Raw genomic sequence first — 105,841 nt, 5'->3', positions numbered from 1 at the left:
GCGGCGCTGCACGCGGGCCGGTCGGTGGCGGCGACCGCCGACGCCGCGGGGCTCGGCGCCAGGCTGCTGCACCGCCGGTCGCTGGCCGCCTTCGGTTACGGACCCAAGATGCTGGCCCGCATCCTGCGTCTACAGCGGGCGTTGGCTGTCGCCTCTGCGGGCACGCCGCCCGCCGACACCGCGATCGCCGCAGGTTACGCGGATCAGGCCCACCTCGCGCGCGATATGCGAGAGCTGGCCGGAATGCCGCTCGGGGAATGGCTGGCCCGCCGCGGACGAGACCGGCCGAGCGGCGCGTAGGGAGGAATCTCAGTTCAGCGGCGCGTACAGGTCGACGCCGTTGCCGTCGGGATCGTTGATCACGGCGTAGCGCTGGCCCCACGGCGCGTCCCACGGCTTCAGCTCCCCCTTGTAGCCCGCCGAGGTGAGATCGGCGTAGACCGAATCGACCTCGGCCGCGTCGGCGCAGCGGAAGGCGAGACCGATGCGGCCGGCGCCGCTCGGCGGCTGCCATTCGGGGTGGAAGGAGCGCACGACATCCTCGGTGTCGAGTGCGAGCCGCATGCCGCCCGCGAGCTGGGCTTCCACGTGTGGCTCGGTCTCCGCGTCGGCCGGGAACTCCAGGCCGAGGCGGCGATAGAAGTCCAGCGAGGCGGCCATGTTCGAGGTGACGATGCCGACGAAGTCGAGTTGCGGAGTCATATCGGCAGCGTAAGGGCGGTGCGCCGGTGCGGTCTTGAACGAATCGGACGCGGTCAGTGGGTTCGCGCGGGCACCAGTTCGGCGATGAGGTTCTCGACCAGGATGCGGATCCGATCGCGGATGGTTCGGACCACCTCGATGGTCTGATCGGTCGGGTCTGGCAGCACCCAGTCGCGGTAGCTGATGCCGGGGAAGAACGGGCAGGCGTCGCCGCAGCCCATGGTGATCACCACGTCGGAGACGCCGACGGCCTCGTCGGTCAGCTTGCGCGGCGTCTTGCCGGAGATATCGATGCCGACCTCGGCCATGGCCGCGACGGCGACCGGATTCAGGGTCGCCGCGGGTGCGCTGCCCGCGGACCGTGCCTCGATGCGGTCGTCGGCGAGGGCGGTGAGAAACCCGGCGGCCATCTGGGATCTGCCTGCGTTGTGCACGCAGACGAACAGCACACTGGGTTTGTGGGCCATCGGGCAGCCTTTCGGGTGGTGCGATGCTGGGTGGTGGCCGGACCGGTCCGGCGGTGCGGTGTGGTCCCGGTGCGTGCCGTCCGGAAGGTTTGGGCCGAAACGCTGTCGTAGCGTAAGGGATACGGACGATCGGTCGGCGAGGATGGTGGACCTCTCGCGGCCGTATCCGACCCATCGTCGCACGGTGCCGAGGTGTTCGTGCTGCTAGAGGCATCGAGACGGAAAAGTCGTCGTTGTGACGAAGGTCTACATCCGGACAGAACGGACCCGTCGCTCGCGAAAGTGGTACGCGGCGGCGCATGTCCGACGAGAACGCTTGCCGCGCTTGTCGACTCCGTTGCGCTTTCGGCGCCGAACGCGGGACCGCCGCGACACCCGAGGATGTCGCGGCGGCAGGTCGTGGTGCGGAGTCAGATCGGACGCAGGTCGATCACCTTGCGCAGCCGCGCCCGGTCGCGTTCGAGTCGCCGCGCCTCGTAGGCGATGGGGAAGTAGCGCACCCGTTCGGGAAGGAGGGGAACGATCCGCGCGATCAACCAGCCCAGCGCTCGCAGCTTGCGCTCGTCCGCGGCGGTCCAGGTGAGGCCGAGCTTGCGCCGGGCGGCTTCCGGTGTGGTGCCGACGGTGACGAAGTACTGCATCCGTCCGATCGGCGCGACCGCGGCGCGCCACAGCGGCGTGAGGAACCGCGGCAGCTGCTTCGGCGGCGCGACCGAGCGGATGACGCGCAGGTAGTCGTGGGCGGTGCGCGTCTCGCACAGGTGGTTCTCGACCATGTCGGCGAAGAACTTCTCGAAGGCGGCGTAGTTCTCCGGAATCTCCTTGGGCGCCACCGAGAAGTTGCGCATCAGCTGCAACGTCTCCTGGTAGTACGCCTCCTTCTCGGCGTAGGTGAGCGGGCTGCGGCCGAAGTACTCGGCGCTCTCGGTGAAGGCGAAGGTTCCGGTGTGCAGCACCCAGGCCCACGGCCCTGACGCGAGCGCCTTGTGCCGCACGCCCGCGGCGTCGGTGGTGTTCAGCGAGGCGTGCATGGAGCGAAGCCGGTCGGCCTCGGCGAGCGCCTCCTCGCCGCCGTAGACCCACATCATCACCGAGGAGAGGCTGCGCACGGCACGGCCCATGGGGTCGGTGCGGAAGCTGGAGTGCTCGTCGACGACGGCGGAGATGGTGGGCTCCATGGTCTGCAGGAGGAAGGCGGAACCCGCGGTCAGCGAGAACGTGATGAGGCCGGTCTCGTCCCACATCCGGGTGCCCGGCGCGAAGGGACGGCGCGGTGGCAGTTCCCGCGCGGTGTTCTCGAGTGCGGCGGACGCGGTCATTGTGCGATCTCCTTTGATCGACCTTTTCAGAACGATGAGATGATTAGCATACCAATCTCTCATTCTCTTGTCGTGCGGAAAGATCGGCCGGTGGCCCGTCCCGTGTCGCGCGACCTACGCTGGCTGCCATGACGACGGAGCGGGCGGAGCGGGCATGACGGGGCAGTGGCGCGAGCGCACCGGCCGGATAGGCGTGCTCACGGGTGCGGGGATCTCCACCGACTCGGGTATCCCGGATTTCCGCGGGCCGCGCGGAGTCTGGACGAAAGACCCGATCGCCGAACTGCTCTCGACCTACGACAACTATCTGGCCGACCCGGATCTGCGGGAGCGCGCATGGCTGGCACGGCGCGACAACCCCGCGTGGCAGGCGACGCCGAACGCCGCGCACGAGGCGCTCGTCGAGCTCGCGCGGGCGGGCCGCGCGGTCACGATCATCACCCAGAACATCGACCGGTTGCACCAGCGCGCGGGCACGCCGCCGGAGCGCGTCGTCGAGATTCACGGCAACATGTTCGAGGTCGTCTGCGTGGAATGCGCTTTCGAGACGAGCATGGCCGCCACCCTCGAGCGAGTCGCGGCGGGCGAACCCGATCCGCCTTGCCCCGAGTGCGGCGGCGTCCTCAAGGCCGCGACGATCATGTTCGGCCAGCAGATGGATCAGCGCACCCTGGTCAAGGCCGCGATCACCGCCGAGACCAGCGACATCTTCCTGGCCATCGGCACCTCGCTACAGGTCGAACCGGCCGCGTCGATGTGCGCCGTCGCCGTCCGCGCCGGCGCCGACCTGATCATCGTCAACGCCGAACCGACCCCCTACGACGACATCGCCACCGAAGTGATCCGGGAACCGATCGGCACCGCCGTCCCCCGCCTCGTCTCCGAAATCATCGGCGCCTGAACGCCTTCGGCGCGGACGCTGGGATCAGCCGATCGACCCGAGGATGCGATCCAGGTAAGGGTTGGCGAAGCGGCCCTTGGGGTCGAAGCGGCGGCGGACCTCGGTGAAGCGGTCCCAGTCCGGGTAACGCTCGCGCAGGGTGTCGGCGGTCTGGAAGTGGCGCTTGCCCCAGTGTGGGCGGCCCTGGTAGCGGTCGAAGACCTCTTCGCAGGCGCGGAAATACGGCTCCCACTCCATGCCGCGGTACTGGTGCACGGCGATGTAGCAGGTGTCGCGGCCGCCCGCGGGGGAGAGGAAGGCGTCGTCGGGCGCGACCCAGCGCACCTCGATCGGCATGGGCGTCTGGAAGCGCGCCGACACCTCTTTGATCTCCCTGATGGCCGCGGCCGAATGTTCGCGCGGGATGGCGTATTCCATCTCCGTGAAGCGAAACAGCCTGGGAGAGGCGAAGACCCGATAGGACCGGTCGACTTGGCGGCGGTAGCTGCCCGCGTAGGCGGCGCCGCGGTGAATCCACGGGATGACCGCGGGCTGCCGCTTGGCGAGGCGGCACAGCGCGTCGAAGGCGTGGTTGGACATGAGAATGTCGGCGAACCAGTCCAGCACCTTGCCGCGCGGCTGTTCCGCCAGGTCGACGCGGTTGTTGCGCTTGGTCATCGCCAGCGGGCTGTGCGCGAACATGTAGAACTCGAAGTGCTCGTTGCCGTCGACGTAGGCATCCAGGTCGGCGAGCACCTCCTCCACCGGGACCGGCCGTTCGACTCCTTCGAGCACGAACGAGGGCACCAGTTGCAGAGTGACCGCCGTGACCACGCCGAGCGCGCCCACGCTGACCCGCGCCGCCCGCCAGCCGTCGGGATCGCTCTCGGCGTCGAGCTCGACCCGGCTGCCGTCGGCGAGCATCAGCTCGACCGAATGCAGTGCGGCGGAGATGTTCTGCAGCGTCGCGCCCGTGCCGTGCGTGCCGGTGGCGGTGGCGCCCGCGATGGTCTGCACGTCGATGTCGCCGAGGTTGGGGAAGGCCAGTCCCGCGGCGTGCAGCGCCGCGCTGGCCGCGTTGAGGGTGATGCCCGCCTCGACCCGTGCCCGGCCGGTCGCGGCGTCGAGTTCGAGGACGCGGTTCATCCGCGAGAGGTCGAGCAGCGTGCCGTCGGTGAGCACGGTGTCGGTGAAGGAGTGCCCGGCGCCCGCGACCCGTACGGTCTGCCCGCGGTCCGCCGCGGCCGCGAGCAGCTCGGCGAGTTCCTCGTGGTTGCGCGGGGACGCGACCGTCGCCGGCGTGCAGTGTTGATCTCCGGCCCAGTTCACCCACGAATTGGTCATGTGTCCAACTTTAGGGTATCCACTGTGACGCGCGCTACCCGCGCTCGGTTTTTCGATTACCGGCGGCGCCCCACGCAGACGTGCGCCTTGGCCGTTTCGACTTCTTCGTCGTTCAGTGGCGCGACCAGCAGTGGCATGCGCGGGATGGAATCGGCGCGCACCCCGTTCAGCATGATGGCCGCATACCGTTGCCACACATCGGGATTGACGGGCTTGGCGAACTCGGCCAGTGCGTCGACCATGTGGATCAGCGCGAAGAAGTCACTCGCCTCGATATCGGGCTGTAGCGTCCCCGCGTCGCGGGCGCGGTCGATCACGGCCGCGACGGTCGGCCTGATGCGATCGCGTAGCGCGGCGAACCGCCCCGGGTCCTCCTCGAGCTCGAGCATGACCTCGCTGAAGCCGCGGTTGTTCGCCAGATGCCTGCAGGCGTACTCGAAGAACTGGACCAGCCCGAGCCAGGGATCGGGGTGCTGCGCCGCCTCCTCGGCCGCGACGGCGAACTCGCCGATATGCTGCTCGAAGACCTCGGCGATCAGCTCCCTCTTGTTGGCGAACCGCCGGTACACGGTCCCTACGCCGACGCCCGCCTTCTCCGCGACGTCGTCGAGGGTGATCTCGAGTCCGTGCTCGGCGAACAACTCGCGCGCCGCGGCGACGATGCGCTGCTGATTGCGCGCGGCGTCGGCGCGCAGGCGCCGAGGTGGAGCGGGGGCCGTGGCGTGATTCACACCCCCATGTTAGCAACGACCGGGATTAAGCGGAGGCATTCCCTCCGTTAACGTGGTAGCTTCTACCGGTAAGCGGAGGTCATATCTCCGCATCGATACTTCGGACTTCGAGGGGACCTATGACTACCGCGATCGATCGTGGGGCGCCAGCCCCCGAGAAAGCCGAGCGCCGCGGCTCACACGCGCTGCGCTGGTGGGTGCTCGCCGTGCTCGGCGTGGCACAGCTGATGGTGGTGCTCGACGCCACCGTGGTGAACATCGCACTTCCGGCCGCCCAGCAGGACCTCGGCTTCAGCGACGCCGATCGCCAGTGGGTGATCACCGGCTACGCGCTGGCATTCGGCAGCCTGCTGCTGCTCGGCGGACGACTGAGCGACCTGTTCGGCCGCCGCAACACCTTCATCGTCGGCCTGGTCGGCTTCGCAGCCGCCTCGGCCATCGGTGGCGCCGCACCAAACTTCGAGGTGCTCGTCGCGGCTCGCGTCGGCCAGGGCGTGTTCGGCGCGCTGCTCGCGCCCGCCGCGCTGTCGCTGCTGACCGTCACCTTCACCGAACCGGCCGAGCGGGCCAAGGCCTTCGGCATCTTCGGCGCGGTCGCCGGTACCGGCGGCGCGATCGGCCTGCTGCTCGGCGGCGCGCTCACCGAGTGGGCCAACTGGCGCTGGGTGATGTTCGTCAACCTGGCCTTCGCGGCCGCCGCGCTGGTCGGCGCGGTGCTGCTGCTCGCCAAGCACGTCAGCGCCGAGCGCCCCAAGCTCGACATTCCAGGCACCGTCGTGGTGACCGCCGCGCTGTTCGGCATCGTCTACGGCTTCTCGCACGCGGAGACCGACGGCTGGACCAACGGCGTCACCCTGGCCTTCCTCCTCGGCGGCGCCGCGCTGCTCGCGGTGTTCGTCTGGCTGGAGTCCCGGGTCGCGCACCCGCTGCTGCCGCTGCGAATCCTGCTCGACCGCACCCGCGCCGGCTCCTACATGACCGTGTTCGTGATGGGCATCGGCATGTTCGCGATCTTCCTCTTCCTGACCTACTACATGCAGCTGAGCCTGGGCTACTCCCCGATCAAGACCGGTGTGGCGTTCCTGCCGATGGTGGCCGCGATGATCGTCTCCTCGACCACCACGCCTTCGCTGCTGCTGCCCAAGTTCGGTCCGAAGATCGTGGTGGCCGCCGGCTTCCTGATCGCCGCCGCCGGCATGGCCTGGCTGACCAGGATCGGCCTGGACACCGGCTACGGCACGCACATCCTGCCCGCCCTGATCCTGATGGGTCTCGGCCTCGGTGGCGCCATGGCGACCTCCTTCCAGGGCGCGACCTCGGGCGTGCACCACGAGGACGCGGGCGTGGCCTCGGCCATGATCAACACCAGCCAGCAGGTCGGCGGCTCCATCGGCACCGCGCTGCTGAGCACCATCGCCGCCTCGGCCGCGACGGACTACCTGTCCACCGCGCGGCCCGGCCCGCTGGCCGTCGCGCAGGCCCAGATCGAGAGCTACACCACCAGCTTCTGGTGGGCCACCGCGATCTTCGTCCTCGGCGCCGCGCTCTCCGCGGTGCTGATGCCGAACACCCAGCCCGCGCCGGCGGAGGGTGAGCCGGTGCTCGCGCACTGACCGGAAGGCAACTCGAAACCCTCCCGAGGTAACTCGAAAAGCACAGCGCCCGCTCCGGTTTCGACCGGACGCGGGCGCTGTGCCGTGCGGCGACCGTCAGCAGTTGCTCGGAGCGGGGATGCCCGCGAATCGGTCGGACAGATAACCGAACGCCCGCGGCGCGCCCTTGATGCTCGCCGCGTCGTGGTCGGCGCCGGGAACGATGTCGAGCTGCACCGGCGTGCCCGCCCGGCAGTAGCGCGCGGTGACCGCGCGGACCGAGCCGGGATCGACGTCGTCCGCCTCGCCGTGCCACTGGTACACCGGAGCGCGCGGGATGCCGGGGAAGGTCTCCAGGCTGTTCTCGTCCAGGACACGGACGGTGGACGAGTCGTCCGCCAGCGGTCCGTCCAGCACATCGGAGAAGCTGCGGTTCTCGCCCGCGCTGATGATTTCGTCGGTGCAGGCGTTGGCGATCTGATCGCGCAGCGTCCGCCCGGCCGGATTGAGCCTGCCCGACAGGTCCATCTGTCCGGGGTATTCGCGTTCCAGGCCCATCATGGCCGCGAAGCCGAGCCCGAACAGCCGGTTCGGGCTGGCGCCGAGATCGCGGGCGAGCGTGCCGAGGTTCACCGGCACCCCGCCCATGGCCACGCCGACGAGCGGCAGCTCCGGTGCGTACTCCGGCGCGAGCGCGGCCGCGAATCCGGTGGCCATGCCCCCGCCGGAATAGCCGGCCAGGCCGATCTGGCTGCCCGCGAGGCCCGCTGGGCCGAAACGCTCGGCAGCGCGGAGTCCGTCCAAGGTGATTCGGCCGCCGAGCTGGGCCGCGCCGTACGCGCTGGTCGGGCCGAGGTGGTCGGGGACCGCGACGGCCCACCCCCTGGCGAGCAGCAGGTTCAACGCGGACGCCTCCCGCATGCCGCCGTCGAAGAGGCTGTGCGATGGCGCGCACTGCATGCCGAGCGAATTGACGAACGGCTGATACGAGACCAACGGACGGCCGAGCCCGCCGCCCGGCGGCACCAGCACCGTGGTCACCGCCGCGATCGGTTGGTTCGCGGAGTCGGTGGTGCGGAACAGCAGCTGCCACACCGTCGAGCCGGGAAAGCTCGCGGTGGTAACGACCCTGCTGCGCAGCACATCTCCGGGCTGGAACGCGGCCAGATCGGACGGCGCGGCGTAGAACCCGTCCGCGTCGGGGATCGGATAGATCGGCTGCGCCGTCGCGGGCGCCGCATGCCCGAGGCAGGTCGCCGCGGCAGCGAGCGCCGCCATGGCGAGCCGCCGCATCGGACGTGTTCGCCCGCCTCCGCTCGAAGTTTGCTGCGGCACGAAACGTGGCCCCGCCGCCGTCGTCGGACGCGCGTCGGGTAGTGCCCGTCGTGCTGCCATCGTCGCTCCAGTGCCGAAGGGATAGGGGAGGGTGGAACCGTCGCGAAACCTTGGGGGCATTGGTAGTCCGCGGCGTGACCCATGTCAACGAACGCAGCTGTTCGTCATACGTGTCCCCTGGGCGAACCGACCGGGTGGTCCTACCGTTAGCATGACGCCGATGACGTTCGGCGCGGCAGGAGGTCAGCAGATGGGCTCGCAAGCCCGCGTTCCGGCTGTCGAGCCCGCGGTGCTCCTGGTGATCTCGTTGGGCGGCGGCCTCGGTGCCGTGATGCGGTACGCGGTCGGACTCCGGTGGCCGCCGCAGCCGGGACAGGTGCCGTGGGCTACCTTCACCGTGAATGTCGTCGGTTGCTTCGCGATCGGAACCCTCATGGTTCTGATCACCGAGGTCTGGGTAGCCCACAGACTGCTGCGCCCCTTCGTCGGTGTCGGGTTGCTGGGCGGTTTCACGACCTTTTCGACCTATAGCCTCGAGATTCGTAGACTGCTCGAATCAGGCGCCACGACCGAGGCGCTGGGCTATCTCGGGGGGACGCTGGCAGCGACGCTCGTCGCGGTTTGGATCGGCATGGGGGTGGCGCGGCTCGCGGCGGGCACGGCAGGACCGCGACAGCGCGGTGCACGACGGTGAACGGCGCATCGCCCGACGGCGACGCGGTGGACGACTGGGACGTACTACGGAAGGGGGTCATGCGATGAGTGGTTCACCCGTGGACGCGGGGCAGTGGCGGCAGGCCGCGCGGTTGACGGTGCTGCTCGACGAGGACGACAAGTGGCGGCACGGCCCCCTGTACCACGAGATCGTGCGCCGCGCGCGCGACGCGGGCCTTGCGGGCGCGAGCGTGTGGCGCGGCGTCGAGGGCTACGGCGCGTCCTCGCGCATCCACACCAGCCGCCTCCTCGATTTGGCCGAACATCTTCCGGTGCAGGTGATGATCGTCGACGAGCCGCAGCGGCTGCGGTCGTTCGTCGAGTTGAACGCCGAGGTGCTCGGCGGCGTGACCGTCACGCTGTCGCCGGTGGAGACCTGGCAGTCCGCACTCGGGGTGGCCCGATGACCACGGTCCTCGTCGTGCTCGGTGGCATGATCGGCGCGCCGCTGCGCTATCTGATCGACCGCGCTATGGCCGCTCGTTTCGAATCCCTGCTGCCTTTGGGCACTTTGACCGTTAACATTGTCGGTTCGGCGGTGCTGGGCGGTTTGTACGGCGCGAGCGCGGGCAGCTGGGTCCTGTCGTTGGCGGGAACCGGCTTCTGCGGCGCGTTGACGACTTTCAGCACATTTGGTTACGAGACCATCCGGCTGGTCGCGGAGGGTGCCTACACCTACGCGGTGGGCAATGTCGTGATCAGCGTGGCGGCCAGCCTGGCCGCGGTGTACGCCGCCGCGTCCGCGACCCAGTGGTTGTGGGCATGATCTTGATGACGAGCCGGGCGCAGCCGACCTGGAAGGGAGACCCGAGCATGGCCCATGATCGAGCCGGGCGACCCGCGCGGGCGACCGACCTGGAGGACATCGCCCACCTGGTGACCGCCTACTACAGCCACATCCCCGACCCGGCGATACCGGCCCAGCAGGTGGAGTTCGGCACCTCGGGACATCGCGGGTCCAGCCTGGACTGCGCGTTCAACGAGGCGCACATCCTCGCGATCACCCAGGCGATCGTCGAATACCGCGCCACCAGGGGCATCACCGGTCCGGTGTATCTGGCCAGGGACACCCACGCGCTGTCCGAGCCCGCCTGGACGACCGCGCTCGAGGTGCTCGCCGCCAACGACGTCACCGCGGTGATCGACGCCCGCGACCGCTACACCCCGACTCCAGCGCTGAGCCACGCGGTGTTGCGGCACAACACCAACGGCACCAAGCACCAGGCCGACGGCATCGTGGTCACGCCGTCGCACAATCCGCCGCGCGACGGCGGCTTCAAATACAACCCGCCGCACGGCGGTCCGGCCGACACGGTCGCCACCGACGCCATCGCCGCGCGGGCGAACGAGCTGCTGCGCACCGGGCTGTCCGAGGTCAAGCGCACCACGTTGCAGCACGCACTGGCCACCAGCGTCCGGCGCTACGACTATCTCGACAACTACATCGCCGACCTGCCGAACGTGTTGAACCTGGACGCGATTCGCGGCGCGGGCATCCGCCTCGGCGCTGACCCGATGGGCGGTGCCAGCGTCGACTACTGGGAGGAGATCGGCCAGCGCTACGACCTCGAACTCGAGGTCGTCAACCCGTTCGTCGACCCGACCTGGCGCTTCATGACGCTGGACAGCGACGGCAAGATCCGGATGGACCCGTCCTCGCGCTACGCCATGGCGGCGCTGGTGGCGATCAAGGACGACTACGACATCTCCACCGGCAACGACGCCGACGCCGACCGCCACGGCATCGTCACGCCCGACGGCGGGCTGATGAACCCCAACCACTTCCTCGCCGTCGCTATCGAATACCTGGTGGCGAACCGGATCGGCTGGGACGCGCTCACCAAGATCGGCAAGACCGCGGTCACCTCGTCCATGATCGACCGGGTGGTCGGTGTGCTCGGCCGCGACGTGCACGAGGTGCCGGTCGGTTTCAAGTGGTTCGTGCCCGGATTGTTCAGCGGTAGCCTCGCTTTCGGCGGGGAAGAGAGCGCGGGCGCCTCGTTTCTGCGGATGGACGGCACGGTGTGGACCACCGACAAGGACGGCATCCTGCTCGCGCTGCTCGCCGCCGAGATCGCCGCGTGCACCGGACAGACGCCGTCCGCGCGCTACGTCGAGCTGGAGCGCCGCTACGGCAGCCCCGCCTACGCCCGCATCGACGCCACGGCCACCCCGGAACAGAAAGCCCGGCTGACGCGGTTGACTCCTGACGTGATCACCACCAAGGAGATCGCGGGCGAGCCGATCACCGCCGTGCTCACCCGCGCGAGGGGCAACGGCGCGCCGTTGGGCGGACTCAAAGTCACCACGGAGAACGCCTGGTTCGCCGCGCGTCCGTCCGGCACCGAGGACAAGTACAAGATCTACGCGGAGTCGTTCCACGGCAGCGAGCACCTGGCCCAGGTGCAGGCGGCCGCGGAGGAGATGGTGGGCAAGGCGCTGACAGGTGAGCTGTAGAGCCAGGGCGCAGGCGAGCACGAGAGCCGGAGGACTGCCCAGCGAGATCTGGGTGCTGGTCGGAGCCGCGTTCGTCATCGCCATCGGATTCGGATTGGTGGCGCCGGTGCTGCCGCAGTTCGCGCGCAGCTTCGGCGTCGGGGTGGCCGCCGCGTCCGCGATCGTGAGCGCGTTCGCGTTGATGCGGCTGCTGTTCGCGCCGGTCAGCGGTCGGCTGGTGCAGCGGCTGGGGGAGCGTTGGGTATACCTGTCCGGCCTGCTGATCGTCGCGGTGTCCACCGGAGCGAGCGCGCTGGCCCAGAGTTATTGGCAGCTGCTGGCTTTGCGCTCGGTCGGCGGCATCGGCTCGACCATGTTCACCGTGTCGTCGCTGGCGCTGGTGATCCGCCTGTCGCCGCCGGAGCAGCGCGGGCGGGTGTCGGGCCTGTGGTCGACGAGCTTCCTGATCGGATCGGTGAGCGGTCCGCTGGTCGGCGGCGCGCTGGCCGGTCTCGGGCTGCGCGCCCCATTCCTCATCTACGCCGCGGCGCTGCTCGCGGTGAGCGCCGCGGTCTACCTCAGTCTGCGCCGTTCGCATCTGGCCGCACCCGAGGTCACCGGTGAATTGCGCGTCATGACCTTCCGCCAGGCGCTGGCCCGCCCCGCCTACCGCGCGGTGCTGTGGTCCAACTTCGCCAACGGCGCCGCGATATTCGGCGTCCGCATGGCGCTCGTGCCGCTGCTCGTGGTCGAGGTGCTGCGGCAGCCGACCGGCATGGCGGGCGTCGCGCTCACGGCGTTCGCCGCGGGCAATGTCGCGGTGCTGTTCCTCTCCGGCCGTTTGTCGGACCGGTGGGGGCGCAAGCCGTTCCTCGTCACCGGTTCGCTGGTGTGCGCGCTCGGCACCGCCGGGCTCGGCTACGCTCCCGACCTCGGCTGGCTCCTGGCGACCTCCGTCGTCGCCGGACTCGGCTCTGGCATGCTGACGCCGACCCAGCAGGCCGCGCTCGCCGACATCATCGGCCCCAAGGCGCGCGGCGGGCCGGTGCTCGCGGGCTTCCAGATGGCCGCCGATCTCGGCACGGTAGTCGGCCCGGTCGCCGTCGGCGCCCTCGCCCAGCAGACCTCCTACGGGCTGGCCCTCGCCGTGACCGGCGCGCTGCTGGCCGTAGCGGCCGTGGCATGGGCGGTCGTCCCCGAACCGCTGCAACGGCACACCGCCGAGTCCGTCACCGCCGTTCCGTGCGACGACGCGGAGTATCAACTGGCCCATCGCGTCGCCGAGGAGTGCGAGGAGCCGCGCGACCTGACGCACGACGAACGGCATGCCTCGCCCACCGGCTCGCGTTCCTAGCCGGGCCGGAATCTCCGCGCCAGACACCAGAATTCGGGCCGGCGCCCGGTCCGCGCGGTGCGTAACGGTCTCACGCGCCGAGCGAATTCGACCGTCGTGCCATCCGAGCTGTCCGATTGCGGCACCCGTCCGGAGCGCGCCGTCGCGGCTCAGGTGGTCGGCGGCCGAGGCCAGTTCCTCTGCCTCAACCAAGGCGTGTTCGTCGGCGCGCCGCTGGACGGCTCCGGCAAGGGCGGCGGCAAGGTCCTGCCGTACGGCGCCACCATCATCGTTCGTGGGACGGCGTGCACCTCGTTGCCGTCGGGCATCCGCTGTGACGCGGCCGGGCACGGGTTCGTGATCGCCGCCGACGCTCAGTCGCTGTTCTGAGCCGCGTCGCGAGCGGCGCCGGTGTGCGCGACTCGCGCCGCCCGGCGCACATCGGCCGCGGGGATTGCGGCAGAGTGTTGACGTGAGTCAATCGCGTTCGAACTACACCCCGCGCCCGATGTCCAGCGCGACCAGCTACGCGCTCGGCGGCGTCGCGCTCGCGCTGATCGTGTTGATCGTGTTCCTGGCGTTTCGCTGGAGCCGGGACGAACCGGACGTGCGCAACGACGGCTACGGGCCGGTCCGCGACGCCGGTGTACACGCGGTGTTGCAACCCGACGGCGTCGTCGTCCTCGGCAAGCAGGACGTGCCCAAGATGATCGACGTCTACGAGGATCCGCTGTGCCCGGCCTGCGGCGCGCTGGAGCGCGTCTACGGACAGGAATTGGCCCAGAAGCTGGACGAGGGCAAGCTCGCGGTGCGGTACCACTACGTCAACTTCCTCGACCCGAAGTCGAGCAGCAAGGACTACTCGACGCGCGCGGTCGCCGCCTCGGAATGCGTCGCCGAGGCGGGCAGCGGCCCGGTGTACTCGAAGTTCCATGAGCTGCTGTTCGTGTCGAAGCAGCCGGAGGAAGGCGGCGACGACCTGAGCAACGAGCAGCTGTCCGCCCTGGCGAGGGACGCGGGAGCGCCCGAATCGGTCGTGCGGTGCGTGGCGAGCGGGGTGAAGGTTGCGGATGCCAAGGCGCACGCGAAGGCGGCGATGGACGACCTGAACGCCCGGTTGGACGGCCGCGCCGCGACACCGTCGGTGTTCGACGGACAGAACAAGATCGACGTGAACAACGAGGAGTGGGTCGTCGAACTGACCCGGTGAGCGCCCGGCTCCCCCGGTGAGCCGGGCGGTTCAGCGCGCGGCTCAGGCCAGGTCCGTCGGGAGGTCGTCCGGGATGTCGTCCTCCGGCGCGATGCGGCTGAGCTGCCGGTGCAGCGGTATGTGGCCGTCCAGTGGGTAGAGCAAGTCCTCGCCGGTCGGGCGGTCTGCGGTGAACGGGCTCGGCTCGGCGCTGCACGCAGCTACCTGCGGCGGTTCCGAAATACTCGAAAAAGCTTGTCCACCAACGGTTCTTACTGCGGGCAGTGCGATATCGGTGTGCGGGAAGAGGTATCGCGCGCCCTCCCGACCCGTCGTGTGCACGTCACCGTTCGGCGCGGTCCATTGCATCCGATCGCGATCCGCGCGCCACACGCGCCATCGCTGTTTCCTCTTGTCCGCCAACGACTTCAGTCGGTGATGCCGCGAACAGAGCACCGCGAGCCCGCTGCCGCCGCGCGCCAGTTCGGCTTCCGCGGCCGGGATCGTGCACCCGGGAAACCGGCACATCCCGTCCACCGCCCGTATCTCGCGCCCCACGCGTCGCTGCGCCGCCTCCTCCGTCACGCCCGCGTCGGTGTTCGAATGCTCGGGCACCACTTGGAATTGCGCGTGCTCGGCGAGCAACCGGGCCAGCGCCGCGTCGATCGGCCCGTAGCCGGCCAGGAACGCGGGCGCTTCCCGCATATCCAACAGCGACTCCGCGGCGATCCCGATCTGGATCAGCGGGCCGCGCGGCGGCTGCGCGGGCGCACCGGCTTTCGGGCACCGTTCGCCGCGGCCGCAGTGACAGCGCAGCCGCCCCGACCCGTCCGCGAGCGCCACCAGCGCGTCGGCCCGCCGCTGCGGCATCGTCCTCGGATCCGCGGCGCACACCTGCAAGCTCATCTCCCGCAATCGCATCGCTACCGTCTGCGCCCCGGGGGCGGGTAGTAGCCCGTCGAACACCGCCATGCTGTCCTGCACGGCGCGAATCCGCACGTCGCGGTCGTCCTGCCGCCGTTCGCGCCGCCGCTGCGCACCGGCGGGATCCAGCCGGTGCGCCCACCGCCGCGCCGCCTGCCGCAAACGCGCGGGATTGGTCCGCGCCGCCGCCTCGAGCAGCCGCGGTTCCAGCGCGCCGACGACCTCCTTCGTCAGCGCCCGCGTGCTGTCCACGATCACGCGCACTTTGGCCAGGTCGATCCGCCCTGCCGCGAACGCCGCCCTGGTCCGCGGCAGTGCCTCCTCGAGAACCAGCCCGATATCGATCAGCGCCCCCGCCGTTCCCTCGTCCACATACAGTGCCACCGCCGCCTCGGCCGCCGCGAACTCCCCGGCCCGCACCCCGCCCGGCCCAGGCTCGGCGCTCGCGGCCCGGTGTCTCCGATACAGCTCGCGCACCGCGAACACCTCCGCCGCCTGCGCCGCGGCCGCCGCCCCGTGCGCCGCCCTGAGCGAGTCGATCAACCCTTCGTCACTCATGGCCCCGAAGTCCATTGCAGAGAGCTGATTTTGTTCGAACATGTGTTCGATTCTACGGGTCTGGTCAACCCGCCCGCCACCCCTTCTTCCAGGCGATTTGGCTGCGGACACGCCGGTGGTGTAACTTTCATCAGGCGCGAGGGAAACCGAGCGCGACCCACCAAGGGGCTATGGCGCAGCTGGTAGCGCACCACACTGGCAGTGTGGGGGTCAGGGGTTCGAGTCCCCTTAGCTCCACTCAGAAATGGCCTGGTCAACGACCAGGCCATTAGTCTTGTTGCAGGTCCGCGTCACCACCGCGGTCACCACTTGGCGCTTCTCAGGCGACACGTCGACACGTCGACGACCCTGGAGGCTACGCAATGCCCACACCACGTCCACGCAAGGACGGCGCGGTCAGCTGGCAGGTCCCGTTCCACTACTACGACACCGACGGCCAACGTCGGCAGTCTTCGGAAACCTTCGACGACTACAGCGACGCTCAGTGGTGGGCCGACCTCATCGACAAGATCGGTATCAACGAGGCGCTCGAGGTCCTCGGGACCGAACGCGATACCGGCTCGGAAGTCGTGTTGCTCATCGACTGGCTGCGCCGCTACGTCGATCGGCTCACCGGCGTTCAGGACGACGGCCGCCGCAAATACCACGCCTACATCGACAACGACATCGTCCCATTCTTCGGCGAACGCGCGCCCCTGGAAGCTGTCACCCAGGACACCGACGCCGCCTGGATCGTCTACCTCGAACAGGACAAGGGCAACAAACCCAAGACGATCAAGAACAAGCACGGCTTCCTCCGGCGCACTGCGGGCGGCCACCCAGCAAGTCCCGGTGCCATTGCTGCCGTTCAACCCGTGCGCGAGCACCCGACTGCCGCGTCACACGCAATCCGAGATCGACATCTTCGACAACGACGAGTGGGAATTGTTCGAGCAACTGCTGGCCGAACGCTGGCGGGCGCAGGCGGAGTTCGGCCTTGTCTCGATGGCCCGGCTCGGTGAGATCGGCGCGCTGCTCGTACGTGCCTGCATGCTCGCTCTCGCCGCCTGAACAGCACAATCACCTCATAACCGAGCGGCATCCATTCCATTTCATTTCCTTTCACTGCGAATGGAATCAAATGGAGTGGAACCGATTCTTGAAGCGGTGACCGGGCGCGCCACCAGCACCACGCCGAATCGCTGCCAATAGCCCGGCCGCACCGACAGCACGCCCGCCCGGAAGCGCGGCGCACACCATCCGGGAGCCGGTCGCCCGGCAACTCGCATGGCCGGAGTCGCCGATTCAGGATTTCCCTGACGCACGCCGCATCTGGTCGTCTGCTTGATCCGGTGGGGTGTCGGCGGGGATGACGAGCAGAGTCAGCTGGGCGTCGTTCGTGCCGAGCAGGTGCATGGTGCCGGGTGGTTGACCGGCATCGGGTCCGTGTACTTCGACGCCGTCCGGGTTGTCGATGCGGCGTTGGCTGAGACTGACCGTGTTCCAGTCGAAGCTGACGCGAGCGGTGGGGCCGAGGCGCGGGGTGAGGGCGCTGATCAGGTCGTGCAGTTCGGCGGTGAGGTTGTTCGTCCAAGGCCACCAAGCGCCGTCGACGCGCTCGGAGCCGGTGCCGGGTTCACGCAGCAGGACACGTGGGGTGCGGGTCGGTGTACGGAAGGGTTGACGGTCGGGTTCGGGCGGGCCGGTATTCCGGCTCATGTCGTGGTGGTTGGTGATCGGGCGTTGTCGCACGATTCGGGGCATGTCTGTTCCTCTGCTCATCGGGATATGCGGGCTGCTGATGCGGGGGTGACGGCGGCCATCAGGGCCTTGTGCGCGGTGTCGTCGGCGGTGGACGACGGAATTACGCGGAGCACGATCAGGTCGCGGTCGCGGCCGAAGATGTACATCGTGTTCCACAGTTCGAAGGGATAGGGATCGAGCCGGACGGTGTGACCGTTGACGGTCGTCTGCCGGGGCGTGTCCGACCAGCACGCGGGGTCGTAGACGACTCGCCAGATGGGGCCGAGTCGGACGGTCAGGACGGCGAGGAGATCTGGCAGTTCGGTGGTGAGTTCGCGGGAGCGCGGCCACCACGCGCCGTCGAAGTATCCGCCACGTTCGGCTTTCGGCTTCAACCTCAAGCGGGGTGTGTAGTCGGGCGGAACGCGATGGCGGGCGTACTGCGGGCGGATCTGTTCGTGCGCCATGGTGGTGCTGTTGTTTCTGTGGAGTCGCATTTCGAGTCCTCTCGAGGCGTTGTTCGCGCATGGTCGCGCCATGGCGTGGGTGGTCGCCGGGGCCGCGCGTATGACCATGCGGTGGCCGGGGGTGGCGTCGCCAGCGGATCAAGTGGCCGTTGGTGCCCGCGAGCATGAGCGTGAGCGAATACCTGATTCGGTCCGGATCGGCGACGTGCAGACCGGATAGTCGCCGTGTATGTCCAGTACACGCCGTTTCCCTCGTTGTGTCAACGTTGTAGGTCTACACTCGTAACCTCATCGGAGATTGCGAGGACGATGGAGGCATCCGAGATGGCCGAAGTTCCGAACCGGCGGCCGGTTCGCGCGAGAACCGGCGGGGGCAGCGGTCCGGTCACCAGGGCGGCTGTGCTGGCCGCGGCGCTCGAGATCATCGATCGCGATGGGGTCGAGGGGTTGTCGATGCGGCGGCTGGCCGAGGCGGTGGGGCGGGACCCGATGGTGATCTACCGGCATGTGCCGAACAAGGCGGCGGTGCTCGATGGTGTGGCCGAGATCGTGTTCGCACAGCTGGCGGTGGATGCCGCGGACCCGGACTGGGCGGCGCAGTTGCGGGCGGTCGCCCGCGATTTCCGCCGGCTGGCTCTGGCCCATCCGCGGGTGGTGCCGCTGCTGGTGACCCGGCCGCTGGCCACACCATTGGGGTTGCGTCCCTATGCGGTGGTCCGTCCCCTGGAAGACATTCTCCAGTTGCTCACTCGTGCCGGGTTTTCCGGTACCGACGCGCTGCATATCTACCGTGCGGTGTTCGGATTCCTCTACGGGCACGTTCTGAACGAGTTGCAGGAGATCGTGGAGCGTCCCGAGGAGACCGACGATGTGCTGCGGCTCGGGCTGCACCGCCTGCCGATCGGGCAATTCCCGTTGTTGCGCGAACTGGCACCGGTCTTGGCTGCCTACGACGGCGCGGCCGAACTCGAACGCGGTCTGGACATCCTGCTCACCGGTCTCAGCGCCACGCTGCCGGGTCCCGGGCGATGACGTGTGGCTCAGCCTGCGTCGAGGGAACTGCCTTCGAGGGAACCGCCTTCGGAATCCCAGCATTGCTGTGCGGCAATCGTTTCGGCATCATCGGTGGACGCAAGCTCGACTCGTACGGTGTGCCTGCCGCCGCTGACCCCGAGGACATCGATGGTGTGCGCAGGCTTGTGCTGGTAGCCGTCGAGCCGGACCTGTCGCCCAGCGTTGGCGAGTTTGCCTGGTCCATTCGTCGAGGTGATAGATCACTCGATGGATCGGGCCGAGCTGGCCCCCGAGTACCGCGAGCAGATCTGGCAGCTCGGCCACGAGGTCGTTGCCGTACGGCCGCCACACCCCGACGGTGCCCGCTGTGTCGAACTGGAACCGCGGTCGATGGACGGACGGTATCTGCCGCTCGGGGCGATTTTGCTCAGTTGTAGCGTCATGTCCGACGCTCCCATCTCGGCCGCGCCGCGGCCGGGTTCAAGGTCTCGGTGAGACCGGTGATCAGGATGTCCAGGCCGCGTTCGAGTTCGGCTGCGCCGTCGTAGGCGGCCAGATCCGAGGCGAGACCGCGAAGCAAGGGAAATTCGCCGATCGGTAGGCGGTGCAGGCCCAGACGCAGCAGGTCGGTGGTCTCTTCAGGGCGTTCGACGATTTCCTGGAGTTCGTTGAGGACGTGGCCATAGAGGAATCCGAACAGCGCGCGGTAGATGTGCAGGGCGTCGGTCCTGCTGAAGTCGGCTCGGACGAGCAGCTCCAGAGTTCGTTCCAGCGGCCGCAGGGTGCCGAGTGGCCGCAGTCCGAGCGGAGTGGACAGCGCGTGCGTGACCAACAGGGGAACCACGTTCGGGTGGGCCACGGCCAGCCGGCGGAAGTTGCGGGCGATGATGCGCAGTTGACGGCGCCAGTCGGGGTCGGCGGGCTCGACAGTCAGCTGTTCGAGCACGATCTCGGCGACACCGTCGAGGAGTGCGGCCTTGTTGGCCGCGTGCCGGTACAGCACCATCGGGTCGCGGCCGAGCGCCTGGCCGAGGCGCCGCATCGACAGGTGCTCGACACTCTCGCGATCGATGATCTCGAGCGCGGCCACCAGCATCGCAGACCGGGTCAGCGGGCTGTTCGTGGCGTTGTCGCGGTCGGCGTAATCTGCTGAGACGCCTGTGGAAACGATCGGTTCGGCCTTGATTCGGCTCATCGGATCAGCGTCTCCTCTCGGTCGGACGCTGTCGTTGTTACCGTTGTAAGTCTACGCTGTAGACAGACGGTGTAGGCAGCCTTTAAGCTAGATGCAACCGGTTCGCGCATCCGCTGGTAGGCAAGGCAGATGCGAGGAGTTCGTGGCCGAACTGCGCGACCGGGAGATTGGAACATTCCGATGACGATCAAGCACAAGATCGCGAGCCGGGCCCGGGCAGGATGGGTGAGGTTGCAGACGCTGCTCGCCAGACCCGACGAAGACAGCCGCCGCCGGACGGATATCGGCGGCAGGCGTCCCGGCGGCCCCATCGAACGAGCCGGGCGCAAGCTGAGACAAGCCTTCGAACGCTGACCCGGTCTCGACCGCCTGCGGGTAGGACTTGTGTCCGCGGCAAGCACTCAGGAGATTCGAGGACATAACGAATGGCAATCACGCAGGTGGCCGTCTACGCACACTTGAGCGATACGGATGTCGAAGCATTGGGGCGGGAACTCGACGCGATTCGCCGTGACATCCTGGATCGGCGCGGCGCCCGGGATGCCGCGTATATCCGTCGGACGATCGCGTTCCAACGAATACTGGATGTCACGGCCCGGCTGGTGATCGCCTGCACCCGAACGAAACGCGGCTGGTTGCTGGGGACGACGGCGCTGGCGGCGGCAAAGAGCATCGAGAACATGGAAATCGGCCATAATGTGTGCCACGGCCAATGGGATTGGATGAACGACCCGGAAATTCATTCCAGCACTTGGGAATGGGACATGGCGGGTCTGTCGTTCCAGTGGCGCTATTCGCACAACTATCGCCATCATGTGTACACCAATGTTCTCGGTATGGACGACGACATCGGGTTCGGCGTGATGCGGATGACCCGCGACCAGCGGTGGGGACCGTCGTTGCTGTTGCAGCCGGTGCAGAACCTCTTTCTGGCGGTGACTTTCGAGTGGGGGATCGCTCTGCACGATCTGTACTCCGAGCGCGACCGCGCGGCCACCCCGGCGGAGAAGACCGCCCAGACCAGAGCCCTGATCGGGAAGATCGCGCGGCAGATCGGCAAGGACTATGTGCTCTTTCCGGCGCTGAGCGGGCGGCACTGGCGCCGCACACTCGCCGCGAATGTCGCCGCCAATACGCTGCGCAATCTCTGGGCGTATGTGGTGATATTCTGCGGTCATTTCCCTGACGGCGCAGAGAAATTCACCCCCGACGCCGTGCAGCACGAGACCAAGGCCGAGTGGTATCTGCGGCAGATGCTCGGGACCGCGAATTTCCAGGCCGGGCCGGTGCTGGCGTTCCTGAGCGGAAACCTGTGCCATCAGATCGAACACCATCTGTTTCCCGACCTGCCCAGCAACCGGTACGCCGAGATCGCCCGGCGCGTACGCGCGTTGTGTGACAAGTACGACCTGCCCTACACCACCGGACCGCTGATCCGGCAGTACCTATTGACCCTGCGCACCATTCACAAGTTGGCCCTACCGGACAGCTTCCTGACCGCGACTTCCGACGACGCACCAGAAACCGCCTCCGAACGCAAGTTCGGCGCACACCCTGAGATCGGTGTCGGCGCATTCCCTCGGCGCGGACTGCGCACCGCGCTGAGCCTCGCACGCCGGTTTCCTTCCTCCCGAGGATCGAACCTCTAGTGCACTGGTGCTGATCGGCCGAGTCCGCGCGGCTGATGCGCCGAGTCCCATTGCGCATCCGGCAAGCGGCGACGCGGTCCAGCCGTTCGACGAGTACCTACCGCGCGTCGACGCCGTCGCAGGGAGCGAGTGCGGCAAGGTAGGGGTCCTTCAATGCGCTGAGGAAGGGACAGAATGCCCTACATCACGCATTAACACAAAGCCCGTGTTACCCGAGCAATCCCGGATGTCGCCACGTCATCTACACTCGCACAGCGAGTTCCGACACCAATGTCGGGCAGTGAATGGACCGGTATCCCGGTCGACACCATACTCGCCACCGCGGCAACCCACGGACTGGAAGGCATCGTCAGCAAGCGCCTCGACTCCGTATATCGGCCTGGCACCCGGTCCCGGCTGTGGCTGAAGACGCCACTGCGGCGAAGTGCCGAAGTGATCATCGTTGGATGGGTCGCTTCCAGCGGCGGCGGAGAGTTCGGGGCGCTGGCCTCCCTAGTCCTCGGCGCTTACGACCAGGCCGGTCGGCTGGTCTATGTCGGGAATGTCGGCACCGGCTTCAGCGCGGCGGCCCGCCGGGCTCTGCGTCGCCGTCTGACCGAACTGGCGATCATCGAACCACCCTTCGACCGATCCCCACCGCCAGAACGCGCCACCGGGGTGCACTGGGTGTCGCCGCGACTCGTCGGAACCGTCGAATACCGCGAATCCGCCGGAGCCCTCCGCCACCCCAGCTGGCGCGGACTGCGGGTCGAGATCGATCCGGCCACCGCCGGCCTCCCCGACTAGGCACACGGGGGGCGAGACGTTCAACATTTGGAACGCCAGACGGTGTTGTATCCACCGGCGTTCCACACGAACCAGCGCGATCTTCGCCCGCTCCGCTGCGGACCAGGGTTCTCCGGCGACGACGCTGACCTCGACGTCGGTCGGTTTGACGAGTCCGAGCGACGGTGACGGGGTGCCCATGCCGCCGATAGGGTTTTGTGCGAGGAGCCCGCACATGGTAGCGGCGCCGATGAGACCGTCGAGGTTCATCCTGCGCCGCTGCCAATTGCTGCTCGTGTCCAGCAGCTCTATGTGTTCCAGCTCGTCCTGGCGCGGGCGGAACGACTCAGGGCGGTTGTCGTTGGGTTGTCTGAATGTGCCGTTCAGGCGCAGGATCTCGTACTTTTTGAACTGTTTGTCGAAGTCCTCGTTGCGGAACTTCACCGGGTAGAGACGGATCCACTCGGGACGCTTTCGATCGAGCCTGACGCCCGCCACGCAGACGGTCTCGCCGTATGTGTCGCTCGGGTTCGGGTAGGTCTTGACGGTGATCATGACCTTTACGGTCTCGTCCCCTGCACGAGGTTGCCTGAGGCCCGCCGCACCTGTGGCGCTTGGTAATTCGCTGGCCCCCATTAAGTCAGCGTAACTGGGAACTCGACTCGAAACGGCCGAAACCGCGCCCCAACCGCGCTTTCATCAGCCGGGATTTCTGTCGGCGGCCCCGCCACCACCTCACAGATGTCGGTCACTCCGGCCGTGCGCTCGCCCCGTGCGAGAATCGCCCGATGGATGACTACACCACTCACAAGCAGCGCGCCGAGGCACTGCTTAGTGGCCTCACCGCCGGGGAGGCGGTCAGCGGAGCGGAGCGGCGGAACGTGATCGCTCAGGCGCAGGCACATGCTGCCCTCGCGCAGGCGGAAGCCCAGCGGGAGACCGCGGAGGCCATACGTGCACTTGGGGCGTTGTCAGCACGAAGCGCAGTCTGAACGAAGCAGACCAGCTCGCAACGGGATCGCGACCCCACCGGATCTGGCGGGACCGCATGCTGACCTCGCGGGACAAGTGTGCTCACTCCGGTCCTCATGTGCCCGTCGGATAGGCCGTCGATTTTCGTTCGGCTGCGGGGATCAGGTTGTCGGCCAGGCGACTTCGTCGATCGCGAGCCACGGTGCCCTCGCGACGACGGTTGGGGTCATATCGGTAATCGCCTTGGTTCGACGGTGAAGATGGGATTGGTCGGCGTAGCCGGCCTCGACGGCGGCATCCGCAGGCGAGCGCCCTGTCGCTAGGAGGTGGGCGGCATGGTCGAAGCGGACGAGTTCGGAGGCATGCTTGGGCGAGACCCCGATATGGGTCCGGAAGCGAGACCAGAGTCGCTGGCGGGTCCAGCCGGTCTCTGCGGCAAGGGTCTCGATGCGGAGCAGGCCTCTGGTGCGGACGGTCTGGTCCCAGGCGTACGCGATCTCGGGTGCTACACCGAATCCGCGAGGTACCCGGCTTCGGAGGAACGCGGCTGCGATTGCGAACCGGTCGTCCCACGACGGCGTCGAACGGAGTCGCTCGGTCAAGATGGCAGCGCAGCTGCCCCACAGTTCCGGCAGCGGTGTCACGGCGCCGCCGATGATGTCGGTGTCTCGGAGAATCGCTGCGGCGATGACGGGAGACACGCGGATCTGCAGGACGTCGCCGGCCCCTGCGCTGGTGATGCGTAAGGCGCCGGCATGGAGGCCGACGATCGCGTTCCCCGTGACCCGGCGCCCGAGAACGTCGTAGACGACTCCGTGCTCGCTGAGATCGAGCAGGAGCGTGACCGAGGGATGCGGGATCATCGTGATGTCAACGGGACCAACGTCGTGGTACCGGAAACCCGCCATCCGGACTCCCGGAGTCGGTAGTCGGACCGGGACGGCGACGTCGACCCGACTCCAGTCCAATCCTCCCGTTGCGGTCATGCATCCCAGGCTAGCCGGAGCGGGATAACGTGACATTCGTTCAATACGGCGTGACGAGCCAGCGACGAAGCTGTCGCTATGAGCGAATCGAGTCCCACTCAGACACGCGATGACACGACAGTCCGCGGATTGCACGTCGTCATCGACGGGAACCCGGCGGCACCGCCCTTGTTACTCATCCACGGCTCGGGCGCAACCGGTTCGATGTGGGCGCCAGTGGTGCCGTCGCTCGCCACGAAGTATCGGGTGATCACGATCGACCTTCCGGGATGCGGCCAGTCCACGCCGGCGTCAACGTACGCCGTTCCGCAGCAGGCGGATCGGACTGCGACGGTGTTGGACGCGCTCGGCGTCCGAAATCTGAAGGTGGTCGGCCACTCCAGCGGAGGGTACGTCGCTACCGCCCTCGTGGAGCGTCGTCCAGACCTGGTCGGCGAGCTGGTCCTGGTCAGCACGGGGCCGAGTCACGCAGCGCTTCTCCCCGAGCCGGCGATCATCCGGGTGCTCGCCTCGCCGCCCTTCGGTCCGCTCGTGTGGGCGATCCGTACCGACTCGATGATCCGCCGCGGACTGGCAGCGACAGCGGCGGCTCCGATCACGGTGCCCGACCGGGCTGTGGCCGACTTGCGAAGGACGTCCTATCGAGCTTTCCGCGCGATTCTCGCCGCCAACGGCGACTACATCGCCGCGCGGAGCGTGCCCCAGCGCCTCATCGACGCCGGAAAGCCCCTCCTCGTGATCTTCGGGGATTCCGACCCTCGTTGGGACCCGGCATCGGCGCATCAGTATGAGGCGGTGCCGGGTGCCAAGCTGGAATACCTTCGCGGAGTCGGGCATATCGCGATGCTCGAGGACCGCGACGCCCTCGCCCGCTTGATTCTCGACCGCGCACTCTAGGACGTCCCGAACCTCCTGGCCAGCAGATACGCATCGTCGACACGCTGAGTACCGAGGAACGCGAAGTGCTCTTGGACGCCGCTCGTGCGTGAACCTCAGCCGGATCGACATCCAATCGCGCGGGTGGTCGTGCCAGCGAATTCCGACGTCGTTCGTCGGCGAATTCCGACACCGCGTCGGGCCCCCGGCGAGATGAGTCGTGACGGTGAAAATTGGCTTCACAGGCGCGCTGAGTTACGGATTGCCGCAGATCGATGAGAGCCACGACCTAGGCTCGTATCATGATCGCTGGTCTCGGATTCCTCTGTTCGCGCTGCTCGGCCTTCGCTATCTGCTCATGAGTGCCGCACGAGTGCCGCTGCCCCCTCGAACGCCGGAAGGCCTGAGCCGCCGGGCCCGGGGCTTCGTTGAAACCCACGGGATGCGTCTGCCATGCCAGGATCTCCGCCCCTATCGGGACGTATGGCTCGAGCACGGGATACCCGCTGTGGAGATCGACCGGGCCGTGGCCTTCCAAGAAGTCTGGGGCGGCATCGCCCTGCCCCCTGCGCCCGCTTATGAGGGTGGCCCGCGTGTTCTCGAAGCCGACTTCCCCGAGGACCGGGGCACGGACGGGTGGTGCTTTCCGGCCGGCGACTGCCGCGTATCCATGGGCTACGGATTCATGATCGGGCCCGGAGGCGAATTCGGAATCGACGCCAACCATTGGACACCTCTGCACGCCAGCACGCAGGGATGGGTAGAAGCCCTGGCACTGGCCCACCACGCCGGCCGCTGGGCCCAGACCGTCACGAGAATCAAGGGCGACGCCGTCGAAGAGGTGGATCTCGACGGATTCGAGCCCGTACCCGAGGTACAGGGACTCACCGACACCTGGTGGCGGGGCAAAGACTCACTCATCGCCATCTACCGCGGTGAAGCCGTCGGCTACACCGCTCCCCGCTGCCAGCAGGCCCACATCTATGGCGGACTCAACGCATGGGGCCTCAGCGGCGACTGACCCCGGGGAACCGGGATCAGGGGTGGCACGTCGTATCCTTCCTGCGTTTTCAGTCGACGCGATCTGTCGGTGAGACCGAGATACGTCGGGGGACAAGATGTTTCATCGCGTTCGGAGGCGGCCATAGGTCGGCCGAACACTGCTGTCGCCAAGTAGACCGGGCTCCGGCAACGGTTTCCGCTGCGGCGGAGTCGAACTCGATCACCGAGTTCGATCCGATTCAACGCCAAGCGCACCAGCGGTCATCTGTTGCGGAAACGCAAGTCAGCGGCCGGTCGCGCCGGTCGATCAATTCACGAAGGATGTCCGCGTGGCCCGTGTGGCGGCCGGTCTCTCGCCGTTTCAGAATCTGACCGCATCGGTGGTCGCCGGCCGGTCAGGAGGTGTACATGACGACGCCGAGCTGGGAGTCACGGGCCTTGGCGTAGAAGGCGGTGAGTCTCTCGCTCACCAATTGCAGCCAGGTCGACTGTGCCATCGGCTTCTCTCCCATTGCGTCGTTTCTGTGCCACGGTACGCAGAAGGGTGAAGGTCCCCGAGCCGGGCGCCGAACACCGAGCGCCGCAGTCTTTTCCGGCGCTCGCGTAGCTCCGCGTCCGACCGGCGTCCGATGGAACCGAACGGGTCGACGGCGCGTCCAACACAGAGAACGAAACCGAAAGATCGCATTGCGATTTGCGTGGTGCGTGTTTCGTTGACAGAGTTCATCGGACAGTCGCCGGGGAGAGGGTGGGGCATAGATGTGGAACAGCGGTGACGTCGTCGTCAACCCGGAGAAGGTACGCGCGCATGCAGGCGCGGTCGAATCGACGCTCGAGAACGTCAGCAAGGCCAAGCAGGCTGCTGACCATCTTGCCAAGTTGGACGACGGCTATGGATGGTTTGTCGGGGGGTATGCGGATCTGATGGTGGGCTCGCTGCACGATCGGATCACCGACAGCTTGCAGAAGATCGTCGAAACGACCGAGACGCTGCCGAAGACGCTGCGGTACTGCGCGGACACCTTCGAAAATCTCGACGCCGGCCGTAAAGCCGAGATCGAGCGTCAACAAGACCAGATCAAGTAGGGAGGGGACTGATGCCGTTCAACGATGCCGCGCCTCCCGAGGGCAACCAACTGATCGACGGGAAGGTCGACGACGACGAGGCTTATGGTTTCGACCAGAAGGCTCTGCTCCCCAGGATCAACAGTGACGGTGCTGAATCAGGCCTGTTCAAGGGGACGCCGCTGGGCGATGCCTGGGAAGCCGGCGGACTCGTCAAGGAAGCGTTGAACGGGGAAGACCCGGCTAAGAACATGTACGGCGCGGCCCTCAAAGCTTCTTCGGTAGCGGTCGCCGTGATGGACGTGCTCGAGTATCGGAAGCGCATGGCCATAGGGGTTCCCCTGGCGAAGTTCGATCCGTTCAATATCGTGGGCGCCCTGCTGATGGGCTGGATGCTGGAGAATGTCGAACCCCTGCGCAAGGCGCTCGACAGCCTCACCGGCAACCCGGACATGGTCAAGGCGTATTCCAAGTCCTGGGAAAACATCGCCGGTGTGCTCACCCAGGCCGCCGCGACATGGAACACCGAGCTCCAAAAAGATGTCAGTGATTGGGCCGGTGCCGCTGGCGCGGCCTACAAGACCAAAGCCGACGCCTTCATGGCCGACATCGAGGCCCAGTCTTCCCTCGCCACCTCGTTGAGCAAGGTGAATGCCGCGCTAAGTGATCTGGTCGAGGGTGTTCGCGGTTTCGCGATCGAACTCATGAACTGGCTGGCCGGCGTACTGGTCGAGGCTGCCGCGATCATCATCTGCACCGGGGGAACGGCGTCTTTCGCGGCCGTCGCCCGTGCCAGCACCAGCATTGCGGGAGCGGGCACGAAGATGTCGCAGATGCTGCTCGAGCTTGCGAAAGAAGTGTCGAACATGCTCGGACTGATTCCGAAAGTCATTCAGGCCGTGCAGGGCGCAACCGAGGCGGGGATCAGGTCCGCAACCGCGTAGCCGTGCAAGATCGCAGTAGGAGGGTCGTGGGTAGATACCGTAGTACGTCCGACTTGCCGCTACCGCCGGATTGGGAACGAAAGGCATTCGGCGCCTATCGCTATACGGTGCTTCCGTTCGCCATGGCACTGGTCGTGTGGCCGTTGGTTCTGGGTGGGGTCTGGGCAGTTGTAAGAGATTCCGAATCGGTGTGGGGCGTACTCCTCGGGCTCGTGCTCCTGGGCCCCTTCGCCGCCACTCTCACCGGCTGGGGATGGTCGGAACTCCCCCGAACCGCTCCGGTGGCCGCTGACATTCGTGCCACCGATGCCGGCCCCGCACTCGTGCTGCCGGTGCCACGCCCTTCCTCGATCAGAAGTCTGGTAGCTATAGCGTTCGGAGTTGCCCTGCTCGGGGCCGGACTGTGGCAACTCATCGCATCGTTGAACGACGACTGGTCGAGCGGAGCCGCGTTCTTCTTCCTCATTTCCCTGCCCGCTTTGTTCGCCATCCTCCTCGGCCTCGGTACGTACAAACCTCGCAAGGTCATCGACAACGTCGGCATCCTGCTCACGCCACATCACATCACGATCGATTACGGCGATGGCCCGACCACAGCTGCCTGGCAGGACATCTCGGCGGTCGGCGGCCGCAGCCGCCGAGAAGAGTTCCGATTCGGCAGCGCAACCAACCTGATCAGCCTTGTCACCGGTGATGCCGATACCGGCTACGGAACCATCGACATCAGCCACAAGAACCTCGAGACCGATCCGACCCGGGTCTACCACCTATTCGTGTTCTACGTGCGCAATCCGGGGCTGCGATCGGAACTCGGGACCGAACTCGGGTTGGATCGCTTTCGTCGCGCCGGATACGCACCTGAACAGCCTGCGGCCTTCGTCGACACAGATCCGCGTCTCTGAGAGCATCACGATGGCGCGTGTCGGCTTCGGGAGCCGGTTCCCTATTGCGTTCGGGGACAGTCGGAGCCGGATTTGCTACGCGCAAAACGGGATTCCGCCGGCCGGGTGACATCCGCGTCGTTGGCCTGTGTGTGTCCAACACCATATCGGGCCGAATAGGCTGGCACGCACCATGTTTCGAGATCCTAGGACTATCGCGACCGATCGGTCAAATTAGCAACACTGCGAGCGTGACTCGCAATCGCGGAACAGGACGCCCCGGGGAAGAAGCTCGTGGTTGTCCGCCGCTGAGATGTCCAGTTGCCTAGCTGGATTCGCTTCGTTGCGGACGCGGCCGTACTCGGGTTCCGTCGCGAGCGTGACCGCGCCGTCGGCGTCGGTCACCATCACCAGCATCGCGATAGCATCGCTCAGTGTTGGTCGCCGGGAGGCCAGTTGTCCGATTTGCCCGATGCGCTCGCTGTCGAGCGCAGCGGCCTCGGCAACGGTGCATCCTCACTGGTAGCGCGCCGGAGCTGACAGGCGAGGACCGGCTCGATCGAGCTTGCGGCTCGTCTGCTGTCAGCGGAACGATCGGGATGGTTCCGGATGGTTGACAAGCTCGAGATCGTACAAATACTGTTCAGTAACCATGAATCCTGTGCTGTCGTACGAAATTCCGAGAGGGATCGTTGTGCCAATCCACACCGCCGTAGCGTAGGCGCTACGTACGCATCTTGTTCGGGCACTACCCCTCTAATGCGCGCCTCCAACCTCTGGCATGCCCCGTAGCGCTTCGTGCTTCAGCGTCGCTCGCTGATCAATTGCTCTACTGAGCCCGACGGCGCAGCTAGGTCCATTTCGGGCCCGGCCCTGCGCCTTCCTCGGGACGTGGCCTGCCTGCGGAAAGGCGCTCCGCATTATTCGGGGTGCTTCGCCGACCCTCGACCATGTCGAAATGCGTTATGGCGAAGCATGAACCGTCTGAGCGGGACCTATCTTATCAAATCTTAACGCAATCTTTGGTTTCGACCGCGAATTGATGGTGACGGGGGGTCACAGCGTGCACTGAGGAAGGATGTTCAAAGGTGACCGGATCGGCCTTTGCCGTCGCTATCGTTGGTATGTCCTGCAGAATGCCGGGCGCGGCAGATCTCGAGAGTTTCTGGCATCTGCTCAGTGAAGGGCGCGCCGCGATCGGCACGGCTCCTCGCGGACGGGGCGGCATCACCGAGCGGGCCGGATTCGTGGACACCGCAGGACATTTCGACGCGGACTTCTTCGGGGTCTCGCCCAACGAGGCGCGGGCAGTCGATCCGCAGCAGCTGCTGGCGCTGGAGTTGAGCTGGGAGGCGCTGGAGGACGCCGGCCTTGCCGCCACGGCGCGCGATGCCCGGCGGTGTGGCGTGTTTCTCGGTTGCACCGGCAGCGATTTCGCCGAAATCGTTGCCTCCCAGGGCGGCCCGGGCGTCAGCCGCCACTCGCTCTGGGGTGTCGGACGCGGCATCATCGCCAACCGCGTCTCGAACTACTTCGGTTTCAGCGGACCCAGCATCGTGATCGACAGCGCCCAGGCATCTTCGCTGGTCGCCGTACATCTGGCCTGTGAGAGCCTGCGCAGCGGCGAGAGCGACGTCGCCCTTGCGGGCGGCCTGAACCTGATTCTGTCACCGACGAGCGGTGATCGTATCGAGCAGTTCGGCGCGCAGTCGACGCTCGGCGCCTGCTTCACCTTCGACTCGCGGGCCGACGGGTTCGTGCGTGGCGAGGGCGGCGGCATGGTGGTGCTGAAACCACTGGCGCAGGCGGTCGCCGACGGCGACCGGATTCACGCCGTGATCCGCGGCAGCGCGGTCAACACCGGCAACGAACGCCGAGTGCTGAGCGCCCCGAGCCGGGACGCGCAGGCGGCGGCGATCCGCTCCGCTCTGACCGCGGCAGGCGTCGAGGCGCCGTCGGTGCAGTACGTCGAATTGCACGGAACCGGAACCCCCGCCGGCGATCCGGTGGAGGCCGCCGCGCTCGGCGAGACCTACGGCGCGGGCCGGGCGCGGCACGCGCCGCTGGCCGTCGGATCGGTGAAGACGAATATCGGGCATCTGGAAGGCGCTTCCGGCATCGCGGGCCTCATCAAGACCGCGCTCTGTCTGAGCAACCGAGAACTGGTGCCCAGCCTGAACTTCGAGACGCCGAATCCACGAATTCCGCTCGAGGATCTGGGTTTACGTGTTGTGACGGGTGTCGAGAGCTGGCCTGCGGACAACGGACGCCTGGCAGGTGTGTCGTCGTTCGGCATGGGCGGATCGAATGCCCACGTGATCTTGGAGGAGGCGCCCGCCGTCGCGTCCACCGCGTCCGCGGTGGACGGCGTGGCCGGTGCGATGCCGTGGGTGGTCTCGGCCCGCAGCGAGGACGGCGTGCGTGCGCAAGCGGCGCGGCTACGAGAGTGGCTGCTCCGCCGTCCGGAGCTGGCTGCGGTCGACGTGGCGCATTCTCTGCTGACCACCAGAGCCCACATGGAGTGGCGCGGCAGTGTCGTCGGGCGGGATCGCGAGGAGTTGCTGGCCGGCTTGGCGGCCCTTGCCGATCCGACCGCGCCCGCCGTGGCCGTCGAGCCGACCACCGCGCGGGCTGAGCGGCGACGAATCGCGTTCGTCTTCCCGGGGCAGGGCAGCCAGTGGGAAGGTATGGCGCTGGGGCTCTTGGATTCCGGTGGGGCGTTCGCGGAGTCGATTGCGGACTGCGAAGCGGCGCTCGCGCCGTTTGTGGGCTGGTCGCTGACGGCGGTACTGCGTCGCGAAGGCGACGCGCCCCCGCTGGATCGCGTGGATGTCGTGCAGCCGGTGCTCTTCGCGGTGATGGTCTCACTGGCTCGGATGTGGCGGGCGGCCGGCGTCGAGCCGGACGTGGTGATCGGCCATTCCCAGGGCGAGATCGCCGCCGCCTATGTTGCCGGTGGACTCTCGCTGTCCGATGCGGCGCGTGTGGTGGCTCTGCGGTCGCGGGCGGTCGCCGATGAGCTGGCCGGACAGGGCGGTATGGCTTCGATCGGACTCGGCGCCGATGCGGTCCGGGAACGATTGTCGGCGTACGGGGATCGGCTTTCGTTGGCGGCGGTGAATGGACCGGCGCAGAGCGTGATAGCCGGTGATGTTCCGGCGATGGAGGAGTTTGTCGCCGCCTGCGCCGACGACGGTGTGTGGGCTCGCCGGATTCCGGTGGATTACGCGTCGCATTCGAAGGCGGTCGAGCGGCTCCGTGACCGGCTGCTCGAGGAACTGGAGCCGATCCGCCCACAATCCGGTTCGGTGCCGTTCTTCTCCACGGTATTCGCCGACCGGTTGGATACGGCGGCACTGGACGCCGAGTACTGGTATCGGTCGTTGCGGGAACCGGTTCGATTCGCCGATGCTGTCACGGCGCTGATCGGGGACGGCATCACCGGATTCATCGAGGCAAGTCCGCATCCGGTACTCACGATGGGCATCGGCCTGACCGCCGACGCGGTCGGTGCGGTTGAGGACGTATCCGTTGTCGGGTCGTTGCGACGCGGTGAGGGCGGCCAGGAACGGTTCATGGCGTCGCTGGCACACGCCCATTGCGCCGGTGTCCAGGTGGATTTGCGCGCGCTGGTCTCCGGTGGCACGCGGGTCGAGCTGCCGCCATACGCGTTTCAGCGCCGTAACTTCTGGGCCGGTGGGCCGGTCACTACCGGAGGCGGTGTCAGCGATGTCGTCGCGGCGGCCGAGGAGCAAATTTCCGAGGACGCAGTTTCCGAGGGCGAGGAGCGGACCGGAGCCTGGGACAACGGACCGCTGGCGCGAAAACTACTTGCGGCCCCCGAATATCAGCGCGACACAATAGTTCTCGATATTGTGCGCGAGCATGCCGCCGCCGTACTGGGCCACGAGTCGGCCCGATCAATCCACCCCGACCTGCCGTTCACCGAGTTCGGCTTCGACTCCGTCAGTGGGGTGGAGTTGCAGAACCGGCTGATGCGGGCCACCGGTGTGCCGCTGCCGAAGACGCTCATCTTCGACCATCCGACCGCGACCGCGGTCGCCGCGCTGCTCCGGGCACGGGTCACGGGGACCGACCGTGGACAGCGGCTGATGTCGCGGCGCACTGAGCTCACCCGCCTCGCCGGCCGACCATCCCGGACGTCTGACGAGCCGATCGCCATCGTCGGCATGAGTGCCCGATTCCCCGGCGGTGTGCGGTCGGCCGAGGATCTGTGGAACCTAGTGGCCGCGGGCCGGGACGCGATCGGCGAATTCCCGACCGACCGCGGCTGGGACCTGGACCGGCTGTTCGACCCGGATCCAGACAAGCCGGGCAAGGTCTACTCGCGCCATGGCGGATTCCTCGATAGTGCGGGCGATTTCGATCCGAGCTTCTTCGGGATCAGCCCTCGCGAAGCACTGGCGATGGATCCGCAGCAGCGGCTGTTGCTCGAAACGGCATGGGAAGCCCTGGAGGACGCGGGCATCGATCCGACCTCGTTGCGGGGCAGTGACACCGGCGTCTTCGCCGGTGCCTGCTCATCGGGATACTCCGGCCGGGTGACCGGTGACCTGGAGGGATTCCGGCTTACGGGCACATCGCACAGCGTCATCTCGGGTCGTGTCGCGTACGTGTTCGGCCTGGAAGGTCCGGCGGTCACGGTGGATACGGCGTGCTCGTCGTCGCTGGTGGCGTTGCACCTGGCGTGTCAGGCGCTGCGCCAAGGCGACAGCTCGCTTGTTCTCGCCGGTGGCGTGACCGTCGCCGCCAGTCCGTATCTATACGTGGACTTCGCCCGGCAGCGCGGCCTGTCACCGGACGGTCGTTGCAAGGCGTTCTCGGCTGCCGCGGACGGTGTTGCGTGGTCGGAGGGCTCGGGCGTCCTTGTGCTCGAACGACTTTCGGACGCCCAACGGCTCGGTCACAACATTCTGGCCGTCGTTCGCGGTAGTGCGGTGAATCAGGACGGCGCGAGCAACGGTCTGACCGCTCCGAACGGTCCATCGCAGGAGCGGGTGATCGCGCAGGCCCTCGCCAATGCGGGGATCTCGGCGGTCGATGTGGACGCTGTCGAGGCGCACGGGACCGGCACGGCACTGGGCGATCCGATCGAAGCTCAGGCGTTGATCGCTGCCTACGGACAGAATCGCGGCGATCGGGAGCCGTTGCGGATCGGTTCGCTGAAATCGAATATCGGCCATGCCGTGGCCGCCGCCGGTGTGGCCGGTGTGATCAAGATGGTGCAGGCGATGCGGCACGAGCGGTTGCCGCAGACGCTGCACGTCGATTCGCCGTCGCCGCACGTGGATTGGGCTTCGGGTGCGGTGCGTCTGCTGACCGAAGCCGAACCGTGGACCACCACTGAGCGGGTGCGTCGGGCGGGTGTGTCGTCGTTCGGAATCAGCGGCACCAACGCGCATGTGATCCTCGAAGAAGCACCTGCCGCCCCGGTAGCGGCTGCCGGAGCCGACATCGAAGACGACGCGGAGCGGCAGTCGAAAACCACCGTGCCGCTGATCCCATTGCTGGTGTCGGCCAAGGGCGAGGCAGGACTGCGCGCACAGGCCGCCCGGTTGCGTGCGTGGTTGTCGGAGCGACCGGAGATCGACATCGCGGATGCGGCCTACGCGCTGGCGACGTCACGGGCGCGGCTGGATTCGCGGAGTGTGATCCTCGGTCGCGATCGGGACGAGTTGCTCGAGCGGTTGACGAATCTCGCCGAATCGGGGACCGGCACCGGTGTCGTCGCAGGCGGCGTCGGTTCGGGGCAGACGGCATTCCTGTGCACCGGTCAAGGTGCACAGCGGGTCGGTATGGGCGCCGGGTTGTACGAGGCGTTCCCGGTGTTCGCGGACGCATTGGATTCCGTGTGCGCCCAGTTCGATCCAGTGCTGGGGTGCTCGCTGAAGCAACTGATGTTCAGTGGCGCCATCGATGGTACCGGTGCCACGGTGCTGGATCGGACGGAGTTCACCCAGCCCGCGCTGTTCGCCTTCGAGGTGGCGCTGTATCGCCTGCTGGAGTCGTTCGGCGTCACCCCGGATGTGTTGATCGGCCATTCGATCGGAGAAGTCGCGGCCGCGTACCTCGCGGGCCTGTGGTCGCTCGAGGACGCCTGCCGGTTGGTGGCAGCGCGCGGCCGTCTCATGGGTGCGTTGCCCGAGGGCGGCGCGATGCTGGCCATCGCGGCGTCCGAAACCGAAGTGAACGATGTCCTCGCAAGGTATCCCGGCCGCGTGTCGGTTGCCGCAGTGAACGCGCCTGCGGCCCTGGTGATTTCGGGCGACGAGGACGCGATCGCCGAGATCGAACCCCTGTTCGCCGAGCGCGGCCGGAAGACGTCGAGACTGCGTGTCAGCCACGCCTTCCACTCGCATCGGATGGAGCCGATGCTTGCCGAATTCGAGACTGTCGCGAATGGCTTGACGTACCACCGGCTGCGCCTGCCGGTGGTATCGAATGTGTCCGGTCAGCTGGCCGGTGACGAGATAGCCGAACCTGCTTATTGGGTTCGGCAAGTGCGGGCCGCGGTGCGATTCGCGCCGGGTATCGAGACGTTGCTCGCCTCGGGTATCCGTCGATTCCTGGAAGTGGGGCCCGACGCGGTGCTGGCGGCGCTGACCCGGCAGACCCTTCCTGAGGGCGCGGAGCCGGTGGTGACCGCGGCCGCGCGGCGGGATCATGACGAGCTCCAGCAGTTCACGACGATGCTGGCGCACGCGCACACATCCGGTGTGAGCGTGGATTGGACGCCACTGCTTCCGCGCCGAGCGATGCGACGAGTCCCCCTGCCCACGTACGCTTTCCAGCACCAGAGATTCTGGTTGCCGCCGCGCCCTCAGGCCACCGGCGACACCCTTGGCCACCCGCTGCTCACCGGTGTTGTGCCGGTGGCCGGTAAGGACGAGTTCGTTTTCACCGGCCGGTTCTCGCTGCCGACCGACCCGTGGGTCGCCGACCATATGACCTACGGCACCGTGGTGCTGCCGAGCGCGACCCTCGTCGAGTTCCTGCTCGTAGCGGGCAGCAGAATCGGTTGCGGCGTCGTCGAGGAGCTGACCCTGGAGGCTCCGATCCTTCCAGCGGAGGACGACGAGGTCGAACTCCAGGTGTCGGTGCAGGAGCCGGACCGGACCGGTCGGCGGCAGTTCGGTTTCTATTTCCGTAAGTCGGGTCGCCGAGCGGGCGAATGGGTGCGCAACGCCAGCGGTGTACTGGCTCCGTCCTGGGACGGCGATGACGCTCTGCTGAACCGGCTGCGGGACGAGGCCTGGCCGCCGGTCGACGCCGAAACGCTCGACACCGCATGGATTCCCGAGCGGATCGCCAAGGGATCCGGACTCGAATACGGTCCGGCGTTCATCGGTGTCGACGCCGCATGGCAGCGGGGTGAGACCGTCTTCTCCGAGATCACCTTGAATACCGCGGCCGCGCCCGAACCCGAGCGGTTCGATCTGCATCCCGCTCTTCTCGATCTGGTGATGCACGCCGGTCTGGCCGGGCTCGTCTGGCGCGATCAGGACAGCGATCCGAACACCGGCCGGTTGTTGTTCCGCTGGGGCGGGGCGCGACTGCACCAGCCGTTGGTCAAGGCGACGACGTTGCGAGTCATCGCCACGGCGACCGGCCCGGAGACGATCTCCGTTGCGACCGTCGATGATTCGGGACGGCCCGTCGTCTCCGTCGATGCGGTCGTCATGCGTCCTTACGACGTGAAACAGATGCGTGGCACTTTGGCCGGGGATGACGCCGACCTCTACGAGATCCAGTGGACGCCCGCGACGGTGGCGACACCGAGTGTGTCCGCGGATCGGATGGCCGTACTCGGTTCGGCACCGGTCGCCGGAATCCGCACCAGCTATCCGAGCATCTCGGAAATTGTCGCGGCACAGGTCGTTCCGGACATCGTGCTCTGGCAGACGAAGGTCAGCGCCGCGGCCGACGATCCGGCGACCGTTCGCGGTCACCTGGAAACGGTGTTGGCGACGGTGCAGGCCTGGCTGGCCGAAGATCGTCTGGCCGACACTCGCCTGGTTGTGCTGACCACGAACGGTGCCGGGCTTCCCGGCGAGACGCCCGATCTCGCCGCGGCGGCCGTCCGGGGCCTGTTGCGCAGCGCGCAATCCGAATATCCGGGCCGATTCATCCTCCTCGATGACGACCCGTCGGCCGCCGCACCCTTGGCTGACCCGACGCTGGTCGGTGCGGTGCTCGCGGCGGGCGAAGAGCAGGCCGCGCTGCGCGACGGAGCGCTGCTCGTGCCCAGACTGGTGCGAGCGCGACCCGAGCACGATGCCGAGCCGGGACATGCCCTCCCGTCGCCGTTCGGTGACGGCACCGTACTGATCACCGGCGGTACCGGCGGCCTCGGCGCACTCGTGGCTCGTCACCTGGTCTCCGCACACGGGGTTCGCCGTCTGCTGCTGGTCTCCAGGCGAGGTGAAACTGCCGACGGCGCCAGGGAACTGGCGTCCGCGCTGTCGGAAGCAGGCGCTGTCGTCCGGGTGGCGGCCTGCGATGTAGCCGATCGCGAAGCCCTCCGTTCACTCCTGGGTTCGATCGAGGCCGATCATCCGCTGACCGGCGTCGTACATGCGGCGGGCGTCCTCGACGACGGGACCCTCGCAGGTATGACGGCCGGGCAGCTGCGGCGAGTGTTCGACTCGAAGGCCACGGCCGCATGGCATCTGGACGATCTCACGCGCGATCGTGACCTGTCGGCCTTCGTGCTGTTCTCGTCCGTCGCGGCAACGATCGGTACGGCGGGACAGGGCAACTACGCGGCGGCCAACGCATTCCTGGACGCGCTGGCGCACCGTCAGCGAGCCGCAGGGCTGCCCGCGACCTCGGTGGCCTGGGGGCCGTGGAATTCCGTCGCCGGTATGACCGGTGGCTTGGACCGCAGTGCCCTCGCCCGCTGGGAAAGGCTCGGTCTCCACCCCCTCGGCAACGACGAAGGTCTTCGCCTGTTCGATGCGGCGACCGGCCGCGCCACCGCACACGTGGCAGCGATCGGGTTCGACCCGGCGGAGCTGCGACGCGAAGCGCGCGACGGTGCGGTGCCCGCGGTGCTCCGCGGCTTCCTGCCCCGCACCACGGACCGGCCCGCGGCCGCGTCGAGTTCGCTGGGCACCCGGCTGAGCGGCGTACCGGAGGCCAAACGCGCCGAGGTGGTGCTCGACGTGGTCCGGGAGCACGCGGCAGCCGTGCTCGGCCACGGTTCCGCCGAAGACATCAGTCCCGACCAGCGATTCGACGCTTTGGGATTCGACTCGCTCGGCGGGGTCGAATTCCGCAACCGGCTGTCCAAGGCCACCGGCGTCCCGCTGCCGTCCACCCTGGTCTTCGACCACCCCACCGCCGCGGCGGTCGCCACCCTCTTGCACTCCAAGATCGCCGGAACGGAGTCCGGTGCCAAGACGACCCGGATGTCGCGTCGCGTCCGCGTGGACGAGCCCATCGCGATCGTCGGCATGAGCTGCCGGTTCCCCGGCGGCGTCCGAACCCCGGAGCAGTTGTGGGATCTGGTGCGGTCGGGTATCGATGCCACCACGGAATTCCCGAACGATCGCGGCTGGAATCTCGAGCAGTTGATCGACCAGGATCCGGACAAACCGGGGACGGTCTACAGCCGTGGCGGCGGATTCCTCGACGACGCAGCTGATTTCGACGCCGGATTCTTCGGAATCAGCCCGCGCGAGGCCTTGGCGATGGATCCGCAGCAGCGGTTGCTGCTGGAAGCCTCCTGGGAGGCATTGGAGCGATCCGGAATCGACCCGGTCACGTTGCGCGGCAGCGATACCGGCGTGTTCGCGGGCGCGTGCGCCTCGGGCTACGTCGACCGCGTCACCGGCGACCTCGAGGGCTACCGGCTGACCGGCACTACCCACAGTGTCGTCTCCGGCCGCGTCGCGTACGTATTCGGCCTCGAGGGGCCAGCGGTCACGATCGATACCGCATGCTCGTCATCATTGGTCGCCTTGCACCTGGCGTGCCAGGCATTGCGTCAGGGCGAAACATCGCTGGCCTTGGCGGGCGGCGTCACCGTGGCCGCAACCCCTTATCTTTCCGTGGATTTCGCGCGGCAACGTGGCCTGTCGCCGGATGGTCGCTGCAAGGCCTTCTCCGCGGCGGCCGACGGTGTGGCCTTCGCCGAAGGCGTGGGCGTACTGGTCTTGGAGCGGCTGTCGGACGCGCAGCGGCTCGGCCACGACATCCTGGCCGTCGTCCGGGGCAGCGCGGTGAATCAGGACGGTGCGAGCAATGGCCTGACGGCGCCGAACGGTCCGTCGCAGGAGCGAGTGATCGCGCAGGCCCTCGCGAATGCCGGGCTCACACCTGCCGACGTGGATGCGGTGGAAGCGCACGGGACGGGCACTCCGCTGGGGGATCCCATCGAGGCGAACGCGTTGATCGCCGCATACGGGCAGGAGCGTGGGAATCGGGAGCCGCTGCGCATCGGATCGATCAAATCGAATATCGGTCACACCGTGGCCGCGGCAGGTGTCGGCGGCGTGATCAAGATGGTGCAGGCGCTGCGACACGAAACCCTGCCCAAGACATTGCACGCGGACGAGCCGAGCCAACATGTGGACTGGTCCGCGGGCGATGTCCAGCTGTTGACCGAGGCTCAGCCCTGGCCTGCCGGTGGACGGGTCCGTCGAGCGGGCGTGTCGTCGTTCGGTGTCAGCGGCACCAACGCGCACGCCATCCTCGAGGAAGCGCCCGCCGCGCGGTCGGTCGTACCGCCACCGGCCACCCACCATCCACAGACGGTGGTGCCATGGCTGATATCGGCCAAGAACGAGACCGCCCTCCGAGCACAGGCCGCGAAACTGCAACAGTGGCTGGCCGATCACCCCGACGCCGATCCGGTGGGGGTGGCGTATTCGCTCGCGACGACACGTACGCAGCACGAGTCCAGGGCGGTGATCGTGGGCGGTGATCGCGACGAGCTGCTGGCTCGGCTGGCGGCGCTCGCCGCCGGATCTCCGTCGGCCGGAGTGGTTTCGGGCACGGTGGGCTCCGGGAAGACCGCGTTCCTGTTCACCGGTCAGGGCGCGCAGCGGGTCGGTATGGGCGCGGGTCTCTCCGATGCCTTCCCGGCATTCGCCGCGGCGCTGGACGACGTGTGCGCTCGGTTCGATCCCTTGCTGGGATCTTCATTGAAGCAAGCGATGTTCACCGGACACCTGATCGACGATCAGGGAGTCGCCGAGGAGACCGGGATTCTGGATCGGACACGCTTGACCCAGCCCGCGTTGTTCGCGTTCGAAGTGGCGCTGTATCGGCTGCTGGAGTCGTTCGGAGTTGTCCCGGATGTGTTGATCGGACATTCGATCGGTGAACTGGCCGCGGCGTATGTCGCCGGTGTGTGGTCGCTGGAAGACGCCTGCGCGCTGGTCGCGGCACGAGGGCGGCTGATGGACGCGCTGCCGGAGGGCGGCGCGATGCTCGCGGTCGCCGCGTCCGAGGCCGCGGTCGGCGCGGTGATCGCCGGATTCGGTGGCCGGGTGTCGATCGCGGCGGTCAACGCGCCCGCGGCCGTGGTGGTCTCGGGTGACGAGGACGCCGTCGACGAGATCGATCGGCAGTTCACCGAGCAGGGGCGCAAGACGAGCCGGTTGCGGGTGTCGCATGCGTTCCATTCCCATCGGATGGAGCCGATGCTGGCCGAGTTCGAGGCGCTGGTTGCGGGAGTGACCTTCAACGCTCCACGGATTCCGTTGGTGTCCAACATTTCCGGCCGGATAGCCGGCGACGAGATCCTTGATCCGGGGTACTGGGTGTCGCAGGTGCGCGCCGCGGTGCGTTTCGCGCCCGGTGTCGAGACGCTGGTGGCGTCGGGTGTGCGCCGGTTCCTCGAAGTCGGACCCGACGCGGTGCTCGCGGCGATGACGCGGCACACGCTTCCCGAGGAGGTCGAGGCTCGATCTGTGGTCGCCGCGGCGGCCCGCCGGGATCACGACGAGGTCGAGCAGTTCCTGACCATGCTCGGCCACGCGCACACCGCCGGATCTGCCATCGACTGGAATCCGGTGTTCGCCACCCGCCAGGTTTCGCGAATTGCTCTGCCCACCTACGCCTTCGAACATCGGCGGTACTGGCTCGAACCCAGCATCGGGGAGACCCGGAACGCGACCTCGGAACACCCGCTGCTCACCGACGTGGTGCGAGTGGCCGACCGCGACGAGTGGCTGTTCACGGGGCGGCTCTCGCTGCGCACCCATCCATGGATCGCTGACCACACCACCTACGGCGTGGTGCTCGTCCCGAGTGCCGCGCTCATGGAGATGCTGCTGGTCGCGGCTCCGCGGATCGGGTGCGGCGCGGTGGAGGAGCTCACGCTCGAGGCGCCGATCCTCCCGCCGGCGGACGGCGAGGTCGAACTCCAGGTACTGGTGCGGGAACCGGATTCCACGGGACGTAGATCGTTCACGTTCCACTACCGCCTCACCGGCGACAGGGCCGACAGCGAGTGGACGCGCAACGCCAGTGGTCTGCTGAGCAGTCGGCAGCTGATCGACATCGGACTGATGGACATGCTGCGAAACGCGCCGTGGCCGCCGGTCGACGCCGAACCGGTGGATACCGAATGGATCCCGGCCCAGGTGGCGCGTGCCGCCGGACTGGAATACGGTGCCTCGTTCATCGGCGTCGATGCCGCATGGCGCAGCGGTGACACGGTTTTCTCCGAGGTCACCCTGAACCAGGAATTCCCGGCCGAACGGTTCCAGCTACATCCAGCGCTGCTCGACATGGTGATGCATGCGGGAATCGCCTGTCTGATCTGGCCCGACCACAAGGGCAATCCCGGCGAGGGCAAACTCTTGTTCCGTTGGGGCGGAACGCAAATCTACTCCGCGTCCACCGTCCGGACGTTGCGGGTGATGGCCATCCGGCGCAATGGTGAGGCGATCACCGTCGTGGCCGTCGACCAGGACGGAAATCCGGTGGTCACCATCGACGAAGCCGTCATGCGTTCCTACGACGTCCAGCAGTTCCGCGCCATGTTGCCGGGCGGACGCGCGGCACGGTACGGGTTGCGCTGGGTGCCGGCGGAGATGCCCGACGGGCACATCCCGACCGGTAGCGTGGCCGTGCTCGGAGCCGCGCATGTGGACGGAATCGACGAGCGGTATTCGGATCTGACGGAGCTCGCTTCGGCTTCGGTCGTCCCGGAGGTCGTAGTGTGGTCCGAAGCTGCTGCACTGCGGGGTGATTCGCAGCGAACCGCGCGCGACCGGGTCCATGCCGCCTTGCACACGGTGCGTGACTGGTTGGCCGACGAGCGATTCGGGCGGTCGCAGCTGGTTGTGCTGACCAGCCGTGCGGCAGCACTTCCCGATGAGACGCCGGATACCTCATCGGCCGCGGTATGGGGGCTGATACGTAGCGCTCAGACCGAATACCCGGAGCGGATCGTGCTGCTCGACGCAAGCGAGCCCGATGGTGCACAGCACATTTCGGCCGGCTCGATACGAGCCGTGCTCGACACCGGGGAGCCGCAGGTGGCAGTGCGGGGCGACCGCGTCCTGGTACCGCGACTGGAGGCACTGCCCTCTCCGGCGGCCGACCGAGTATCGTTCGGGTCCGGAACCGTTCTGATCACCGGCGGGACCGGGGGATTGGGCGCGCTGCTGGCCCGGCATCTGGTCACCACGCACGGTGTGCGGCGACTATTGCTGGTCTCGCGCCGTGGCGAGCATGCCGACGGCGCGATGGAACTCGTGGCGGAACTGTCCCGATCCGGCGCCGAGGTGCGGATTGCCGCCTGCGATGTCACCGACCGCGACGCGCTCGGAGATCTGCTGTCCGCCCTGCCCGCGGAGCATCCTCTCACCGGTGTCGTCCACACCGCGGGCGTGCTCGACGACAGCGCGTTCCACACGCTTACCGGTGACCAAGTCGATCGGGTGTTCGCTGCCAAGGCCGATGCGGCGTGGCATCTGCACGAGCTCACCCTGGACATGAATCTGTCGGTGTTCGTGATGTTCTCCTCGATCGCCGGAATGATCGGTTCGGCCGGGCAAGCGAACTACTCTGCCGCGAACAGTTTCCTGGACGCCCTCGCGATGCGACGCCGCGCCGCGGGACTACCGGCACTCGCACTCGCGTGGGGCCCGTGGCAGCAGGACATCGGCATGACCGGCGCGCTGGATCGCACCGCCATGAGCCGGTTGGAGCGACTTGGCCTGGCTCCACTGAACCGCGCCGACGGCCTGCGGTTGTTCGATGAATCACTGACCACAACCGAACCGGTGCCAGCGCTGTTGCATCTGGATATCGACAAACTGCGCATGGAAGCGCACACCGGTCCGATTCCGGCAGTGCTGCGCGGGTTCGTTCGCGCACGCGGCCGGTCGGCCACGGCATCGAGTGGTGAACTATCGCTCGGCGAGCGTTTGCACGGTGTGGCGGAGGCGAGGCGACGCGGGGTCGTCCTGGATCTGGTGCGGGACCACGCGGCGGCGGTGCTCGGTTACGGGTCGGCCGACGACATCGGACCCGATCGCGGCTTCAGCGAACTCGGCTTCGATTCCCTCGGCGGCGTCGAGTTCCGGAACCGGCTCTCGAGGATGACGGGTCTGTCGCTGCCCTCGACCTTGGTCTTCGACTACCCGACCGCGGGAGATGTCGCCGACTACCTTCTGGTACAGACCGTGGCGACAGCGCCCGCGCAACCGACATCGGCCGTGCCCGACGATATCGCGCGGCTCGAGGCACTGCTCGAGCAGATCATCGCCAATAGCAGCGACAACGACGAGACCGTCGCCGGGTTGCGGGGCGTCAACGAGCGCCTGCGCACCTATCTGACCGGCAGGTCGCCGGGCGACGCGTATGACGAGCTCGACTTCCATTCCGACAGTGAGCTTTTCGACCTGATCGACGAGGAGTTTGGACCAGCATGAGCAGCCCCGCCGCCAGCAACGAGGAACGGCTCAGCCGGTATCTGAGGAAGCTCACCGGAGACCTGCGCGCCGCCAAGAAGCACATCCACAATCTGGAAGAACGTGCAGGCGAACCGATCGCGATCGTCGGCATGAGCTGTCGGTATCCGGGCGGTGTCGAAACTCCCGCGCAGCTGTGGGATTTGGTCGCTTCCGATGCTGACGCTGTCGGTCCTTTTCCGGTCGACCGAGGATGGGACCTGGAGCGCCTGTTCGACACCGATCCGGACACTCCGGGGACGATCTACACCCGTGAAGGCGGATTCCTCGACGCAGCAGGCGATTTCGACGCCGCATTCTTCGGAATCGGCCCGCGCGCGGCCGAGGCGATGGATCCACAGCAGCGCCTGTTCCTGGAAGCGGCATGGGAGGCGTTGGAGGACGCCGGTATCGATCCGATGACGCTGCGCGGCAGCGACACCGGAGTGTTCGCCGGTGTGATTCACCAGGAATACGGCCCCCGCGTGGGTTCGCCGGGCCTAACCGCCGAGTCGGAAGGCCATGCTTACCTGGGCGTTTCGGCCAGCGTCCTCTCCGGGCGCGTCGCCTTCACCTTCGGGTTCAAAGGTCCGACGCTCTCGGTGGACACGGCGTGCTCGTCGTCGTTGGTCGCCCTGCACCTGGCGTGTCAGGCGCTGCGGCAGGGCGAGACCTCTCTCGCCCTGGTGGGCGGTGTCACCGTGATGTCCGACCCCGCGCTGCTGATCGCCTTCGCCCGGCAGGGTGCGCTGTCCCCCGATGCCCGGTGCAAGGCCTTCGCGGCCGGGGCGAACGGGACGGGATTCTCCGAAGGTCTCGGCATGCTCGCGGTCGAGCGGTTGTCGGACGCGCGCCGCCATGGGCACCGGATCCTCGCCGTCATTCGCGGCAGCGCGGTCAACCAGGACGGCGCGAGCAACCGCCTGACCGCGCCGAACGGTCCTTCGCAGGAGAAGGTGATCGCGCAGGCTCTCGCCAGCGCCGGTCTGACACCCGCCGACGTCGACGCGGTCGAAGCGCACGGCACCGGCACCAGTCTCGGCGACCCGATCGAGGCGCAGGCGCTGATCGCCGCCTACGGCCGCGATCGCGTCGGCGATCCGCTGCGTATCGGCTCGCTCAAGTCGAATATCGGACACACCTCCGCCGCCGCGGGTGTCGGCGGCGTGATCAAGATGGTGCAGGCCCTGCGGCACGAAATGCTTCCCGCGACACTGCATGTCGATGCGCCGACTCCGCATGTGGACTGGTCGGCGGGATCGGTGCGGCTACTGACCGCGGCGGAACCATGGCCCGCGGGAGAGCGGGTGCGTCGGGCGGGCGTTTCCTCCTTCGGAGCCAGCGGTACCAACGCACACGTGATTCTGGAGGAGGCCCCCGCCGCGGAGGAGGCCCCTGCCGAACCGGCAGAGGATGTCGACGATCGCGGTACGCAGGCAGCGGCGTCCGGCGCCTCGCCGTGGCTGGTCTCGGCGAAAACCGAGGACGGCCTGCGCGCGCAGGCGGCCAAACTGCTGCACTGGGTGACCGAGAACCCTGACCTGACCGTCGATGACATCGGCTATTCGCTGGTGACGACCCGCGCCCGGCTGGACTGGCGGGGCGCGGTGGTCGGCGAAGACCGGGACACGATGCTCGCCGGACTGGCCGCGCTTGCCGAGGACGGATCGGCGAGCTCCGCCCACGGTGTGGCGACGGGTCGGGCGGTCACCCGTAAGGCAGCCTTCCTGTGCACCGGGCAGGGCGCGCAGCGGGTCGGGATGGGACGTGAACTGTACGAGGCGTTCCCGGTGTTCGCGTCCGCGTTGGACGAGATCTGCGAGCAGTTCGATCCACTGCTGGGCGGTTCGCTGAAGCGGGTGATGTTCACCGGTCAGCCGGCCGATGGCGGCCCCGCTGACGCCGATGCGCTGAATCGGACCGAGTTCACCCAACCCGCGCTGTTCGCGTACGAAGTCGCGCTGGCCCGGCTCTTGGACTCGTTCGGCGTGACACCCGATGTCCTTGTCGGACATTCGATCGGTGAGCTGGCCGCCGCGTACCTCGCGGGCGTGTGGTCGCTGCCGGACGCGTGCCGGTTGGTCACCGCGCGTGGCCGCCTCATGGGGCGGCTGCCCGAAGGCGGCGCGATGCTGGCCATCGCGGCGAGCGAGCGCGAGGTTGCCGAGGCGCTCGTCGATGGAGTGTCGATCGCCGCGGTGAATTCGCCTGTCGCCGTGGTGGTCTCCGGTGACGAAGAGGCCGTGGCGGCGCTCGAGCAGCGATTCGCCGGCCGCGGGCGGAAGACCTCGCGGTTGCGGGTGTCCCATGCGTTCCATTCCCATCGGATGGATCCCATGCTGGCCGAATTCGAAACTGTCGCACGGGATGTCACCTACCACCGCCCGCAGATCCCGCTGGTGTCGAATCTCTCCGGCCGGATCGCCGGTGACGAAGTGCTCGAGCCCTCCTACTGGGTTCAACAGGTTCGTGCGGCCGTTCAGTTCGCGCGCGGTGTGGACACCCTGGTGGCCTCGGGTGTGCGCCGATTCCTGGAAATCGGTCCGGACGCGGTGCTGACGGCCATGACGCGCCAATGCCTGCCGGAAGACATCGAGTCGCAGTCGCTGGTGGTGGCCGCGGCACGTCGAGGCCGCGCCGAGGTCGAGCAGTTCGTGAACGGCCTGGCGCACGCGCACGCGGTGGGCGTCGATGTCGACTGGAAGGCGTTCTTCGCCGCTCGCTCCGTCTCGCGAGTCTCGTTGCCGACCTACGCTTTCCAGCGCCGCCGCTACTGGCTCGAGACATCTGTCGGCGCCGCGGGCGTCGAATCCGTCGGCCTGGGCGCGGTGGAGCATCCGCTACTCGGCGCGGTGGTGTCGGTGGCCGAGTCCGGGGATGTGCTGCTGACCGGCCGACTGTCGGTGGCGACGCAGCCGTGGCTGGCCGACCACGTTGTCGCCGGGTCGGTGCTGTTGCCGGGGACCGGGTTCGTGGAATTGGCGTTGCGCGCCGGCGCCGTAGCCGGGTACCCGGCGATCGAGGAATTGACGCTGCAAGCCCCGCTGGTGCTGCCCGCGGCGGGCGGCGCCCAGATCCAGGTCGTCGTCGCCGGGTCCGAGCACGAATCCCCCCGGCGGCCGATATCGATCTACTCCCGCGGCGAACACGACCACGACGGACAGTGGGTCCTGAACGCGCGCGGTCTACTGACCACCCGAGAGGACACGACCGAATCCGAAACGGGGGCATGGCCTCCGGCCGCGGCGAGTGGTATCGATATCGCCGCCGCGTACACGGGCCTGCTGGCGCGTGGTTACGACTACGGTCCGGCTTTCCAGGGTGTGCGTGCGCTGTGGCGACACGGTGCGGAGGTGTTCGCCGAGATCGCCGTCGACGCGGAGACCGGGGTGCGCACCGAAGGCTTCGGGATCCATCCGGCACTGCTGGACGCGGCCATACACGCGGGACTGCTGGCCGGTGTGACCGACAGCGCTGACGGACAGCCGGATTCACCGTTCGCGATGGCGGCGGGTCAGGTCGTGCTGCCGTTCTCGTGGGAGTCCGTGTCGCTGTACGCGGCCGCGGCGCCGGTGCTTCGCGTGCGTTTGACCACCACCGGATCGTCGGTGTCGGTGTCGGTGGCCGACGAGCAAGGACAACCGGTGTTGTCGGGATCGCTGACGACCCGGTCGATGCCCCTCACACAGCTCGCCGCGGCCGCCGCGGGCGCGAGCGGCGCGATCGCTCCGGTGCTGGAACTGACGTGGTCGCCGACCGCGTCCGAGTCCGGGGCGATGGCTGCGGGTGTGGGTCGGTGGGACCGGTTGGATCCGGAGTCGCCGGTACCCCCTGTGGTGGTGGTCGAGGCCGGTGCCGGGTGGGATGAATCCGTCGGCACCGACGTGGTGAGGACTACCCACACCGAGGTCGCACGGATCCTCGAGGTGGTGCAGGCGTGGCTGGCTCAGGACCGATACACCTCGAGCACCCTGCTGATCGCCACTCGCGGCGCGGTCGCGCTGCCCGGTGAAGACCTCACCGACCTCGCCGGTGCCGCGGTGTGGGGCTTGGTGCGCACGGCACAGACGGAGGATCCTGGCCGGATCGTCGTGGTCGACGCGGACACTGTCGTCGACGAGCGACTCGCCGCCACCGTCATGGCGGTGGGCGAACCCCAGGTGGTCGTGCGCGCGGGCGCCACCTACACCGCGCGACTCACCCGACCCGCGAGCGTCCCCGCCGAGGACGAGATGTCCTCTGGCGCTGCGGCCTTCGGTGCCGGAACAGTGCTGGTCACCGGCGGTACGGGTGGTCTGGGCGCGGTGGTGGCCCGGCACGTGGTGGTCGAGCACGGTGTGCGGTCGCTGCTGTTGGTCAGCCGCAGCGGTCCGCGGGCCGACGGCGTGGCGGAGCTGTGCGCCGAGCTGGAGCGCTTGGGCGCAGAGGTGCGGGTGGTGGCCTGTGATGTCAGCGACGCCGCTGCGGTGGCCGGGCTGCTGGCCGATGTACCAGCGGAGTGGCCGTTGACCGGGGTGATCCATGCCGCGGGTGTGCTCGACGACGGCGTTATCGCCTCGTTGACCGCGCAACGGGTGGACGCGGTCCTGGCGCCGAAGGTGGACGCCGCCTGGCACCTGCACGAGGCGACCGCGCAGCTGAATCTCGCCGCGTTCACGGTGTTCTCGTCGGTGTCGGGCACGATCGGCGGACCCGGACAGGCCAACTACGCGGCCGCCAACACCTTCCTCGATGGACTGGTCGCCCACCGTCGAGCACGCGGGCTGGCCGGCCAATCGCTGGCGTGGGGGCCATGGGCCCGCTCGGGCGGCATGACCGGGCACCTGGGCGAGACCGATGTGGCCCGGATGAGTCGCGGCGGGTTCACCGCGATATCGGACGAGCAGGCATTGGCCGCATGGGATGCCGTGCTGGAACGGGGCGCGGCCCACGCGGTGATCGCCACGGTGGATACCGCCGCGATTCGCGCCCAGGCCGAGGACGGACTCCTGCCACCGCTGCTGCGGGAACTGGCGCCGACGGCGGCCCGGCGTACGTCGTCGGCGTCGTCGGCGGTTTCCGTTCTCCAGCAACGGCTTTCCGGTCTGGACGCCGATCGGCAGCGGCAGGCGGTACTCGATACCGTGCGCACCCACGTCGCGGCGGTGCTCGGCCATGACGGTGCGTCCGCGATCGATCCCGATCGCGCGTTCCAAGACCTCGGTTTCGATTCCCTGAGCGCGGTCGAGTTGCGCAACCGACTCAAAACCGCCACCGGCCTGTCATTGCCGGCCGCGGTGGTTTTCGACTACCCCACACCGCAGGCTCTTGCCGCCTATCTGGCCGACGAGCTCACCGGCGCGGCGCAGGACGTCGTCGTCACCGCGGCGAAAGCCGTCGATGGCGAACCGATCGCGATCGTCGGCATGGCGTGCCGGTATCCGGGTGGCGTCAGTTCTCCTGAAGAACTGTGGAACCTCGTCGTAGACGGGATCGACGCGACGTCGGAGTTCCCCGTGAATCGTGGCTGGGACACCGAACGTCTGTACGACCCAACCGGCGAAACGCCGCACACCACCTACACGCGTGAGGGTGGATTCCTGCACTCCGCCGGTGAGTTCGATCCGGCGTTCTTCGGGATCAGTCCCAATGAAGCCGCGCTGATGGATCCGCAGCAGTTTCTGCTGCTGGAGACCTCGTGGGAGGCGTTGGAGCGGGCCGGTGTCGATCCGGCGGTGCTGCGTGGCAGCTCGACCGGGGTCTTCACCGGCATGATGTATCACGACTATCCGGTCAACGCGAACGCGGGATCGATTGCCTCCGGGCGAGTCTCGTATGTATTCGGTTTGGAAGGCCCGTCGGTCACCGTGGACACGGCGTGCTCTTCGTCGCTGGTGGCGATGCACCTGGCCGCGCAGTCGTTGCGGTCGGGTGAGTGTGATCTGGCATTGGCCGGTGGTGTGGCGGTGATGGCGACACCGGAGGTCTTCGTCGAGTTCAGCCGGCAGCGGGGGCTTTCGCCGGACGGGCGTAGCAAGTCGTTCGCCGATGCCGCCGATGGCGTCGCCTGGTCCGAGGGCGCCGGTGTGCTGGTGTTGGAGCGTTTGTCGGACGCTCGCCGCAATGGTCACCAGGTTCTCGCGGTGATCGCTGGTTCGGCGGTGAATCAGGATGGTGCGTCGAATGGTTTGACCGCGCCGAATGGTCCCTCGCAGCGGCGGGTGATCCGCCAGGCGTTGGCCAACGCCGGAGTCTCCCCGGTCGATGTCGACGTGGTGGAAGCCCACGGCACCGGCACCACGCTGGGTGATCCGATCGAGGCACAGGCGTTGCTGGCCACCTATGGGCAGGATCGTGCTGCGGATCGTCCTCTGTGGTTGGGGTCGTTGAAGTCCAATATCGGTCACGCTCAGGCCGCGGCGGGTGTCGGCGGTGTGATCAAGATGGTGATGGCGATGCGGCACGGTGTGTTGCCGAAGACGCTGCATGTCGATCAGCCCTCGACGAAGGTCGATTGGTCCGAGGGTCATGTTCGGTTGCTGACCGAGTCGGTCGAGTGGCCGGTGGTCGATCGTCCGCGTCGTGCCGGTGTGTCGTCGTTCGGCATCAGCGGCACCAACGCTCACGTCGTCCTGGAACAGGCGTCGGTGGTGGAGCCCGCTCCGGTGCCGGTTGGGCAGACCGTCCCGGCTGTCTTGCCGTGGGTGGTCTCGGCGCGCGGTAGCGAGGCTCTTGGCGACCAGGCTGATCGTTTGATATCGCTTGTGGGCGAGTCCGACCCGGTCGATGTCGGTTTCTCGCTTGCGTCGACACGCGGTGTGTTCGAGCATCGTGCGGTTGTCGTGGCCGAGGGCCGTGACGATCTGCTGGCGGGTGTGCGGGCATTGGCTGCGGGAGTTGCGGCTCCTGGCGTTGTGACCGGTCGCGCGGTTTTGGGTTCCACGGGCGTGGTGTTCTCCGGTCAAGGCGCCCAGTGGGCTGGCATGGCCGCCGAGCTACGTGGTGCGTATCCGGTGTTCGCCGAGGCATTCGATGCGATCGTCGCTGAACTGGATCCGCAATTGGGACAGCAGGTTTCGCTGAGCGCGGCGTTGGCGGACGATGATCTGGTCGACCAGACGGTGTTCGCGCAGGCGGGGTTGTTCGCGTTCGAGGTGGCGTTGTTCCGGCTGCTCGAATCCTGGGGCGTCCGCGCGGATGTCGTGGCGGGTCATTCGATCGGTGAGATCGCCGCCGCGCATGTGGCGGGCGTGTTGTCGCTGGCGGACGCGTGTGTGCTGGTGGCCGCGCGTGGCCGGTTGATGCAAGCCCTGCCCACCGGTGGAGCGATGGTCGCCGTGGGCGCCTCCGAGGCCGACGTCTTGCCGCTACTGGTGGGCGGAGTGTCGATCGCGGCGGCGAACGGTCCGTCGTCGGTGGTGCTCTCAGGTGTCGAGAACGATGTCGTGGCGGCCGCCGATCGATGCGCCGAACAGGGTTGGCGCACACGCAGGTTGCGGGTGTCGCACGCCTTCCACTCGGCACTGATGGAGCCGATGCTGGACGAATACGCCACCGCGATAGCCGGTTTGGGGTTCGCCCGCCCGAACCTCCCATTGGTGTCGACGGTGACCGGCGCCCAGATCACCGACGAGATGTCCGATCCGTCGTATTGGGTCGGTCAGGTCCGTGACACGGTGCGCTTCGCGGAGGCGGTCGCCGCGATGGCGGGTTCGGGTGTGTCCCGGTTCGCCGAGGTCGGGCCCGATGCCGTGCTGACCCCAATGGTCGCCCAGACCCTCGGTGACGTGACGACTGTCGCCGTGGCCAAGCGCGGCCACGCGGATGCCTCGACGGTAACGAGCGCGGTGGCCGGGTTGTTCGTCTCCGGCGCGGAGGTGGATTGGGCCGGCTTCTACGTCGGTACCGGTGCCCGGCGCATCGACTTGCCCACCTACGCCTTCCAGCACGAGCGTTTCTGGCTCGATGCCAAGCAGATGCTGGCGCAGTCGTGGCTGGGCGCCGAACTGGGCGGAGTGACCTCCGCCGGACTCGATGCGGTGGACCATCCCTTGCTCGGTGCTGGTGTGCCGCATCCGGAGTCGGGTGGGGTGAGCTTCACCGGCCGTTGGTCGGTGGACTCCGTCGAATGGCTGGCCGACCACAGCGTGCACGGAGTCGTGTTGCTGCCGGGTACCGGATTCGTCGAGCTGGCCAGTTATGTCGGTGGACTGCTGGGTTGCGAGGTGGTGGACGAGCTCGTCCTGCACACCGCGTTGACGGTGCCCGCCGAAGGCAGTGTCGCGGTCCAGGTCGTGGTGGCCGGGGCCGACGAGGCCGGTCGCCGACGGCTGACCGTCCATTCTCGACAGACCGCGGAGGGCCCCTGGTCGCTGCATGCCGAGGGCGTGCTCGCCCCGGGCGAAGTGGCGCCAGATTTCGATCTGACTTCATGGCCTCCGGTCGGTGCGCAGCCGTTGCCCGTCGACAGTGCCTATGACGAGTTGCTCGAACTCGGGTACGGGTATGGCCCGTTCTTCCAGGGATTGCAGGCGGCGTGGCGACGTGGCGACGAGGTGTTCGCCGAGGTCGCTCTACCTGACCCGCGGGCGGCCTCGGGTTTCGGGATCCATCCCGCCTTGTTCGACTCGGCCCTGCATGCCGGGATCATCCATGGTCGTCGCAGCGACAGTGATACCGCGGTACTGCCTTTCGCCTGGAACCGTGTGGTCGTGCACTCGGCCGGTGCCGCCGCCGTGCGGGTGCGCAGCGTCCCCGAAGGCGGCAACTTCGCCGTGCAGATCGCCGATGACCAGGGCCGACCGGTGCTGTCGGTGGGCGCTCTTGTGTCCCGGCCTGTATCGGCCGAGCGACTGGGCGCGGACCGGGTGTCGGATGCCCTCTTCGGCGTGGAATGGGTCACCGTTCCGCCGTCGCCGGCGGTGAGTGCCGAGCCGGGCCGCGTGGCGGTAGTCGGTTCCGGTCAGTACCGTGATCTAACGGCGTTGATCGCCGATCTGGATGCGGCCGATGAGCCTGTTGTTCCCGAGGTCGTGCTGCTCGAGTGCCCGCTCGACGACGGTCCGCTGGCGGAGGCGGCACGACAGGTCGTGACCGGCGTGCTCGACACCGTCCAGCGTTGGCTGGCCGAAACTCGTTTCGCCGCTTCCCGTTTGGTTGTCTCGACCAGACGAGCGGTGGCCGTTGCCGATTCCGAGCAGGTGCGTCTGGATCAGGCGCCGGTGTGGGGGCTGCTGCGTGCCGCGCAGGCCGAGCACCCGGGTCGGTTCCAGCTCGTCGACCTGGATCAGGACGGTGACCTGTTCGCTGTCGCGACCGCGCTGGTGGCTGCCGCCGGGGAACCGGAGGCCGCGCTACGCGGTACGACCGTGCTCGTACCGCGTTTGACCCGCCACGCAGCGGGCAGGATCGCTCGCCTTGCCGGGCCGGGCACCGTGCTGGTAACCGGTGGTACCGGTGGCCTGGGTGCCGTGATCGCCCGGCATCTGGTGACCGAACATGGTGTGGCGCGTCTGCTTCTGACGTCTCGGCGTGGGCTGGACGCTCCCGGCGCCGCCGAGTTGCGTGATGAGTTGGCCGGGCTCGGCGCCGAGGTGACCATCGCCGCGTGTGATGTGTCCGATCGGTCGGCGTTGGCGGCGCTGCTGGACAGCGTCCCGGATCAGCATCCGCTGGTGGGTGTGGTTCATGCGGCGGGAACCGCCGACAACGGTGTGATCGAGTCGATGACGGCGGACCGGATCGACCATGTGTTCCGGCCCAAGGTCGATGCGGCGTGGCATCTGCACGAGCTCACGCGTGATCGGTCGCTGTCGCTGTTCGTGCTGTTGTCCTCGGCGGGCGGGTTGGTACTGGCCGCGGGCCAAGCCAATTACGCTGCGGCGAACGTCTTCCTGGATGCCCTCGCGGCGCATCGGCACGGGTTGGGTCTGCCTGCGACCTCGCTCGATTACGGCATGTGGGCGCGGTCGAGCGGGCTCGGTACGGAGCTGTCCGAGGACGATTTCGATCGGATGCGCAGGCTGGGATTCCCGCCGCTGACCGAGGCCGATGGTCTGGCCTTGTTCGATGCGGCGATAGCCACCGATACCGCCCAGCTGGTAGCACTTCGGGTCGACCCGGCGGTGCTTCGAACCAGGGGCGAGCAGATCCCGGCTCTCGTTCGCGCGATCGCGCCCGCACCGGTGCGCCGCCGCGGCCGAACCCCGGCGGGTCAGGCGTTTCTGCAGAAGCTGGCGGGCCTATCGGATTCCGACCGCGACAGCGCTCTGGTCGAGCTCGTCCGGTCGGTTGCCGCGGGCATCCTGGGACACGCCTCCATCGACGCCGTCGAACCCCAGCAGGCTTTCCAGCAGCTCGGGTTCGACTCGTTGAGCGCCATCGAGTTCCGCAACAAGCTCAATACCGCGACCGGACTGCAACTGCCTGCCACGCTCGTCTTCGATTACCCCAATCCGCAGGTGGTCGCCGACTTCATCGGTTCGCAACTCACCGGCGTCGAAGCCGTCGAAGAGCGCGCGGTCAGCCGGGTCCGAGCGGACGACGAGCCGATCGCCGTTGTCGCGATGGCGTGCCGTTATCCGGGTGGGGTCGCTTCGCCGGAGGACCTGTGGAATCTGGTCGCCTCGGGCGTCGACACCACCGGGGAGATGCCGGTGGATCGAGGCTGGGACATCGACGGAATCTACGATCCCGAACCCGGTAAGGCGGGCAAGACCTATACGCGCAATGGTGGGTTCTTGTACTCCGCAGCCGAATTCGACGCGGACTTCTTCGGAATCAGCCCCAACGAGGCGACGGTGATGGATCCCCAGCAGCGGGTGCTGTTGGAGGTCTCCTGGGAGGCGTTGGAACGCGCCGGTCTGGATCCCGCGGTGCTGCGTGGCAGCTCGACTGGCGTGTTCACCGGTTTGATGTATCACGACTACGCGCAAGCGACCGGGACCGGTAGCGGCGCCGCAGGCAGTTTGGTCTCGGGCCGTGTGTCGTATGTATTCGGTCTGGAAGGGCCGTCGGTCACCGTGGACACGGCGTGCTCGTCGTCATTGGTGGCATTGCATTTGGCCGGGCAGTCGTTGCGGTCGGGTGAGTGCGATCTGGCGTTGGCCGGTGGTGTGGCGGTGATGGCGACACCGGATATGTTCCTCGAGTTCGGTCGGCAGCGGGGTTTGTCGCCGGACGGGCGGTGCAAGTCGTTCGCCGATACCGCCGATGGTGTGGGTTGGTCCGAGGGCGCGGGTGTCCTGGTGTTGGAGCGGTTGTCGGACGCTCGCCGCAATGGTCATCAGGTTCTCGCGGTGATCGCCGGTTCGGCGGTGAATCAGGATGGTGCGTCGAACGGATTTACCGCCCCGAATGGTCCGTCGCAGCAGCGGGTGATTCGCCAAGCCCTCGCGAATGCGGGAGTGTCTCCGGTCGAGGTCGACGCTGTGGAAGCTCATGGGACCGGGACGACTTTGGGTGATCCGATCGAAGCCCAAGCGCTGCTGGCCACTTACGGGCAGGATCGTGCTGCGGATCGTCCGTTGTGGTTGGGGTCGTTGAAGTCCAACATCGGCCATTCTCAAGCCGCGGCCGGTGTGGGTGGTGTGATCAAGATGGTGATGGCGATGCAGCACGGGGTGCTGCCCCGGACCCTGCACGTGGATCAGCCCTCGACGAAGGTCGATTGGTCCGAGGGTCATGTTCGGTTGCTGACCGAGCCGGTGCCGTGGACGGTGGTCGATCGGCCGCGTCGTGCCGGTGTTTCATCGTTCGGTATCAGTGGCACCAATGCGCACGTCATCGTGGAACAGGCCCCGCCGGTGGTGGATTCGGTGCCGGTGGTGGGATCGGCGTCTTCCGTCGCGACCGGCTCGGATGCTGCTGGAGTGCTGCCGTGGGTGGTTTCGGCACGCAGTGGCGAGGCTCTCGCGAGTCAAGCCGCTCGGCTCGCATCGCACGTGGACGACCACGAGCTGGACCCGGTCGACGTCGGTTTCTCGTTGGCGTCGACGCGTGGTGTTTTCGAGCATCGTGCGGTTGTTCTGGCCGGTGACCGTGATGGTCTGTTGGCGGGTGTGCGGGCGCTGGCTGCTGGTGTGCAGGTACCGGGTGTGGTGACCGGTCGTGTGGTGTCGGGTTCGACCGGTGTGGTGTTCTCCGGTCAGGGTGCGCAGTGGGCCGGTATGGCCGCTGATCTGCGCGTGGCGTATCCGGTGTTCGCCGAGGCTTTCGATGCGATCGTTGCTGAGCTGGATCCGCTTCTGGGGCAGTCGGTTTCGCTTGTCGATGCGTTGTCCGATGATGCTGTGGTCGATTCGACGGTGTTCGCGCAGGCGGGTTTGTTCGCGTTCGAGGTGGCGTTGTTCCGTTTGCTCGAGTCGTGGGGCGTGCGTGCGGATGTGGTGGCGGGTCATTCGATCGGTGAGGTCGCGGCTGCGCATGTGGCTGGGGTTTTGTCGCTCGGGGATGCGTGTGTGTTGGTGGCTGCGCGTGGCAGGTTCATGCAGGCGCTGCCCGCTGGTGGGGCGATGGTCGCTGTGGGTGCGTCGGAGACCGATGTGCTCGAGGTGGCGGGGCTGCTGGACAGTGCGGCGCAGGTGTCGATCGCGGCGGTCAATGGTCCGTCGTCGGTGGTGCTCTCGGGCGTGGAGGCGGATGTCGCTGCTGTGGTCGATCGTTGTGTCGAGCGTGGTTGGCGCACGCATCGGTTGCGGGTGTCGCATGCTTTCCATTCGGTGCTGATGGAGCCGATGCTGGCCGAATTCGGTTCGGCGATCCAGGGTTTGACGTTCGACCGCCCGGATATCGCGTTGGTGTCGACGGTGACCGGTGCGCGGGTGACCGATGAGATGTCGGATCCGTCGTATTGGGTGGGTCAGGTTCGTGACACGGTGCGCTTCGCCGACGCGGTCGCCGCGATGGCGGGTATGGGTGTGACTCGGTTCGCCGAGGTCGGTCCCGATGCGGTCCTGACGCCGATGGTCGCCGAGGTCGTGGATGATGCGACGACCGTCGCTCTGACCAGACGCGGCAACGCGGACCCCGCGACCCTGTCGACCGGGCTCGCCCGGTTGCATGTCGCGGGTTCGACGGTGGACTGGGCCGGCCTGTATGCCGGTTCCGGCGGCAAGCGAATCGACTTGCCCACCTATGCCTTCCAGCGTCGGCGCTATTGGATGACCGAAGGGTCCGCCGGTGGTGGTGACGCTCGGTCGATGGGCCTTGTCGCGACCGGACATCCGCTGGTTTCGGCGGTGGTATCGCAACCGGACTCCGACGTGGTGACCCTCACCGGCCGCCTGTCGGTGCAGACGCACCCGTGGCTGACCGACCACATGGTCATGGACACCGTGTTGTTCCCCGGCACCGGCCTCGTCGAACTCGCCATGCACGCCGCGGAGCAGGTCGGCTGCTCGACCCTGGAGGAGCTGGTCCTCCATGCCCCGCTGGTGCTGTCGGAATCCGGTGGGCTCGCGCTGCGCATCGTGGTCGGTGACCAGGACCCGAGTGGCCGTCGCGCGGTGCGGATCTACTCCTGCCCCGACGATGTCGATTCGGCGTCGGCGTGGACACTGAACGCCGAAGGAGTCCTCGCACGGGGCGAAGTGGCGGCCGATTTCGACCTGGCCTCCTGGCCACCGGTCGGTGCGCAGCCGCTGCCCATCGACGGCGTCTATGACCAGTTGCTCGATGCCGGGTACGGGTACGGCCCGTTCTTCCAGGGTTTGCGGGCGGCATGGCAACGCGGTGACGAGTTGTTCGCCGAAGTCGCCCTGCCCGATCCGCGGAATGCCGAGGGTTTCGGAATCCATCCCGCGCTGTTCGACTCCGCCTTGCACGCGCTGCTCGTCGCCGCGCCCATGACCGCCGAGGGAACCGGGCTCGCGCTGCCGTTCGAGTGGTCCGGTGTCACCGTGCACGCGGCCGGCGCCGACGCGTTGCGTGTTCGGCTCACCCGCGTCGGTGAGCACGGCGCGGCTTTGGATCTGGCGGATCCGTCGGGCGACCCGGTCGCCACGGTGCGGCATCTGGCTTCCCGGCCCATCGATCCCGCACAGCTCACGGCAGGCGCATCCACCGTCGGCAATGCGCTGTTCCAGGTCGGCTGGACGCCGATGTCGGTGTCCGAGGCGGAGGTCGGCGCGGTGCCGTGGGCGGATCTCGGTGACGAGGTTCCGGCAGCGGTGGTGCTCGACTGCCCGACGGGCAACGATCCCGCCGCCGTCCGTGCCGCGACCAACGGGGTGCTCCGGGTGTTGCAGTCCTGGATCGCCGATCAGCGATTCACCGAGTCGGTTCTCGTGGTCCGGACGAGCGGTGCGGTGTCGGTAGCGGGCGAGGACATCACGAACTTGGCCGGTGCCGCCGTATGCGGTCTGGTGCGTTCCGCGCAGGCTGAAAGCCCCGGGCGAATCGTGTCGATCGATTCGGATTCGGAACTCGATGGGCTGCTCGGCGGGATTCTGGCCACCGGTGAACCGCAGGCGGCCATACGCGATGGGCAAGTACATGTCGCGCGGTTGGGCCGAATCGGTTCCACCGCCATTGGTTCGGCGTCGCGTCCGGCCTTCGATCCCGACGACACCGTGCTCATCACCGGTGCGGGCGGTCTGCTCGGTAGGTTGTTCGCCCGGCATCTCGCCGCTGCACAGGGTGTTCGTCATCTGCTGCTGCTCAGCCGCCGCGGTGAATCCGCTCCCGGCGCCGCCGAGTTGCGGGCGGAGCTGGAAGGTTTGGGCGCCGAGGTCGAGTTCGTCGCTTGCGACGTCGCCGATCGCGATTCGCTCGCCGGCGTACTGGCCGAGATTCCCGCGGGCCACCCGCTCGCCGGGGTGTTCCACATGGCCGGTGTGCTCGATGACGGTGCCATCGGTTCGCTCACCGTGGACCGGATGGACACGGTGTTGGGGCCGAAGGTCGATGCCGCCCTGCACCTGCACGAGCTGACTCGTGATCTTCCGCTGAAGGCGTTCGCGTTGTTCAGTTCGGCGGCCGGTGCGTTCGGTAACGCGGGTCAGGGCAACTACGCCGCGGCCAATGCCTGTTTGGATGCGCTCGCGGCACACCGCAGGGCGTCGGGCAGCTGCGGGCAGTCTCTTGCCTGGGGTCTGTGGGACGGCGGTATGGCCGGGGAACTGAGCGATGTCGACCGGCACCGCATGTCGCGCACCGGCATGCTGCCGCTCTCGGAAGAGCAAGGACTCGCGCTCTTCGACGCGGCGGCGCAGCTCGACACGCCGGCCCCCATCCTCGCCCGCTTGGACCTGGTTGCCATGCGCGACGCGGGGTTCGCGCCTGCCCTGTTGGCCGGTCTGACCTCGCCTCGCCGGAAAGCGGCCTCGGACGCGGCCGCTGGGCTGCGCGCTCGTTTGGCCGAGACCCCGGAGAGCGAACGTTTCGGCGTGCTCGTCGAGGTCGTCCGTGGCCAGGTCGCGGCGACGCTGGGCCACCAGAACGCGAACGCGATCGAAGCCGACCGAGCCTTCAACGAGCTGGGCTTCGACTCGATCACCGCGATCGAGTTCCGCAACGCGCTGAAGGCCGCCACGGGTCTGCGGCTGCCCGCGACCCTGGTGTTCGACTACCCGTCACCCACCGCGCTTGCCGCCTACCTCCACGAAGAACTCACCGACCACCACAGCTCCGACCAGCCGGCAGATCTTCCGGAAACCGATATTCGCAGAGCCCTCCAAACGATCCCGCTCGCCCGTCTCCGCGACGCGGGGCTGCTGGATGCACTCATGAAGCTCGCACAAGGGCAGGAAAGCCACGGCGAGACCGAGCAGAGCATCACGGAGGAATCGATCGACGACCTCGATATCGACGGCTTGATCGACATGGCTTACAACAACTCATCAGAGGACTGATGGCGACAATGACGAAGCCCGACGACAATTCTCAGAAGCTAGCTCAGGCGTTGCGTGTCTCGCTCAAGGAGACCGAGCGGTTGCGCGCTCGCAACCGCCAGCTCGACGCAGCCCTTCGCGAGCCGATCGCGATTGTCGGTATGGCATGTCGGTATCCGGGTGGCGTCGATTCTCCTGAGGACCTGTGGACGTTGGTCGCGGATGGGGTCGACGCGACCACGGAGTTTCCCGTGAATCGCGGCTGGGATACCGATCGTCTCTACGATTCCACCGGCGAGACGCCGAACAGCACCTATACCCGTGAGGGCGGTTTCCTGCATTCGGCGGGTGAATTCGATCCGGCGTTCTTCGGTATCAGTCCCAATGAGGCGGCATTGATGGATCCGCAGCAGTTCCTGCTGCTGGAAACATCGTGGGAGGCGTTCGAGCGGGCAGGCGTCGACCCCGGCTCGCTGAAGGGAAGCCGGACCGGTGTGTGGGTCGGCATGATGTATCACGACTATCCGGCCAATGCGAATTCGGGATCCATCGCGTCCGGTCGGGTGTCGTATGTGTTCGGCCTGGAAGGGCCGTCGGTCACCGTGGACACGGCGTGCTCGTCGTCGCTGGTGGCAATGCATTCGGCCGCGGCGTCGTTGCGGGCGGGTGAGTGCGATCTCGCGTTGGCCGGCGGTGTGGCGGTGATGGCCACGCCGGAGACCTTCGTGGAGTTCAGCCGTCAGCGAGGGCTGGCCGCGGATGGACGGTGTAAGTCCTTCGCCGACGCCGCCGATGGGGTGGGCTGGTCGGAAGGCGTCGGCGTCCTGGTGTTGGAGCGTTTGTCCGACGCTCAGCGCAACGGCCATCGGATTCTTGCGGTGATCGCAGGCTCGGCGGTGAATCAGGACGGTGCGTCGAATGGTTTGACCGCGCCGAATGGTCCGTCGCAGCGCCGGGTGATTCGGGCGGCGTTGGCGAATGCCGGGGTGTCCCCGGCCGATGTAGACGTCGTCGAAGCTCACGGCACCGGCACGACCTTGGGTGATCCGATCGAAGCCCAAGCGCTACTGGCGACCTACGGACAGGACCGCGCTGCGGATCGTCCGTTGTGGCTGGGATCGTTGAAGTCCAACATCGGTCACTCCCAAGCCGCGGCGGGCGTCGGCGGTGTGATCAAGATGGTCATGGCGATGCAGCACGGCGTGCTGCCCCAGACCCTGCACGTGGATCGACCCAGCACCAAGGTCGACTGGAGCGAGGGCCATGTCCGGCTGCTGACCGAGCCGGTGCCTTGGACGGTGGCAGATCGTCCGCGTCGTGCCGGCATCTCGTCCTTCGGTATCAGCGGCACGAACGCTCACGTCATCGTGGAAGAAGCCCCGGCGACCGAGCCGGCGGCGGATCAGGCTCCGGCGCCGGTGGTGAAGACCGTCCCGGCCGGTGGGTTGCTGCCGTGGGTGGTTTCGGCGCGCAGTGGTGAGGCTTTGGCCGGTCAGGGCGCCCGCCTGGCGACGCATGCGGGTGATCACGGGCTGGATCCGGTGGATGTCGGTTTCTCGCTGGCGTCCACGCGCGCTGTCTTCGAGCATCGCGCGGTTGTCTTGGCCGATGACCGCGATGGTCTGCTGGTGGGAGCGCGGGCGCTGGGTCGCGCTGAAGCCACTGCCGGTGTGGTGACAGGTCGTGTGGTGTCGGGTTCGACGGGTGTGGTGTTCTCCGGGCAGGGGGCGCAGTGGGCGGGTATGGCCGCCGAGCTGCGTGCGGCGTATCCGGTGTTCGCCGAGGCCTTCGATGCGATCGTCGCTGAGCTGGATCCGATGCTCGGACAGTCGGTTTCGCTGGACGAGGCTCTGTCGTCCAGCGATCTCGTCGATCGGACTGTGTTCGCGCAGGCGGGTTTGTTCGCGTTCGAGGTGGCGTTGTTCCGTCTGCTCGAGTCGTGGGGTGTCCGTGCGGATGTGGTGGCGGGTCATTCGATCGGTGAAATCGCGGCCGCGCATGTGGCCGGGGTGCTGTCTTTGGCGGATGCGTGTGTGTTGGTCGCTGCGCGTGGCAGATTGATGCAGGCGCTGCCCGCCGGTGGTGCGATGGTCGCAGTGGGCGCGTCGGAGGTCGATGTGCTGCCGTTGCTGACTGAGGGGGTGTCGATCGCGGCGATCAATGGTCCGTCGTCGGTGGTGCTCTCCGGTGTGGAGGACGCGGTTGCCGCTGTTGTCGAGGTGTGTGTCGAGCGTGGTTGGCGGACGCGTCGGTTGCGGGTGTCGCATGCTTTCCATTCGGCGTCGATGGAGCCGATGCTTACCGAGTTCGCTTCGGTGGTAGAGGGTTTGACGTTCGCCCGTCCGACCATGCCGTTGGTGTCGACGGTGACCGGTGCGCGGGTGACCGACGAGATGTCGGATCCGTCGTATTGGGTGGGTCAGGTCCGTGACACGGTGCGCTTCGCCGATGCGGTCGCCGCGATGGCGGGTATGGGCGTGTCCAGGTTCGCCGAGGTCGGACCCGATGCGGTTCTGACCCCGATGGTCGCCCAGACTCTCGACGACGGGGCTGCCGCGGTGGTGGCGCTGGCGCGTCGCGACAACGCCGATCCGTCCACGGTGCTGGGCGGGGTCGCCGGGTTGTTCGTGTCCGGCGCCGCGGTGGACTGGGCTGGCTTCTACGCCGGTTCCGGGGGGCGGCGAATCGACTTGCCTACCTACGCCTTCCAACACGAGCGCTTCTGGCTCGATGCCAAGCAGGTGCTGGCGCAGTCGTGGCTGGGAGCCGAACTGGGTGGGGTCGGCTCTGCCGGTCTCGATGCGGTGGATCACCCATTGCTGGGCGCCGTTGTGTCGCATCCGGATTCGGGCGTGAGCTTCACGGGCCGATGGTCGGTGGACTCGGTGGAGTGGTTGGCCGACCACAGCGTGCTCGGGACCGTTTTGCTGCCTGGCACCGGTTTTGTCGAGCTGGCCAGTTACGTCGGCGGCGTCCTGGGTTGTGCTGTGGTGGACGAGCTCGTCCTGCACACCCCGTTGGCATTGCCCGCCGAAGGCAGTGTCGCGGTGCAGGTCGTGGTGGCCGCTGCCGACGATGCCGGTCGTCGACGGCTGAGTGTCCATTCGCGGCAGGCCGGCGAGGGTCCGTGGTTGCTGCACGCCGAGGGCGTACTCGCTCCGGGTGAGGTGGTGGCCGATTTCGATCTGACTTCGTGGCCTCCGGCCGGTGCGCAGTCGTTGCCCCTCGATGGCGTATACGACGAGCTGCTCGACGTCGGCTACGGGTACGGCCCGTTCTTCCAAGGTTTGCAGGCGGCATGGCAACGCGGCGATGAATTGTTCGCCGAGGTTTCGCTACCGGATCCGCAGGACGCCAAAGGTTTCGGGATTCATCCGGCGTTGTTCGATTCGGCGTTGCATGCCGGGATAGTTCACGGTCTTCGCGGTGGCCTCGAGGGCTTCCCCGCGCTGCCGTTCACCTGGAACCGGGTGGTGGTGCACTCGGCCGGCGCCGCGGCGGTGCGGGTCCGCATTCTGCTTCAGGGCGATAGGTTCGCCGTGCGGATTGCCGATGAGCAGGGCTACCCGGTGCTGTCGGTCGGAGCCTTGGTTTCCCGGCCGGTGTCGGCTGATCGTCTGAGCGCGGACCGGGTGTCGGAGGCGCTTTTCGGCGTGGATTGGGTTACCGTTCCGCCGCTGTCGGCTGGGCCGGTCGAGCCGGGCCGTGTGGCGATACTCGGCTCGGACCGGAGTTCCGGTGAAGTGCGCGGCTACGGTGACCTCGCGGCGTTGATCGCCGATCTCGACGCGAATCCCGACCGGGTTGTTCCCGAGCTCGTGTTGCTCGAGTGCCCCCGCCACGACGCCGCGCCGCCGCAGGCCGCACGGCAGGCTGCGACCGGCGTTCTCGACGCTGTCCAACGCTGGCTGGCCGATAGCCGCTTCGACGGTTCTCGTTTGGTCGTTCTCACCAGACAAGCTGTGGCCGTGGCCGATTCGGAGCAGGTGGACCTGGGGCAGTCGCCGGTGTGGGGACTGTTGCGTGCGGCGCAGGCGGAACATCCGGGTCGATTCCAGCTTCTCGACGTGGAACGGGACGACTTGGATCAGGACCCGGTTGCTGTCGCAGCGGCTGCTGCGGCGGAACCGGAAGCCGCGCTCCGCGGCACGACCCTGCTCGTGCCGCGTTTGACCCGCCACGCACCCGGCGCGATCGCCCGGCTGACGGAGCCGGGCACCGTGCTGATAACCGGCGGCACCGGCGGTCTGGGTGCCGTGATCGCTCGCCACCTGGTGACCGAACACAGTGTGCGCCAACTGCTTCTGACATCGCGGCGTGGCCAGGATGCCCCGGGCGCCGCCGAGTTGCTTGATGAGTTGGCCGAACTCGGCGCCGAGGTGACCATTGCCGCGTGTGATGTGTCCGATCGGTCCGCTCTGGCCGCGCTGCTGGACAGCGTCCCGGAGCAGCATCCGCTGGTGGGCGTGGTGCACGCGGCCGGAACCGCCGACAACGGCCTGATCGAGTCGATCACGCCGGACCGGATCGACCACGTGTTCCGGCCCAAGCTCGACGCGGCGTGGCATCTGCACGAACTCACTCGCGATCACCCGTTGTCGCTGTTCGTGCTGGTGTCGTCCGCGGGTGGACTGGTTCTGACCGCAGGCCAAGCGAATTACGCCGCCGCGAACGTCTTCCTCGACGCCCTCGCCGCGCATCGTCACAGCCTGGGTCTACCCGCGACCTCCCTCGACTACGGCCTGTGGGCGCGATCGAGCGGGCTCGGCGCCGAGCTGTCCGAGGACGACTTCGATCGGATGCGCAGGCAAGGCTTCCCGCCGTTGACCGAGGCCGATGGTCTGGCCTTGTTCGATGCGGCGATAGCCACCGATACCGCCCAGCTGGTGCCGCTACGGATCGACCCGGCCGTGCTGCGGACTCGCGGTGAGCAGATCCCGGCCTTGCTCCGCGCGATCGCCCCGGTCCCCGTGCGCCGCCACACACGAACGGCAGCGGGTCAGGCTTTCGCGCGAAAGCTGGCCGGTCTCTCCGAGACCGATCGCAAGAGCGCTCTGCTCGATCTCGTCCGCTCGGTGGCCGCCGAGGTACTCGGACACGCCTCTCCCGACGCTGTCGAACCCCACAACGCCTTCCAGCAGCTCGGTTTCGACTCGCTGCGGGCTATCGAGTTCCGCAACAAACTCAACGCCGCGACCGGTCTGCAACTGCCGGCCACCCTCATCTTCGATCACCCGAACCCGCAGATCGTCGCCGAGTTCATCGATGCCCAACTCACCGGCGCGGGGCAGGACATCGAGGTCACCGCCGGCAGAGCGGTCGACGACGAGCCGATCGCGGTGGTGGCGATGAGCTGCCGCTACCCGGGCGGCGTCGCGTCGCCGGAAGATCTGTGGCGGTTGGTCCTCTCCGGTGGCGACACCACCGGTGAGATGCCGGTCGACCGCGGCTGGGATGTCGAGGGCATCTACGACCCGGAACCCGGCAAGGCGCGCAAGACGTACGCCCGGCACGGCGGATTCTTGTACTCGGCGGGTGAATTCGACGCGGATTTCTTCGGGATCAGTCCCAACGAAGCCGTGATGATGGATCCGCAGCAGCGGCTGCTGTTGGAGGTCTCCTGGGAGGCATTGGAACGCGCCGGTGTCGATCCCGCGGTGCTGCGTGGCAGCTCGACGGGCGTGTTCACCGGTGTGATGTACCACGACTACGCGCAAGCGACCGGGACCGGCAGCAGCACCGGCGGCAGCTTGGTGTCCGGCCGTGTGTCGTATGTGTTCGGTCTGGAAGGGCCGTCGGTCACCGTCGATACCGCGTGCTCGTCGTCGCTGGTGGCACTGCATTTGGCCGGGCAGTCGTTGCGGTCGGGGGAATGTGATCTGGCGTTGGCCGGTGGTGTGGCGGTCATGGCCACCCCCGACATGTTCGTCGAGTTCAGCAGGCAGCGCGGCTTGGCGCCGGACGGGCGCTGTAAGTCCTTCGCCGATACCGCCGATGGCGTCGCCTGGTCCGAAGGTGTTGGCGTGTTGGTGTTGGAGCGGTTGTCGGACGCGCAGCGCAACGGTCATCAAGTCCTCGCGGTGATCGCCGGTTCGGCGGTGAATCAGGATGGTGCGTCGAACGGATTTACTGCCCCGAATGGTCCGTCGCAGCAGCGGGTGATTCGCCAAGCCCTCGCGAATGCGGGAGTGTCTCCGGTCGAGGTCGACGCTGTGGAAGCTCATGGGACCGGGACGACTTTGGGTGATCCGATCGAAGCCCAAGCGCTGCTGGCTACCTATGGTCAGGATCGTGGTGCGGATCGTCCGTTGTGGTTGGGGTCGTTGAAGTCCAATATCGGTCACGCTCAGGCTGCTGCCGGTGTGGGTGGTGTGATCAAGATGGTCATGGCGATGCAGCACGGGGTGTTGCCCCGGACCCTGCATGTCGATCAGCCCAGCAGCAAGGTCGATTGGTCCGAGGGCTATGTGCGGTTGCTGACCGAGTCGGTGCCGTGGCCGGAGGTCGATCGGCCGCGTCGTGCGGGTGTGTCGTCGTTCGGACTCAGCGGCACGAACGCTCACCTCATCGTCCAACAGGCCCCGGTCGCGAACTCGGCTCCGGACGTGGAGCAGGCGCCGGTGGTCGAGCCTGTTTCGGCGGGCGGCGTGCTGCCGTGGGTGGTTTCGGCGCGTAGTGGTGAGGCTCTTGCCGGTCAGGCTGCCCGCCTTGCTTCGCATGTGGCCGATCAGGACCAGGACCCCATCGATGTCGGATTCTCGCTCATCACTTCGAGAGCGTTGTTCGACCATCGGGCCGTGGTGTTGTCGGCCGAGCGCGACGGCCTGCTAGCTGCCACACAAGCGCTGGGTCGCTCTGAAATCGTTCCCGGTGTCGTGACCGGTCGCGTGGTGTCGGGTTCGACCGGTCTGGTGTTCTCCGGGCAGGGTGCGCAGTGGGCGGGTATGGCGGCTGAGCTGCGCGTGGCGTATCCGGTGTTCGCCGAGGCTTTCGATGCGATCGTTGCTGAGCTGGATCCGCTTCTGGGGCAGTCGGTTTCGCTTGTCGATGCGTTGTCCGATGATGCTGTGGTCGATTCGACGGTGTTCGCGCAGGCGGGTTTGTTCGCGTTCGAGGTGGCGTTGTTCCGTTTGCTCGAGTCGTGGGGTGTGCGGCCCGATGTGGTGGCGGGTCATTCGATCGGTGAGGTCGCGGCTGCGCATGTGGCTGGGGTGTTGTCTTTGGCGGATGCGTGTGTGTTGGTCGCGGCGCGTGGCCGATTGATGCAGGCGCTGCCCGCCGGTGGGGCGATGGTGGCGGTCGGTGCGTCGGAGGTCGACGTGCTGCCGTTGCTGGCTGGGGACGTATCGATCGCGGCGGTGAATGGTCCGTCGTCGGTGGTGCTTTCCGGTGTGGAGGCGGATGTCGCTGCTGTGGTCGATCGTTGTGTCGAGCGTGGTTGGCGCACGCGTCGGTTGCGGGTGTCGCATGCTTTCCATTCGGCGTCGGTGGAGCCGATGTTGGCCGAATTCGGTTCGGCGATAGAGGGTTTGACGTTCGACCGTCCGGATATCGCGTTGGTGTCGACCGTGACCGGTGCGCGGGTGACCGATGAGATGTCGGATCCGTCGTATTGGGTGGGTCAGGTTCGTGACACGGTGCGCTTCGCCGACGCGGTCGCCGCGATGGCGGGTATCGGTGTCACCAGATTCGCCGAGGTCGGACCCGATGCCGTGCTCGTCCCGATGGTGGACCAGATCATCGGTGACCGGGATGCCGTGGCTTCCACGGTGGTGGCGCTGGCGCGTCGAAACCAGGCTGACGTGTCCACTCTGTTGGGCGGCGTCGCCGGGCTGTTCGTCTCCGGCGCCGACGTGGACTGGGCCCGCTTGTACGCCGGAACCGGAGCCAAGCGAATCGACTTGCCCACCTATGCCTTCCAGCGTCGGCGCTATTGGGTGGCCGAAGGGTCCGCCGGTGGCGATGCCCGTGCGATGGGTCTCGTCGCTACCGGACACCCGCTGGCCTCGGTGGTCGTCTCGCAACCGGACTCCGACGCGGTGACCCTCACCGGCCGCCTGTCGGCGCAGGCCCAGCCATGGCTGACCGACCACCGGGTCATGGACACCGTGTTGTTCCCGGGTACCGGCCTCGTCGAGCTCGCCATGCACGCCGGAGAACAGGTCGGCTGCCCGACCTTGGAGGAGCTGGTCCTCCGAGCCCCGCTGGTGCTGTCGGAATCCGCCGGGCTGGCGGTACGTGTCGTTGTCGACGCCGAGGACGCGACGGGTCGTCGCGCGGTGCGGATCTTCTCCCGCCCCGATGACGACGTCGACCCGGCGTCGGCGCGGTCCTGGACGTCGAACGCCGAGGGCGTGCTCGCCCCGGGACTCGACAGCGCGCCGGTGGACCTGATGCAGTGGCCGCCCGCGGGCGCCATCGCCATCGATATCGATGGTGTCTACGACTCCCTCGACGAGCAGGGCTACCACTACGGTCCGGTGTTCCAGGCGTTGCGGTCGGTGTGGCGAGGGGCCGACGGGGTCTACGCCGAGATCGAACTGCCCGAACAGGCTCGGGCCGATGCGCAGTGTTTCGGTCTGCACCCGGCGTTGCTCGACGCCGCTCTGCACGCCTTGCGCTTCACCGGCGACGCGCAGGCGGAGGAGGCTGGGATCGCGCTGCCGTTCGAGTGGTCCGGTGTCACCGTGCACGCGGCCGGCGCCGACGCGTTGCGTGTTCGGCTCACCCGTGTCGGCAAGCACGGTGTCGCTCTGGATCTGGCGGACATGACCGGCGCCCCGGTGGCGACCGTGCGGCATCTGGCGTCGAGGCCGATCGATCCCGCGCAGCTCACCGCGGGCACAGCCATCACTGGTACCGCCGTGTTCCAGGTCGATTGGACACCGATCGTGGTGTCCGAGGCCGAGATCGACGCGGTAGCGTGGGCGGATCTCGGTGAGCGGGTTCCGCAGGCGGTGCTGCTCGAGTGCCCGGCGGGCAACGATCCCGCCGCCGTCCATGCCGCGACGCATGAAGTTCTCGAGGTGCTTCGGTCCTGGACGACGGAGGGTCGGTTCACCGAATCGGTTCTCGTGGTTCGAACCAGCGGTGCGGTATCGGTGGCAGGGGAGGACATCACGAACCTGGCCGGTGCCGCTGTGTGCGGTCTCGTTCGTTCCGCGCAAACCGAGAACCCCGGCCGGATCGTGTTGATCGATTCCGGTTCAGCAGAAGACGATTCGGAACTCGATGGGTTGCTCGGCGGGATTCTGGCCGCGGGCGAACCCCAGGTGGCCGTGCGTGACGGGCGAGTACATGTCGCGCGCCTCGGCCGAATCGCCGCTCCGGCGACCGCGTCGGCCGCGGTGTCGACCTTCGCGCCGGACGACACGGTGCTGATCACCGGCGCGGGTGGTTTGCTGGCCGGGATGTTCGCTCGGCATCTGGTCGCCGCCCACGGTGTTCGGCGCCTGTCGATGCTGAGCAGGCGCGGTGCATCCGGGCCGGGTGTCGCCGAGTTGCGGGCGGAGCTGGAGGGTTTGGGCGCCGAGGTCGAGTTCATCGCTTGCGATGTCACCGATCGTGGCGCTCTCGAGCGGGTGCTCGCCGATGTGCCGGTCGATCGCCCGTTGACCGGGGTATTCCATATGGCGGGCGTACTCGACGACGGCGCCATCGCCTCGTTGACCCCGGCGCGGATCGACACTGTATTGGGGCCCAAGGTCGATGCCGCCCTGTACCTGCACGAGCTGACCCTTGATCTTCCGCTGAAGGCGTTCGTGTTATTCAGTTCGGCGGCCGGTGCGTTCGGTAACGCGGGTCAGGGCAACTACGCCGCGGCCAATGCCTGTTTGGATGCGCTTGCGGTGCATCGCAAGGCTTCCGGTCGTTGCGGTGTGTCTTTGGCGTGGGGCCTGTGGGACGGAGGTATGGCCGGGGAACTGAGCGATGTCGATCGGCACCGCATGTCCCGCTCTGGCATGCTGCCGTTGTCGGAAGACCAGGGGCTCGCGTTGTTCGACGCGGCTACCGGCATCGACGCGGCGGCCATCGTGCTCGCCCGTTTGGACCTGGATGCCGTGCGCGGCACAGGGTTTGCCGTGCCCGCACTGTTCACCGGCCTGATCCCCCAGCGCCGCAGGGCATCCTCCGGCGCCGCCACGGCGCTGCGTGTTCGGTTGGCAAGCACTCCCGACAGCGAACGCCTCGGTGTTCTCATCGAGATCGTGCGCGGTCAGGTCGCCACGATTCTCGGCCACCAGAACGCGAGCGCCGTGGAAGCCGACCGTGCCTTCAACGAGCTGGGCTTCGACTCGATCACCGCCATCGAGTTCCGCAACGCCCTCAAGGCCGCCACGGGCCTGCCGCTGCCCGCGACCCTGGTGTTCGACTACCCGACACCACAGGCTCTGGCCGAGTATCTGGCCGAAGAGTTCTCCGGCGCCAGCCGGGACATCGAAGTCACCGCAAGCAGGGCCGTCGACGACGAGCCGATCGCCGTCGTCGGCATGGCCTGCCGTTACCCGGGCGGAGTCACTTCTCCGGAGGACCTCTGGGAACTGGTCCGTGCGGGCGGGGATGCGATCTCGACGCTCCCTGTCGATCGAGGCTGGGATATCAACGGCCTCTACGATCCGGAACCAGGTCGCACGGGCAAGTCCTACGCGAGAGAAGGCGGATTCCTGCACACCGCCGCCGATTTCGACGCGGATTTCTTCGGGATCGGTCCCAACGAAGCCACGATGATGGATCCGCAGCAGCGGCAACTCCTGGAAACGACATGGGAGGCGTTGGAACGCGCGGGTGTCGATCCCGCGGTGTTGCGTGGCAGTTCGACCGGCGTCTTCACCGGTGTGATGTACCACGATTACGCGCAGGGGCACGGCGGCAACGCTTCCGGCAGTTTGGTCTCGGGTCGCATCGCCTACACCCTGGGGTTGGAGGGCCCTGCGGTGTCCGTGGATACTGCATGCTCGTCGTCGCTGGTGGCACTGCATTTGGCCGGGCAGTCGTTGCGGTCCGGCGAGTGTGATCTGGCGTTGGCCGGTGGTGTGACGGTGATGGCCACGCCGGAGACCTTCGTGGAGTTCTCCCGCCAGCGGGGTTTGTCGCCGGATGGGCGCTGTAAGTCCTTCGCCGATGCGGCCGATGGTGTCGCCTGGTCCGAGGGTGCCGGTGTACTGGTCTTGGAGCGTCTGTCGGACGCTCGTCGCAATGGTCATCCGGTGTTGGCGGTGATCGCTGGTTCGGCGGTGAATCAGGATGGTGCGTCGAATGGTTTGACCGCGCCGAATGGTCCGTCGCAGCGTCGGGTGATCCGGCAAGCCCTCGCGAATGCCGGTGTCTCGCCGGTCGAGGTCGACGTGGTCGAAGCTCACGGCACCGGGACGACTTTGGGTGATCCGATCGAAGCTCAAGCGCTGCTGGCCACCTATGGGCAGGATCGTGCTGCGGATCGTCCGTTGTGGTTGGGGTCGTTGAAGTCCAACATCGGCCATTCCCAAGCCGCGGCCGGTGTGGGTGGTGTGATCAAGATGGTGATGGCGATGCAGCACGGGGTGCTGCCCCGGACCCTGCACGTGGATCAGCCCTCGACGAAGGTCGATTGGTCCGAGGGTCATGTGCGGTTGCTGACCGAGCCGGTGCCGTGGACGGTGGTCGATCGGCCGCGTCGTGCCGGTGTTTCATCGTTCGGTATCAGTGGCACCAATGCGCACGTCATCGTGGAACAGGCTCCGCCGCTGGCGAATTCGCGCCCGGTGCCGGTGGTGAAGACTGCCCCGGCCGGTGGCGTGTTGCCGTGGGTGATTTCGGCGCGCAGTGGTGAGGCTCTTGCCGGTCAGGCTGCCCGCCTGGCGTCTCATGTGGACGACCACGAGCTGGACCCGGTCGACGTCGGCTTCTCGCTGACGACCACACGCAGTGTGTTCGAGCATCGCGCGGTTGTTCTGGCCAATGACCGTGATGGTCTGCTGGCCGGTGTGCGAGCGCTGGCTGCCGGTGTGCAGGTACCGGGTGCGGTGACCGGTCGTGTGGTGTCGGGTTCGACCGGTCTGGTGTTCTCCGGGCAGGGGGCGCAGTGGGCGGGTATGGCGGCCGAGCTGCGTACGGGGTATCCGGTGTTCGCCGAGCACTTCGACGCGATCGTCGCCCGGTTGGAACCGATTCTCGAGCAATCGGTTTCGTTGGACGAGGCTCTGTCGTCCGAGGACATGGTTGATCGGACTGTGTTCGCGCAGGCGGGGTTGTTTGCGTTCGAGGTGGCGTTGTTCCGTCTGCTCGAGTCGTGGGGTGTCCGTGCGGATGTGGTGGCGGGTCATTCGATCGGTGAGGTCGCTGCTGCGCATGTGGCCGGGGTTTTGTCTTTGGCGGATGCGTGTGTGTTGGTCGCTGCGCGTGGCAGATTGATGCAGGCGCTGCCCGCCGGTGGTGCGATGGTCGCAGTGGGCGCGTCGGAGATCGATGTGCTGCCGTTGCTGACTGAGGGGGTGTCGATCGCGGCGATCAATGGTCCGTCGTCGGTGGTGCTTTCCGGTGTGGAGGACGCGGTTGCCGCTGTTGTCGAGGTGTGTGTCGAGCGTGGTTGGCGCACGCGTCGGTTGCGGGTCTCCCACGCTTTCCATTCGGCGTCGATGGAGCCGATGCTGGCCGAATTCGCTTCGGCGCTCCAGGGTTTGACGTTCGATCGTCCGGGCATCGCGTTGGTGTCCACGGTGACCGGCGTCCGGGTCGAGCACGAGATGTCCGACCCGTTGTACTGGGTCGGTCAGGTCCGTGACACAGTGCGCTTCGCCGATGCCGTCGCCACGATGGCGGGTATGGGTGTGACTCGGTTCGCCGAGGTGGGACCCGACTCCGTCCTGACCCCGATGATCGCGGAAACTCTCGACACCGCAACTACTGTCGCTCTGACCAGACGCGGCAACGCCGACCCCACGACCCTGCTGACCGGGCTCGCCCGTCTATACGTCACCGGCACGCCGGTGGATTGGACGAGCTACCACGCAGGCACCGGAGCCGCGAAGACAGATCTACCGACATACGACTTCCAGCACCGCCGCTTCTGGTTCACGGGCCAACTGCACGCGGGAGAGGCCTACGCGCTCGGCCTGCGCTCCACCGAACACCCCATGCTCGGCGCAGTGGTGGCGCAGCCGGAGGGTGGGGGCGTCAGGCTCACCGGCCGCCTGTCCACGGCCACCCATCCCTGGTTGGCCGATCACGATGTGCTCGGCACGGTGCTGTTGCCCGGCACCGGATTCGTCGAACTGGCCGTGCACGCCGGAGACCAGGTCGACTGCCCGGAACTGGAGGAACTCACGCTTCGGGCGCCGCTCGTGCTGCACGGGGACGGCGGGGTGCAGATCCAAGTGATCGTCGGTGACGGCGACGAGAACGGCCGCCGACGACTCGACGTCTACTCGCGCGGGGACGGGGACGACCACTCGGAGCCGTGGACTCACCATGCGGAAGGCGTCGTGCGCCCGAACGAGGCGACCGGCGAGCCGGAAGACTGGGCCGACTTCGTGCAGTGGCCACCGGTCGGTGCAACGGATGTGCGGTTGGACGGCGCCTACGACGAACTCGCCGACCACGGGTACAACTATGGGCCCGCCTTCCAAGGACTGGTAGCCCTGTGGCGCCGCGGCGAGGATCTCTTCGCCGAGGTCGCACTGCCCGAGCAGACGTCCACCGAAGGCTATGGCGTGCACCCGGCGCTGCTCGACGCGGCCATGCACGCACTGTCCTTCGGCATTCCACAGGGCACGGACGGCCACGCCGAGCGGCCGACTCTCGTGCCTTTCGCCTGGTCTTCGGTGCGTTTGCACGCCGACGGCGCCCGGCGGGTGCGGGTGCGGTTGACCCGGCTGAATCAGGGCGAAATCTCCCTGATGATGGTGGATTCCGTTGGAGCGCCGATGCTTTCGGTCGGAGCGCTCGCATTGCGGCCGTTGTCCCGTGAACTGTTCGCTGCGTCACCCCGGTCTTCGTACGACTCGCTCTACGAGCTCACCTGGCGGCCCGGTCCGGAGCCACGATCCGCGGAAGGGGTTTCCTGGACGGAGTGGGGCGCGGCAGAGCCTGCCTCGGTCGTCGTCTTCCGGCCTCCGGTCGACGGCGTCGACATGCCGGTCCGGCTGCGCACGGCGCTGCACGGCACGCTCGGCGCGCTGCACGAGTTCTCGAGCGAAGAACGCTACACCGCAAGCACTTTGGCCGTCATCACCGACACCGCGGCCGACCCGGCCGTGGCCGCGGTGTGGGGTCTGGTGCGCGCGGCGCAGGCGGAGAACCCGGGGCGGATCGTGCTCATCGAAGCCGACGCGGAAACACCGACGGATCACCTGGTGGCCGCGGCGATGACGGGCGAGCCGGAACTGGCTGTGCACGCGGAGGGCACCCGGGTGCGGCGGCTCACCCGCGCCGCGTCGCCCGAACCGGAGCGGCGGGCGCCATGGGATCCCGACCGGATGGTCCTGATCACCGGTGGTACCGGCGGGATCGGCCGTCGCATCGCCGAGCACCTCGTGATCGAGCACGGTGTGCGACACCTGCTGCTGGTCAGCCGACGCGGACCGGCCGCCACCGAGGACCTCGTCGAAGAACTCGAGGCTCTCGGTGCAGCGGTTCGCGTCTCCGCCTGCGACGTGACAGACCGTGATTCGCTGCGAGACCTGCTTTCCTCGATAGCCGCGGAGCATCCGTTGGGTGCGGTCGTCCACGCGGCGGGCGTCGCCTACAACGGCTTGGTCGACAGCATGACCCCGGAGCAGATCGACTACTCCCTCGGCGCCAAGGCCGACGCCGCGTGGCACCTGCACGAGCTCACCCGTGACGCCGGGCTGTCCGCCTTCGTGATGATCTCCTCGGCAGCAGGGTCGATACTGCCTGCGGGTCAGGGCGGCTACGCCGCGGCCAACGTGTTCCTCGACGCTCTCGCGACCCACCGGCACGCGGAAGGACTGCCCGCCACCTCGCTCGCCTACGGCCTCTGGGGCATCGACACCGGTCTCTCCCAATGGCTCGGCGAGGCCGACCGGCAGCGTATGCGTCGGCAAGGTCTGCCGCCGCTGGCCGCTGACAAGGCGCTCGCTTTGTTCGACGCGGCGGTGGCAACCGGGCGTCCGGCGCACGTGCCGGTCGAGATCGACCTGGCGGCGTTGCGTGCCCGGGACGCGGTGCCCGCGCTGCTCAGCGATCTGACGAAGCGGGCCGGGCGTCGGCAGAGCACCCGGACGCACGATGTGGGTGCCCTGCGCAGGCGACTGGCGCAACTCTCCGAGGCCGAACAGGACCAGTTGCTCCAGACGCACATACTCGAGAACGCCGCCCGTCTTCTCGGTCACGACAGCGCTGATGCTCTCGACCCGGAGCGGGACTTCCTCGAGGCGGGATTCGACTCACTGGCTGCCATGGAGTTGCGCACCGCGCTCAACGCGTCCACGGGTCTGACGCTGTCGACGGCCGCGATCTTCGATCACAAGACGCCGGCGGCACTGGCCCGATACCTGCGGGAGGAGCTCAGCGGGGACTCGCGAAGGACCAACGAGCCTGGTGGCCAGGACGACTCGTTGTACGGGATGTTCCGCGGCGCGGTGGAGAACGGCCAGGCGGGCAAGGGCTTCGCGTTGTTGAAGGCGGTGGCGGAGCTGCGCGAGCAGTTCTCCTCCGCAGCTGAACTGGACCGGCTGCCGGTACCCGCGCGACTCGTCGAGGGCCACGCCCTGCCACGGATCATCTGCCTCGCTCCGCCACTGGCGAACGGCAGCGCCCACCAATACGTCAGGGTGGCATCGCATTTGCGCACTGACCGTGACGTCGTGGTGCTGCCGCCGATCGGATTCGGAGCCGGAGAGCCACTGCCCGCGACGCCGACGGCGGCATTGGATGCACTGGCGCGCTGCGTCCTCGAGGCGGCGCAGGGCGACCCGTTCGTTCTTCTCGGATACTCGTCGGGCGGCCTGTTGTCCTATCTGGTCACCGAGTACTTGGAAGCGGCTGGTGGCCCCGCGCCCACCGGCGTGGTCATGTTGGACACCTACAAGGTGAACGATGACGGCGAATGGCTGCTTCGCGAGATGGCCGAATACATGGTGTCGAGGGAAGCTACGTTCGGTCGCTTCGACCACGCCCGGTTGTCCGGTATGGGCTGGTACGTGCAGCTGCTACAGAAGATGGTGCCCGGCTCCGTCGTCACGCCCACGCTGTTCGTCCAGTGTGCCCAGACCTTCCTGGGGCCGTCGTCGGACCGTTTGAATTGGCAAGCGCAACCATGGGATTCGTCGCACACCGTGGTGCCGGTCCGGGCCGATCACTTCACGATCCTGGAGGACGGCTCGGCGGATGTCGCCGAAGCGATCGAGGGCTGGCTGGAGAGCTAGGAACAACGACCGGGTGAGCGCCTGCCCACCCGGTCGTTCTCGCCTAGGCCGACAGCGCTCGAGCGCAGTGATCGCGGATCAGCTTTCCTACCGCTCGGCAGTTCGCATCGATGAAGAAATGCCCGCCCGGAAATGGTTGCGCTGCAAAGCCTCCAGAGGTGTGCGAGCCCCATGCCTCGATCTGCGCGAGACTCGCGTCCGGATCACGATCGCCGACGATCGCGACGATAGGGCTGCCGACCATCGCGTCCGGACTGCACTGGTAAGTCTCGATGGCTCGGTAGTCGTTCCTGACGATGGACAGGATCAGTTCTCGAAATTCGGGATCCTCGAGCAGCGCCGCCGGTGTACCGCCGAACTGCAGTAGGTGCTCACCGAGTTCTCGATCGCTCAGCAGATGCATACGCGGCTCGGGTAGCGCCGCCGAAGGCGCGCGCCGACCGGAGGCGAACAGAACTTTCGCTCGCGCGCCCAATTCGTGCTCGAGCCGCATACACGTCTCGAAAGCTACGACAGATCCCATGCTGTGCCCGAAGATGGAGAAATTCTCGGCATCATCGACCGCTTCTCTCAGCTCGGGAAGCAGGCCGTCGACGAGACCTGGAATGCTGCCGACGAGCGGCTCGTGTCTTCTGTCTTGCCGTCCCGGGTACTGAATGGCGACGACCTCGTATTCCGGTCCGAGGCACTTGGCCAACGGGCCGAAAGATATCGCGGAGCCACCGGCGTGCGGAAAGCAGAACAGCTTGTGCAATCCATCCCCGGCGGAGGGGGACAGGCGACGTAGCCAGCTATTACCCATGGGGCAGGCAGCCTTTCGTTACGGCACGGATACGCACCACCGCCGGGTGCCGGAGGTGGTGCGCTTCGAGGGCTTGGGCTCGCGAGCTAGCGGCTCGGTGGTGTGTACCTGAGCCGCACGACCGAACTCCAAGGCTTCCAAGCCTTTTGGATCGGCTTGCGAGGATCGGGCTGCGGGAAGAGCGTGGCCGGCTTCATGAACCAGGGCAGCCGGTGGAACCGGTGCGCCGCCGAGGCCAGATGTTCCACCTCGTCGGCCGTCCAGTCGAGGCCGGCGAAAAAGCGCAGCGGATCGACCGGACCGAACTGCCACGGGGCGTTGGCCAGCAGTTCGGTGGTGGCCTTGCTCATCCGCTTCACGATCGCCTGGTTGTTGACATCCAATGCCCACCAAGCGATTTCGGGACGAGCCAGGGCGGCGGCCAAACCGGTGACATCGTCGTCGGAGAGGTAGTAGATCAGACCCTCGGTGAGTACGAGCGCGCGCTCGGCGCCCGCGAGGGCCTCGTCCAAGAACTTGCTCCGCGCCTCGGGATCGGCGAGATCCACCGCCGTGCGGGTGAGCGCGCAGCGCGGCGACTCCCCGGCCAGCAGCTCGTTCTTCTCCTCGACCAATGCGGGGAGATCCGCCTCTATCCAAGGGAATTCGGACGGCAGATCCAGCCGGTACGGGCGGGTATCCATACCCGCGGCCATGTTCAGCACCCGATCGCAGCCCTGCTCGATGGTCTTCATGATCAGGTCGTCGATGAGTTTGGTCCGGGTGACCAGATTCCAGCCGTTGTGCATCAAGAGCGGGGTGCGGCCTGCGATGGCGCGGCCCCGATCCCCGGCGACCCGATCGGCGAGGGGATCGTGGAAAAGGGCATCGGGGCGGGCGGATTCGACAGCGCGGAAGGCGGCCACCCAGCGCGCGGTGTCGGAAACGTTGGTAACTAGTTCAGCGGTTTCGGCCACCAGTGCAGTCTTGCACAGCGAACGAAGCATGCTCAATGGTCACGACGCGTGCTCGGATCCGTCGAAGTGGTCATGTCCGAAGGCGAAGGCCTTCCAGCACCACGGTGAGGTAGGCGTCGACGAGCTCCTCGGACGTCGGGCGCGATCGAGCGATCGCCAGGGCGGTGGGGCCCATGAGCGCGGTGATGGTGGTCGCCGACAGGTCGTCACGGATCGTCCCGTCGCGCTGCGCGAGCTCGATCATCTCGCGCACGACGGCGACCAGATCACCGCGCAGGGCTGTGGTGGCGGGTAGTTCGAGGCCGCCGAGTTGGTCGCTGATCGCGTGGTGCGCGCCTTGGAAAGCGATCAGTTCCCGCAGGAAGGTTTGCAGCGCTCGGGCGGGTGTCGTCTCGGCGAGCAGGTCGCGAGCGCGGCGAACGACCGGTTCGAGCAGTCCGGAGACCGCGGCGTCCAGGAGAGCGTCCTTGCCGCCGAAAGTTCTTACGACAGTCGCCATTCCCAGGCCGGCCTGCTTCGCGATCGCCTCGACGGTGAGCGTCGCTCCTGGCTCGGCCAGCAGTGCGGTGGCGGCGTCCAAGGCGAGCTGACGGTTGCGCAGAGCATCGGCCCGGCGCGGGGATCCGGCACGCGTTGACAAGTGGAATCTCCCTTCCACATAATTATCTGGAACGTGTATTTCACTTATCCTACGTGAGGGGGAGAACGTCTCATGAACGAGCGAATCCTGATCTCCGGCGCGAGCGTCGCCGGCCTGACTCTCGCCCATTGGCTGGCCCGGCACGGATTCCGCCCCACCGTGGTCGAACGCGCGCCAGCGTTGCGCGACGGCGGCAACGGGGTCGATGTGCGCGAGCATGCCGTCGAGGTGGTCGAGCGGATGGGGATCGGGTCGCGAATCCGCGGGCGCGCCACCGACGTTCACGGCATGAAGTTCGTCGACGCCGACGACCGCGCCGTAGCTCGCATCGACATCCGAAATCCGAACGCCGTCGAGATAATGCGCGGTGACCTGGTCGCGCTACTGCGCGAGGTGACCGACGTCGATTACCTGTTCGGCGACTCGATTCGCACGATGGAACAGGACGACGACGGCGTCACGGTGACCTTCGAGCACGCGCGGACCCGCCGCTTCGATCTGGTCGTCGGCGCGGACGGCATGCATTCTCATGTTCGTCGCCTGGCCTTCGGGCCCGAGGAAGAGTTCCTCCGGTTCGCGGACCACTACTTCGCCTTCGCCGACGCTGAGGCATCCCTCGGCGAGGACCGGTGGGTGACTATGTTCAACACCCCGGGCAGGATGGCCGGCATCTATCGGTCGGGAAACCACGCCCAGGCCAAGGCCTACTTCATGTTCCGTTCCCCGCTACTGGAGTACGACCACCGTGACATCGCCGAGCACAAGCGCTTGGTCCGCGAGCGCTTCGCAGGCGAGCGGGCATGGCGGACCGCGCAGTTGCTCGACTCGGCGCTGGCCGATCCCGAGTCCTACTTCGACGCTCTGGCCCAGGTGCGCATGCCCACCTGGTCGGCCGGTCGCATCGCGCTCGTGGGCGACGCCTCATGGTGCGCGTCTCCCGCTTCGGGGGCGGGCGCGGAGCTCGCGCTGGTCGGCGCCTACCGCCTCGCCGGAGAACTGGCCGCCGCGGGCGGTGACCACCGCGTCGCCTTCGGCCGCTATGAGTCCGTGCACCGCCCGCTGGTCGACATGCGACAGCGGATCGGCCCCAACGTCCGCCTCATGATTCCCAAGACCGCCGGCGGTCGGCGCGTCCGTGACGCCGTCGCCCGGGTACCGCTGACGAAGGCGCTCGGCGCGGTGGAGCGTTTTCTGCGGAACCGTGACGCCACTTCGTTGCCCGACTATGGCAGGTCCGCCGAAACGCCATCGCCTTCGTCTCCGAGATCCACCGCGGCGGAGCCGATCAGGTGTGCGGCGCACGCGCGGGGACATTGAGCCGGGGTGCAACCAGTAACCGGATCGGATGAGGTTGTCGCATGTCGGATTCCGCCGCGTCGGCCGTGCGGGAGTCGGATTCCGGCGTTCCTCCGGCGGAAAAGGGCGTGGTGCGTGGCCGCAGCTCCATAGTTGGTCCGTCCGTTCCGGAAGAGGAGGAAGAGATGCTGACTGTTCTGCCCATCAGGTACGTCTCGGATGTGCAAGCGTGCCGAGAGTTCTACGCCGGTCTCGGTCTCGAGTTCGACGCCGACGCCAGTGTCAATGTGTGGGCGCAACTTTCGGCTGGAGCCGGTGCGGTCGGGTTGCACGACTTCTCGGTGTCGAAGGGTCGCCCGGCCGGATCGGTCGAACTGGGATTCGCGACCGACGAAAAGCTCGAGGTGATCGCGAGCCGGTTGCGTGAGAAGGGTTACGACTACGAGATCTTTGGGGAGGACTTCGGCCGCAGCCTGCGGGTCGTCGATCCGGACGGCGTGACGATCCAGATCCAGGAGATCGACATGGACGTCGCCCGGGCCTCCGAATCCGCCTTGGCGCGTACGGAAGGTGAGTGAGGGGTCGTAGCCTGCCGGCGCCCTTGCCTCGCGTGCGACGCATCGGTCCATCGGCCAGGTCGATCGGAGTCGGCGTGGCCGGTGCGGCAGCTGCCGAAACTGCTTGAAAGAAGCGGAAATCGGAATCTCTGCTTCGGCGATGTCGGCCGCGAGTCGCGGCGCGGCCGGTTCCTGGCCGCGTCGCATCGCATGCTCTTGTCTCGCGGATCGGAATTACAGGTTGACGTTCAGTGTTGATTTGTAACATACTCGCCCGGTTCGATGATCATGAGCAGGGAGGTGTGTCGGTGACCGACACCAGCCGGGCGGCGCTCGAGAGTCTGCGTGACGCGAGCGAGTTCAAGTGGTATGTCATTCCGCTCTTGCTGCTCGTCATCTACGTCTATGCCGTGGAAGTGGAGCGGCGGAACTGGGATGTGCTGTTCGCCGGGCTGGCGCTGTGGGGCATGGACTGGTTCAACGAGATCTGGAACGCGTTGGTCTTCCATTTCTCCGATCGCGCACCGGTGTGGGGCGCGGCCGGGCCGACCGCGTATCAGATCCTGATCGGTCTCAATATCGAGATCTGCTTCATGTTCGCGATCATGGGGGTCGCGGCGGCGAAGATGCTTCCGCCGCGCGAGACCCGGATCTTCGGCTTGCCCAACCGGCCGGTTCTCATCGCGGCGAACTCCGCCGCGGCGGTTGGCATCGAGGTGCTGCTCAACAAGGCCGGTGTGCTCACCTGGGAATGGTCGTGGTGGCAACCGAGTTTCCCGTTCCTCATCTGGCTGATCGGCTACGTGCCGTTCTTCGCGGCGTGCTTCTACGTGCACGACCTGCGGTCAGTGCGGTCCAAAGTCCTTGTCGTCGGCGCGATCTTTGGCATCGACGCGCTGGCTCTCATCGCTTTCGGCGCCGCGGGGTGGCTGTGATGTCCGGGCGCGCCATCGGGCGCACCGCCGTTCTCGCCGTGACCGGCCTGGTATTCGCGAGCATGACAACACTTTCCGTGACCGTGGCGGATCCCGGCTGCGCGCCGGTGGGCACTGTCGGCACGCCGGAGGTGACGGTCGATGAATCCACCGCCGGGCTGGAGGCGTTGGCCCCGGCCGACGTCGACCTGCCCGAGCAGGTCTGGTTCCGCACCACGGCGGAGTCGTTCAACCGGCGTTGGACATTCGCCACTCGCGGCGGCCAGGTCTACGTGAAAGAGGCTGCCGCCCGGGGTGGTTGGCGCACCGTCGAACTTCCCGGCTGTCTGGCGGGCCGCGTCGCCGGAGTCTCCGCCGACGACGACGAAGTGATGGCGATCGACCGGGACGGCCGCTTCTTCACCATGGACCACGCGCTCAGCGCGCCCCGGGACTGGAACTGGAGCAGCCGCTACGGAACCCCGTTGTGGACCGGCCCCGGAAACACGCTGCCACCGGGCACGCTCGCCTGGACCTGGTCGGTGCTCTCGCCCAACGAGGACCACGTCTGGCGGGATACGGCGGGCAATGATCACCCCGTCGGCGGGGCGAAGGTGTCGCACGTGTTCGCGCTCACCCACGACGGACAGCGCATCCAATACGTCGATCCGTGGCTGCCGGTGGATCACAGCTACGAGATGGCCACCCCGCACGGTGGCCGGTTCCAGGCGGTCGCGCTGTCGACGAGCGCGTCGACCTCGCTCATCGTCAACCGTTTCGGCGACTTCTACACGCGCCTTTACGATTTCGACATCTCGGGCGCCGACAAGGTGTTCTTCCGCTACTCCTACGAGGATCAGCGCGGACTGTCCGAGGCTCCCGACATGCTCGCCGAACGGGTGGACGGCCGCTACGCCGCCATTCAGCTGCCCGCGCCGGACTGGGTGCGGCAGCCGAAGGTGCCCGGGGAGATCACCGACCGCATCTCCGTCCACAAGACCGGTCCCGGCTCGGCGGCGCGGGAGCTGCGCGTCGAAGGCCGCGCCGGTGGTCGAAACGGTTTCTGGACAAAGCGACTCAGCGACGAGTCGTGGACCTTCGTCGCCACCGACCAACCCCTCGCCGGGACCGTGCTGGAGAACTCGGCTACGGACCGCTCGGTGGACACGCTGGCGGCCCCGTCACCGTACGACTACCAGGGTGTCTCGCCCCAGGGGTGGAGTGCGCAGGTGCGCGCCTTCGACGCGGCGGTGAGCCCGACTCCGCTGCGAATCGCGTTCGGCGACGGCAGTGGGCTCGACTTGATACTGCACACTGTCGACGGGCTGCGCCAGACGCCGCAGGAACCGGGAATCAGCAGTCAGACAAGGCAATTCGACGGGACCATCGAACTGTCTGCTGATCTGCTCGCGAGCCTGGACGCGCAGCCCGCCGCCGTCCGTGACTTCGTGCGAAACATCCTGCGCGGGAAGCGCTTCACGGATACCTCTGCCGCCGTCACCGATGCCGGCTTCCACATCGCCGCGTTCGACCTGACCTTGAACCGATCCTGATCGGGCGAACGGTTTTCGTAGCGCCCGACGGGCCATCTCGGCGCGGCATCTCCGTCGTCGCGACCCTCAGCCCATGGCTCGTGCACACCAATCGCCGTCGCAGCGGTGCCTGGGCCCAGCGCTACGAGTACGGTGTGCCCGTCACCGACCTGACCCCCGCCGCGCCAGACGACGCCGCGGGGACGACCGTCTACCTCCGCCCGGACGACGGCTTGCCGCCGATGGATGGGCGGGCGCTCGGGGAGCCGATCCGGTCGACCTCGCCCTGGCCGCACTTGGCCGTCGAAATCGATGACGCACGCCCCACCAGCGGGCCGGTCCAGGGCTTCCGCACCTGCCGCCCCACCGCCAGTGGCCGAGCGTGCCGGGTGCATGCCCGCGTCCGAGGCCCCCTGTCGCGAATGCGGGCAGAAGTACCTCGCGCCCGGCGGCGTGGGCGTAACATCACGAAAAACTGGACAGTCGTCTACCTAAGGTCCGGTGAACCAAGACCACCTTTGTGAGCGCTGTTATGGCTGACCGTGTGCACGCGTTTACCGACGACGCCCTGGCCGACCACGATGCCGTCGGCCTGGCGGCGGCGATTCGGTCCGGCGAGGTGAGCCCGGAGGAACTGGCCAGGGCGGCGATCGTGCGCGCCGAGCGGGTGGAACCGGCGCTGCACGCCATCCAGCACGAGTGCTTCGATCCGCCGCGGTACGCGCGGAAACGTTCGGGCGTGTGGTACGGGGTGCCGACGCTGATGAAGGACAACGCCGATGTGGCCGGGATGCCGACCTGTCACGGGAGTATCGCGTTCCGCCCTCGGATCGCCGCGCGCGACGACGCGTACACCAGGCAGTTCCTGAGCACCGGCGTGACGCTGATCGGCAAGACCCGGATGCCGGAGTTCGGGCTCAGTCCGACCACCGAATTCCAGACCGGGGAGCCGACCGTCAATCCGTGGAATCCGGATTACTCGGTCGGCGGATCCTCCGGCGGCGGCGCCGCGCTGGTCGCCGCGGGCGTGGTGCCGGTGGCGCACGGAAACGACGGCGGTGGATCGTTGCGTATCCCCGCCGCCTGCGCGGGACTGGTCGCGCTGAAGCCGACCCGGGCCCGGCATCTGGACAATGCCCAAGCCCGTCAGCTTCCGATCAGGCTGGTCTCCGAGGGCGTGCTCACCCGAACGGTACGCGACACGGCGGCGTATACCGCTGCGGCCGAACGTTATTGGCGCAACCCGCGGCTGGCTCCCGTCGGGCTGGTCGAGGGGCCGAACAATCGGCAGCTGCGCACCGGTCTGCTGCTCGGGTCGGGGACCGGTGACGAGCCGGACGCCGAGAGTCGCATGGCCGTCGAGCGGGCCGCGAAGTCGCTGGAGCAAGCGGGTCATCGGGTCGAAGCGATGGGCGTGCCGTTCGCGAGGCGATACGCCGACGATTTCCTGCTGTACTGGGCGCTGCTGGCGCATATGGCGCTGCTGACCGGCAAGATCACGCACGGCCGCTCGTTCGATCGCGCCGCCCTCGACGATCTGACCAAGGGGTTGGCGCGATACCACCGCGAACGTTTCGTCGGCAGCCCGGCGGCGCTGTACCGGCTGCGCCGGGCGAAGCGGATCTACGACCGCGTCTTCACCCGCTACGACATCGTGCTATCCCCGGTGACCACCCACACCGTCCCGCCGCTGGGCTACCTGAGTCCGACGGTGCCCGCCGACGAACTCATCGACCGTTTGCGTCGCTACGCCGGCTATACGCCGATGAACAATGTCACCGGATCGCCCGCCATCTCGGTGCCAATGGGTCTCGGTGCCAACGGGCTGCCCGTAGGCGTAATGTGCAGTGCCGCATACGGAGACGAGCGCACCCTCCTGGAGATCGGCTATCTCCTCGAAGCGGACAACCCCTTCCCGCGGATCACCGCGTCGAAGTAGAGCCGTCACCGGGCGAGGGAACCGTCCCGCGAAATTTTTCCGCATCACACCCATCCATATTCGGATCCGCAGCGAAGCACCTCTTATGCGGGAAAAGGCGAAGAATGTCCGATGAGGCGGGGAAGCGCGGCCTGATCCGGCTGCGCCGGTACGCGGGGGAAAACGGCGCGCGCGCCACGCAATGCTCCACCCGAGAGGCGGGCGCGGCGGCCGAACGTAGTCGACGGCTCGCGGATCTGCTGGCCGCCGTCGGATCCGGCGACCGGGAAGCCTTCACCGAGTTCTACCGCGCGACCAGCCATCGGGTCTTCGGCCTCGCGGTGCGCATCGCGCGCAGCCAGGCGGCGGCGGAGGAGATCACCCAGGAGGTCTACCTCCAGGCGTGGTCGACGGCCGAACGGTACGACCGCACCAGGGCCAGTCCCATCGGCTGGCTGATGATGCTCACGCACCGGCGCGCGGTCGACCGCGTCCGCACCGAACAGTCCACCGCCGACCGGGACATCGTCTACGGCCACAGCCACCTCGGGCGCGACCACGACATCGTCGCCGAGGAGGTCGGCCAGCGCCTGGACGAAGAATTGGTGCTCGAGTGCCTCGGCACACTGACCAGCACCCAGCGGGAGGCCTTGGCGCTGGCCTATTACAGCGGGCGCACCTACCGCGAGGTCGCCGACCAGCTCGATATCCCGCTGCCCACCGCCAAGAGCCGAATTCGCGACGGACTGCGGCGGCTGGCGACCTGCCTGAGCGGAGGTGAACCCGGTTGATCGACGCCGAGTCTCCCGACCCGGACCTGCTCGATCTGGCCTTCCCCTATGCGATGGACGCCGTGAGCGCCGAGGAGCGCGCGGCCATCGACCAGCGGGTGCACGCGGCCGACGCGGTGACCGCCGCCGCCTTCGAGAACACCGTGCGCGGCGTCCGCGAGACGGTCGCGGCGATGACGGTGGTCGACAGCGTCGCCCCGCCCGCGGACCTGGAGATCGCCATCCTGTCCGCCGTCGACGGACCGGCGGATCCGCGGTCGCTCCGTGCGGGGTGGCGCTGGCTCGCGGCCGCCGCCGCGCTCATCGTCGCGCTGGGCGCGGGAGCCGGAGCCGTGTTCTTCGTCGACCGCGACACCGGATCGCCCAGCTTCGAGGTGACGGCCCAGCTGGTGCAGGAACAGCCCGACACCAGGACCCGCTCGGCGGCGGTCGAGGGCGGCGGCGCGCTGCTGGTGACCACCTCCGCGCAGCTCGGAGCGGCGACGGTCAACTTCGACGGTGTCGCGGGGCCGGTGCGAGGACAGTCCTATCAGCTGTGGCTGGTGCCGCCGGAAGGCGCTCCGCGCTCGGCCGGTGTGCTGCCGCAGCTGCCCGCGCCGGACGCGCCGTTCGTCACCCGGTTCCTGCCGACGGACATCCTGGCGATCACTATCGAGCCGCCCGACGGCTCGCCGCAGCCGACGTCGACGCCGATCACCACCCTCGCTCTCGGCTGATCCACGGAGCGAGCGCGATCGTCGAATTCGCCTCCACGCCCCGGCACGCGCACGTATTCTGGCCCGAATTCGGGCCCGGCCGAGGAGGTAACGATGCGAGCGCGCATGTCCACCGTGTGGCGGCACCTGGTACGCGGACTGCTGCTCCATGGCGTGAGCGTCGGCGGTTCGACCCGCTGTCACGACGAATGGCTCCGTGCGGACACCCCGGAGCAGCAGTGGGATTGGTCGATACCGCACCACTGGTACGACGCCGCCCACCGATGAGATTCAGCGGGTTCCCCTGGTGGGTCCCGCGCTGACGTCGGTTTCCGGCGCGGGCTCCACCGGAGGCTGCGGCCGCCACGCCTCCTGGACGCCGGGCACCCCGTCCTGCACGACGAAGCTCGCGCGGGTGTGGATGGGGGCACCCTGGCGGCGGATGTAGGGCACCACGCGGAAGTCGTTGCGCCACATGCCGTGGTCGAGCTCGACGCGGACGTAGCCGCGCTGCGCGTTGAAGAACGCGAGATCGGGATTGGCGGCGAGCAGACGTCGTCCGATGTCGTTCATGTCCGCGCCGTCGCCACCGCTGGTGATCGAGGTGCCGGTGAATTCCGCTGCTACCACCGGTGATTCGGGATCGGCGTAATCGCGGCGCAGCCGGGCGGCGTGGTTCTGATGCCGGTCGCCGGTGATCACCACCACATTGCGGACGCCGCGGTCGGCGGCCGCACCGAGCACGGTGTTGCGGTCGGCCACGTACCCGTCCCAGGAGTCGGTGGACACGGCCAGGCCAGGCCCGGGATCGCTGTCGGTCTGGCTCATGCCGACCTGATTGCCGACGATCTGCCAGCGTGCGGGCGACGAGGCGAAACCCTCCAGCAGCCAATCCCGTTGCCTGGCACCCAGAATCGTGCGATCCGGATCGAAGCGCTCGTCGCAGCCCGCGGCGACGTCGCCGCCGCACGCCTGCGGTGTCCGGTACTGCCTGGTGTCCAGCATGGTGATCTCGGCGAGGTCGCCGAAACGATAGCGGCGGTGCAGGTGCATGCCGGAACCGCGCGGTAATTGGGCGATCCGCAACGGCTGATGTTCGTACATCGCCTGGAAGGCGGCGGCACGGCGGCGACGGAACAGCGCGGGGACGCGGTGGATGTCGATGCCGAGACCGGGCGAGTCGGCCGCCCAGTTGTTGTCGACCTCGTGATCGTCCATGGTGACCAGCCACGGAAACGCGGCGTGCGCGTCACGCAAGGGCTGCTCGGCCTTGTACAGGGCGTAGCGCAGCCGATAGGTGGGCAGGTCGACGGCCTCGTCCCGAAACTCATGGCCCGCCGAAAGTCCTTGGCGGCCTTGGATCCACCCGCGCTCGTAGATGTAGTCGCCCAGGTGCACCACCAGATCCAAGTCCTCGCGCGCCAAGTGCTCGTAGGCGGTGTAGTAGCCGGAACTCCACGACTGGCAGGACGCGAAGCCGAATCGGATGCGCGCCGTCGGCAGCCCCGGCGGCGGCGCGGTGCGCGTGCGCCCGACCGGCGAGATCACCGACCCGGCGCGGAAACGGTAGTAGTACCAGCGATCCGGTGCGAGTCCGTTGATCTCCGGGTGCACGCTGTGCGCCAGTTCGCGGGTCGCGACGGCGGAGCCGCGAACAACCACCCGGCGGAAGAGCTCGTCGTCGGCGACCTCGTAGTCGACGGTCACCGGATGATTCATCATGCCGCCGTGGCCATCGGGGGCCAACGGGTCCGGCGCCAGCCGGGTCCACAGAACGACGCCGTCCGGTGTCGGATCGCCCGAGGCGATCCCGAGCGTGAACGGATCGTCCGACCAGCGCGGCGTGCGGAACCGCCCGCTGCTCGCCGCCGAGGCGCCCACGAGTACCGCTGCCGATCCCGCGGCGCCGAATCTCAACAGCTGCCGACGAGACAGGCCCATACGTCACGGTACATCGGATCGGGCGCACCGCTCGTCCGCCGACCGCGCGGCGAGCGGTCGGCCGGGGAGGACGCGACCTCAGGCGCCTTGGAGCCGGATCTCGCTGGAGAGTTCCGCCGCCACTTCGCTCAACCGAGTCCTGTCCGGCTTGGCTCCGGTGCGGCCCGCCACCTCGTCGCGGGTGGCGATGGTCAGACCGTCCCCGGCGACCTCGGCTACTTCCACGTGCCCCTCGAGCAGCACAAGGCACGAGTCAGGACCGGCGGCGAGCAGCTCGCGCAGATCGTCCTCGGTGACCGTGGAGTGGGGGCGCTTCTCGTTGACGTCGTCCATGCCCACCGGGTGCCCGGCAGACTCCACCGGAAACCCGGAGGACGACCGAGGCAAATCCGGCCGGAGTGACATGCGCGTCTTCCGATTCGACGCTCCGAAGCTGGGTAGCCCGTCTGTGACACGGACCGAAACAAAGAGAAAGGCGTGCGCGATGATTCAGCTCAGCGTGACTCGGAACCTGTTCGTCGACATCGCCGAGCGCCTCGACACGCCACACCGCGCCCGGCTGGCTCAGCCGGCCGCGGCGTGAGCGGGATAGGCCACCGCCCGCGCGCCGCCGAGCGGCACGGTCTGGGCGGAGAGCGAATGTCCGGGTTCCGTAGCGGCGCACTCTTCTGGCGCCCTTCCGAACTGGCCGGTTGTACGGTACTCCGGCCCAGCGGGGTTCTGGACTGGGACGGTTGCCGCCGTTTCGGCGACGATCTGGTGCGCTATGCCGTCGACCGTCCGCGCGCGGTGATCGTCGCGGTCGACGACCTCGATCTGGTCGAGGACGCGGTGGCGACAGCGTGCGCGTCCGCGCGGGTTCGGGTCAGCGACTGGCCGGACGTGCCGATCGTGCTGGTCGCCAACGGACTCGCGAATCCGACGGCCACCGTCGCGGCCAGGCACCGGGTGCCCGCTTTCGAGTCCGTCGAGGCCGCGCTGCGTGCGCTGCCTGCGGCGCCCGCGCGGCAGGAGGCATCGATCGAACTGGCGCCTAGCACGATCTCCTCGATGCATGCCCGGCGATTCGTGACCCGCATGTGCGATCGCTGGGACGTGGGTCAGGTGCGCACCGACGCGCTGCTGGTGGCCACCGAACTGGTGGAGAACGCGCTGTTGCACGCCTTCGGTGAACTGGGGCTGAGCCTGGAATCCCAGGGTGAGCTGCTCACGATCGCGGTGGCCGACGCCGATCCGCACGAGGCGATGCTGCGCGAACCAGCCGCCGGGCACCCGGCCAGGTTCGGCTTGCACGTGGTCGCCTCGCTGGCGCGGGCATGGGGATGCGCGCCGCGCTGGCCAGTCGGCAAGGTGGTGTGGGCGACGCTCGCGGATCATGATCGCCCGTCGCTGCCGTGAGACCGGCCGCTGTTCGACGCGGCGCTGACCGGCGCGCCCGTCGACGCGCCGGTCTCCGCGCGGAGTGGACCGACTAGCCGAACAGTCCGCCAAGCACGCCGCCGCTGTGCCCCGCCTCCTGGCCACCGCCGGTGCCGCCGAGCATGCCGCCGGGCGGCAGCTCCGAGGGTTGCACGATGACGAAACCGCGACCGGAGAAGGCCAGCGTCATGCCTTCGCCGGTGCTGCGACCCATGAGCCTGCCGAGCCCGAACGAGTCGTTGCGCTTGATGCCGGTCTGCAAGCTGGACGACCAGGCCACCGCGGCCTGCGGGTCGGCGTAGGTCGGCTGGTCGACATTCAGAACAACCGGTGTGCCGTGGGTGGTGATCGCGATCCGGCCGCGCCCGGTGAACACGCAGTTGAAGAGCCCCGCGTTGCTGGCGAACCCGGCCGCGCCTTGGACCATCTTGATGTCGTAGCGCAGCGTGGAGTCGAAGGCCAGCACGTTCGAGCCGTTGATGGTGAGCCCGTCGCTGCCGTCGAGATCGATGATGTGCACGTCGGAGGCGGAGTTGGCCAGGAAGAGATCGCCGCGGCCGGACACCTTCATCAGCGGCACGCCCTCGCCGGTCAGCCGCTGCTGGATGGCGCGGCCGATGCCGCCGGAGCCGAGCGCCTGGAACTGCAAGTCGCCCTGGTAGGCCACCATCGATCCGGCGCGCGCCATGACCTCGCCCGCGAGGCCGACCTTGACCATCTTGCCGCCCTGTTTCTGGATACCGACGCCGCTGACCTCGGCGTGGCTCGGGTTGAACAGATCGCTCTGCATCGGCAGCGCTCCTTGCTGGGGTGTCGACATCTGCGGGGAAGGAAAGGCGCCGGACGAAGGCGGGCCGGACTGGGGATATCCCGGCGCGGGCGGTGGTTCGTACCCGGTCGGCGGGGTGCCCGGGTAGGCGGGAGCTGCCGGGGGGCGGTGACCGCCGGGCGCTGCGCCGCCGCTCGGTTGATGCCCCGGTGGCGGTGGCGCTGGATATGACGGCAGGGGTGCTGCCGGGTACGCCGGTGCGGCGGGCGGCGGCGGGGATTGCGCGGGCCCTGGGTCGTCGACCTGCACGCCGAACGCCCTGGCGATACCGGCGAGCCCGTCGTCGTATCCCTGGCCGACGGCGCGGATCTTCCAACCACCGCCGCGGCGATAGATCTCCACGCACACAACCGCGGCCTCGGTACTCAACCCGGTCACCGGGAAGGTGACCGTTCCGGAATCGGATCCAATGGTCGCGGTGAGCGAGCCGACGCCCGCGAAAGTGCGCGGGCCGCTGCCGTCCAGGCTGGCGGTGACCACGACCTTGTCCACGTCGGCGGGTAGTGCGGAGGTCTGCACGTCGACCATGTCGCCCTCGCCGCGCCCGTGCCGGTAGGTGACGCCGGGGCCGGCCGGCTGGTTGAAGAACACGAAATCGCCGTCCGAGCGCACCCGGCCCGCCGCGTTCAGCAGCAGGGCGGACACGTCGACGGCCGCGGAGCAGGTGACGGTGACCGTCATCCGGTCACCGGGTGCGGGCCGGTTCTCGCCGCGAGCCAGCGCGGTCACGTCCGGCCCGCCGTCGCGCCGCGTCGCAATGACATCGAAACCATGGTCTCGAGTGTGTCGCGCCCTCGCGCGACGCGCCACCTCGCCCCGGTAACTCGCGCGGGTCGCCGTCGTGCGGGCGTCCCGCGAACGCGTCTCCGGCCGGGTCGCGCCGCGCCGGGAACGATGGTCCGTTGCGAGATCCGCTCCGCCGCAAGCCGATAACGGCGCGGCGGGATAAATCAAACGAATTCGATCATGAAATTCGCGCCCGAAATGAAGATCAAATGGTGTTACCTCGGGACAATATTCTGTTAGCCCATTATTAACGGTGATTATTCGCACAATAAGAGAAGTGGATTTGAAGGTTTCTTTTTCCTAACGTTGCTGGTGCGCGCCGTGATGGCGTCGTTATCCACTGTGTGAAAGGAAGCTCGTACATGTTCTCTCGCAAGGCCCTCGTCGCTGCCGGTGCCGTCTCCGCCGCCGCCCTGTTCTTCGGCCCTGTCGCGGTGGCCTCCGCCGCCGACTCCGCCGCCACCGGCTCCGCCTCGGGTTCTGCCGACACCGGTTCGTTCACGGGTTCGGCCGGCTCGTCCGCTGGCTCCAGCATGCTGGACTCCGGCAGCTCGGCTCTTGACGGCGGCACCTCCGCCATCGTGAACATCATCGATGCGATCACCGGCGTCAAGGACCTGACCCAGCCCAAGCCTGCCGCCTGATTCGGTTTCGGCTGATCACTGCTTCGGCGCCGCCGATCGCCAGCGTGTCTGCGCCATTGCAGTGAATTTGCCAGTATTGCGCCGGTCATTCGTCGTGTCGGAGTAGCCGCGGCGGGTGAACTCTTTCGATTCCGTTTGCCCGTCAATGGGATTGCTCTCCGTGCTGTGAGTGCGGGGCTTCCTTCAAACACCATTTTCGTGCCGTCCGGCGAACTCGCCGGACGGCACGAAGGTTTTCCGGGGTAGTTCGGAACGCGACCGTCGCCGCGGCAGTGCCGCGGGACGCTCGACCCTCTCGGCGAGGCCTGTCTCGCCGTCCGCCCGCGGGGTTGACCGCGCCGGGGCCGCCCGGCAAGGTGGGGCGATGGGCAGCGAAGAGGTGCGCGCGGGCGTCACGCTGACGAATCTGGACAAACCGCTCTTCGACGGGGCGGAGGCGACCAAACGGGATCTCGTCGACTACCTGGAGTTCGTCGGCGACCGCTTGGTGAACCAGCTGCGCGACCGTCCGTTGTCGGTGGTGCGGATTCGGCCGGGGCAGGAGCCGTTCATGCAGAAGAACCTGCCCAAATACACCCCGGAGTGGGTACCGCGGATCACGCTGTGGGCCGAGAGCTCCCGCCGCGAGGTGACCTACGCTCTGTGCGACGACGTGCGCACGCTGCTGTGGTTCGGCAATCAGCGCGCCGTCGAATACCACCCGACGTTGCTGCTCGCCGACTATTCCGCCGGGTCGACCCATCTGGTCCTCGATCTCGACCCCTCGCCCGGCCAGACCTTTCGCCACGCCGTGTTCGCCGCCGAACTGATCCGCACTGCGCTGGCCGCCGACGGGCTCTCGGGTGCGGTGAAAACCAGTGGCGCCAAAGGGGTGCACGTCTTCGTCCCGGTCGTCGCGGGCACCGCCGTCGAGGACGCCGCGGCCGCCACCCGGGCGATCGCCGCCCGCGCCGAGCGCCTCGACCCCGAGCTGGCCACCACCGCGTTCATCCGCGAGGACCGCGAGGGCAAAGTCTTCCTCGACTCCACCCGCGCCGGCGGCGCGACGGTGGTCGCGGCCTACAGTCCGCGCATCCGCCCCGGCGTCCCGGTCTCCTTCCCGGTCGGCTGGGCCGATCTGGCCGATGCGAAGCCATCCGATTTCACCCTTCGCACCGCCCCCGACCGCCTCGGCGACCGCGACCCATGGGCCGACGAAATGCCTGCCCCCCAGCAACTTCCGGCCGGCTTGATCGCCGAAGGCCACACCATCCCCGTCGCCCGCGTCCAAGCCATGCACGAAGGTAAACGCCGAGCCAGAGCTCGCCGTACCTCCTGACTTCCCACACAGGCGGTGGTGCTGCGGGGCGTCGGAACGGTGTGTGAGAGCGTCAAGGAACCCGAGCGACGCCGGCGAGCATGGAGACCGCCTCGGGGCGGGGGTGGGCGCGCCAGACTTCGGGTCGCCAGGTCATCACCGAGCCGATGCCGGGCGCGATGAGGTCGAAACCGGTGAAGAATTGCCGGAATTCGGCGGTGGAGCGCAGTTGGAAGGGTACGCCGCTGCGCTTGTTGGCCTGCTTGGTCTCGGCGAGGTCCTCGTCGGTGAGGTGATCGTTGGTGGCGTGGGTCATCACCAGGTAGCTGCCCGAGGGCAGCGCCTCGCACAGTTGGCGCACCAGGCCGTAAGGTGCCTCGTCGTCGGTGATGAAGTGCATGACGGCCACCAGCATCAGCGCGACCGGCTGGCTCAGATCGAGCGTGCTGGTGAGATCCGGGTGGGTCAAGATTCGGTCCGGGTCGCGCAGATCGGCGTCGAGATATGCCGTCGCGCCCTCGGGTGAGCTGTCGAGCAGCGTGCGGGCGTGCACCAGCACGATCGGATCGTTGTCCAGGTACACGATGCGCGATTCCGGTGCGATGCCCTGCGCGATCTCGTGCACATTGCCCGCGGTGGGCAGGCCGGTGCCGATGTCGAGGAACTGCCGGATGCCCGCCTCGGCGGCCAAGTACGTCACCGCGCGACGCAAGAAGTTGCGGTTCTCCACCGCGGCGAGGCGCACGGTCGGAAAAGCCTCGGCCACCGCGTCGGCCGAGTCCCGGTCCGCCGGAAAATTGTCCTTCCCGCCGAGCCAGTAGTCGTACCGGCGCGCCGGGTGCGGTTTGCTGACATCCACCCTGGCAGCTGCCGATTCCGAGTCCACCCTGCCCTCAATTCATCTCGACTACGCTCATCATGTCAGCTCGAGTTGCGAACCGGTAACGAGGGTGAAACCCGCACGGCCCCCGGAAGGCTCCGTCATGCAGTTGCAGTACAGCCCATACGATTTCGACGTCCACCGCGATCCCTATCCGTACTACGCAAGGCTACGCGCGGAGGCACCCGTCTTCCACAACCCGGCCGACGATTTTTACGCGTTTTCCAGGCACGCCGATATCCTTGCCGCACTGCGTGATTCGGACCGGTACTCCAGTGTCAACGGATTGCGGATGGAGCCCGCGTTCTGGGGACCGCAGGCCGAGCGTTTCTTTTCCTTCGTCGCCATGGACCCGCCGAAGCACACCCGGTTGCGCGGTCTCGTCGCCCGCGCGTTCACCAATCGGCGGGTGCAGGAATTGCAGCCGCGACTACGCGACATCGCGCGCGCGCTGTGGCGGCCGCTGCTGGAGCGCGAAAGTTTCGATCTGATGGCCGATTTCGCGGGCCCATTCCCCACCGACGTCATCTCCGAACTTGTCGGCGTCCCCGAGGCGGATCGCGACATGCTCCGCAAGCTGGGCATGGAGATCATGTACACCGACGAGGAATCCACCGATCTGCGCCCGGAGGCGATGCAGGCCATCGGCACCTTGGTCGGCTACTACACCGAACTCACCATCGAACGCGGCAAGACCCGCCGCGACGATCTGCTCTCCGGCCTGCTCGACGCCGCCGACGGCGACGACCGGCTGACGCCAGAGGAGATCGTCGGAGTGCTGATCCTGCTGGTCGGCGCGGGCATCGAGACCACCATGCTGACGCTGGGCAACCTCTGGCACGCCGCGTGGCAGCACCCCGATCAGCGCCGGGAGGCCATCGGCGGACGCGTCGACGAGTGGATCGCCGAGGGCATGCGCTACGAACCCGCCACCCAGTCCCAGCTGCGCAGCACCACCGAGCCGATCACCCTGCACGGCGTCGACATCCCGGCGGGCGCGCGCATCCTGCTGCTCACCGGCTCGGCCAACCGCGATCCCGAAATCTTCGACGACCCAGATGCTTTCGACCTCGACCGAGACACCGGCGCCGCGCTGGTCTTCGGCAGCGGCCGCCACCACTGCCTCGGCGCGAACCTGGCGCAGCTGGAACTGCGCGTGGCGCTGGAGGAGATCGTCGGCACGATCGCCGACTACGACATCGATGCCGCGAACCTGCGCCGCATCCATTCCTCCAACAACCGCGGTTTCGCCAGTCTGCCCACCACGGTCACCGCTCGCTGAGCCGCACGTCGCCGGGGTGGGCCGCCACCCCGGCGACGCCGAGCCGCAACGCCTCGTCGACCTTCGCGCGGAAATGCGGACACGAGCGGAAATCCGGTGCGCCGCAATCCAATGCGTGCTCGATGGTGTCCAGCGCCGCGGTGGCCCTTGCGATCCGCGCGGCAAGCTGATCCCTGTGCGCGCGCAGCAACTCGCGGCGCGTCTCACGATCCGCGGCGCCGGCGAACAGCCGGGCGATCTCGGTCAGCGACAGCCCGACCCGCTTACCGAGCAGGATGACGGCCACCGTCTCCGCGTCGTCGGCGCGGTAGACGCGGCGGCCGACGGAATCCCTGCGCGGAGCGAGCAGGCCTAGGTCCTCCCAGTGGCGCAGCACATGGGTGGCCAGGCCGAATCGCGCGGCCAGTTCGCCTATCGTCAGCGCGGATTCGGACATACCAGCAGCCTATGCGCCACTCAAGCCGCGCGCGCCGACCACTGGGCGTACAGCCCGATCGGGTACCAGCGCGGTCGCACGACCTTCCTGCGTACCGTCGGCGCCGCGAAACGCGCGCCCAACGCGGACCGCATCGACGCGTCGCGCACGAACCGGAAGTCGTAGATGGCCAGCGTCCCGCGCGGGCGCAGCACTCGCTCCAGCTCGGCCGCCGCAGTGACCGGATCGGGCCACTCGTGCATGCTCAAGCTCGATACGACGAGGTCGAAACTGTTGTCCGGGTAGGGAAGTGCGCCCACGTCGCCCACCGTCAGTTCGGCGGCGTGCTCGGCGAGGTTGGCTCGGGCCAGGGCGATCATGTGCGGCGAGAGATCCACCCCGTGCAGCAGCAGATCCGGTCGCCTGCGGCCGAGGTGGGCCAGCAGCAGTCCCGGTCCGGTCCCGACGTCGAGCACGGCTCCGCCCATTCCGGTCGCGGCGGCCGCCTCGTCGGCGATGTGCCGGTACAGCCCGCCGAGCAGTTTGGTGGCGCGCCGGTCGTAGCCGCGGCTTTCCTGTTCTCCGAACTTGCTCATGCCTTTCGCCTCGCTGACGCTCGGCGCATTTCGTTCGCTCATGTCATCCCTTTCCTCAGGTCGACCCTCAGCGTGCGAGTTCAGGTCGACCTGAAGTCAAGGGCCGCTCAGACCGAGACCTGGCGCAGGGCGTCTCTGGTCAGCTCGGCGACTCCTCGGTAACCGTCGACGGCCAGGATCAGGTCCGCCTCGGCAAGCAGCGCGCGCAGCACGTGCACGATCCCGTCGACGCCGCCGAGCGCGAGACCGTAGGCGTAGGGCCTGCCGATGCCGACGGCCGTCGCGCCGAGGGCCAGCGCCTTGACGATGTGGTCGCCGCCGCGCACGCCGGAATCGAACAGCACGGGAAGACCGTCGGCCGCGTCGACCACCTCGGCCAGCATGTCGAGGGCGGGCAGGCCGCCGTTGGCCTGGCGGCCGCCGTGGTTGGAGCAGTAGATGCCGTCCACCCCTTCGTCTTTCGCGCGCCGCGCGTCGTCGGGATGGCAGATGCCCTTCACGATCAGCGGCAGCGTGGTGAGTTCGCGAAGCCACGGCAGGTCGGCCCAGGTGAGCGGGTTGCCGAAGAGCTGGACCCAGCGCAGCACCGCGGCCTGGAGGTGCTCTTCCGGTGGCCCGGGCAGTCCGGCGCGGAACACCGGATCGGTGAAGTAGTTCGCCAGGCAGTGGCCGCGCAGCTGGGGGAAGTTCGACGTGCCGAGATCCCGCGGGCGCCATCCGGTGATCCAGGTGTCCAGCGTGACCACGATGCCCTTGTAGCCAGCCTGTTCAGCGCGCTTCACCAGGCTCGCGGCCAAGTCGCGGTCGGTGGGCGTGTACAACTGGAAAAAGCCTGGCGTACCGCCCATTTCGGCCGCCACCTGCTCCAGTGGGTCCACCGACAGCGTGGAGGCCACCATCGGGACACCGGTGCGCGCCGCGGCGCGCGCGGTCGCCAGATCGCCGTGCCCGTCCTGGGCGCACAGCCCGATCACCCCGATCGGGGCGAGGAAGACCGGTGCGGGCAACGTCAGCCCGAACAGATCGACCGACAGGTCGCGCTCGGCCGCGCCGACGAACATCCGCGGGATCAGTCCCCACCGGTCGAACGCGGTCACGTTGGCGCGCTGCGTTCGTTCGTCACCGGCCCCGCCCGCCACGTACGACCACACCGAGGGCGGCAACGCCGCGCGCGCCCTGTCCTCCAGCTCGGCGAACGACATGGGCAGCGTGGGCTGCACGCCGCCGAGCCCGCGCAGGTAGATCTCGCTCTGGTAATCGGCGAATGCCATGGTTCCGGTTGACCTTTCGTCTACGGCGCCGCACCGCGCCACCGGGGGAAAGCATGGGTCGCCGTTCACTCGAAGACACTAGAATGCAGGAATCAGGCACGATGGGATGCGCGAATGCAGGATGACGCCACACTCCTGAGCGAGGACGATCTCGCCCTGATCAACGCGTTGCAGCTGCGGCCGCGCGGTTCCTGGTCGGAGCTCGGGCACGCGCTCGGCGTCGATCCGGTGACGGTGGCCCGCCGCTGGCAGCGGCTCACCCGGCGCGGCGCGGCCTGGGTGAGTCCATCGCCGGGCCCGCGGCTGCTCGACCAGATCACCATCGCCTACGTCGAGATCGGCTGCACCGCCGACGCCGCGGCCGCGGTCAGCCGCAGCCTGTGCGAGCACCCGCACATGGTCACCGTCGAGCGCTGCGCGGGCACCTACAACCTGCTGGCCACCGTCGCCGCGCGCGACCTGGCCGCCATGTCGCACTACACCTTGGATGTGCTGCCCGCCGTCCCGCACGTCGCGGCGGTGCGGGCCAGGATCGTCACGCACATGTTCACCGAGGGCAGCCGCTGGCGCATCGACGCGCTCGCCCCCGACCAGCGCGCCGAACTCCACATTCCGTCGCCGCAGCCGACGGTTCCGGTGCGCGCGGTGAGCATCGACGACGCCGACCGGGCGCTGGTCGCCCAGCTCGCGCTGGACGGCCGGGCCTCGCATCAGTCGTTGGCGACCGCCGTCGGTTCCTCCGCCTCGACCGTCAAGCGCAGGCTGGACCGGCTCGTCCGGCTCGGACTGCTCCAGTTCCGCTGCGATTTCGCGCGTCCGCTCGGCGGATGGCCGGTCGCGGTGACGCTGTGGCTGGACGCGCCGCCGGATCGGCTGGCCGAGATCGGCGACGCGATCATCCGGCTCCCGCAGACGCGCAACTGCGCCGCCATCAGCGGTGGTCACAACCTGCTGATTCAGGCCAACCTGCACAGCCTGGCCGACATTCCGCGCTTGGAAGCGGGACTCGCCGCCGCGCATCCCGCCCTGCGCATCGCGGAACGCACCGTCACCCTGCGGCACGACAAGCTGTTCGGGCACCTGCTCGACCCGCGCGGCCGCAGCAGGCGCGTGGTGCGCGCGGACATCTGGAGTGAGCCCGCCGCGACCGTGTGAGGTACGGGTGAGGTTTACCGGCGGCGAATCGCGGCATGCGACCGGGGGGAGGGCTTGTCGAATCGAAGGAGGAGTTGCCCATGCCCGAACTGGACGACGCCAGGGTGCTGGTGCTGACCTCGAACACCGGCGTCGAGCACGACGAACTGCTGGTGCCGCGCGACGAACTACGCGAACGCGGCGCTCGGGTCACCCACGCGGCGCCGAAATCGGAACCGGTGCAGACCTTCCGGCACGACGTGGACAAGGACGAGGCGATCTCGCCGGATACCGCGCTGGACGCGGTGGACGTCGACGACTTCGACGTCCTGGTGGTGCCCGGCGGCACCGTGAACGCGGACAAACTGCGCGTCGACGAGCGTGCCGTCGCGCTGGCCAAGGACTTCGCGAGCGCGGGCAAGCCGATCGCCGCGATCTGCCACGGACCGTGGCTGCTCGTCGAGGCCGACCTGGTGCGTGGCAAGACGATGACCTCATACCACTCGCTGCGCACCGATGTCGGCAATGCGGGCGGTGCGTGGGTCGACGAGCCGGTGGTTCGTTCGTCCGACGGCGGCTGGACGCTGATCACCTCCCGCGCGCCCGGCGATCTGAGTGATTTCGTCGGCGCGATCTCGACGGAGTTGCGCGGGTAACGGCGGCGGCCCGGCCCGTTTCGTCCCGGCGGCGTCGGGTACGCGCCCGACATCGGCCCTGATGAAGGGCGGCGACGTGGGAGGAGGCTGTATGGCAGACAATCACGGCAACCGGCTGGTGGGCGCGCGAGCGCTCGCGACGCTGGCCGACCTGGGTTTCGCTTCGATCGCCTCGGGGGTGATCGCTCGCAGGCGCGCCGTCATGGGTGTGCTGGAGCGGGCGCAGGCCGACCGGCGCGCGGTGGCGCGCATGCGTCGGTTGCGTGACGAATTCGGCGCGGGCCCAGTGGAATTGGTGCTGCCGGGACGTCGCGTGGTGGTCGTGCTCGACCCGGGTGACGTCGGCATGGTGCTGGACGGCGCGCCGCGGCCGTTCGACCCGGCCAATCGGGAGAAGCGGGCCGCGCTGCGCCAATTCCAGCCGCACGGCGTGTTGCTGTCGGAGGGGCCGGTGCGCGCCCAGCGGCGCGCCGTGAACGAGGCGGCGCTGGACACCTCGGCGCCGCTGCATCGTCTCGCCGGGCCGTTTTCGGAGATCATCGCCGACGAGGCGCGCGATCTGACGGCGGCCGCGCTGCGTCGCGGGCATCTCGACGCGGACCAGTTCACCGCCGACTGGTGGCGGCTGGTCCGTCACCTGGTGCTCGGCAGGCGCGGGCGCGACGACGAGGCGATCACCGACGAGCTGTGGAAGCTGCGCTCGGCCGCCAACTGGTCGTTCCTGGCACTACCGCGCCGCAAGCGCAGGGACCGCTTCACCGAACGGCTCTACCGCTACGTCGAGGCGGCCGATCCGGACAGTCTCGTCGGTGCGCTGGCGGCGACCGAAGCCGGCGCCGCGGTCGACCCGGTCGGCCAGGTTCCGCACTGGCTCTTCGCATTCGACGCGGCGGGCATCGCCGCGAGCCGGGCCCTCGCGCTGCTGGCCACCCACCCCGATCAGCATGCCCGCGCGACCGCCGACGCCGCGGATCCGCACACCCCGCAGACGCGCGACTATCTGCGCGCCTGCGTGCTGGAGTCGGTGCGGCTCTGGCCGACGACGCCGGTCATCCTGCGCGACATCACCGAGGACACCCTGTGGCGTACGGGCGCCGACCGGTTCACTATCGAGGGCGGCGCGGCGCTGATGATCGTCGTGCCCGCGTTTCACCGTGATCCTGACTCGTTGCCGTTCGCCGACCGGTTCGTCCCTGATCTCTGGTTGGAGGGACTCGAGCAGCAGTACCCGCAGCTGGTTCCGTTCAGTGCGGGTCCGGCCGGATGCCCGGGGCGCAATCTGGTGTTGTTCACCACCAGCACGTTGCTCGCGCACCTCGTCGAGGCGGCCGATTTCCACCTCCGCTCCACCACGGAGCTGTCGCCGCAGAGCCCATTACCCTTGACTCTCAACCACTTCGGACTCGACTTCGCGATCACGCCCGCGGTCACCCGCGCCAGGTGACCGCCTGCCGCGGCGGCTCAGGCGACCGCGGTGCGCAGCTCGAACCAGCCGGTCGTCGGGTCGGCGAAGCCGTGGTAGACCAGCGGCGCGCGCTGGTCGAGATCGAAGTGCCGGTAGACCGCGAGCATGGCCTGGCGGACGGATTCGGCCTGGAAGTCCTCGCCGCGGCGGAAGCCGATGCGGCGTTCTGGCAGCAGCGCCAGCCGGGTCACCTCGGCGCGGTCGCCGATGTCGAGTCCGAACGGATCGATGATCAGGTGGTCGTGCAGGATCGCGTGCAGCCGCTCGGGGTCGGGCAGGTGCGTGGTGCACGGGCGCAGCTCGGCGTGGATCGGCGGTTCGGCGCGGCCTGGCACGGTGGGCGTCTCGAGCGACTCGACCAGCGGGATGTCGGGTCGGGGCGGCGCGTCGGGATCGTCGACGGTCGCCTGTTCCAGCAGGTGCAGGATGTAGCCGCCCGGCATCAGCGGTTCCGGGACGAGGAAAAGGGTGACCGAGGGGCAGCGGCAATCCTGCCCGGTCAGGCAGACCTTCGCGGGGAGCGGGTAGGACATGCGTCCTCCTCCGGATGCGGGACGAAACGATCGGCGAGGGGCGACGCTGCCCCGGTCCGGACGCCGATCGACGGAACCCCGTTGCCCGTGCGGTGGACGTCCGGGGCGATCAAAGTGTCAGCGCGTGCTCTTCGAGCCCACACTGCATGGTAATCCGCGACGAGGGCCGGTGGCAGGGCCTGCGGACGTCGAGAACGGCGGGTGAAATCGGCCACCAAATTGTAACTTCTAGTAACAGTTACTTACACTCGGTGCTGCTGGTAACGATCCGGCGTTCGACTCGACTCCGTCCGTGCACTGAGGGAAACAGTGATCTTCACCGATCTGGCGCATGCGCTCGACAACGGCTGGGCGCTCACCTTCGGCGGTGGCGTCGAACCCGCCGCCCCGACCCCGTCGACGGTGCTCTACGACGAGCCGCACCGGCAGCTGCGCCGCTACGAGGGCGCGTCCGGATCGGGAAACCCGGTCCTGCTCGTACCCCCGCTCGCGGTGCACAGCTCCTGCTTCGACCTGCGCCCCGGGCAGAGCCTGGCCCGGTTCCTGCTCGATACCGGGCGCGCGCCGTACGTCGTCGACTACGGGCGGATCACCTACGCCGACCGGAACATGGGCTTCGAGGAATGGATCGATGACATCGTCCCCACCGCGATCGCCCGCGTCAGCGCCGAGCACGGCGGAGCGGAGGTCGACGTCGTCGCCTGGTCGCTCGGCGGCACCTTGGCGCTGCTCACCGCCGCCGAGCACGCGGACCTGCCGATCGCCTCGGTCACCGCGCTCGGCACCCCGATCGACTACCGCCACCATCCGATGCTCGCGCCGTCCCGGCTGCTCGCGCGGATCACCGGAGGGCGTGAAGTCGATTGGGCCACAGAGCTTTTCGGCGGCATCCCGGCATTCGCCGTGCGGCTCGGCTTTCGCGGCATGGCGTTGCCGCGCGAGATCATGCGCCCGTGGTTCATCGCGCGCAACCTCGGCCGCAGCGAGGCGCTGGCCCGGATGGAGGCGATCGACCGGTTCATCGGACGGATGCCGGGCTATCCGGGGCGGCTCTACCGCCAGAACTACCGGCTGATGATCGTCGGCAACCACATGGCCGAGGGCAGCATTCCGCTCGACGCGGATCGCGTGATCGAGATGGCCAAGGTGAGCTGCCGTGTGCTGCTCGTCGGCAGTCCCTCGGACAACATCGCCCCCGCCGCCACGGTCGCGCCGGGCGTGCGGGTGCTGAGTGGAGCGGTCGAAGCGCGCTACGTCGAAGTGCCGGGCGCCAGCCACCTCGGGCTCGTCGCCGGGCCGGAGGCGGCCGGCTGGTCGGTGCTCGACGAATTCCTGGCGAGCGCGGCGCCCGCGCGGGTCTAGCCGGAGAGCCCGACCAGCCGCGCGCTCACCACGTCCAGCCGATGGGCGAGTGCGTCGTCCTGCGCGCGGCGCGACGGCGTCTTCAATTCGTTGTTCTGGAAGTAGCGCCCGCTGTGCTCGGCGGGCTCGGGCGCGGAGGCCAGATAGGTGAGCCTGCGCCCGCCCTCGGCCGCGGGAATCATGAACACGCGCTTGGCGACCGCCGCGAACGGCCTGCTCCACCACGGCATCGTGTCCCAGATTCCGGTGGCCACCGCGCCGGGGTGGAACGCGTTGACGGTCACGCCGGTGCCTTCCAGCCGCCGCGCCAGTGTTCGGACATACAGGATGTTGGCCAGTTTGGACTGGCTGTAGGCCTTTTCACCGGAGTAGCCGCGCGCCAGGCTCAGGTCGTCGAAATCCAGGCTCGCGCCGTAGTGCATCACCGACGCGGTGAACAGGATGCGCGCCGGGGCGCTTCGCCGCAGCAGGTCGAGCAGCAGTTCGGTGAGCAGGTAGCCGCCGAGATGGTTGACCGCGAAGGTGGCTTCGACCTCGTCGTCGGTCATCACGCGCTGCGGGTAGTAGCCGCCCGCGTTGTTGGCGAGCACGTCGAGGTGGTCGTAGCGGGCGAGCACCGTCGCGGCCAGCTCGCGCACCGCGGCCTGACTCGCGAAATCGCACACCAGCGTGTCCACCCGCCCCGCGCCCGCCTCGCGGACCAGTCGCGCGGCACGGCTGAGCTTCTCGGGATTGCGTCCGACGAGTATCAGGTGATCGCCTGCTTCGCCCAGTTGCCGCGCGGCTTCCAGACCGATACCCGACGTCGCCCCCGTGATCAGGATCGTTTTCATGAGACCCACGGTGCCACAACCGAGTGCGGCGCGGGCGTCACCGCGCGGGTTCGGTCGCGTCGTCTTCCGGTTCCGGCGGCGCGACGGCTTCGTCGATCTGCTCGCCCACGTAGCGAAGCACCACCGCGACGACGGCGGCGACCGGCACGGCCAGGAAGGCGCCGACGATGCCGTACAGCGAGCCGCCGGCGGTCACGGCGAGCAGCACCACCACCGCGTGCAACTGCATGCTGCGGCTCTGCAACACCGGTTGCAGCACATTGCCTTCCAGCTGCTGCACCGCCAGGATGATGCCGAGCACGATCAGCGCGGTGGTCAGGCCGTTGCCGACCAGTGCGACGAGCACCGCGAGCGCGCCCGCGACGACGGCGCCGACGATCGGAATGAAGCCGCCGATGAACGTCAGCACGGCGAGCACCGCGGCCAGCGGGACGCCGAGGATCACCAGGCCCCCGCCGATCAAGACCGCGTCGATCAGGCTGACCAGCGCCTGGGTGCGAATGAAACCGCCGAGGGTGAACCAGATCCGGCGCAGCACCTCCTCGAAGTGCCTGCCGCCGCGGGTCCCGGTGACGCCGTGCAGCCAGGGCAGGAAGCGCCGCCCGTCCTTGACGAAGAAGAACGCGAGCACCAGCACGAGGAACAGCGTCACCAGCGCCGAGGTGGCGGTGGTGACGCCGCTGAAAACGCCGGTCGCGATCTGCTCGGCGCTGGACTGCAACCGCGACACGATGGCGTCCACCGCGGAATCGAGTTGTTCGTCACGGATGTTCAGCGGCGGGCCCTGCAACCATTTGCGCACCTGGTTGACGCCCTCGCTCGCCTTGTCGGCCAGCTCGGGAGCCTGATCCACCACCGAGGGCACGATCAGTGCGATCACACCGGCGAGCAGACCGAGGAAGCCGAGCAGCGAGAGCGAGGCGGCAAGACCCGGTCGCAGGCCGTGTTTCATGAACCACCGGGTGGGCGGCCACAACACGGTCGCGACGACGACGGCCAGCGACATCGGCAGGACCACCACCCACAGCCGCGCGACGACCCAGCCGAGCACCCAGGCTCCCGCGGCGATCGCGACCAGGCACAGCGACCATTTCGCCAGCCAGAGCACTCCGACGCCGATCACACCCCCGCGCTCGCGCAGCGCGATCGCCTCTTTCTTGCCGGTGTCGTCCCCGGCGTCGGTCTTGTCCTGCTCGGCCACGACTTGCCTTCCACTCGGTGACGCTCGTTTACCGGCCCAGTCTCGCATGACGGGGCGGACGGAGCCGGTCGCGCGCGGGTCGCGGTGGCGCGACGCGGATTGCCGCAGCGGTCTCCGGGTAGTGCCACGACAGAGGCGGTCCGAACGCGAACACCGAGGGAGGCTGGAACATGACGGCACCGACCGCGCTGGCGCTGGTGTGCACGTTGAAGAAGTCACCGGCGGAATCCAGTAGCGAGCTCATCGCGAGGCAGGCGCTGGCGCAGCTGGCCGAGCACGAGGTGAAAGGCGAGCTGCTGCGGGTGGTGGACTACGACATCCACCCCGGCGTGACCGACGACGAAGGCGCGGGCGATCAGTGGCCGCGGGTGCGGGAGCAGATCCTGGCCGCCGACATCGTGCTGGTGTCGACGCCGACCTGGCTCGGCCACATGTCCTCGGTGGCGCAGCGGATGCTGGAGCGCCTCGACGCCGAGCTGTCCAACACCGACGATCAGGGGCGGCCAGCGATGGTCGGCAAGGTCGGGCTCGCCGCGGTGGTCGGCAACGAGGACGGCGCGCACAAGATCGTCGCCGATATGTTCCAGGCGCTCAACGACATCGGCTTCACCATCCCGGCGCAGGGCTGCACCTACTGGAACGGCCAGGCGATGAGCGGCACCGACTACGCCGACCTGGACGAGGTGCCAGAGGCCGTCGCGAGGGTCACCGCGGCGATGGCCCGCAATGCCGCGCACCTGGCCGGGCTGCTCGCCGATCAGCGCTATCCCGCGTACCAGTAGGCGGGTCGTTTCCGGTTTCCGACGCGGTTCTCGGGTATTCGATCGACAGAGGAGGTTTGTGTCATGCCGAAAGAATGGACCGACAAACAGGAACGGCAGTACGAGCACATCAAGGATTCCGCGCAGGACCGCGGCGCGAGTACCAAGCGCGCCAAGGAGATCGCGGCCCGCACCGTCAACAAGAACCGTGCCCAGTCCGGCCAGAGCAAGACCGCGAGCCGCTCGTCGGTCAAGGACAAGTCACCG

Annotated in this window: 68 protein-coding genes, 1 tRNA gene and 1 pseudogene (1 of these 70 cut by a window edge); 43 read left to right on the top strand and 27 right to left on the bottom strand. The window is 67.9% G+C overall.

What is annotated here, in order from left to right:
• Nucleotides 1-300: helix-turn-helix domain-containing protein (locus NX1_RS12425; protein ID WP_157119696.1), on the top strand; the 300-nt coding region annotated here is incomplete at its 5' end.
• Nucleotides 301-309: 9 nt separating this feature from the next.
• On the opposite strand, the gene NX1_RS12420 is transcribed toward NX1_RS12425, so the two are convergent.
• From NX1_RS12420 to NX1_RS12410, 3 genes are all read right to left on the bottom strand, one after another.
• The gene (locus NX1_RS12420; RefSeq protein WP_068057808.1) at nucleotides 310-702 is read right to left on the bottom strand and encodes a VOC family protein; all 393 of its coding nucleotides are present in this window, start codon (nucleotides 700-702) and stop codon (nucleotides 310-312) included.
• 53 nt (nucleotides 703-755) lie between these two features.
• Nucleotides 756-1,169, bottom strand: a complete 414-nt coding sequence (locus NX1_RS12415; protein WP_068057807.1) for an arsenate reductase ArsC — start codon at nucleotides 1,167-1,169, stop codon at nucleotides 756-758.
• 410 nt (nucleotides 1,170-1,579) lie between these two features.
• Nucleotides 1,580-2,488: an oxygenase MpaB family protein gene (locus NX1_RS12410; RefSeq protein ID WP_068057805.1), complete on the bottom strand. Its 909-nt coding sequence runs from the start codon at nucleotides 2,486-2,488 to the stop codon at nucleotides 1,580-1,582.
• A gap of 154 nt (nucleotides 2,489-2,642) precedes the next feature.
• Between NX1_RS12410 and NX1_RS12405 the strand changes: the two genes are divergently transcribed.
• On the top strand, nucleotides 2,643-3,389 hold the full coding sequence (locus NX1_RS12405) for an SIR2 family NAD-dependent protein deacylase (protein ID WP_068057803.1): 747 nt from the start codon (nucleotides 2,643-2,645) through the stop codon (nucleotides 3,387-3,389).
• 24 nt (nucleotides 3,390-3,413) lie between these two features.
• Here the strand turns inward: NX1_RS12405 and NX1_RS12400 are convergent, their stop codons facing one another.
• Both NX1_RS12400 and NX1_RS12395 read right to left on the bottom strand, forming a co-directional pair.
• Nucleotides 3,414-4,712, bottom strand: a complete 1,299-nt coding sequence (locus NX1_RS12400) for a D-arabinono-1,4-lactone oxidase (protein ID WP_068057801.1) — start codon at nucleotides 4,710-4,712, stop codon at nucleotides 3,414-3,416.
• Between the two features lie 56 nt (nucleotides 4,713-4,768).
• A complete protein-coding gene (locus tag NX1_RS12395) occupies nucleotides 4,769-5,443 on the bottom strand; it encodes a TetR/AcrR family transcriptional regulator (RefSeq protein ID WP_068057798.1) in 675 nt (224 codons plus the stop codon).
• 119 nt (nucleotides 5,444-5,562) lie between these two features.
• On the opposite strand from NX1_RS12395, the gene NX1_RS12390 reads away from it, so the two are divergent.
• Entirely contained in the window at nucleotides 5,563-7,056 is a 1,494-nt protein-coding gene (locus tag NX1_RS12390) for an MFS transporter (protein WP_068057796.1), read from the top strand.
• Between the two features lie 96 nt (nucleotides 7,057-7,152).
• On the opposite strand, the gene NX1_RS12385 is transcribed toward NX1_RS12390, so the two are convergent.
• Complete coding sequence (locus tag NX1_RS12385; RefSeq protein WP_068057795.1) at nucleotides 7,153-8,328, bottom strand: lipase family protein; 1,176 nt, start codon at nucleotides 8,326-8,328, stop codon at nucleotides 7,153-7,155.
• 262 nt (nucleotides 8,329-8,590) lie between these two features.
• Here NX1_RS12385 and crcB (NX1_RS12380) point away from each other — a divergent pair, with 262 nt between their 5' ends.
• From crcB (NX1_RS12380) to NX1_RS12350, 7 genes are all read left to right on the top strand, one after another.
• A complete protein-coding gene (crcB, locus tag NX1_RS12380) occupies nucleotides 8,591-9,064 on the top strand; it encodes a fluoride efflux transporter CrcB (protein ID WP_245668456.1) in 474 nt (157 codons plus the stop codon).
• A gap of 64 nt (nucleotides 9,065-9,128) precedes the next feature.
• Nucleotides 9,129-9,491, top strand: coding sequence for a DUF190 domain-containing protein (locus NX1_RS12375; protein WP_068057793.1), 363 nt, complete (start codon nucleotides 9,129-9,131; stop codon nucleotides 9,489-9,491).
• Nucleotides 9,488-9,850, top strand: a complete 363-nt coding sequence (gene crcB, locus NX1_RS12370; RefSeq protein WP_068057790.1) for a fluoride efflux transporter CrcB — start codon at nucleotides 9,488-9,490, stop codon at nucleotides 9,848-9,850. The genes NX1_RS12375 and crcB (NX1_RS12370) overlap by 4 nt, the downstream gene beginning before the upstream one ends.
• Before the next feature lie 47 nt (nucleotides 9,851-9,897).
• Nucleotides 9,898-11,541 (top strand): phosphoglucomutase (alpha-D-glucose-1,6-bisphosphate-dependent), encoded by a 1,644-nt coding sequence (gene pgm / locus NX1_RS12365; protein WP_068057788.1) that lies wholly within the window; start codon nucleotides 9,898-9,900, stop codon nucleotides 11,539-11,541.
• Complete coding sequence (locus NX1_RS12360; RefSeq protein WP_068057786.1) at nucleotides 11,531-12,874, top strand: MFS transporter; 1,344 nt, start codon at nucleotides 11,531-11,533, stop codon at nucleotides 12,872-12,874. Before pgm ends, NX1_RS12360 begins: the two co-directional genes overlap by 11 nt.
• Nucleotides 12,875-12,970: 96 nt before the next feature.
• Complete coding sequence (locus NX1_RS12355) at nucleotides 12,971-13,243, top strand: hypothetical protein (protein WP_068057784.1); 273 nt, start codon at nucleotides 12,971-12,973, stop codon at nucleotides 13,241-13,243.
• 82 nt (nucleotides 13,244-13,325) lie between these two features.
• Entirely contained in the window at nucleotides 13,326-14,063 is a 738-nt protein-coding gene (locus NX1_RS12350; RefSeq protein ID WP_084501360.1) for a DsbA family protein, read from the top strand.
• Between the two features lie 42 nt (nucleotides 14,064-14,105).
• Here the strand turns inward: NX1_RS12350 and NX1_RS12345 are convergent, their stop codons facing one another.
• Nucleotides 14,106-15,635, bottom strand: coding sequence for a DUF222 domain-containing protein (locus tag NX1_RS12345; protein ID WP_157119695.1), 1,530 nt, complete (start codon nucleotides 15,633-15,635; stop codon nucleotides 14,106-14,108).
• A gap of 53 nt (nucleotides 15,636-15,688) precedes the next feature.
• On the opposite strand from NX1_RS12345, the gene NX1_RS12340 reads away from it, so the two are divergent.
• Nucleotides 15,689-15,761 (top strand) — tRNA-Ala (locus tag NX1_RS12340).
• A gap of 65 nt (nucleotides 15,762-15,826) precedes the next feature.
• Here the strand turns inward: NX1_RS12340 and NX1_RS36180 are convergent.
• Nucleotides 15,827-16,342, bottom strand: a complete 516-nt coding sequence (locus NX1_RS36180) for a hypothetical protein (protein WP_157119694.1) — start codon at nucleotides 16,340-16,342, stop codon at nucleotides 15,827-15,829.
• Nucleotides 16,343-16,355: 13 nt separating this feature from the next.
• On the opposite strand from NX1_RS36180, the gene NX1_RS36175 reads away from it, so the two are divergent.
• Nucleotides 16,356-16,574 carry a hypothetical protein gene (locus NX1_RS36175; protein WP_157119693.1) on the top strand — a complete coding sequence of 73 codons (219 nt, stop codon included), beginning with the start codon at nucleotides 16,356-16,358 and terminating at the stop codon, nucleotides 16,572-16,574.
• 234 nt (nucleotides 16,575-16,808) lie between these two features.
• Here NX1_RS36175 and NX1_RS12330 read toward each other — a convergent pair whose 3' ends face one another.
• Together NX1_RS12330 and NX1_RS12325 are read right to left on the bottom strand one after the other, a co-directional pair.
• Complete coding sequence (locus NX1_RS12330; protein ID WP_068057878.1) at nucleotides 16,809-17,222, bottom strand: DUF5994 family protein; 414 nt, start codon at nucleotides 17,220-17,222, stop codon at nucleotides 16,809-16,811.
• A 59-nt stretch (nucleotides 17,223-17,281) separates the two neighbouring features.
• Nucleotides 17,282-17,743 (bottom strand): DUF5994 family protein, encoded by a 462-nt coding sequence (locus tag NX1_RS12325; protein WP_245668454.1) that lies wholly within the window; start codon nucleotides 17,741-17,743, stop codon nucleotides 17,282-17,284.
• Nucleotides 17,744-18,037: 294 nt separating this feature from the next.
• Between NX1_RS12325 and NX1_RS12315 the strand changes: the two genes are divergently transcribed.
• The gene (locus NX1_RS12315) at nucleotides 18,038-18,745 is read left to right on the top strand and encodes a TetR/AcrR family transcriptional regulator C-terminal domain-containing protein (RefSeq protein ID WP_068057876.1); all 708 of its coding nucleotides are present in this window, start codon (nucleotides 18,038-18,040) and stop codon (nucleotides 18,743-18,745) included.
• 87 nt (nucleotides 18,746-18,832) lie between these two features.
• Here the strand turns inward: NX1_RS12315 and NX1_RS37915 are convergent, their stop codons facing one another.
• Both NX1_RS37915 and NX1_RS12310 read right to left on the bottom strand, forming a co-directional pair.
• Nucleotides 18,833-19,051, bottom strand: coding sequence for a DUF5994 family protein (locus tag NX1_RS37915; protein WP_245668466.1), 219 nt, complete (start codon nucleotides 19,049-19,051; stop codon nucleotides 18,833-18,835).
• A 115-nt stretch (nucleotides 19,052-19,166) separates the two neighbouring features.
• Nucleotides 19,167-19,823 carry a TetR/AcrR family transcriptional regulator C-terminal domain-containing protein gene (locus NX1_RS12310; RefSeq protein ID WP_245668465.1) on the bottom strand — a complete coding sequence of 219 codons (657 nt, stop codon included), beginning with the start codon at nucleotides 19,821-19,823 and terminating at the stop codon, nucleotides 19,167-19,169.
• Nucleotides 19,824-20,102: 279 nt separating this feature from the next.
• Here NX1_RS12310 and NX1_RS36170 point away from each other — a divergent pair, with 279 nt between their 5' ends.
• From NX1_RS36170 to NX1_RS35305, 3 genes are all read left to right on the top strand, one after another.
• Complete coding sequence (locus NX1_RS36170; RefSeq protein WP_157119692.1) at nucleotides 20,103-20,276, top strand: hypothetical protein; 174 nt, start codon at nucleotides 20,103-20,105, stop codon at nucleotides 20,274-20,276.
• 71 nt (nucleotides 20,277-20,347) lie between these two features.
• Nucleotides 20,348-21,571, top strand: a complete 1,224-nt coding sequence (locus NX1_RS12305) for a fatty acid desaturase family protein (protein ID WP_068057772.1) — start codon at nucleotides 20,348-20,350, stop codon at nucleotides 21,569-21,571.
• 270 nt (nucleotides 21,572-21,841) lie between these two features.
• The gene (locus tag NX1_RS35305) at nucleotides 21,842-22,357 is read left to right on the top strand and encodes an ATP dependent DNA ligase (RefSeq protein ID WP_084501357.1); all 516 of its coding nucleotides are present in this window, start codon (nucleotides 21,842-21,844) and stop codon (nucleotides 22,355-22,357) included.
• A gap of 255 nt (nucleotides 22,358-22,612) precedes the next feature.
• Here the strand turns inward: NX1_RS35305 and NX1_RS38860 are convergent.
• Nucleotides 22,613-22,891, bottom strand: a pseudogene (locus NX1_RS38860) (DUF8758 domain-containing protein); the annotation flags it as partial.
• 233 nt (nucleotides 22,892-23,124) lie between these two features.
• Between NX1_RS38860 and NX1_RS12295 the strand changes: the two are divergent.
• Nucleotides 23,125-23,328 (top strand): hypothetical protein, encoded by a 204-nt coding sequence (locus NX1_RS12295; RefSeq protein WP_068057770.1) that lies wholly within the window; start codon nucleotides 23,125-23,127, stop codon nucleotides 23,326-23,328.
• 141 nt (nucleotides 23,329-23,469) lie between these two features.
• Here NX1_RS12295 and NX1_RS12290 read toward each other — a convergent pair whose 3' ends face one another.
• Nucleotides 23,470-24,171 (bottom strand): AraC family transcriptional regulator, encoded by a 702-nt coding sequence (locus NX1_RS12290; protein ID WP_245668453.1) that lies wholly within the window; start codon nucleotides 24,169-24,171, stop codon nucleotides 23,470-23,472.
• Nucleotides 24,172-24,423: 252 nt separating this feature from the next.
• Here NX1_RS12290 and NX1_RS12285 point away from each other — a divergent pair, with 252 nt between their 5' ends.
• The 8 genes from NX1_RS12285 to NX1_RS37905 all read left to right on the top strand — a co-directional run bounded on the left by NX1_RS12285 (nucleotide 24,424) and on the right by NX1_RS37905 (nucleotide 76,168).
• The gene (locus NX1_RS12285) at nucleotides 24,424-25,191 is read left to right on the top strand and encodes an alpha/beta fold hydrolase (RefSeq protein ID WP_068057872.1); all 768 of its coding nucleotides are present in this window, start codon (nucleotides 24,424-24,426) and stop codon (nucleotides 25,189-25,191) included.
• 199 nt (nucleotides 25,192-25,390) lie between these two features.
• Nucleotides 25,391-26,191, top strand: coding sequence for a hypothetical protein (locus NX1_RS12280; RefSeq protein ID WP_218024108.1), 801 nt, complete (start codon nucleotides 25,391-25,393; stop codon nucleotides 26,189-26,191).
• 740 nt (nucleotides 26,192-26,931) lie between these two features.
• Nucleotides 26,932-27,258, top strand: coding sequence for a type VII secretion target (locus tag NX1_RS12275; protein ID WP_068057766.1), 327 nt, complete (start codon nucleotides 26,932-26,934; stop codon nucleotides 27,256-27,258).
• Nucleotides 27,259-27,269: 11 nt separating this feature from the next.
• Complete coding sequence (locus NX1_RS12270; protein ID WP_068057764.1) at nucleotides 27,270-28,181, top strand: hypothetical protein; 912 nt, start codon at nucleotides 27,270-27,272, stop codon at nucleotides 28,179-28,181.
• A 53-nt stretch (nucleotides 28,182-28,234) separates the two neighbouring features.
• Nucleotides 28,235-29,083: a hypothetical protein gene (locus tag NX1_RS12265; RefSeq protein ID WP_218024107.1), complete on the top strand. Its 849-nt coding sequence runs from the start codon at nucleotides 28,235-28,237 to the stop codon at nucleotides 29,081-29,083.
• A gap of 1,067 nt (nucleotides 29,084-30,150) precedes the next feature.
• Nucleotides 30,151-43,977 carry a type I polyketide synthase gene (locus NX1_RS12255; RefSeq protein ID WP_068057758.1) on the top strand — a complete coding sequence of 4,609 codons (13,827 nt, stop codon included), beginning with the start codon at nucleotides 30,151-30,153 and terminating at the stop codon, nucleotides 43,975-43,977.
• Nucleotides 43,974-59,825 (top strand): type I polyketide synthase, encoded by a 15,852-nt coding sequence (locus NX1_RS12250; protein WP_068057757.1) that lies wholly within the window; start codon nucleotides 43,974-43,976, stop codon nucleotides 59,823-59,825. Before NX1_RS12255 ends, NX1_RS12250 begins: the two co-directional genes overlap by 4 nt.
• An 8-nt stretch (nucleotides 59,826-59,833) precedes the next feature.
• Nucleotides 59,834-76,168 (top strand): type I polyketide synthase, encoded by a 16,335-nt coding sequence (locus tag NX1_RS37905; protein ID WP_084501366.1) that lies wholly within the window; start codon nucleotides 59,834-59,836, stop codon nucleotides 76,166-76,168.
• A gap of 43 nt (nucleotides 76,169-76,211) precedes the next feature.
• On the opposite strand, the gene NX1_RS12240 is transcribed toward NX1_RS37905, so the two are convergent.
• From NX1_RS12240 to NX1_RS12230, 3 genes are all read right to left on the bottom strand, one after another.
• On the bottom strand, nucleotides 76,212-76,970 hold the full coding sequence (locus tag NX1_RS12240) for a thioesterase II family protein (protein ID WP_068057753.1): 759 nt from the start codon (nucleotides 76,968-76,970) through the stop codon (nucleotides 76,212-76,214).
• Between the two features lie 86 nt (nucleotides 76,971-77,056).
• A complete protein-coding gene (locus tag NX1_RS12235) occupies nucleotides 77,057-77,926 on the bottom strand; it encodes a class I SAM-dependent methyltransferase (RefSeq protein ID WP_245668452.1) in 870 nt (289 codons plus the stop codon).
• Nucleotides 77,927-77,996: 70 nt separating this feature from the next.
• Nucleotides 77,997-78,566: a TetR/AcrR family transcriptional regulator gene (locus tag NX1_RS12230; RefSeq protein WP_169812220.1), complete on the bottom strand. Its 570-nt coding sequence runs from the start codon at nucleotides 78,564-78,566 to the stop codon at nucleotides 77,997-77,999.
• A gap of 72 nt (nucleotides 78,567-78,638) precedes the next feature.
• Between NX1_RS12230 and NX1_RS12225 the strand changes: the two genes are divergently transcribed.
• The 8 genes from NX1_RS12225 (at nucleotide 78,639) to NX1_RS36160 (ending at nucleotide 86,557) form a co-directional block, all read left to right on the top strand.
• Nucleotides 78,639-79,883: an FAD-dependent monooxygenase gene (locus tag NX1_RS12225; RefSeq protein ID WP_068057747.1), complete on the top strand. Its 1,245-nt coding sequence runs from the start codon at nucleotides 78,639-78,641 to the stop codon at nucleotides 79,881-79,883.
• Between the two features lie 41 nt (nucleotides 79,884-79,924).
• The gene (locus tag NX1_RS12220) at nucleotides 79,925-80,440 is read left to right on the top strand and encodes a VOC family protein (protein WP_218024106.1); all 516 of its coding nucleotides are present in this window, start codon (nucleotides 79,925-79,927) and stop codon (nucleotides 80,438-80,440) included.
• Nucleotides 80,441-80,727: 287 nt separating this feature from the next.
• Nucleotides 80,728-81,354, top strand: a complete 627-nt coding sequence (locus tag NX1_RS12215; protein WP_068057866.1) for an AF_1327 family membrane protein — start codon at nucleotides 80,728-80,730, stop codon at nucleotides 81,352-81,354.
• A complete protein-coding gene (locus NX1_RS12210) occupies nucleotides 81,354-82,886 on the top strand; it encodes a hypothetical protein (RefSeq protein ID WP_157119689.1) in 1,533 nt (510 codons plus the stop codon). Before NX1_RS12215 ends, NX1_RS12210 begins: the two co-directional genes overlap by 1 nt.
• 511 nt (nucleotides 82,887-83,397) lie before the next feature.
• Nucleotides 83,398-84,804 carry an amidase gene (locus NX1_RS12205; RefSeq protein WP_068057743.1) on the top strand — a complete coding sequence of 469 codons (1,407 nt, stop codon included), beginning with the start codon at nucleotides 83,398-83,400 and terminating at the stop codon, nucleotides 84,802-84,804.
• A 104-nt stretch (nucleotides 84,805-84,908) separates the two neighbouring features.
• A complete protein-coding gene (sigK, locus tag NX1_RS12200) occupies nucleotides 84,909-85,574 on the top strand; it encodes an ECF RNA polymerase sigma factor SigK (protein ID WP_084501354.1) in 666 nt (221 codons plus the stop codon).
• Nucleotides 85,571-86,290 carry an anti-sigma factor gene (locus NX1_RS12195; protein ID WP_084501353.1) on the top strand — a complete coding sequence of 240 codons (720 nt, stop codon included), beginning with the start codon at nucleotides 85,571-85,573 and terminating at the stop codon, nucleotides 86,288-86,290. The genes sigK and NX1_RS12195 overlap by 4 nt, the downstream gene beginning before the upstream one ends.
• A gap of 93 nt (nucleotides 86,291-86,383) precedes the next feature.
• Nucleotides 86,384-86,557, top strand: coding sequence for a hypothetical protein (locus NX1_RS36160; RefSeq protein ID WP_157119688.1), 174 nt, complete (start codon nucleotides 86,384-86,386; stop codon nucleotides 86,555-86,557).
• Nucleotides 86,558-86,560: 3 nt separating this feature from the next.
• On the opposite strand, the gene NX1_RS12190 is transcribed toward NX1_RS36160, so the two are convergent.
• Nucleotides 86,561-88,210, bottom strand: a complete 1,650-nt coding sequence (locus tag NX1_RS12190) for an alkaline phosphatase D family protein (protein ID WP_068057740.1) — start codon at nucleotides 88,208-88,210, stop codon at nucleotides 86,561-86,563.
• A gap of 78 nt (nucleotides 88,211-88,288) precedes the next feature.
• Nucleotides 88,289-88,543 carry a hypothetical protein gene (locus NX1_RS12185; protein ID WP_068057736.1) on the bottom strand — a complete coding sequence of 85 codons (255 nt, stop codon included), beginning with the start codon at nucleotides 88,541-88,543 and terminating at the stop codon, nucleotides 88,289-88,291.
• Nucleotides 88,544-88,849: 306 nt separating this feature from the next.
• Here NX1_RS12185 and NX1_RS12180 point away from each other — a divergent pair, with 306 nt between their 5' ends.
• Entirely contained in the window at nucleotides 88,850-89,608 is a 759-nt protein-coding gene (locus NX1_RS12180; protein ID WP_084501352.1) for an ATP-binding protein, read from the top strand.
• 73 nt (nucleotides 89,609-89,681) lie between these two features.
• On the opposite strand, the gene NX1_RS12175 is transcribed toward NX1_RS12180, so the two are convergent.
• Complete coding sequence (locus NX1_RS12175; RefSeq protein WP_068057859.1) at nucleotides 89,682-91,139, bottom strand: AIM24 family protein; 1,458 nt, start codon at nucleotides 91,137-91,139, stop codon at nucleotides 89,682-89,684.
• A gap of 467 nt (nucleotides 91,140-91,606) precedes the next feature.
• Between NX1_RS12175 and NX1_RS12170 the strand changes: the two genes are divergently transcribed.
• Together NX1_RS12170 and NX1_RS12165 are read left to right on the top strand one after the other, a co-directional pair.
• Complete coding sequence (locus NX1_RS12170) at nucleotides 91,607-91,888, top strand: hypothetical protein (RefSeq protein WP_068057735.1); 282 nt, start codon at nucleotides 91,607-91,609, stop codon at nucleotides 91,886-91,888.
• Nucleotides 91,889-92,252: 364 nt separating this feature from the next.
• Complete coding sequence (locus NX1_RS12165) at nucleotides 92,253-93,206, top strand: DNA polymerase domain-containing protein (protein WP_068057734.1); 954 nt, start codon at nucleotides 92,253-92,255, stop codon at nucleotides 93,204-93,206.
• A gap of 52 nt (nucleotides 93,207-93,258) precedes the next feature.
• Here the strand turns inward: NX1_RS12165 and NX1_RS12160 are convergent, their stop codons facing one another.
• Nucleotides 93,259-94,071 carry an SAM-dependent methyltransferase gene (locus NX1_RS12160; RefSeq protein WP_068057733.1) on the bottom strand — a complete coding sequence of 271 codons (813 nt, stop codon included), beginning with the start codon at nucleotides 94,069-94,071 and terminating at the stop codon, nucleotides 93,259-93,261.
• A 97-nt stretch (nucleotides 94,072-94,168) separates the two neighbouring features.
• Here NX1_RS12160 and NX1_RS12155 point away from each other — a divergent pair, with 97 nt between their 5' ends.
• Nucleotides 94,169-95,347: a cytochrome P450 gene (locus tag NX1_RS12155; RefSeq protein WP_068057732.1), complete on the top strand. Its 1,179-nt coding sequence runs from the start codon at nucleotides 94,169-94,171 to the stop codon at nucleotides 95,345-95,347.
• On the opposite strand, the gene NX1_RS12150 is transcribed toward NX1_RS12155, so the two are convergent.
• From NX1_RS12150 to NX1_RS12140, 3 genes are all read right to left on the bottom strand, one after another.
• Nucleotides 95,334-95,783 (bottom strand): MerR family transcriptional regulator, encoded by a 450-nt coding sequence (locus tag NX1_RS12150; protein WP_068057730.1) that lies wholly within the window; start codon nucleotides 95,781-95,783, stop codon nucleotides 95,334-95,336. The two genes, NX1_RS12155 and NX1_RS12150, sit on opposite strands and share 14 nt — an antisense overlap.
• 20 nt (nucleotides 95,784-95,803) lie before the next feature.
• A complete protein-coding gene (locus tag NX1_RS12145) occupies nucleotides 95,804-96,400 on the bottom strand; it encodes a class I SAM-dependent methyltransferase (protein ID WP_245668451.1) in 597 nt (198 codons plus the stop codon).
• A 65-nt stretch (nucleotides 96,401-96,465) separates the two neighbouring features.
• Nucleotides 96,466-97,629, bottom strand: a complete 1,164-nt coding sequence (locus tag NX1_RS12140) for an alpha-hydroxy-acid oxidizing protein (RefSeq protein ID WP_068057728.1) — start codon at nucleotides 97,627-97,629, stop codon at nucleotides 96,466-96,468.
• A gap of 114 nt (nucleotides 97,630-97,743) precedes the next feature.
• On the opposite strand from NX1_RS12140, the gene NX1_RS12135 reads away from it, so the two are divergent.
• From NX1_RS12135 to NX1_RS12125, 3 genes are all read left to right on the top strand, one after another.
• Nucleotides 97,744-98,784, top strand: coding sequence for an Lrp/AsnC family transcriptional regulator (locus NX1_RS12135; RefSeq protein ID WP_068057727.1), 1,041 nt, complete (start codon nucleotides 97,744-97,746; stop codon nucleotides 98,782-98,784).
• Nucleotides 98,785-98,864: 80 nt separating this feature from the next.
• Entirely contained in the window at nucleotides 98,865-99,419 is a 555-nt protein-coding gene (locus tag NX1_RS12130; protein WP_068057725.1) for a DJ-1/PfpI/YhbO family deglycase/protease, read from the top strand.
• A 91-nt stretch (nucleotides 99,420-99,510) separates the two neighbouring features.
• Nucleotides 99,511-100,863: a cytochrome P450 gene (locus NX1_RS12125; RefSeq protein WP_068057723.1), complete on the top strand. Its 1,353-nt coding sequence runs from the start codon at nucleotides 99,511-99,513 to the stop codon at nucleotides 100,861-100,863.
• 17 nt (nucleotides 100,864-100,880) lie between these two features.
• Here the strand turns inward: NX1_RS12125 and NX1_RS12120 are convergent, their stop codons facing one another.
• Nucleotides 100,881-101,417 carry a hypothetical protein gene (locus NX1_RS12120; RefSeq protein ID WP_068057721.1) on the bottom strand — a complete coding sequence of 179 codons (537 nt, stop codon included), beginning with the start codon at nucleotides 101,415-101,417 and terminating at the stop codon, nucleotides 100,881-100,883.
• Nucleotides 101,418-101,726: 309 nt separating this feature from the next.
• Here NX1_RS12120 and NX1_RS12115 point away from each other — a divergent pair, with 309 nt between their 5' ends.
• Nucleotides 101,727-102,779, top strand: coding sequence for an alpha/beta fold hydrolase (locus NX1_RS12115; RefSeq protein WP_245668450.1), 1,053 nt, complete (start codon nucleotides 101,727-101,729; stop codon nucleotides 102,777-102,779).
• On the opposite strand, the gene NX1_RS12110 is transcribed toward NX1_RS12115, so the two are convergent.
• Nucleotides 102,776-103,612 (bottom strand): SDR family oxidoreductase, encoded by an 837-nt coding sequence (locus NX1_RS12110; RefSeq protein WP_068057718.1) that lies wholly within the window; start codon nucleotides 103,610-103,612, stop codon nucleotides 102,776-102,778. The genes NX1_RS12115 and NX1_RS12110 overlap by 4 nt on opposite strands.
• A 37-nt stretch (nucleotides 103,613-103,649) precedes the next feature.
• Entirely contained in the window at nucleotides 103,650-104,861 is a 1,212-nt protein-coding gene (locus NX1_RS12105; RefSeq protein ID WP_084501350.1) for an AI-2E family transporter, read from the bottom strand.
• A gap of 122 nt (nucleotides 104,862-104,983) precedes the next feature.
• On the opposite strand from NX1_RS12105, the gene NX1_RS12100 reads away from it, so the two are divergent.
• Nucleotides 104,984-105,595 (top strand): flavodoxin family protein, encoded by a 612-nt coding sequence (locus NX1_RS12100; RefSeq protein ID WP_068057717.1) that lies wholly within the window; start codon nucleotides 104,984-104,986, stop codon nucleotides 105,593-105,595.
• A 63-nt stretch (nucleotides 105,596-105,658) separates the two neighbouring features.
• Nucleotides 105,659-105,841: the 5' portion of a plasmid stabilization protein gene (locus tag NX1_RS12095; protein WP_068057716.1), read on the top strand. It continues 144 nt past the right edge of the window; 183 of the gene's 327 nt are visible here — the first part of the coding sequence; it begins with the start codon at nucleotides 105,659-105,661; the stop codon falls past the right edge of the window.

Source organism: Nocardia xishanensis NBRC 101358 (assembly GCF_001613365.1).
Taxonomy (GTDB): Bacteria; Actinomycetota; Actinomycetes; order Mycobacteriales; family Mycobacteriaceae; genus Nocardia; species Nocardia xishanensis.
This window is presented reverse-complemented; position numbering and strand designations above follow the sequence as displayed.

Excerpts from the sequence above, each read along its gene's own strand:
- NX1_RS12420 (WP_068057808.1), bottom strand. The coding sequence starts at position 702 with ATGACTCCGCAACTCGACTTCGTCGGCATCGTCACCTCGAACATGGCC.
- NX1_RS12415 (WP_068057807.1), bottom strand. The coding sequence starts at position 1,169 with ATGGCCCACAAACCCAGTGTGCTGTTCGTCTGCGTGCACAACGCAGGC.
- NX1_RS12410 (WP_068057805.1), bottom strand. The coding sequence starts at position 2,488 with ATGACCGCGTCCGCCGCACTCGAGAACACCGCGCGGGAACTGCCACCG.
- NX1_RS12405 (WP_068057803.1), top strand. The coding sequence starts at position 2,643 with ATGACGGGGCAGTGGCGCGAGCGCACCGGCCGGATAGGCGTGCTCACG.
- NX1_RS12400 (WP_068057801.1), bottom strand. The coding sequence starts at position 4,712 with ATGACCAATTCGTGGGTGAACTGGGCCGGAGATCAACACTGCACGCCG.
- NX1_RS12390 (WP_068057796.1), top strand. The coding sequence starts at position 5,563 with ATGACTACCGCGATCGATCGTGGGGCGCCAGCCCCCGAGAAAGCCGAG.
- NX1_RS12385 (WP_068057795.1), bottom strand. The coding sequence starts at position 8,328 with ATGCGGCGGCTCGCCATGGCGGCGCTCGCTGCCGCGGCGACCTGCCTC.
- crcB (WP_245668456.1), top strand. The coding sequence starts at position 8,591 with ATGACGTTCGGCGCGGCAGGAGGTCAGCAGATGGGCTCGCAAGCCCGC.
- NX1_RS12375 (WP_068057793.1), top strand. The coding sequence starts at position 9,129 with ATGAGTGGTTCACCCGTGGACGCGGGGCAGTGGCGGCAGGCCGCGCGG.
- crcB (WP_068057790.1), top strand. The coding sequence starts at position 9,488 with ATGACCACGGTCCTCGTCGTGCTCGGTGGCATGATCGGCGCGCCGCTG.
- pgm (WP_068057788.1), top strand. The coding sequence starts at position 9,898 with ATGGCCCATGATCGAGCCGGGCGACCCGCGCGGGCGACCGACCTGGAG.
- NX1_RS12330 (WP_068057878.1), bottom strand. The coding sequence starts at position 17,222 with ATGAGCCGGAATACCGGCCCGCCCGAACCCGACCGTCAACCCTTCCGT.
- NX1_RS12325 (WP_245668454.1), bottom strand. The coding sequence starts at position 17,743 with ATGCGACTCCACAGAAACAACAGCACCACCATGGCGCACGAACAGATC.
- NX1_RS12315 (WP_068057876.1), top strand. The coding sequence starts at position 18,038 with ATGGCCGAAGTTCCGAACCGGCGGCCGGTTCGCGCGAGAACCGGCGGG.
- NX1_RS12310 (WP_245668465.1), bottom strand. The coding sequence starts at position 19,823 with ATGCTGGTGGCCGCGCTCGAGATCATCGATCGCGAGAGTGTCGAGCAC.
- NX1_RS36170 (WP_157119692.1), top strand. The coding sequence starts at position 20,103 with ATGACGATCAAGCACAAGATCGCGAGCCGGGCCCGGGCAGGATGGGTG.
- NX1_RS12305 (WP_068057772.1), top strand. The coding sequence starts at position 20,348 with ATGGCAATCACGCAGGTGGCCGTCTACGCACACTTGAGCGATACGGAT.
- NX1_RS35305 (WP_084501357.1), top strand. The coding sequence starts at position 21,842 with ATGTCGGGCAGTGAATGGACCGGTATCCCGGTCGACACCATACTCGCC.
- NX1_RS12295 (WP_068057770.1), top strand. The coding sequence starts at position 23,125 with ATGGATGACTACACCACTCACAAGCAGCGCGCCGAGGCACTGCTTAGT.
- NX1_RS12290 (WP_245668453.1), bottom strand. The coding sequence starts at position 24,171 with ATGATCCCGCATCCCTCGGTCACGCTCCTGCTCGATCTCAGCGAGCAC.
- NX1_RS12275 (WP_068057766.1), top strand. The coding sequence starts at position 26,932 with ATGTGGAACAGCGGTGACGTCGTCGTCAACCCGGAGAAGGTACGCGCG.
- NX1_RS12270 (WP_068057764.1), top strand. The coding sequence starts at position 27,270 with ATGCCGTTCAACGATGCCGCGCCTCCCGAGGGCAACCAACTGATCGAC.
- NX1_RS12250 (WP_068057757.1), top strand. The coding sequence starts at position 43,974 with ATGAGCAGCCCCGCCGCCAGCAACGAGGAACGGCTCAGCCGGTATCTG.
- NX1_RS37905 (WP_084501366.1), top strand. The coding sequence starts at position 59,834 with ATGACGAAGCCCGACGACAATTCTCAGAAGCTAGCTCAGGCGTTGCGT.
- NX1_RS12240 (WP_068057753.1), bottom strand. The coding sequence starts at position 76,970 with ATGGGTAATAGCTGGCTACGTCGCCTGTCCCCCTCCGCCGGGGATGGA.
- NX1_RS12225 (WP_068057747.1), top strand. The coding sequence starts at position 78,639 with ATGAACGAGCGAATCCTGATCTCCGGCGCGAGCGTCGCCGGCCTGACT.
- NX1_RS12220 (WP_218024106.1), top strand. The coding sequence starts at position 79,925 with ATGTCGGATTCCGCCGCGTCGGCCGTGCGGGAGTCGGATTCCGGCGTT.
- NX1_RS12210 (WP_157119689.1), top strand. The coding sequence starts at position 81,354 with ATGTCCGGGCGCGCCATCGGGCGCACCGCCGTTCTCGCCGTGACCGGC.
- NX1_RS12205 (WP_068057743.1), top strand. The coding sequence starts at position 83,398 with ATGGCTGACCGTGTGCACGCGTTTACCGACGACGCCCTGGCCGACCAC.
- sigK (WP_084501354.1), top strand. The coding sequence starts at position 84,909 with ATGTCCGATGAGGCGGGGAAGCGCGGCCTGATCCGGCTGCGCCGGTAC.
- NX1_RS36160 (WP_157119688.1), top strand. The coding sequence starts at position 86,384 with ATGCGAGCGCGCATGTCCACCGTGTGGCGGCACCTGGTACGCGGACTG.
- NX1_RS12190 (WP_068057740.1), bottom strand. The coding sequence starts at position 88,210 with ATGGGCCTGTCTCGTCGGCAGCTGTTGAGATTCGGCGCCGCGGGATCG.
- NX1_RS12185 (WP_068057736.1), bottom strand. The coding sequence starts at position 88,543 with ATGGACGACGTCAACGAGAAGCGCCCCCACTCCACGGTCACCGAGGAC.
- NX1_RS12180 (WP_084501352.1), top strand. The coding sequence starts at position 88,850 with ATGTCCGGGTTCCGTAGCGGCGCACTCTTCTGGCGCCCTTCCGAACTG.
- NX1_RS12175 (WP_068057859.1), bottom strand. The coding sequence starts at position 91,139 with ATGACGGTCACCGTCACCTGCTCCGCGGCCGTCGACGTGTCCGCCCTG.
- NX1_RS12170 (WP_068057735.1), top strand. The coding sequence starts at position 91,607 with ATGTTCTCTCGCAAGGCCCTCGTCGCTGCCGGTGCCGTCTCCGCCGCC.
- NX1_RS12165 (WP_068057734.1), top strand. The coding sequence starts at position 92,253 with ATGGGCAGCGAAGAGGTGCGCGCGGGCGTCACGCTGACGAATCTGGAC.
- NX1_RS12155 (WP_068057732.1), top strand. The coding sequence starts at position 94,169 with ATGCAGTTGCAGTACAGCCCATACGATTTCGACGTCCACCGCGATCCC.
- NX1_RS12150 (WP_068057730.1), bottom strand. The coding sequence starts at position 95,783 with ATGTCCGAATCCGCGCTGACGATAGGCGAACTGGCCGCGCGATTCGGC.
- NX1_RS12145 (WP_245668451.1), bottom strand. The coding sequence starts at position 96,400 with ATGAGCGAACGAAATGCGCCGAGCGTCAGCGAGGCGAAAGGCATGAGC.
- NX1_RS12140 (WP_068057728.1), bottom strand. The coding sequence starts at position 97,629 with ATGGCATTCGCCGATTACCAGAGCGAGATCTACCTGCGCGGGCTCGGC.
- NX1_RS12135 (WP_068057727.1), top strand. The coding sequence starts at position 97,744 with ATGCAGGATGACGCCACACTCCTGAGCGAGGACGATCTCGCCCTGATC.
- NX1_RS12130 (WP_068057725.1), top strand. The coding sequence starts at position 98,865 with ATGCCCGAACTGGACGACGCCAGGGTGCTGGTGCTGACCTCGAACACC.
- NX1_RS12125 (WP_068057723.1), top strand. The coding sequence starts at position 99,511 with ATGGCAGACAATCACGGCAACCGGCTGGTGGGCGCGCGAGCGCTCGCG.
- NX1_RS12120 (WP_068057721.1), bottom strand. The coding sequence starts at position 101,417 with ATGTCCTACCCGCTCCCCGCGAAGGTCTGCCTGACCGGGCAGGATTGC.
- NX1_RS12110 (WP_068057718.1), bottom strand. The coding sequence starts at position 103,612 with ATGAAAACGATCCTGATCACGGGGGCGACGTCGGGTATCGGTCTGGAA.
- NX1_RS12105 (WP_084501350.1), bottom strand. The coding sequence starts at position 104,861 with ATGCGAGACTGGGCCGGTAAACGAGCGTCACCGAGTGGAAGGCAAGTC.
- NX1_RS12100 (WP_068057717.1), top strand. The coding sequence starts at position 104,984 with ATGACGGCACCGACCGCGCTGGCGCTGGTGTGCACGTTGAAGAAGTCA.